This is a genomic window from Rhodopirellula halodulae (assembly GCF_020966775.1).
GTDB lineage: Bacteria > Planctomycetota > Planctomycetia > Pirellulales > Pirellulaceae > Rhodopirellula > Rhodopirellula halodulae.
Map to the genome: position 1 here is coordinate 285,686 of NZ_JAJKFV010000029.1, position 115,343 is coordinate 401,028.

At 57.0% G+C, this 115,343-nt stretch carries 68 protein-coding genes and 1 tRNA gene; 30 read left to right on the top strand and 39 right to left on the bottom strand.

Annotated elements, in window-relative coordinates:
• Positions 1–369: 369 nt before the first annotated feature.
• Positions 370–1,542: a Gfo/Idh/MocA family protein gene (locus LOC70_RS14080; RefSeq protein WP_230254430.1), complete on the bottom strand. Its 1,173-nt coding sequence runs from the start codon at positions 1,540–1,542 to the stop codon at positions 370–372.
• A 3-nt stretch (positions 1,543–1,545) separates the two neighbouring features.
• On the opposite strand from LOC70_RS14080, the gene LOC70_RS14085 reads away from it, so the two are divergent.
• From LOC70_RS14085 to LOC70_RS14095, 3 genes are all read left to right on the top strand, one after another.
• A complete protein-coding gene (locus LOC70_RS14085; RefSeq protein WP_230254432.1) occupies positions 1,546–1,956 on the top strand; it encodes a hypothetical protein in 411 nt (136 codons plus the stop codon).
• Positions 1,957–2,160: 204 nt separating this feature from the next.
• Entirely contained in the window at positions 2,161–4,158 is a 1,998-nt protein-coding gene (locus LOC70_RS14090; RefSeq protein ID WP_255716346.1) for a M13 family metallopeptidase, read from the top strand.
• Positions 4,159–4,445: 287 nt separating this feature from the next.
• Entirely contained in the window at positions 4,446–6,857 is a 2,412-nt protein-coding gene (locus LOC70_RS14095) for a hypothetical protein (RefSeq protein ID WP_230254435.1), read from the top strand.
• 95 nt (positions 6,858–6,952) lie between these two features.
• Here the strand turns inward: LOC70_RS14095 and LOC70_RS14100 are convergent, their stop codons facing one another.
• Entirely contained in the window at positions 6,953–9,499 is a 2,547-nt protein-coding gene (locus LOC70_RS14100; protein WP_230254437.1) for a LapA family protein, read from the bottom strand.
• A 67-nt stretch (positions 9,500–9,566) separates the two neighbouring features.
• Positions 9,567–9,722 (bottom strand): hypothetical protein, encoded by a 156-nt coding sequence (locus tag LOC70_RS14105; protein WP_230254439.1) that lies wholly within the window; start codon positions 9,720–9,722, stop codon positions 9,567–9,569.
• Here LOC70_RS14105 and LOC70_RS14110 point away from each other — a divergent pair.
• Both LOC70_RS14110 and LOC70_RS14115 read left to right on the top strand, forming a co-directional pair.
• Complete coding sequence (locus LOC70_RS14110) at positions 9,712–12,690, top strand: hypothetical protein (protein WP_230254441.1); 2,979 nt, start codon at positions 9,712–9,714, stop codon at positions 12,688–12,690. The genes LOC70_RS14105 and LOC70_RS14110 overlap by 11 nt on opposite strands.
• Positions 12,691–12,752: 62 nt before the next feature.
• Positions 12,753–13,787, top strand: a complete 1,035-nt coding sequence (locus tag LOC70_RS14115) for a tetratricopeptide repeat protein (protein ID WP_230254450.1) — start codon at positions 12,753–12,755, stop codon at positions 13,785–13,787.
• Between the two features lie 30 nt (positions 13,788–13,817).
• Here the strand turns inward: LOC70_RS14115 and LOC70_RS14120 are convergent, their stop codons facing one another.
• Positions 13,818–15,275, bottom strand: coding sequence for a DUF1501 domain-containing protein (locus LOC70_RS14120; protein ID WP_230254452.1), 1,458 nt, complete (start codon positions 15,273–15,275; stop codon positions 13,818–13,820).
• Positions 15,272–18,283, bottom strand: a complete 3,012-nt coding sequence (locus LOC70_RS14125; RefSeq protein WP_230254454.1) for a PSD1 and planctomycete cytochrome C domain-containing protein — start codon at positions 18,281–18,283, stop codon at positions 15,272–15,274. The genes LOC70_RS14120 and LOC70_RS14125 overlap by 4 nt, the downstream gene beginning before the upstream one ends.
• Before the next feature lie 376 nt (positions 18,284–18,659).
• On the opposite strand from LOC70_RS14125, the gene LOC70_RS14130 reads away from it, so the two are divergent.
• The 7 genes from LOC70_RS14130 to LOC70_RS14160 all read left to right on the top strand — a co-directional run bounded on the left by LOC70_RS14130 (position 18,660) and on the right by LOC70_RS14160 (position 35,142).
• Positions 18,660–20,300 carry a BBP7 family outer membrane beta-barrel protein gene (locus LOC70_RS14130; protein WP_230254456.1) on the top strand — a complete coding sequence of 547 codons (1,641 nt, stop codon included), beginning with the start codon at positions 18,660–18,662 and terminating at the stop codon, positions 20,298–20,300.
• Positions 20,301–20,600: 300 nt separating this feature from the next.
• Positions 20,601–25,160, top strand: coding sequence for a beta strand repeat-containing protein (locus LOC70_RS14135; protein ID WP_230254458.1), 4,560 nt, complete (start codon positions 20,601–20,603; stop codon positions 25,158–25,160).
• Between the two features lie 298 nt (positions 25,161–25,458).
• On the top strand, positions 25,459–26,817 hold the full coding sequence (locus LOC70_RS14140; RefSeq protein ID WP_230254460.1) for a BBP7 family outer membrane beta-barrel protein: 1,359 nt from the start codon (positions 25,459–25,461) through the stop codon (positions 26,815–26,817).
• Between the two features lie 90 nt (positions 26,818–26,907).
• A complete protein-coding gene (locus LOC70_RS14145; RefSeq protein WP_390889045.1) occupies positions 26,908–29,946 on the top strand; it encodes an FG-GAP-like repeat-containing protein in 3,039 nt (1,012 codons plus the stop codon).
• 92 nt (positions 29,947–30,038) lie between these two features.
• The gene (locus LOC70_RS14150) at positions 30,039–30,212 is read left to right on the top strand and encodes a hypothetical protein (RefSeq protein WP_230254463.1); all 174 of its coding nucleotides are present in this window, start codon (positions 30,039–30,041) and stop codon (positions 30,210–30,212) included.
• A 418-nt stretch (positions 30,213–30,630) separates the two neighbouring features.
• A complete protein-coding gene (locus tag LOC70_RS14155; RefSeq protein ID WP_230254465.1) occupies positions 30,631–31,860 on the top strand; it encodes a DUF1559 domain-containing protein in 1,230 nt (409 codons plus the stop codon).
• 171 nt (positions 31,861–32,031) lie between these two features.
• Positions 32,032–35,142 (top strand): FG-GAP-like repeat-containing protein, encoded by a 3,111-nt coding sequence (locus LOC70_RS14160; RefSeq protein WP_230254467.1) that lies wholly within the window; start codon positions 32,032–32,034, stop codon positions 35,140–35,142.
• Positions 35,143–35,146: 4 nt separating this feature from the next.
• Here LOC70_RS14160 and LOC70_RS14165 read toward each other — a convergent pair whose 3' ends face one another.
• Positions 35,147–36,940 (bottom strand): ABC-F family ATP-binding cassette domain-containing protein, encoded by a 1,794-nt coding sequence (locus LOC70_RS14165; RefSeq protein ID WP_230254468.1) that lies wholly within the window; start codon positions 36,938–36,940, stop codon positions 35,147–35,149.
• Between the two features lie 274 nt (positions 36,941–37,214).
• Here LOC70_RS14165 and LOC70_RS14170 point away from each other — a divergent pair, with 274 nt between their 5' ends.
• Complete coding sequence (locus tag LOC70_RS14170) at positions 37,215–40,079, top strand: 2-oxoglutarate dehydrogenase E1 component (protein WP_230254470.1); 2,865 nt, start codon at positions 37,215–37,217, stop codon at positions 40,077–40,079.
• A 101-nt stretch (positions 40,080–40,180) separates the two neighbouring features.
• On the opposite strand, the gene LOC70_RS14175 is transcribed toward LOC70_RS14170, so the two are convergent.
• Entirely contained in the window at positions 40,181–41,221 is a 1,041-nt protein-coding gene (locus tag LOC70_RS14175) for a YheT family hydrolase (protein WP_230254472.1), read from the bottom strand.
• An 18-nt stretch (positions 41,222–41,239) separates the two neighbouring features.
• Here LOC70_RS14175 and thpR point away from each other — a divergent pair, with 18 nt between their 5' ends.
• The 3 genes from thpR (at position 41,240) to LOC70_RS14190 (ending at position 43,541) form a co-directional block, all read left to right on the top strand.
• Entirely contained in the window at positions 41,240–41,809 is a 570-nt protein-coding gene (gene thpR / locus LOC70_RS14180) for an RNA 2',3'-cyclic phosphodiesterase (RefSeq protein WP_230254474.1), read from the top strand.
• Positions 41,806–42,897 (top strand): tRNA (adenosine(37)-N6)-threonylcarbamoyltransferase complex transferase subunit TsaD, encoded by a 1,092-nt coding sequence (tsaD, locus tag LOC70_RS14185; protein WP_230254476.1) that lies wholly within the window; start codon positions 41,806–41,808, stop codon positions 42,895–42,897. The genes thpR and tsaD overlap by 4 nt, the downstream gene beginning before the upstream one ends.
• 116 nt (positions 42,898–43,013) lie before the next feature.
• Entirely contained in the window at positions 43,014–43,541 is a 528-nt protein-coding gene (locus LOC70_RS14190; RefSeq protein ID WP_230254479.1) for a DUF4112 domain-containing protein, read from the top strand.
• Positions 43,542–43,591: 50 nt separating this feature from the next.
• Here the strand turns inward: LOC70_RS14190 and pgl are convergent, their stop codons facing one another.
• From pgl to LOC70_RS14205, 3 genes are read right to left on the bottom strand one after another with little or no spacing between them, the layout of a single operon-like run.
• Positions 43,592–44,293 carry a 6-phosphogluconolactonase gene (pgl, locus tag LOC70_RS14195; RefSeq protein WP_230254487.1) on the bottom strand — a complete coding sequence of 234 codons (702 nt, stop codon included), beginning with the start codon at positions 44,291–44,293 and terminating at the stop codon, positions 43,592–43,594.
• A 49-nt stretch (positions 44,294–44,342) separates the two neighbouring features.
• Positions 44,343–45,152: a 3-methyl-2-oxobutanoate hydroxymethyltransferase gene (panB, locus tag LOC70_RS14200; RefSeq protein ID WP_230254489.1), complete on the bottom strand. Its 810-nt coding sequence runs from the start codon at positions 45,150–45,152 to the stop codon at positions 44,343–44,345.
• 25 nt (positions 45,153–45,177) lie between these two features.
• The gene (locus LOC70_RS14205; RefSeq protein WP_449314297.1) at positions 45,178–46,980 is read right to left on the bottom strand and encodes an arylsulfatase; all 1,803 of its coding nucleotides are present in this window, start codon (positions 46,978–46,980) and stop codon (positions 45,178–45,180) included.
• A gap of 332 nt (positions 46,981–47,312) precedes the next feature.
• On the opposite strand from LOC70_RS14205, the gene LOC70_RS14210 reads away from it, so the two are divergent.
• Positions 47,313–48,209, top strand: coding sequence for a sugar phosphate nucleotidyltransferase (locus tag LOC70_RS14210; protein ID WP_230254498.1), 897 nt, complete (start codon positions 47,313–47,315; stop codon positions 48,207–48,209).
• Positions 48,209–51,571, top strand: coding sequence for a UTP--glucose-1-phosphate uridylyltransferase (locus tag LOC70_RS14215; RefSeq protein ID WP_230254507.1), 3,363 nt, complete (start codon positions 48,209–48,211; stop codon positions 51,569–51,571). The genes LOC70_RS14210 and LOC70_RS14215 overlap by 1 nt, the downstream gene beginning before the upstream one ends.
• 7 nt (positions 51,572–51,578) lie before the next feature.
• Here the strand turns inward: LOC70_RS14215 and LOC70_RS14220 are convergent, their stop codons facing one another.
• The 7 genes from LOC70_RS14220 to groL (LOC70_RS14250) all read right to left on the bottom strand — a co-directional run bounded on the left by LOC70_RS14220 (position 51,579) and on the right by groL (LOC70_RS14250) (position 58,615).
• On the bottom strand, positions 51,579–52,385 hold the full coding sequence (locus LOC70_RS14220; protein WP_230254514.1) for an MBL fold metallo-hydrolase: 807 nt from the start codon (positions 52,383–52,385) through the stop codon (positions 51,579–51,581).
• Positions 52,386–52,477: 92 nt separating this feature from the next.
• Positions 52,478–52,771 carry an FmdB family zinc ribbon protein gene (locus LOC70_RS14225; RefSeq protein WP_230254516.1) on the bottom strand — a complete coding sequence of 98 codons (294 nt, stop codon included), beginning with the start codon at positions 52,769–52,771 and terminating at the stop codon, positions 52,478–52,480.
• Positions 52,772–52,859: 88 nt separating this feature from the next.
• The gene (locus LOC70_RS14230; RefSeq protein WP_230254518.1) at positions 52,860–53,462 is read right to left on the bottom strand and encodes a nucleotide exchange factor GrpE; all 603 of its coding nucleotides are present in this window, start codon (positions 53,460–53,462) and stop codon (positions 52,860–52,862) included.
• Positions 53,459–54,634 carry a molecular chaperone DnaJ gene (gene dnaJ, locus LOC70_RS14235; RefSeq protein ID WP_230254520.1) on the bottom strand — a complete coding sequence of 392 codons (1,176 nt, stop codon included), beginning with the start codon at positions 54,632–54,634 and terminating at the stop codon, positions 53,459–53,461. The genes LOC70_RS14230 and dnaJ overlap by 4 nt, the downstream gene beginning before the upstream one ends.
• A 221-nt stretch (positions 54,635–54,855) precedes the next feature.
• Positions 54,856–56,478: a chaperonin GroEL gene (gene groL / locus LOC70_RS14240; protein ID WP_230254522.1), complete on the bottom strand. Its 1,623-nt coding sequence runs from the start codon at positions 56,476–56,478 to the stop codon at positions 54,856–54,858.
• Between the two features lie 46 nt (positions 56,479–56,524).
• Positions 56,525–56,830, bottom strand: coding sequence for a co-chaperone GroES (gene groES, locus LOC70_RS14245; protein WP_007330007.1), 306 nt, complete (start codon positions 56,828–56,830; stop codon positions 56,525–56,527).
• A 75-nt stretch (positions 56,831–56,905) separates the two neighbouring features.
• Entirely contained in the window at positions 56,906–58,615 is a 1,710-nt protein-coding gene (gene groL / locus LOC70_RS14250) for a chaperonin GroEL (RefSeq protein ID WP_315857299.1), read from the bottom strand.
• 662 nt (positions 58,616–59,277) lie between these two features.
• Here groL (LOC70_RS14250) and LOC70_RS14255 point away from each other — a divergent pair.
• Complete coding sequence (locus LOC70_RS14255) at positions 59,278–61,242, top strand: hypothetical protein (protein WP_230254524.1); 1,965 nt, start codon at positions 59,278–59,280, stop codon at positions 61,240–61,242.
• 87 nt (positions 61,243–61,329) lie between these two features.
• Here the strand turns inward: LOC70_RS14255 and LOC70_RS14260 are convergent, their stop codons facing one another.
• The 5 genes from LOC70_RS14260 to LOC70_RS14280 all read right to left on the bottom strand — a co-directional run bounded on the left by LOC70_RS14260 (position 61,330) and on the right by LOC70_RS14280 (position 72,462).
• Positions 61,330–62,043, bottom strand: a complete 714-nt coding sequence (locus LOC70_RS14260; protein ID WP_230254526.1) for a hypothetical protein — start codon at positions 62,041–62,043, stop codon at positions 61,330–61,332.
• A gap of 85 nt (positions 62,044–62,128) precedes the next feature.
• Complete coding sequence (locus LOC70_RS14265; RefSeq protein WP_230254527.1) at positions 62,129–68,380, bottom strand: hypothetical protein; 6,252 nt, start codon at positions 68,378–68,380, stop codon at positions 62,129–62,131.
• A gap of 296 nt (positions 68,381–68,676) precedes the next feature.
• Entirely contained in the window at positions 68,677–69,924 is a 1,248-nt protein-coding gene (locus LOC70_RS14270; protein WP_230254529.1) for a DUF1559 domain-containing protein, read from the bottom strand.
• A 188-nt stretch (positions 69,925–70,112) separates the two neighbouring features.
• Positions 70,113–70,313, bottom strand: a complete 201-nt coding sequence (locus LOC70_RS14275; protein ID WP_230254531.1) for a hypothetical protein — start codon at positions 70,311–70,313, stop codon at positions 70,113–70,115.
• A 553-nt stretch (positions 70,314–70,866) separates the two neighbouring features.
• The gene (locus LOC70_RS14280) at positions 70,867–72,462 is read right to left on the bottom strand and encodes an aldehyde dehydrogenase (NADP(+)) (RefSeq protein ID WP_230256148.1); all 1,596 of its coding nucleotides are present in this window, start codon (positions 72,460–72,462) and stop codon (positions 70,867–70,869) included.
• Between the two features lie 216 nt (positions 72,463–72,678).
• Here LOC70_RS14280 and LOC70_RS14285 point away from each other — a divergent pair, with 216 nt between their 5' ends.
• Positions 72,679–74,394, top strand: a complete 1,716-nt coding sequence (locus tag LOC70_RS14285; RefSeq protein ID WP_230254533.1) for an FAD-dependent oxidoreductase — start codon at positions 72,679–72,681, stop codon at positions 74,392–74,394.
• 23 nt (positions 74,395–74,417) lie between these two features.
• Here the strand turns inward: LOC70_RS14285 and LOC70_RS14290 are convergent, their stop codons facing one another.
• Together LOC70_RS14290 and LOC70_RS14295 are read right to left on the bottom strand one after the other, a co-directional pair.
• A complete protein-coding gene (locus tag LOC70_RS14290; RefSeq protein ID WP_390889071.1) occupies positions 74,418–75,632 on the bottom strand; it encodes an NAD(P)/FAD-dependent oxidoreductase in 1,215 nt (404 codons plus the stop codon).
• Between the two features lies 1 nt (position 75,633).
• The gene (locus LOC70_RS14295) at positions 75,634–76,617 is read right to left on the bottom strand and encodes a TIGR04282 family arsenosugar biosynthesis glycosyltransferase (protein ID WP_230254546.1); all 984 of its coding nucleotides are present in this window, start codon (positions 76,615–76,617) and stop codon (positions 75,634–75,636) included.
• 261 nt (positions 76,618–76,878) lie between these two features.
• Between LOC70_RS14295 and LOC70_RS14300 the strand changes: the two genes are divergently transcribed.
• The 3 genes from LOC70_RS14300 (at position 76,879) to LOC70_RS14310 (ending at position 81,188) form a co-directional block, all read left to right on the top strand.
• The gene (locus LOC70_RS14300) at positions 76,879–78,411 is read left to right on the top strand and encodes a serine/threonine protein kinase (RefSeq protein ID WP_230254548.1); all 1,533 of its coding nucleotides are present in this window, start codon (positions 76,879–76,881) and stop codon (positions 78,409–78,411) included.
• Positions 78,408–79,634 (top strand): lysophospholipid acyltransferase family protein, encoded by a 1,227-nt coding sequence (locus tag LOC70_RS14305; protein WP_230254550.1) that lies wholly within the window; start codon positions 78,408–78,410, stop codon positions 79,632–79,634. The genes LOC70_RS14300 and LOC70_RS14305 overlap by 4 nt, the downstream gene beginning before the upstream one ends.
• Before the next feature lie 120 nt (positions 79,635–79,754).
• Entirely contained in the window at positions 79,755–81,188 is a 1,434-nt protein-coding gene (locus tag LOC70_RS14310) for a c-type cytochrome (protein ID WP_230254552.1), read from the top strand.
• Positions 81,189–81,295: 107 nt separating this feature from the next.
• Here LOC70_RS14310 and LOC70_RS14315 read toward each other — a convergent pair whose 3' ends face one another.
• Together LOC70_RS14315 and LOC70_RS14320 are read right to left on the bottom strand one after the other, a co-directional pair.
• A complete protein-coding gene (locus tag LOC70_RS14315) occupies positions 81,296–83,083 on the bottom strand; it encodes an aspartate kinase (protein WP_230254554.1) in 1,788 nt (595 codons plus the stop codon).
• A 78-nt stretch (positions 83,084–83,161) separates the two neighbouring features.
• On the bottom strand, positions 83,162–84,406 hold the full coding sequence (locus LOC70_RS14320) for a cofactor-independent phosphoglycerate mutase (protein WP_230254556.1): 1,245 nt from the start codon (positions 84,404–84,406) through the stop codon (positions 83,162–83,164).
• A 249-nt stretch (positions 84,407–84,655) separates the two neighbouring features.
• Between LOC70_RS14320 and LOC70_RS14325 the strand changes: the two genes are divergently transcribed.
• Positions 84,656–85,933, top strand: coding sequence for an acyltransferase family protein (locus LOC70_RS14325; RefSeq protein ID WP_230254558.1), 1,278 nt, complete (start codon positions 84,656–84,658; stop codon positions 85,931–85,933).
• A gap of 496 nt (positions 85,934–86,429) precedes the next feature.
• Here LOC70_RS14325 and leuS read toward each other — a convergent pair whose 3' ends face one another.
• Both leuS and LOC70_RS14335 read right to left on the bottom strand, forming a co-directional pair.
• Positions 86,430–89,282: a leucine--tRNA ligase gene (gene leuS / locus LOC70_RS14330; RefSeq protein WP_230254560.1), complete on the bottom strand. Its 2,853-nt coding sequence runs from the start codon at positions 89,280–89,282 to the stop codon at positions 86,430–86,432.
• A gap of 219 nt (positions 89,283–89,501) precedes the next feature.
• Positions 89,502–90,401 carry a hypothetical protein gene (locus tag LOC70_RS14335; RefSeq protein ID WP_230254562.1) on the bottom strand — a complete coding sequence of 300 codons (900 nt, stop codon included), beginning with the start codon at positions 90,399–90,401 and terminating at the stop codon, positions 89,502–89,504.
• Between the two features lie 179 nt (positions 90,402–90,580).
• On the opposite strand from LOC70_RS14335, the gene LOC70_RS14340 reads away from it, so the two are divergent.
• A complete protein-coding gene (locus LOC70_RS14340) occupies positions 90,581–91,312 on the top strand; it encodes a phosphoribosylanthranilate isomerase (RefSeq protein WP_390889072.1) in 732 nt (243 codons plus the stop codon).
• A gap of 51 nt (positions 91,313–91,363) precedes the next feature.
• Positions 91,364–91,448 (top strand) — tRNA-Leu (locus tag LOC70_RS14345).
• A 164-nt stretch (positions 91,449–91,612) separates the two neighbouring features.
• Here the strand turns inward: LOC70_RS14345 and LOC70_RS14350 are convergent.
• The 5 genes from LOC70_RS14350 to LOC70_RS14370 form a co-directional block, all read right to left on the bottom strand.
• A complete protein-coding gene (locus LOC70_RS14350) occupies positions 91,613–93,964 on the bottom strand; it encodes a right-handed parallel beta-helix repeat-containing protein (protein WP_230254564.1) in 2,352 nt (783 codons plus the stop codon).
• 32 nt (positions 93,965–93,996) lie between these two features.
• Positions 93,997–94,956, bottom strand: a complete 960-nt coding sequence (locus LOC70_RS14355) for an acetyltransferase (protein WP_230254566.1) — start codon at positions 94,954–94,956, stop codon at positions 93,997–93,999.
• A gap of 148 nt (positions 94,957–95,104) precedes the next feature.
• Positions 95,105–96,601: a family 43 glycosylhydrolase gene (locus tag LOC70_RS14360; protein ID WP_230254569.1), complete on the bottom strand. Its 1,497-nt coding sequence runs from the start codon at positions 96,599–96,601 to the stop codon at positions 95,105–95,107.
• Between the two features lie 154 nt (positions 96,602–96,755).
• Positions 96,756–100,763 carry a PVC-type heme-binding CxxCH protein gene (locus LOC70_RS14365; protein WP_230254570.1) on the bottom strand — a complete coding sequence of 1,336 codons (4,008 nt, stop codon included), beginning with the start codon at positions 100,761–100,763 and terminating at the stop codon, positions 96,756–96,758.
• Between the two features lie 525 nt (positions 100,764–101,288).
• Positions 101,289–102,872, bottom strand: coding sequence for an alkaline phosphatase D family protein (locus LOC70_RS14370; RefSeq protein ID WP_230254572.1), 1,584 nt, complete (start codon positions 102,870–102,872; stop codon positions 101,289–101,291).
• 489 nt (positions 102,873–103,361) lie between these two features.
• Between LOC70_RS14370 and LOC70_RS14375 the strand changes: the two genes are divergently transcribed.
• The 3 genes from LOC70_RS14375 (at position 103,362) to LOC70_RS14385 (ending at position 106,526) form a co-directional block, all read left to right on the top strand.
• On the top strand, positions 103,362–104,795 hold the full coding sequence (locus LOC70_RS14375) for a PhoX family protein (RefSeq protein ID WP_230254574.1): 1,434 nt from the start codon (positions 103,362–103,364) through the stop codon (positions 104,793–104,795).
• A 290-nt stretch (positions 104,796–105,085) separates the two neighbouring features.
• A complete protein-coding gene (locus LOC70_RS14380) occupies positions 105,086–106,096 on the top strand; it encodes a DUF1559 family PulG-like putative transporter (protein WP_230254576.1) in 1,011 nt (336 codons plus the stop codon).
• 10 nt (positions 106,097–106,106) lie between these two features.
• The gene (locus LOC70_RS14385) at positions 106,107–106,526 is read left to right on the top strand and encodes a hypothetical protein (protein WP_230254578.1); all 420 of its coding nucleotides are present in this window, start codon (positions 106,107–106,109) and stop codon (positions 106,524–106,526) included.
• A gap of 45 nt (positions 106,527–106,571) precedes the next feature.
• Here the strand turns inward: LOC70_RS14385 and LOC70_RS14390 are convergent, their stop codons facing one another.
• Complete coding sequence (locus LOC70_RS14390) at positions 106,572–107,531, bottom strand: hypothetical protein (protein ID WP_230254580.1); 960 nt, start codon at positions 107,529–107,531, stop codon at positions 106,572–106,574.
• Between the two features lie 7 nt (positions 107,532–107,538).
• Positions 107,539–108,477, bottom strand: a complete 939-nt coding sequence (locus tag LOC70_RS14395; protein ID WP_230254582.1) for a hypothetical protein — start codon at positions 108,475–108,477, stop codon at positions 107,539–107,541.
• A gap of 646 nt (positions 108,478–109,123) precedes the next feature.
• Between LOC70_RS14395 and LOC70_RS14400 the strand changes: the two genes are divergently transcribed.
• Positions 109,124–111,478, top strand: coding sequence for a hybrid sensor histidine kinase/response regulator (locus LOC70_RS14400; RefSeq protein WP_230254584.1), 2,355 nt, complete (start codon positions 109,124–109,126; stop codon positions 111,476–111,478).
• Between the two features lie 41 nt (positions 111,479–111,519).
• On the opposite strand, the gene LOC70_RS14405 is transcribed toward LOC70_RS14400, so the two are convergent.
• From LOC70_RS14405 to LOC70_RS14420, 4 genes are all read right to left on the bottom strand, one after another.
• Positions 111,520–112,275: an SDR family NAD(P)-dependent oxidoreductase gene (locus tag LOC70_RS14405; protein WP_230254587.1), complete on the bottom strand. Its 756-nt coding sequence runs from the start codon at positions 112,273–112,275 to the stop codon at positions 111,520–111,522.
• Between the two features lie 45 nt (positions 112,276–112,320).
• Positions 112,321–113,451: an Mrp/NBP35 family ATP-binding protein gene (locus tag LOC70_RS14410; RefSeq protein WP_230256150.1), complete on the bottom strand. Its 1,131-nt coding sequence runs from the start codon at positions 113,449–113,451 to the stop codon at positions 112,321–112,323.
• 63 nt (positions 113,452–113,514) lie between these two features.
• Entirely contained in the window at positions 113,515–114,831 is a 1,317-nt protein-coding gene (locus LOC70_RS14415; protein ID WP_230254589.1) for a hypothetical protein, read from the bottom strand.
• 291 nt (positions 114,832–115,122) lie between these two features.
• Positions 115,123–115,326, bottom strand: coding sequence for a hypothetical protein (locus LOC70_RS14420; protein ID WP_230254591.1), 204 nt, complete (start codon positions 115,324–115,326; stop codon positions 115,123–115,125).
• Positions 115,327–115,343 lie beyond the last annotated feature (17 nt).

A 115,343-nucleotide genomic window follows, 5' to 3' on the forward strand; every position in this document is an offset into this window, starting at 1 on the left:
GTGGAACCTGGCCTACATGGCTGAAGCAGTCGAGCAGCGCGTTCAAAAGCATTTGGAGTTGCTGGAGAACAAGCTGGAATAGATGAGGTGTCAGCCGACCATTCCCTTGTAGGCCAGGTTGTACCTGGCGATCGCAGTCGATGCTTTGGAACAAAGCGAGACGTGTGATTCGGCATCGCACGCGAACGCATTGTGGGCCGGCTTGTCACCATCGCCAGGTGGAACCAGGCCTACATGACAATGACGTAGCCAGATCGGCCAAGTATTTGATGGATGACCCAGCGATGACGTAGCCGGATTCGTCAAGAATTCGGAGCGTGACAAAGCGAAGGTGTGGCCCGATTCGTCAAGAATGCGGAGGGTGACGTCTTAAACCGTGGGCAACTTCCATGGGGCCCGATATTCGTAGTGCAACATCTCGTTGGCAGACTCGTCATTGGTGAAGCGTTCGGCTTTCGCATCCCAATCCAATCGTTTGCCGAGTGACTGGGAAATATTCGCCAGGTGGCAGAACGTCGTGCTGCGATGGCCGATCTCGATGTCTGCGTGACACATCTCGCGAGAAGTCATGCAGTCTAGGAAGTTGCGAGCATGCTTGACCGTTAGCACGTGGTTGTTGGAAGCTTCGGAACGTTTCTCTGGTTTGCTGAAGTCATCCTGTTTCGAGAACTGACCACGGCGTTCCGGGATGATTTCGTATTCTCGTTCAGAGACATAAGCGGTGCCGCGTGTTCCTCGCAGTTCAATCTCACCGGCGGCGAGCGTTGGGTTCATGCTGGTTTCGTATTGACCAAACACCGCCAGGCGACCCGATGCGAATTGGAAGGTGACTTCCATCGTGTCAGGGATCGTTCGGTCATCGTCAACGCCAAATCGCCCGCCCATCGCGCAGATGCTGGAGGGAGCCTCCTCACCCAAGCACCAACGAATGGCGTCCAAGTAGTGAACGCCCCAGTTGCCCATTTGCGAGCTGTAGTCCTGCCACCAGCGAAATTTGTACGGAGCGATGTTGTCTTGGTACGGTTGCTCGGCGCGTGGACCGACCCACATGTCCCAGTCCAGATGAGCGGGCGGATTGGTGGTCGATCGTTTGCCAATGCCAGCCGGGGCCATGTTGCTGAGTCGATAGGCGCGTGACACGCAGACTTTTCCGAGCAGGTCATCTTGGACTCGGCCGGACAGTTCTTGATACAGCGGGCTGCTGCGGCGGTGCGTGCCGACTTGGGTCACACGCTTGTACTTGCGAGCTGCGTTGACCATGGCACGGCCTTCCACGATCGTTGCGGAGAGCGGCTTTTCAACATAGACGTCTTTGCCCGCTTGGCAGGCCATGATCATTTGCAGAGCATGCCAGTGATCCGGGCTGGCGATCACCACCGCGTCCACATCGGATCGTTCCAGGACCTTGCGAAAGTCACCTGTTTGATAAACGCCTTCTCCGGCTGTTTCGGATGCCTTCGTCGCGGCGGCATCCATCGTTTGGGAATCCACATCGCAAACCGCGACGGGTTGGCAGTCCGCGTGCTCGGCGAAAGCTTTCATCAATTGTCCGCCACGGTTGGCGACCCCGATGAATCCCAAGCCGACTCGATCGTTGGAACCGGCGGCACGGGCACGGGAAAGAGCGGTGCCCGCGGAGAGGACAAAGGTGGTTGCGGCCGTTTTTTGAAATCCACGACGGGAAACGGACGGGGAACCAGAATTTCGCGGCTGGGACATAGTGACCTCGCAGAATGTCGAGAGGCGGGAAGGTGGGAGGGAACGCCATCTTACTCGGCTGCCGTGGTGCGATGGGGCATTGGACCACTCAGCATTGACTCACACGGCCTCGCTCGCGGAGGGCATTCGATCGGGCCGCACGGGGGCGCGGGAATGATCCTGACAACCGTGCTTTTTTGTGGGACGATGATCGCGAATCTTGATGGCGGAATGCAGGCTGAACTGGCCGTTGACTGACCCCGTATTGGCTGCCGCCGCGTGCAGCTTGTCTGCCTCAATCGTTTGTCTTCAATCGACTTGTTTCGAAATAAAGGATTGCTCGTGACCCATCGTTTGCCTCAAGCCGTGTCGAAACGCGTTTCGCGTTACAGCCGCTTGCACCGTGTCTGGATCTCCACCGGCGTGTCATTGGCTGTGTTTGCCGGAATCACCAACAACGCGATGGCGGAAGCTGCGAACTCATCCAGTGCAACGGCTTCCAACGCATCCAAGGTTTCCGGAATCGACCAATCGTTGTTCAGTGCCACGGTCGAACCGGGCGACAACTTCTATCTGCACGCCAATGAAAAGTGGTTGAAGGACACGCCCATCCCATCGGACAAATCCAACTATGGGATCTTCACGGTGTTGGATGACGCGACGCGTTCGCAAGTTCGCGAATTGATCGAACAGGCTGCGGAGGAGAAAGCGGAAAAGGGAACACCGGCGCAGAAGGTCGGCGATCTTTATCGCAGCGTGTTGGACGTGAAAAAACGCAATGCGTCGGGGCTGAAGCCGATCGAGCCCGTGTTGCAGATCGTGCAGCAACTGAATTCCAAAGACGACCTTGGGTCGATCATGGGCCAGTTGTCTCGCGTGGGTGTGGGGGCTCCTTTTGGTGCCTACGTCAGCGTGGATGCCAAGGCGAGCGATACCTACACGGTCTACCTGACGCAATCGGGGCTCAGTCTGCCTGATCGTGATTACTACCTGGAGGACGATCCTCAATACGTCGCCGCTCGCGAAGCGTTGCAAGTCTACGTTCGCGACATGTTGCAAGCTTTGTCGGTTGAGCAAGCCGATGATTTGGCAAAGCAGGTGGTTGCGATTGAAACCGAGTTGGCAAAGAACCAATGGACGAAAACCGACAATCGCGACCCGGAGAAGACTTACAACAAAAAGTCATTGCAGGAAGTCAACGAAGCCGTCGAAGGCCTTGACGTTCCCGCGATGACGAAGGCGATTGGTTTGACCGACCAAGACGCCTTCGTGGTTCGGCAACCGAGTTATCTGGAATCGTTGAGCGGCATCATCGACGGCCATGAGTTGGCGGCTTGGAAAGCTTACTTCCAGTTCCATACGATTGATGCGTATGCATCGGTGTTGACGGAAGACCTCGAGCGTCGGCATTTCGAATTCCACGACAAAACCATCTCGGGGATCGACGAGCAGCAACCACTTTGGAAGCGAGCCGTCGATTTGACCGGTAGTGTTTTGGGCGAAGTCGTTGGGCAGCTCTACGTTGAAAAACACTTTGCTCCCGAAGCCAAGCAACGCATGAATGAGCTGGTCGAGAACCTCAAGCGAGCCTTTGCTGAACGCATCGAAACGCGAGAGTGGATGAGCGAAGGCACCAAGAAGCAAGCATTGAAGAAATTGAGCCAGTTCCACACCAAAATTGGATACCCCGATGAGTGGAAGGACTACACAAAGCTAGAGATCACCGACGAATCCCCCGCGACCAATTTGATTGCCGCGGCAGTTTTTGAAACGGAGCGTCAGCTCGATAAGCTGGGCGGGCCGATTGATCGCAATGAATGGCACATGACGCCTCAAACGATCAATGCCTACTACAACCCGACGATGAACGAAATTGTTTTCCCGGCCGCGATTTTGCAGCCTCCGTTCTTCAACATGGCGGCTGATGACGCGGTCAACTATGGCGGCATCGGAGCCGTCATCGGGCACGAGCTGTCACATGGATTTGATGACAAAGGCAGCAAGTACGATGGCAATGGAAACTTGGTGAACTGGTGGACGCCCAAAGACCGCGAGGAATTCGAAAAGCGTGCCTCCGGATTGGTGGATCAGTACAACGAGTTCAAGCCGTTTGAAGACATGAACGTCAACGGCGAGTTGACGTTGGGCGAAAACATCGGCGATCTCGGGGGGCTCAGCGTTGCGTACGAGGCGTACCAATTGTCGTTGGAGGGTGAGCCCGCCAAAGTCATCGACCGGCTCACCGGTGACCAGCGATTTTTCTTGGGATGGGCGCAAATTTGGCGTCGCTTGTATCGCGAGCCGGAGTTGCGGAAACGTTTGATCACCGATCCGCACAGTCCCAGCGAATATCGAGTCAATGGAATCGTTCGAAACATGGACGCTTGGTACGAAGCGTTCCGTATCGACGCAACGGACCCGTTGTATTTGGCTCCGGACGAACGCATCCGGATCTGGTGATTGGCGTTCTGGTCAACGACTTGTCCGATGACCTAGTCAATGACGCCGTGACATCGTGAGAGATTGCCGCGACCTCGTCCAAGATGAACGGGGCGCGGCACCTGGGCAGCTAGTTTGCTCGAATTGCCTAGCTTGCCAGCGGCAATCGCGGGACCTTGGGAATTCACCCAAAGGGGCCTCTTCGTCGCGTTGCCGCCCTCGAACCAACTCACCTTGACCAGTAAATTCCCGTGGAGATACCCTCTGCGGTTTGATTTGCAACCATTTTTTGTTTTCTGGGCCCACCGATGAGCAGCAGTCCGTTCGAGATCTTTCGACGCAACCTCAAGCCACTGATGGTCTTGTTGACTTTGTTGGCATTGTTCGCGTTCGTCGTCTTGCCTGCACTGGACACCTATTTGCGCCGAGGTGGTGGGGCGAGTTCCGATCCCGTGGCGGCCGTTTATGACGGTGTGACGCTGACCCAAAGTCGGGTGGAACGCACCACGCAGCAGCACCGCGCCGTGGTTGGTTTTCTCAGCGATTTGGGACAGGAAACCATTCGTCGCGGAGGGGTGCCCCAGGTACCTGGGTTCCAATACGACCAGCAGTCCGGGCAGATTCAATCGATCGGGATCGACGCGAATCCTAGCCTCGAAGCGACGATCAACACGATGCGTTTTTACAACGAAGCCAAGAAAGCTGGCTTTGAGTTGGACGACACATCGATCCGCAATTGGCTCAGCCGCTACACGGATGGTTTGCTCAGTGACAACGAGATCGGCAGCATGCTGATGCAGTTCACCAGCAACCAGATGGGGCCCATTCAGTTGTACGAACAACTGCGAATGCACTTGCTGGCGGACCTGTATCAGCGTAGCTCGATGGTCGGTTTGACCAATGGCCAAATGCCCGTGGTCACTCCGCTGGGGCAATGGCGTAATTTCTTGAAGACCAATCAATCCGCCACCATCGATGCTTATGGCGTGTTGGTGTCGGAGTACATCGACAAAACCGACGAATCGCCCAGCCAGTCAAGAATCAACGAGGTCTACGAGGAAGGCAAGGATCTGCTGGCCTATCCAAACGACCAAGATCCCACCCCCAAATTTCGTCGGCCCGATTCGGCTGAGATCGAGTACGTCTTCGCCGATCTGAACGAGTTCATCGAACGCGAAAAAGCCAAGTTGTCGGAAGAGGCCATTCGCGCGGAGTACGAGCGACGATTGGCTGGTGGTGATTTCCAACTGCCGGTGGAAGAAACCGAAGAGGCGACTGCCGAACTCGAAGCAATGGAGAACGCGGCGGAAGAAGCTGCTGAACCCGCCGATTCTGACGCGGAAACACAACCCGAGTCAGAAGAAGCTGCGACGGAAGAGCAGCCTGCCAGCGAAGAGGAAATGAAGGAAGAGGCAACGGAAGAAACCGCTTCGGAAGAGAAGACAACCGAAGAACCTGCTGGCGAAGAATCGCCCGCTGAAGAATCGACTCCGGAAGAAGCTGCAGCTGAAGAAGCCACTTCGGATGGTCCCGCGGAAGAAGACAGCTCGATGCGAATTCGTCGTGATGAAGCGGTCCAGTTGGTTTCGGCGTTGCAGGAAGACGACGAGACGGAAGCAGAGCCCGCTGAGACTGCGGCTGAATCGACCGCAGCAGACGAGGAAGCAGCAGATAATGAAGCAGCAGCCGATGAAGCGGCCAGCGATGAAATGGAACTGGGTGACGAACCAGACGAAACCAAGCCGCAGCCCTTCGAAGAGGTTCGCGACGAGATCGCCACGGCCATGGTTTCCGAGACCGCTCGCAACCAGTTGGACAACACCGTGACCGAAGTCAACGCGTTGATGCGTGATTATTTCAGCGAGCTGTCAGTCCACGAAAGCAATGTTTCGGTTGGTGTTGCAACCGAAGAAGACGCTCCCACGCGTCCTGATCTGCAGGCGATCGCCGAGGAAAAGGGCTTGGGCTACGGCACCACGGGAATGGTCAACCGAATTTCGGTGGCCGATGAATTGGTCGGCGAGTCCTTTGGTTTGGGGCAATCGCTTCAGCGTCGTGGGGCTCCTTATTACGCCATGATGTTTGGTGCGGCGATGCAGGATGGATCAACGATTCCACCACAACCTGAATTCTCACCGCAACGTTCGGTCGATTTGGACAAAGCACGCACCTACGTGTCGTGGAAGACCAAAGACGTTCCGGCTTACACGCCCGAGTTGGATGAGGTCAAAGACGAAGTGATCTTGGCGATCCGAACCGAGGAAGCTCGCGAATTGGCCCGCGAAGCGGCTCAGAAAATCGCGGATTCGGTTACGGAAGGAAAGTCCTTGGCAGATGTGATTCCTGAAGGCAAAGAGGCCAACTTGTTTACCGGTTTGGGGCCGTTCAGTTGGCTGGACATGGTCGGCATGATGCAAACCACGATCGGCAACGTTCCTGAACTGGACTCGGTGGGAACCGAATTCATGCAAGCCGTTTTCAGTACCGAGGCGGGCAACGTTGGCGTTGGCGCGAATGCTCCTCAGACGGTGATCTACGTGGTTCAGCCGAAGGAGTTTCAGCCTGAAATGGATCAGCTTCGGGAGCAGTTCTCTCAGCCCCAACAGCGTTTCATGGCGCAATTCATGGGCAGCGAAGAAACCAACAACATCATTCGCGGTTTCTACGAAACCATCAACGAACGGACCGGTTTCGAAATCAAACTCGGTGAAGAGCAGTAGTTCTCACCGCGTTGCTTGTTGAAAAACAACGCCAAGCATTGCATCACTTTGCCACGTCTCGTTTCCGCGAGACGTGGCATTTTTTTGTGGTGTTTTTACAGTGATGTGGTTCCGCGATGTGCCTTTGCACGCCGATCGCCACGGCGGTTCAGTCCGGCGAACAGCAGGGCACCGGCGATGGCCATCACAACCGCGATGGCGGCGATGGTTCCAATCCAGCGGACTCCGATTGGGTCCGTGGAAACAGGCGTTCGGTCGATCCAGCGTCCGGCAATCACCAGCGGGGCAAATTGTTTGCCACCATGTGAGGCCATGAAGTCAGACTCGTAGCTCCACAACCGATAGAAGAATCCTTCGACACGGACTGGTTTGGCGATGGTGCCGGACAAGGCATCGCTCGATCCCAAGAAGGCCGGCAGTCGAGCGGTCACGAAGGTCATGGGAAAACGATTTTCCATCGTCACGGTTTCGCCGTTCCCCGTTGCGATCTTCAGTTGCACGTTGCCAAGGTCACCAATCGCGTCCAGTTGGAAGTAGTGGTCCTGGCCGACTTGTTGTTGCCGTGTTTCAGATTCAATCGCGACTCGCGTCCAGCGCACGGTTTCCGCATCCAAGACGATCCATTGTCCGAGCCACTCTTCAGGTGATTTCAGCAGGTCCGCTGGTTTGACCTCGGCCACCGCGGCGCGCATCGCGGAAACGGTGGGGCCGAGTGGCTGTTGATCGGTGGTCATTGTTCCGGCTTGATGTGCTGCCCCGATCATTGAAAAGAAAATTGTGGAGTCGCGGTCACCCAAAGGCTGGCGGCTCAAGGTCGCGATCTCAGGAAGTCGCGAAAGGTCCACGTCCAATTCGCCCAAGACTTCCCATCCGAGTGAGGTTGGATTGCGAGGCTTCCACCGCAGGTTGCCCGCCGCGGCGACGGTCACGGTGGAAGCGGTTGGCGATTGATTGGTGGTTGAAGACGATTCCGCTTCTTCGAGTGCCACGCCAATTCCCGAGACTTCGTCACCAACCGCCACCGCATCGGGGAGAGGCCCGCAGACCAATCGAAGTGTTGCGGAGTCGGGGGTGTGAATCTCAAGTTCCACCACCTGTCGCAGATTGAGGAATTCGACCAGCTCCGCTGGCACTTGGATCAAACGCAGCGATTCGATGGTTCCCGCAATCTCGATCGCGTCGCCAATGGATGCTGCTGAATCAGAAGCTTCATTGGCTCGTTGTTGCAACACATCATCCGAGAGACGTTTCAAGCGAAACACCAACTTGGCTTGTTCACTCACCGCTTCACGTCGTTGTGCGGCGTCCTTCATTTGATTGCCGAGTTGCCGTAAGCGAGGCAGATCAAACCCGGGCAGCACGTCCAAGAGCGAATTCGCTGTTGTGGCTGAGTTGTCTTGAGCGGATGCCACCGGAAGTCCGAAGCATCCGATGCTGAGAGCGGTCGCCAGAACAAGCAGCGTTGGCAGGTTGACGTTCCTGGCGTTGCGTCGGGCTCGCATGCGTTGATGCAGCACGCGAGAACGCCACATCACCACGATGCCCAGTGTCAGACCGATTAGCGTGGCGATGCCGACCAGTGTTCCGATGGAGACGTCATTGGATTGAGTCCGCGGAGCCGTCGTCGACGATTGGCGCGCGGCAGAGCGTAGTCCCGCTGCAACGACACGATTTCCGTTGGACCGAACCGCATGCACGTGTCCGACCACCACTGGAGTCAGCTCGGCTCCATTGGCGGATTGATAGGACAGTCTTTTGATGAACTCGCCTTCGACCACAATCGTGGGCCGTGGTGACGCGACATCCACGGAAGCGGGGTTTGTCTCCGCGGGAGCGAGTTGGCGAAGGCCGCTGGGGAGATCGGGAACGATCGTCAGCCAGGGTCGTTGGCTTCCGTCTTCCGGTTGCAGCCAGCATTCCCAGTAGTGATCGATGCCCCAATGGTTCGAATTGGCTTGGACTCGATTCAGGCGAGCGAGTTTGCCCACGCCGCGAACGGTTCGTCCTTGATAAACGTCTGGTTGTTGCAGCAGCGGCAAAACACCAGTCTCCACCACCGGTTCGAACGGCGGATGTTGATTCCAAGCACCGGGTGATTCACCTCGCGACTCACTCGGGGAGCGGTGCAGTGCCAGAGTTGCACAGAGGGCGGGTTGATCTGCGGCTCGCCAAACCGTTCCGTCTTTGATCTGCGCGATCAATGACTCTTGTTCCATACGAGAGGGAGTACGTTCGGTATCGTCGAGCGTTCCTGCTTCAGAGAGACCTCGTTCCGAGAGAATCTGCTGAGCAATTTCTGCTTGCAGTGTTTCCCACTCGTCAGTGGTGGTGTTGGTCGAAGCGTTTGGTTCAGTGGCTTCCCCGGTTTGCGATTCGGATGCCAGTCCGGGGGCTGGTTCGCCGTTTGAGACTTCTCCGGAGGGGAGTGGTTCCTGCTGGCTGGGTCCAGGCTGAATTTGGACCATCGTCTCTGGAAAGAAGATCGCGTAGACGCCCGGTCGTGCGGCCTGCTTCATGACCATCAAAACCAAGACCAGTGCGAGCAACAATCGGAACAACCGCCGGTAGGTTTGTGTCGGCGTGCTGATTCGTTCACGCCGACTGTAGAGGTTATCGCGGTTGATTTGGTTGGGGATACGCATGGTCACGTGAGGGATTCATGGACACATTGGCTGCAAAAGGTTGCTCCCGATACTTTCGCACTTTAATCTAGTCTTTTGCGATGCAATACAACCGCAAGGGTCGCGGCAGCACCATCCGAAGCTCTTCTCCCACCTCGTCTGCACCCACCATGCCAGCACCGATCTCATCATCACGACGCCGGGCTCGTTCAATTGTTCGAGTCGTGGTGGCGATGCTCTGCATTTCGACTTTGGTTCCATCGTCCTTCACTGCCGCGGAAGGTGAACCGGCAGAAGAATTTTTAAAGCGTTTGCGTGCCGCCGGCTATTACGATCTGGCGGACGCATATCTGGAGCGGGTGACAAATTACCCCGGCGTCTCCGGTCGATTGAAGTCATCGATTCCGCTCGAGAAGGCTCAGAATGCTATCGACGCCGCGATTGCGTCGCGAAGCGTTTCGCAACGTGATGAAGCGTTTGAGCAAGCCGAATCGCAACTGCAAGCGTATTTGGATGCGAACCCGTCGCATGAACGAGCCAGCGAAGCTCGATCAACGTTGGGCAAGTTGCAAATGGTGCGTGCGGCTCAGTACATGAGCGGCGAGCCGGATAACGAGGCACGCAAAAATGCCCGTGACACTTACGCGAAAGCAGCCACCACGTTCGAGAACATCCAGGCCGATTTGAAGCAGAAGCTGGAGGGAATGCGAGGGGCCAAGATTGATCCCGTGAAGGATCCGGAGAAGGCCACGCTTCGCGATCAGTACCGATTTGAATACTTGATGGCTCGCCAAAACACCGGCGAGGCCCAATTGATGGGGGCCAAGACATTTGAGGACCCATCCAAAGACGGCAAGGAACTGCTCGAAAAAGCCCTCGCTGAAATGGTGGAGCTGAGCGAGAAGTACGATGACTACGTAATCGGCGCATCGGCGTTTCGCGTTCGAGGTGACATCGAACGATTGCTTGGTCAAAAGGACAAAGCGATTGAAAGTTACACGCGAATGTTGGAGCAAGGTGAAGCGGATGCGTTGCGTGAACCCAAGATTGGTGCGGCTACCGGATTGATCAAGTTGTCGCTTGCCAACGATCCACCAAAATACACCGAAGCAATCAAGCAGGGGGAAGAGCTGGAAAAGTCTCTGCGCCCGAACGAGAAACGTTTGCCCGCGTCACAGGAATTACGCATCGAATTGGCCAAAGCGTTTGTGGCGATGAGCAAGGATGAAGAGAACACCAAACCCAATGAACGCAAACGAGCAACCAGCGACGCTCGGCAGTTGCTTTTGGCAGCGAACAAAGTGGACGGACCTCACACATCGGAAACGCAAGCGTTGCTCGCCGAGCTCGGTGTCGAAGTCAGTGACGAGATGGTTGAGTTGCCAACCGCGGACGAACCGGCAGGATTCGACGAAGCGTTCGCCTCGGCCAACCAATTGGTCCAGACTTCTCAGCTACTGACCGAGCAGGTGAAGAAGCTGCAGGCGGACAAGGCTCCCGCTGACCAGATCGAGGAGGTGCAGCAATCGTTGGTGGATGCCCGCAAAACAGGTGTGATCTTGTTGCGGCGTGGTCTATCAATGATCGATTCCGAATCGGACACGACTCAAATCAACGAGGCACGCAAGTTCCTCACGTTTTTGTTGCAGCAAGAAGGTCAATATCGAGACAGCTTCGTGACCGGTCGCTACCTCGCGCAGAATGCACCCGGGACGGACGCCGGATTGGTGGGCGGCGTGTTGGCCCTCGGTTCCGCTCAAACCTTGATCACGCAGTCGGGTGACCGCGAAGCGGAGTATTGGTTGAAAGAACTGAAGTCGGTTGGCGACTATCTCGTTCGCGTGTGGCCGGATGATCCGAAGGCCGCCGCTGCCCAGGACATCATGGTGCGGTTGGCGCTGAGCAAAGATGACTTTGACAGCGCACGCAAGTTGATTGACGAGATGGCCGATGGACCGCAGAAGTTCATGCTAGCACGGTTGTTCGGGCAAACCCTTTGGAACGACTCCATTGGATTGCTTTCCGAAGACAAAGCGGAAGAAGCCAACAAGCAAATGAAAGCCGCTGCGGTGGAATTGCAGCGAGGCTTGGATGGAATTTCGGGCGGCTTGGTGTCGATGGAAGGCTATCAAGCGGCATTGACCCTCGCGAAAATTCGCCTGCGATTGAATGAGCCGCAAGCGGCGGTGGAGGTGTTGGACAACAAGCAATACGGTCCCATCGCTAACCGAGAAAAATTGGATCAGCCCACCGGCACCATGATCTCGGACTTGTATCGCACTGAACTTCAAGCGGTCGTTGGTTGGATGACCAGTAGTGATCAAAATGCGGACAAGTTGCTGGATCGGGCTGCGGGTGCGATCGATGCTCTGCGAGAGAATTCAAAGGGACCGGATGGCGAAAAGCGTTTGGTCGGCACGTTTGTGTCGTTGGCCACGGACATTCGCAATCAACTGGACACGGCACCACCAGCCAAGAAGGCGAAGCTGATCGATGCCTTCAACGTCTTCCTGACTCGCATTGCGGATTCCACGAAGGACAAAGCCACGTTGCAGTGGGTGGGCCAAACCCTGATGGAACTGGGGCAGGCTTCGATGAGGCCTGGCCAAGTCAAAGCGGACGGCCAAGCCGCAACACTGCTGCAATCTGCGGCGGACACATTTGAAGGCCTGAAGGATCCCAGCGAAAACGGTCTGACCAACCGATTCTTGCTCGGCAAGACCTACCGAATGTTGGGCGAGTATTCCAAAGCACTCAATGAACTGGAAAGCGTGCTGAAACAAAAAGCGATGATGCTGGACGCGCAAACCGAGGCTGCGTTGACCTACGAGCAATGGGCCGGCCAGTTGGATTCAAAGTTTGCTGGACGAGCCTACAAATCCGCGCTCAGCGGTGGTCGCCCCGGTCCGGATAAGAAGAACACGATTTGGGGTTGGGGTCGAATCAGCCAACTGACCCAACGCAACGAACAGTTTCGAGAAGTGTTCTTCGATTCGCGATATCACGTCGCGTTGTGTCGCTACCTTCAAGGCAAAGCGACTCAAAGTGATGCTCTGATTCAACAATCGCTTCGCGATATCACTTCGCTGATCGTGTTGTATCCGGAACTGGGCGGTCCAGAGCAGAAAAAGAAGTTTGATGCTTTGATCCGCAAGATTCAAAAAGATGCGGGGAAACCGGTGGATGGTTTGCCTGAACCCAAAGCTCCTTGATTCTTCTCCACGATCTCGCCTCCTCGCTCTCTTCTCAATCAATCCGACCGTAGCGAACAACCATGATTGCCATTACCCGTTCATCGTTCTGTTGCAGTGCTGTTTTGTTGACCCTGATGGTCGCATCGCAGGCGGCTGCACAAACCGATCGTCTCTATCCTCGTGGCGGAGAAGTTGTGCTGGGCAGGATCAAGAGCATCAGCAAGAACGGCATCGTGATGACGGTCTCGGGAAAGGACCAAACATTCAACGCGGGGGCCATCGAAAAGGTTCTCTTTCAAGGTGACCCAAGCGGCCTGACCGAAGGCCGTGAGTTCGCGTTGGACAATCAGTTCGAGCAAGCCATCACCGAATTGAAGACGGTTGATGCCGGAAAGCTCAATCGCGACGAGCAAAAGGCGGATTTCGCTTTTTACGTGATGTACTGCAACGCTCAACAGGCTTTGTCAGGCAATGGCGATCTTCGTTCGGCAGCGTCGGGGGCGTTGAACTTCATCAAGCAAAACACCAACTCATGGCACTTCTTCGAAACCGCGAAATTGTTGGGTGATTTGGCGATGAGCCTGAAGTCCTACGACCAAGCCTCGAAGTACTACGGATCGTTGAGGACGGCACCATCGGCGGAGACGAAGATTGAGTCGATGTATCTCAATTCGTTGGTCAAATTGGCCCAAGACAACGCGGCGGATGCTGCCAGCGATCTGCAGAAGATTGTTGGGATCAGTGTGCAGTCGGCTGAGGGGGCTCGCCTTCAAACGTTGGCCAAGGCGGGATTGGCGGTGGCATTGGCGAAGCAGGGCAAGGGCGACGAAGCCATCTCGACGGTCAATGAATTGATCGCGAAGTTGAACCCAACCGACACCGAAACCGCCGCTGCCATCTACAACGCGCAAGGCGCGAGCTACGCCGCCATGGGCGACAACGAAGGAGCCTTGCTGGCGTATTTGCACACGCATTTGATGTTCTCAACCTATCCAGCCGCCCACGCGGAAGCCCTCAAGCAGCTTGCGGAATTGTGGACTCAAGTCGGCAAACCCGACCGCGCCGCCGAAGCCCGATCCGAGTTGCAACAACGCTACCCCGGGCTCAGCGGTTGATGCGAGAATGACGCATGTTCGCGTGTGCGATCACGCAAACATGTCGGTGACGACTCGCGAGGGTTGAGTGACGTTGGACAGACGTTGCGGCAGACCCTGGCTCATGTAGGTCAGTTTGTGATGGTCGATGCCGAGCAGGTGCTGGAGTGTGGCATGCAAATCGTGGGGTGAGACTTTGTTCTCGACCGCTTCATAGCCGATGTCGTCGGTGTGTCCGATGCTGACACCCGGTTTGATACCGCCACCGGCGAACCACATGGTGAATGCACCGGGGTTGTGGTCTCGGCCGATCAATTTCATTTCGCGGCCGCCACGGTTTTCACGCATCGGTGTGCGGCCAAACTCGCCGCCCCAAACCACCAGCGTGTCGTCGAGCAGGCCTCGTTGATCCAGGTCTTTCAGCAGAGCCGTCATTGGTTGGTCCACTTCCCGGCAACGGTCGTGAAAGCCTTTGTTGATGGCTTCGTTGGCACCCGCACCATGTGAATCCCAACCCCAATGGAAAAGCTGGATGAAGCGAACATCTCGTTCGGCCAAGCGGCGGGCTAACAAGCAATTGTTGGCGAACGATTCCTTGCCGGGCTCTGTTCCGTACATCGCGTGAACGTCGGCGGTTTCCTGCGTCAGGTCAAAGGCTTCCGTGGCGCTGGTCTGCATCCGGAACGCCATCTCGTATTGGGAGATTCGGGTGAGAACCTCCGCATCGCCTGTTTGCTGGAACGTTTCGCGATTCAGTTTCGCCAACGCATCCAACGCTCTTCGACGTTGTTCGCGACTGACGCCGTCGGGATTGGAAAGGTACAGCACCGGGTCACCTTGGCTACGGCACTGCACGCCTTGATGAACGGAGGGCAAGAATCCGGATCCCCAAACGCTCTTTCCAGCCGAAGGCGTTTTGCCACCGGAGACGAGCACGACGAAGCCGGGCAGGTTTTGGTTTTCGCTGCCCAGTCCGTACATGGTCCAAGCGCCGAAGGATGCCGCACCGAGGTTCTGATTGCCGGTGTGCAGCAGAAGTTGAGCCGGAGCATGATTGAACTGCGTGGTGTGCATTGATTTGACAAAGCAAACCTTGTCCACGACCGATTGGAAGTGCGGCAGACGATCGGACACCCACGCTCCACTTTCACCATGTTGGGCAAAAGGGAATTGCGGTCCCAGCATCTTGGGGACTCCCTGAATGAAGGCGAATCGCTTGCCTTCGAGGAAGCTGGTCGGGGTGTCTTGTCCGTCCAGTTGTTGCAAATCCGGTTTGTAATCGAACAGCTCAAGCTGGCTGGGGCCACCAGCCATGTGCAGAAAGATGACGCGTTTGGCTTTGGCGGGAAAGTGCGGCGGGTGCTGACCGGAGCTTGAATCAGCCGAGGCGTTGGTGGCCTGGCTGCCCAGCCACATGCCGGCCAAACCCAGGGAGCAGTCTTTTAAAAAGTGGCGTCGCGTTTGCCATTGAAGGAAACCATGACGCGCGGAGTCGAGTGGCATGTTCATTTGGTCAAGGCTTTGTCGAGGTTCAAGATGGTGCTGGCAACGATCGCAAGGGCGGGAGCGTCGATGGTGGTCGATTCCGCGTCGGTCTCGGGGGCTTCTTTCAGGTCTTTGTACAGAGCAACCAATTCGGACCGTTCTGTTTCGGACGGTTGCGATTGAGTGACCCAAACGAAGATTTGAGAGATCAGGGAGTCGATCGTGTCGTTGTTGGAGGAACTTTGTTTCATCACGCGTGACACGAGGGCTTGTGCGCATTCGTGATAGACCGGATCGTTCAGCGTGACCAAGGCTTGCAGGGGCGTATTGGTTGCGATGCGACGCGGAGCGCAGAGGTCCCGTGTCGGCGAGTCAAAGGTTAGGAAGCTTGGATAAGGACTCGTGCGACGCCAGTAAGTGTAAAGCCCACGTCGATAGCGGTCGTTGCCCTCGGCTGTTTTCCACGATGCTCCGCTGTAAACGGTTTGCCAAACACCATCGGGTTGAGGCGGCATGACCGACGGCCCGCCAATGGTATCTGAGATCAGTTCCGATACCGCCAATGCTTGGTCGCGTACCATCTCGGCGGACAAACGAGTGCGGGGGCCACGTGCCAGCCATTGATTTCTGGGGTCCGCTTTTTGAAGGTCCTCGGCAACATGGTTGTTTTGCCGATAGGTTGCTGATAGCACTAGTTCGCGTAGGAATGGTTTCAAATGCCATTTGTGTTCATCACGCAGTTGAACCGCCAGATGATCCAGCAATTGCGGGTGCGTGGGCTGGAGACCGCTGGAACCAAAGTCCTCTTGGGTTTCCACCAATCCGATTCCGAAAAGTTGGGCCCAAATGCGGTTGGCCCAAACACGAGGCGTCAGTGGGTTTTGGTTGGAGACCAACCACTTTGCCAGTTCCAGGCGATTGTTGATGTGTTCAGGGACAACCGTGGTGCCTTCGGTGAAGGCGACCGGAATCGCGGGGGAGATCACATCGCCACGGTCCATCCAGTTTCCGCGAAGGAAGAGGCGGGTTTCGCGTTTGGCGGTCTCCGGACGATTGCAAATCACGGGCAGGTTGGGGCCTGAGATTTTGGAAGCCGCCTTTTTTGCCGATTGCCAGTCTTGGTTGATTGCCGACCATCGTTCGCTTTGCAGCAAGTTTTGCATGATTGCATTGGAGGTGCCGAGCCACTGGAAACGGCGAATGGGCGTGGCAACGTTTCCCGAGGTCGAGTGAGATTGAACCATCGTCAATTTCAACGCACGAACGTTCTTCTCTTGGAGTGACTCCAGCGATGCGGGCTCCGCCAAGACGAAAACGGTGAAGCGTGGTCCCGTTAGTTTCGGGTATTCACCGGTGCCGGTGGCGTTGCCGCGAAGTGCATCGGATGGGTCATTGCTTCCGGTGATTGCGTCCACGAAGACTTCTGAAATGGCGATCGCTTCGGCTTGGTTGTCCGCGTCGATCCATTCGGCTTTGAAGTGGCTCAGCACGGAACCTTGCTCGGGCCACTGAGCGGGATCTTGGTTTCGCGGCGAGATGATGACTTGCAACGCCGAAAGCGTTTGCTCTTCGAGTTGTGAGGTCAGCGTGTCTAAATTGAACTCGACTGTGTACTGGTTGCCGGGAGGAAACGTGCCTCCGTCAGTCATGATCTGATCGCCGTCACGTCTCAATTGGCCGTTTTGAGTTGCAAATTCAGTTGCTGGAAGGGAGTTCCATGAAATCGATTCCGCGACTTGCCAACCGAGTGCGTTGCGTTGATGACGAAGCGATTCGGCTTCGCGTTGAAGTTGAACCGCGGATTCGATGCTGTCGCGGTCTTTGGGGATACGAAGTGTGGGGTAATCGTTGTCGAGGTCCGCATCGACGGTGTCATTGAACATCGCCAGCGAAGCGTAGTACTCGCTGTGTTCGATTGGATCATAGGGGTGTGAGTGACACTGCACACAACCAAAGGTGCTGGCTTGCCAAACGATCCAAGTTGTGTTGACGCGATCGATCAGGGCCGCGATTCGGAATTCCTCGTCATCGGTTCCGCCTTCGGTATTGGTTTGGGTGTTGCGATGGAACGCGGTCGCGATCCAGTCGTTGGCCGTGGCATTGGGAATCAGGTCACCGGCGAGTTGTTTGAGTGTGAACTCGTCGTAGGGCATGTCGGCGTTGAACGCATCGATCAGCCAATCACGATAGGGCCACATGTCACGATGTGGATCTTTTTCGAAGCCTTTGGAATCGGCGTATCGAGCCAAGTCCATCCAAACGGAGGCCCAACGTTCACCGAAGTGTGGCGATGACAACAGGGTGTCGACCTGAGCGGCGTAAACGGATTCGCGATCGCCGGGGGTGGAAGCTTGTTCGAGTTTTTCAAGGAACTCAGCAAGTTGTTGTTCGCTGGGCGGCAATCCGATCAGGTCGAACGCCGTCCGACGAAGCCACTGAGACGGAGGAGCTTCTTCGCTGGGTTCCAATCCGCGTTCGTTTAGTTGAGCGTGAACAATTTGATCCAGTTGCTGAGTGCCCCACGCATTTGATGTCGTCCCGGTGGGGGTGTCTGATTGCGGAGCAAGTGGGCCCAGAGCCCACATGTTTTGCCAGTTGGCTCCTTGTCGAATCCAACGTCGCAGTAAGTCAACGTCTTCGGCAGACAAGGGATCCGGATGTTCATCCGGCGGAGGCATTCGGATGTCCGCGTCTTCCGTGGTGATCCGTTTCATCAGAATGGATGCTTCGGGATCGCCCGGCTCCACGACCCAACCGTCGGGCGGAAGCACATCGGAGCCGGAGATGAATGAGAGGTCGCCGGCTTGCTTCACGCCGCCGTGGCAAGACGTGCAGTTGGCAACCAAGATCGGACGGATTTGCGAATTGAAATCGACTCGGTCGTCAGCATTCGTTTGTGTCGAGGACGTTGCCGCTGGAGAATTGGATGCATCCAAGGTGGGTTCGTTCGCGAGGCACAATCCGTCAATAACCTGACACGGATCCGCGAGCAACGCGAACGCCACAGCCAATGCCGTGAAGCGAGAGAGCATATTGATTGAGGTGGGAGGGAGGCGGGGTTCTAGCAATTGATTCAGAACCTACGCATTATAACGAAGGCACGTTTTTTGACAGAAAATATGGACTTTGCGCGGCGAGAGCGTGATGGCGGCGTGAAACATTGCACTCTGTTAAGACGCGTGGCCAGGGGGCTTTGGGTGCAGGCCGCTGAGTTTGCTGGTTGGGTTGCGAGTGACGATTTTTCGGATTTTCCGGGTTTTCGATGCAGGATCTCAACAATTCGGGTCGATACGACTGGTGAGCCGGTGATTCTCGACCGACGACGCGGTGGCGACATGGATTGTCAGAAGCGTTGACGGGGTCGAGCCTCACCTCCCCCCCCGACTCCAGCATTGATGGGTGACGCCCGTGTCAAAACGTCTAGTTACAACCTGTGTCTTTGGGCTGCTCGCCTTGATGGCGGCTCCTCTGCATGCACAAACACGATCATCCCGATCCGCGCAGTCGGGTTCGGTGCGAAACGCCAGCTACATCGAGCAGGACGCTCGTGCATCTTGGCAGCCCGTTCGTGATCTTTCGAAGAAAGCATCTGCTGCTTCGACCCGAACCAGCCAGCCTCAATCGGCCAACGTTCGATTGGTGGACCACACGGCGACGTTGCCCGCACCTCCGATGCCACCTTCGATCGATCCAATCATCGAGAGCGGCACGATCAGCCACTCGATGCCTTTGGATGGCCAAGTGGTTTACGATCCAATGCTGGATGGCGGTTGCGACTCCATGCCCATGGGAAGCTGTGGATGCGGCGACCACGGATGCGATGGTGGTTGCGGCTCAATGACCTACGGCGGGTGCGACGGCATCGGTTGCGGTGCCGGGGTGTGCCACAATGGCGACCCAATGTGCGGCGAATACAACGATTGCGATGCGATGCGTCCCTGCGTCACGCTTTGCTGGCCTCAGGACGGTTGGTTCTCGGCAGAGTACCTGCTGTGGTGGCAAGACGGCATGGCTTTGCCACCGTTGGTGTCCACCGATGTGTTGCCTTCGCAACGATTTCCGAATGATCCTGGTCGGGTCCTGTACGGCGGTAACGATGTGCTGACCGAAAACATGGACGGACTGCGACTGAAGTTTGGTTTCTGGTTGGACAAGTGCCACACGTGGGGCATTGGTGCCGAGGGCTTCGGTATCGGTGAAGAAACGGAAAGTTACCGAGCGAGCGGTGCAGACTCACAATTCCTCGGTCGTCCCTTCATCAACGTTGCCAACGGCAGTGTCGAAGATCAACAACAAGTCGCTTTCCCGAACCAATTGGCAGGAACCGTCGCGGTCGACGTCGACAGTCGTTTGCGAGGCTGGGGTTTGCACCTGCGTCACTTGCGACGCAGCGACGCCAGTTGCAGCCAGGGACTGTTCTGCGGTTGCCCCGAGCACACCTGCGAACGATTCGAGTACTTGGTTGGTTTCCGTCAAGTGGAACTGCGTGAAGGCGTTCGCATCACGGAAGACTTGGCCAGCATCCCAACGGCTCCTGACACGACCGTGTTGCAATACGACATCTTTGACGACTTCCGAACTCGCAATCAGTTCAACGGATTGGACTTGGGTTGGATGTACAAACGGACTCGTGGCTACTGGACCTTCGACGCTCTAATTCGCTTGGGCGTCGGGAACACTCGTCAACGAGTCACCATCGACGGTGAGACGTCAATCGATGGCGGTGCGGCACAAGCCGGCGGCTTGCTCGCTCAGAACAGCAACATTGGTGAGTACAGCCGCGACGAGTTCTCGGTCATGCCACAATTGGATCTGACCGTCGGCTACCAAATCACGGACCAACTGCGAGCCACCTTTGGGTACACGTTCCTGTACTGGTCCAACGTGGTTCGACCTGGCGATCACATCGACCGACGAGTCGACACGGCTCAATTGCCAAACGGCACGACCCCAGCTACGCCTGTCTTGGCGGATTACCCCGCTTTCGAATGGGACAACACGGATTACTGGGCTCAAGGCATCAACTTCGGCGGCGAATACCGCTGGTGATCGCCGGCTGAAGCCCGCGGAGGAGTCTGCGGACTGCGAAGAAAATGCAATCTCGGTTGGCATGCCGAGCAATTCGAAAAATTCAGCTGGCTCGCGACGAATCGGCTGACGCGGATGAAGCAAACATGCCGATTACACCGAAACCGAGGGATTCGGAGCGGTGAAGGTGAAACCATCACCAGGCGAAAGTTGAATGACTCCGCCCGGTGTCGAACCTGTCGCGTCATCCCGATTTGTTTCGCGTGACGGGTTCCGGAGAAGGACGCTCCCCCAACCAAAATAGTTTCCAGGGATTTGGACATGATCTTCCAACGCATGATCGACCGACTGACCGGTCAAACCCGCCGCTCCAAGCAAGCTGATCAAGCAAGGGCCAGTCGTCGTGGACGTCGAGGGCAACGTCGTCTGCGAATGGAATCGTTGCAAAAACGGGAACTTATGGCCAGCGACTTGGCCGCGATCAGTGGGATTGCCTACATCGATTCCGACGGCAGCGGAACGATGGACGGTGGAGAGCCCGCCATCGAGGGCGCGTTGATCACGCTCTACCGTGACGCCAACGGCAACGGTACGTTGGAAACCGGAACCGACGTCAGCGTTGGAACCGTGACGACGGCCGCCGATGGTGCCTATCGCTTCACCAATCTGGATGGTTCGGACGCGGGTGGAACCACCGCCACCGGTGTTTACTTCTTGACGCAAGAAGACGCACCTGGCGGACCCGATTTGAGTGCTTTGGTTTTTCCTGACACCGCCACCGTGACCATCACCGATGACACCGGTGTCACCGAAGCCACCATCGATGCGTTTTCGATTGATCAGCCATCACAACCCATCACGGAAACGGTGGCTGGCGGCACGACCACCAGCAGCAGCGGCGCGTTGACCTCGGGCGGTGACGTCATTGGTGACGAACGTGACGTCGAAATCTTTTTGGATGCTCGCACTAGCGGCGACAGTCAGTTTTCGATTGTGACTGGTTCCAGCGAATTGGTGTTCAGTAACGGTGGCGACGTCACCGCGACTTTGTTGGTCCAGTATGACGGCGTGGATGCCGACGGCGGCGGACTGGCGTTGAACGCAACGGGCTTGGGTGGAGCCGATTTGTCCGGTTCTGATTCGGCCGCTGGGATTGTGTTGTCTGTGCGAAGCGACCAAGCGGTGACGGACGCCATTGAAGTCCGTATCTACACCGATGCTGCGAACTACTCCACGACCATGTTGAACTTGCCCAGCAACATCGCGGGGCCTGCTCAAGAGTTGTTCGTACCGTTCAGTGCGTTCTCGGATGTGGGAACGGGAGCTGACTTTGGAAACGTGGGTGCGATCGAAGTCTTCGTCGACGGCGTCGGCAGCAACGCTGGTGCGGGGGCTTCCAGTTTGGACCTTTTCGTTTCTGTTTTGGAATCACAAAGCAGCAACGAGAACGTGGTGAACCTCGCCAGCATTCAGCCGATGGAACTGGGCGGCGAGATCTTTGTCGACAATGGCGGTGGAACCAACCAAACCAATCAAAACAACGGCATCCGTGACGCTGGCGAACCCGACTTCCCCAACCCAGGTGCTGGGAACGAAGTGGTGGTCGAACTGTACGAATTGACCGGGCCGGGCGACACGGTTGAAGCCACCGACACGCCGGTCGCGACCACGACTGCGGCGGGAGGTGGCACATCGGGAGCCTACACCTTCACGACCCTGACCAGCGGCGATCCATTGCCACCTGGCACCTACGCGGTTGTGATCCCCGAATCCGAATTCGCGACCGGCCAGCCATTGTTTGGGCATTCCGGTAGCGGCACGGCCGCGGCTGACACTGACGCGAACGCAAATAACGACAATGACGGGACTTGGGTCGACGGAATCGGCTTGGTCAGCGGTGCGATCACCTTGGAAGTCAATGGTGAACCGACCACCGATGGAACCGACAACAACACCAACTCCACCGTCGATTTCGGCGTCGTTCCAAACACTGATTTGCGGATTACGAAATCACTGGTGACAGCCCAGTCGAACCTGATCGCTGGCGGTACCGCTGTGTTTGATCTGGTGATCCAGAACCTCGGGCCTTTGGATGCGACCGACGTCAGCGTGGATGACTTCATTCCAGACGGTTTGACGTTCGACCGAATTGAAGACAGCGGCGGCGGTGCGGTTGCCACCACGACGACCACCGAGGTTGGTGGTGCCGGACGCGAAATCCGAACGTTCAGCATCGGTGCTTTGGCTGCGTCCGGTTCAGTGACCTATCGTGTCTTCACCGACATCGATTCCAACGTTGCGGCAGATCCTGAAAACGAAGCTCGCGTGAGCGGCTTTGAAGTGGAAGTCGACAACGACCCAAGCAACCCAGTGGACTCCGATCCATTGCTGAACAACGTTTCGCTTGCCAATGCGGACGTGCCGATTGCGACGTTGAGCGTGACCAAAACTGACAACTTGGCGACGGTGACCGCCGGTAATCAGTTGACCTACGAGATCACGATCACCAACACCAGCACCGACAACGCGATCAATGTCACGGCACTGGATACGCTACCCACTGGCGTGACCTTTGTCTCGGCCAGCTTCACCGATGGCACGGGGTCGGTCAGCGAAGTGACAGCGGGACCCGACGCTGGCAAAATTCAAATGGTCCTAGGCGATTTGGCTGCGGGTGAAGACGAAACCATTGCGATTGTGGTGACGGTCGATCCGGCCATCGCCGATGGAGCTTCGCCGCTGGACAACTCGGTCACCGCGACGGCTGACAACGCACCGGATGTGACGACCAACGACACGACCGCAGTTGTTCGTGAAGTCGACATGACGCTGACCAAAACCGTGATCGAAACACGGACGCCTGATGATCGCACCGATGGCGACGACAGCGATGACATCATCGATGACACCGCGCCATTCCAAGTGATCGCCGGCGGTTTCGCGACCTACCAAATTGTGGTGACCAACGACGGTCCGTCGGAAGCTCGCGGCGTGGAAGTCGAAGACATCCTGGACAGCGGACTGACCCTGGTGGCGGGAAGCTTCGATGCGGGGACTTCCGGAGTCACGTTGTCCGAAGCTGGCCAAACGTTGACGTTCACGGTTCCCGACATGGATCCGGGTGAATCGTTGACCTTCGAGTTCGAGGTGGCCATTGGTTCCGATGAATTCGATGCAATTCCAAACACGGCGGTCGTCAGCACCACGGATCCTGAGTCCGATACCAACAACAATTCGGCGACGGTGAATATCGATCCGGATGCCCGTATCGACTTGATCCTCGACAAGTCGGCAGCGGAAACCACCGTGGTTCCCGGTGCGGACACGGTGACTTACACCTTCACCGTTTCGCACGACGACGACAGTGTTTCGGACGCGGTCACGCCTCGAATCACCGACACGCTGCCCGCTGGTTTGTCCAACGTCCAAATCACGGCGGCCGGGTCATCCAGTTCGAACTTCAACACCACCACGCGATTGCTGGAAGTTGAATACGCCTCGATCCCGGTCGGCGAAACCCGCACGTTCACCGTGACGGCCAACGTGGATCCGACTGTGACCGCGGATTTGGTGAACTCCGCCGCCGTCGCTGTGCCGGGTGTGACTGAGCTGGACAACACCAACAACACCGACAGTGTCACCATCGGCGTGACACCTGAGTTTGACTTGACGGTTGCGAAAACCGTTCAGGGCGGGGCGACCACCTTTGGTCCGGATGACACCGTGACGTTCAACATTGTTATCTCGCATGACACGGACGACGACGGAACAGAAGCCGACAATGGCGAGAGCCCATCGACGGCGACGGGTGTGATCGTCACGGACACCTTGCCGGATGGTTTGACATTCGCTTCGGCAACTTCGGGTGGATCGGCCGTCACGCCGACCAGCACGACCAACGGCGTGATCGTTTTCCCTGAATTCGATTTGGCACCCGGCACCACTCGCACACTGACGATCACCGCCACCGTGGACGATGACGCATCCGGTTCGATCACGAACAACGTGTCGTTGGCGACAGACACGGGTGAAACGCAGACGGACAACAACTCCGACGCAGAAGCCATCACCGTGGTTCCAGAAGCCAACGTTCGGGTGACCAAAACCGTGGACGCCACCACGGCTCAAACAGGAACCGAGCTGACTTACACCGTGACCGTCTTCAATGATGGGCCGTCACCAGCCGAAGCCGTGACCGCGGTGGATACGCTGCCGGCCGGATTGACTTTTGTCAGCGGAACGGGACCAAGCGGTGCTTTGTCCGCTACCGGGCAGACCGTCACCGTCAACGGCGGCACGGTTGCATCGGGAAGTTCCTTCCAATTCACGATTGTTGCTTCGATCAACGACGGAGTGACCGCGGACCAAATCAACAACGTGACGGTATCGACCACCACAACGGAAACCAACTCCAACGACAACACCGCGTCGGCGACCACGGCGATCGATCAAGCGATCAATGAGATCTCCGGCAACGTTTACCGCGATGCCAACAACAACGGCGTCCGCGATGCGGGTGAGATTGGTTACGAAGGGGTTCAGTTGCAACTGACCGGAACGTTGTCCGACGGAAGCACCTTCACACCGGTCACCGTGACCACGGATGCCAACGGGGAGTACTTGTTCGAAGACCTGCTGCCCGGCAAATACACGGTGACTCGACTGTCGTTGCCATCGGGTACCAGCGACGGGCCTGAGTTCCCGAGTTCCGCGGAAGGGGCTTTGGGCAACGGTGAAAGCATCGAAGACATCGACGTGGGTGGTGCCAATCCAACGGCTGTGCCGCTGACGGACTTCACCGTGGTCGACAACAGCAAACGTAGTTTCTTGGCTTCGTTCATGCAGACGCCCGGTATCCAAAACCGACCCAACGATCGCTGATCGTTGGTCTTGATCTCTCGCGACAACACGTCGTTTCGAGCCAACGGGGAGCCGGTGGAACGCTTGAAACGATGATCGTGAGGCAAGCCCGGCCTTTTTCGGGGGGAAAAGGTCGGGCTTTTTTGTGCGCTGATCGAACCGCCCGGCGAGTGATGGCGAGTGCCGCAGTTTCACCTGGGAAACTGTGGCCGTCTTGCCACTTGTTGAGTTTGGTCTTGACGGCGTCTCGTGAAATTGACGATCCGTTCGGTTGGAACCGCCCGAAACTTGAGCGAATCCGACTTCGAACGGAAAAAAAATGCCTGTCCCCCAACGTCTGCTCTTCATACCGCAACACGCCTCGCCAAAGAATCGTTCCGGACTGGGAATGATTGGCGGGTTCTGTTTGATGCTTGCTTGGTTGGCGGTTGGCGGAGTTTCGGCAGCGGTGGCTCAGCAATACGCGGTGACACCGATCAGTTCCGGCACCGTCGATCCGTACGCAACCGCGGGCTACAACACGACGACCTCCGCCAACGGTTTCTTGGCTGGTTTCCCGAGTCAGAATTTTCCGTCGACTCTGTTCGTGCCCAACGTTGTGCAGCAAGATCGTTTGTGGCTCCGGACGGAATACATCCGATGGTGGGCCAACGGGATGGAGACACCTGCTTTGGTGACCACCAGTCCCGATGGCACAGCTCAAGCCGACGCGGGTGTGTTGGGACTGCCAAACACCAGCGTCCTGTACGGTGGAGAGATCAACGACGAGAGCACCAACGGAATTCGTTTCCGCGGTGGTTTCTTCATCACACCGGCGTCCGCGTTTGGAATCGAAGGAGAATACTTTCGGATTGGATCCAATACATCCGGGTTTGGTCGCAATGGTGGTGACCAAATTCTTGCCCGTCCATTCTTTCGAACCGACACGGATGTCGAAACAGCTCAGCTGATCAACTATCCCGGTGTCGTGGATGGGTCGCTCGCGATCGGAGCGGCCTCGAAACTCGATTCTTACTTGATCAATGGCCGCGTCGCATTGTGTCCAACCTGCGGTGGCAACTGCGTGACCTGTCGCAACACCGATCGAGTCGATTGGTTGATCGGTTATCGCCACATGAAGCTGGACGAAGCGTTGACGTTCGGGGAAACACTGGATTCTCAATTGGTTGGTGCACCAGGAACCATTGTCCTGGCTGACGCCTTTCGAACGACCAACGATTTCGATGGTTTGCAGTTGGGAGTGACTTACCAAGCCAATCTCAAACGCGTGTGGTTGGAATCCATGCTGCGAGTCGCGGTCGGTAACAACAAGCAAACCGTTTCCATTCGTGGGAACACCTTCATCACGGAAGCCGGAGTGACGGAGAACTACAGCGGTGGTCTGTATGCCCAACGCGACAATTCTGGCAACTTCAGGCGGGATGAATTCACCATGGTGCCCGAGATCGGTTTCACCCTTGGAGTTCATTTGACAAGTTGCTTGGATGCGACGGTTGGGTATTCGTTATTGTATTTTCCCAATGTGGTCCGTCCCGGAGACCAAATCGACCGCGACGTGAATCCTGATCTGCTGGCACCACCAGGGACGGTCGCTTCACCTTCGCGTCCCGAATTTCGGTTCATTGAAAATGACTATGTCGCTCATGGCTTGAGCTTTGGCGGCCAGTTGAGATTTTAAGATCTCGTCGCCACTTCGCTGCCGCTACACTGCGAGTTGACCCCAGCACTGGACCGTCCAGTCTGATTTTCAACTCAAACGTGTCCTGAGATGTCAGCAACGCCACGTCTGAATGTCTTCTTGAGCGTCAGCATCTCATGCTTGCTTCTCTTGTCGTTGTCGGCCTGTCGGCCAAAGCCGAACCGGCCAACCCCTGAACCATCGCGGTCTCAGGTAGAGCCAACAGACACTGCCACCCAGACGCCGGTTGCGAAGGAAAGCAAGCCGACACTTGTGGGGATCCGCCGTTTGCTTCAGCAAGGAAATTCGCGGGAAGCTTTGAGCTTGATCCGTCCGTTTCTTCTGGAAGACCCTGATCGAATCGAAGTGGTGTTTCTCGCTGCGCAGGCCGAACATGCATCAGGAAATTCAAAGCAAGCGTTTACATTGTTGGACGAGACAGCCGAGCGAATTCCGCAAAGTCGAATGGCTATTTGGTCGTTTGGATCGCAATTGGCCTTGGAAAGCGGAGAACTGGCTCAAACCCTGAGCTACTTGCAACGAATCATCGCCGAGGACCCGCAACAGGTGAACGCTCTCCGGAAGCTTGCGTTGCTTCAGAACCAGATGGGACATCGAGCAGAGGGCAACGTGAATTTGCGTCGGTTGCTTCGGCGTTCGCCCATGACGACTGGGGACCTTTATTGCTTGTTGACGCCGCATCTGCAGGTCCATGACAGCCAGCAGTCTTCCATCCCAATGCCCTACAAGACTGTCGCAGTTGCTCGTGAGTTGCTGGAGGCAAATCGCCACTCGGAAGCGTTGCGATTGCTTCAGGAGGATCAAAACGAAGGTGCATCAAACGCAGCGTCCATTTCGCTCATCGCGAGAATTCAAACGGAGATGGGGGCGTTCCAAGAGGCAACGAAAACGTTGCTGGGATCGTCTGGTGAGTGCCATCTTCAGCCGGACCACTGGATCGCGTTGGGCAACTGTTGGTTGGCCAATCACGAAAGAGAGCGGGCCAAACAAGCATTCTTAAAAGCGGTCGCCTTGGAACCGTTGCACACCTCGGCTCTGAGACGTCTGGCGGTTGCCCTGGCTCAGTTGGGGGAGCAAGAGGCAGCGGACCGAGTGAATGAACGGTCGGCGTTGGCACGCGATCTTTCCGAGTTGGCGTCAACGATCATCGAACGGAAAGGTGATCTCGCCCGGTCGTGTGAGATTCTGGCGAATCAATTGAAGGACGTCGGTTTGCCGTTTCAGTCACTCGCTTGGCACTTCAATGCAATTGCCTATTCCAATCCAAGAATGGCTCGTGTGGACCAGCACCTGCAAGCCATTGAACACTTGCAAGCAACCGTCTCGACGGAAGAGGCGGAGAAATTGCAACGAGTTGGACTGATGGAGCCCATGCTGGACGCAACGGATTGGTCCTCGTTGGCGGATGGTTTTTCTAAAGAAACTGCAGCCAAGACAAACGAACCGGTCGCGGATGATTCGTCGCGAATTCAACCGAAGTTCAGCAACGTTGCCGCGGAAATTGGGTTGCATTTCCAGTACCGCAATGCGAATCCGCCAGTGACGAAACACTTTCTCTTGCACCAGCCTTTGGGTGCTGGGGTCGCTTGCCTGGATTACGACTTGGACGGATGGGTGGATGTCTATGCCGCTCAGGGAGACGGCGACGGAAGGTTGCCGGGAGCATCGCCAAACTTCTTGGCCCGGAACCTGGGTGGCCATTTCTCGTCCGTTGCCGATCGGGCCGGAGCGGATGACCGGGGTTACTCCATGGGGCTCACCTGCGGCGATATCAACCAAGACGGATTCGCGGACTTGGTGGTTGGAAACATGCAAGTCAATTGTTTGTATGTGAACCAGGGCGATGGAACGTTTGAGCGAAAGGACATCCTCGGAAATTGGCAAGACGCCACCTACACCACCGGCCTCGCAATTGCGGATGTTTCCGGAGATCAACTCCCTGACGTCGTCGAAGTGAACTATGTGGCGGATTCAAGAATCTTTAATCCGATTCAATTCGACGCGTCGGGGCAGCCAATTCGTTTGCCTGGTCCCATGCAGTTCACCGCCGGCCCCGACCGACTGTTTGTGGCGACGAAAGATGGTGGATGGGCCGACGGTGAATGGGCGGGAGAATTTTTGGATCCTCGAGTTGCAAATGGAGCAGAACCTCATCGCGCGATGGGGTTAGTTGTGGGTGACATCGATGCGGATGAAGCCAATGAAGTTTTCATCGCCAACGACCAGACACTGAATCAGCTTTGGGAGTTCGATCGAGATCATGATTCCGGGGGCTTGGCAAGGTCCGAAGAAGCGATCCTGCGAGGCGTTGCAGGAGGAGTCGCCGGTCAACCCTTGGCGAGCATGGGAATCGCGGCTGCTGATTTCAATCAGGACCAATTGCTCGATCTGCAGGTCACCAACTTTGACGACGAGTTGTCGAATTTGTATCTGCAACAGAAGGATGCAAGTTTTCGCGATGCGGTCTTCTCAACCGGATTGGATCTCTGCTCCAGAACCATGTTGGGATTCGGCACGCAAGCAATTGACTTCGAAAACGATGGCGACATGGATTTGGTGGTTGGCAATGGAGACATCGAAGACAACCGACCCAATAAATCGAGCTTCAAGATGCCAACTCAATTGTTGGTGAACCATCGACAACGCTTCGTGCTACTGAGCGAGGAGTTGCAAGAAGGGTATCTGCGACAAGACCATCTTGCCCGAGCGGTGGCGAAGTTGGATTGGAACCGAGATGGTCTCGTTGATGTGTTGATCGGTGATGTCATGGATCCGCTCGCGCTGCTTGAAAACCAGACCGACACGCCAAATGGGTTTGTGCAATTGCAGTTGGTCGGAACTGAGTCTGAGCGAGATGCCATCGGTGCGATCGTGACAGCGATATTCAGTGAATGCGAGACTCGGCATTTTGTCCTCACGGGAGACGGGTACATGTCACGGAATGAGGCGATGGTGCAAGTTGCAATTCCGAAGGACCGGGAACTGCGCCGAATAGTTGTGAATTGGCCGTCAGGGCGTGAGCAAGCGTTTGATCTATCAGACGAACGCCGTCGGGGACTCATTGTCGAATCCCAAAACCGCGTTCACTGGTTTCAACTCGCGCCATGACAAACCCCGATGCAAACACTTGCGTCGTTCTTCGAACTGGGATTACTCTGAATTGAGGTGTTTCCACTTCCCCCTTTGTTTTGAGTTCTTCAATGAAGCTTACGAAAGTGTTTTTGGCGTTGTGTGTTGCTGTCGGCTCGGTCTCTGTAATCGGGTGCGCTCCCGACAACAGCACGACTCAAATTGAGCCAGCTGCTGAGTTCAGCTACGACGACAATGCTTACGAAGAAGAAATGGACGCTTCCACCGAGGCCCAGCAGCAGTAACTGTCTGAAGATTTTTGCAAAAAGTTACAGAAAAACCCGGAACCTTTGGTTCCGGGTTTTTTTGTTGAACGATCGAAATGCGACGGGGAAATATGAAATTACGCGTGTCGCATTTTCCAGGTGGCGTGGGGTGAGGTACCAGAACTCAAAGCATTTTGGCAAAAACGCCGTTGTCGCAAATGATTTCTCTATAGACAGCTTGTCGCGCAGATCAGGAGATCTGATCGGGGGCTGTGGGTGGCTGCAAGGTTGTTACGGTGTCTTGATCCTCCTTTGTTGCTCATTTTGAGTGATAGAGAAGGCCTTAAGTCCTCCCTACCATCTTGCCGTAATCAAAGGTGGCTCGGGCTGGTTGTGGATGTTTGCCACTGCCCTGCTCGCCACTTATTCTCTTTTCTCTATCTATTTGGAGCGCAGAATGGTTCGGAGTCGAACAAAAGCGTCTGGCTTCACGCTGGTTGAATTGCTGGTCGTGATTGCCATCATCGGTGTCCTTGTCGGGCTGTTGTTGCCCGCAGTTCAGGCAGCACGCGAGGCGGCTCGCCGCATGCAGTGCAGCAACAACTTCAAGCAAATTGGCTTGGGGATCCACAATTACCACTCAGCCTACAACGCTTTGCCGAAACAGGCTGGTGGAACGTATGTGGACGGTGACTGGGGCGGATCGGGGCCAGGCCGTACCACTAACCGTTTTCGTTTGAGCTGGTTGCCTGCAGTGTTGCCGTTCATTGAGCAGCAAGGATTGTGGGAGCAGATCAGCAATCCCTACAACTTGGACATGAATGGGAATGCGATCAGCCCAGGTTTCCCACCAATGGGACCGGCACCCTGGGGTGGAGCGTATCGTCCTTGGTTCACGGAAGTTGGTACGTTCCGTTGCCCAAGTGATCCGGGGCGTGGTGCTCCTGCACACGGCCGTACCAACTACGCCGCTTGTATTGGTGACAGCACTGACTGGGTCAACCACGGCTACATGCGTCACACTGGCGGACGCTGGGTGCTGACGCCGAACAACGGTCAAAACGCGAATGCGACCAACCGTGGCTTCTTCTACCACCGTCGTCAGTTGAAGTTCCGCGATGTCTTGGATGGTTTGTCCAACACGATCGCTTGCGGTGAGATTGCAACGGACTTGGGTGACAACGCCATCACGACCAATGCTCGCTACGGTGTTGGTTGGGGAACGATCCACAACAACCCGGCTCACTGCCGTGATCAGGCTGGTTGGATCAACCCCGCTCGTCCACAGTTCTGGGATCCAGATGCCGCAGGGACCGGAAACCCCGGGATCCGTACTGGTAACGCGGACTGGAAGCGTGGTTTCCGATGGATGGACACGCCGATCTTGTACACCGGATTCAACTGCATCTTGCCACCCAACGCTGAAATTTGCTTTGGCGGTGGTGGTGACTTTGATACCGGTGCCTGCCCGCCAAGTAGCCGTCACCAAGGTGGTGTTCACGTGTTGATGGGTGACGGTGCAGTCAAATTCATCACGGACTCCATTGATACCGGAAACATCCGAAATGGTGTGGTGATGCTTAACCAAACCGGCAATCGCGCTCCTGGTTCGGAGAGCCCGTACGGTTTGTGGGGTGCTTTGAGTACGCGTGCAATGAAGGAAATCGTCAACATCGACGATCTCTAGGAGATGGGATCCGAACGGCTTGAACGTTCGGTTTCATTGACTCTCTCTCGAACGGGGGCTGGATCTATTCAGTCCCCGTTTTTCTTTGGTGAATCGGATTGGGGTGAACTCAAACACCTGTGTCTGCGGTAGTCTTTGGTGTCTCAGACAACTTTTTCACGATTCGATGACATGATGAAATTTTCGGGCGTCGCGACCGCCATACTTGGATGGATGATTTTGCTGGGGTGTCAGCCGAGCAATCGACCGCAACCAGAGCAAACTCCTATTGAGACCGTCGTTGAATCGAAAGGTGGTGATGAAACCACGTCTGCTGACGCGAACGAAAAGATTCAATGGAAGCGGCAAATTGCCACCGTTGTTTCGCAAAGGGACGCGGATTCGTTGAGCAAAATCGCTCGACAAGTGATGCTCAGCCCCGCTGCCGACGCCGAACTCTACGAGTCCTTGGGCGAAGCTTGGCAGGTCATGGGCAATCCCGGGAAAGCAATCGAAATGTTCGATGCGGCGTTGGAGGTCGCAGATGAACCGACCGCGGACTTGTTTGAGAAGACGGGCCACGCTTACATGGCTGTGGGACGAACCTTCGACACGATCGAACTGATGAAGCGGTGTGTCAAGCAGCACCCAGACGATGCGAAACGTCGTGTCGATTTGGTGGGGTTGATGATCGCGCAAGCGTTGGAGCGTGATGCGATGGTGCACCTGCAACACTTGATCCAGCGTGGACAAGCGGGAATCTCTGAACTGGTCATCGCCAGTGACGCGTCGCGGCCTCAAGCTGACGAGCAGATGAGCGAGCAAGCATTGAAACTCAACCCGAGCGATTTGCGGCCGAAGTACGCTTTGACACGTTTTGATGCCTACAAGCATCGCTGGCAGGTCGTGAAAGACGGGCTCATTCCAGTGGTGCAGAAACATCCTGATTTCACACCCGCGTGGGCCTACCTGACGCGAGCCGCCGTGGAAACAAATGATCGCGAAACGCTTGCGAAAATTTCCTCCCGGGCTTTCAACGCTGACTACGAAAGTCACCCTCAGGTTTGGATCGCTCGAGGGGTCTGGGCGAATCGAAACGGCGATTCGGATCTTGCTTCCGCTGCTTTTGCCGAGGCTGTCCGGTTGGATCCGAATCACCACGAAGCGTTGACAAAATTGACGACCGCGTTGGCCAAGTCTGGCGATCTGCAGCTAAGTCAAAAGGTGTCGGTTCGTGCGGGGCAAGTGAACGAGCTTCGTGATGCCGTGGATGGCTTTCTTGGATGGCGCCGAAACTCACAGCGATTGGCAATGATTGTTGCGGAAAAATTGCAGCAACTTGGACGGCAATGGGAAGCGGTGGTTTGGCTCCGCGCCGCGTTTACATTGCCTCAGGATCCCGCTGAAAATGTGAAGCAGGCGTATCTCGACGCCAGGGCGAAGTTAACGAGCAACACCCCGTGGCAAACCTTCGATGGCGAATGGTTACCAGAATCGAACGAGACCAAAGCGATGCTCGCGAAAGCGAAGGAGTCCGGATGGTTTATGAAAACGTCGGCGGGCAGTGGGGAATCGTCCATCGCCGCGGATTCGAACCCCAAACGCCAGCCGCCAAAGCAGCCTGTCGCGCAGAGAGGTTATCGACTGGAGGACGAGGCAAATCAGCGCGGTCTGGTGCATACCGTTGGGCTCAATCGTCCTCGTTCGAAAGATGGACTGTGGCTTTGGCAGTCAGGGCTCGGAGGAGCGGGGGTATTGGACTTTGACTTGGATGGTTGGCCAGACCTGCATTTGACCTCGGCAGGCGGTGTGGAGGGTGGGCTCCCCGGTGACCGGAACGGGACGCCGAATACGACTGTTCGGAATGTGCGAGGACACTATGTTGATGTTTCCGAAGCGACCGGTCTGGCCGATCCCGGGTACACGCAGGGCGTTGGTGTGGGTGACTTCAACGCGGATGGATTTCCAGACTGTTTGATTGCAAACATCGGGTTCAACACGCTTTACTTGAACAACGGCGACGGCACGTTCGCTGATGTGACGACGTGGATGTTGAAGCAGCCTGAACGCTACGTCGACGACACGGGTAAATCCATCGTGCAAGTGGGCACGGATTCACGGCACACCTGGACATCGTCAACCGCGATTGCTGATGTGGACCATGATGGACTGTCGGATCTCATCGAAGTCAATTACTGCGGGGGGCCGACTCCTTACCAGCAACGCTGCATGGATGAGACCGCTCGCGAGTACCGTTCTTGTCAGCCAATCTCGTTCCCAGCGGAGCGAGACCGAGTCCATCGTAACCGCGGTGTGATTTCAGGCGGGGAACTGTTCGAAGATCGTTCGGCGGATTGGCTGCAGCGCTGCGATCCGGGGCGAGGTCTTGGTGTCTTGGTGGGGCAGCTCGATGGGACGCTTGGTTTGGACATTTATGTTTCAAACGACATGACCGCGAATCATTTTTGGCATTTCGATCCTTTGTCCGGCTCGCTTCAAGAACAGGCGACCATCCGAGGCGTGGCATTCAACCATCAATCGGCGGCCGAAGCATCGATGGGAATCGCCGCGGCGGATGCGGATGGAGACCTCGATTTGGATCTCTATTTGACGCACTTCACGGACGAGTCCAACACGTTCTATGAGCAAACTCGGCCCGGTTTGTTCGAAGACAAGACGGAGGCAAATCGCCTCGGCGAATCGAGCCGGGACATGCTTGGATTTGGAACCCAGTTTGTCGATTTGGATGGAGACCGTGTTGATGAACTGGTGGTCGCCAACGGTCACATTGATGACTTTTCACACGACGGTTTGCGTTACGAGATGCCGGCTCAGTTGTTGGCGCTGAACCCAGAGAACCATTGGGAATGGGTCGCGGGTGATTCCGTGGGGCCTCACTTTGATGAGTCTCGCATGGGACGTGCGATGGCCATCTTGGACGCTGACCGAGACGGACGAAACGATTTGGTGGTGACCGATTTATTTCGTCCAACGGCACTGTTGATGAACCGAACACCGCAACAGTCTGTTTCGTTGCAAGTGCGTGTCGTCGGAACACGTTCTGAACGTGATGCCATCGGAACAACGGTGATCGCGAAGACATCGGCGGGAAAGCAGATGCGGCAACGGATGGCTGGATCGGGCTATCAATGTTCAAACGAGTCATTGTTGACGTTTGCGATTCCGGACGGCGACCCGGACATCGAACTGGATGTGGTCTGGCCCAGTGGACTCGAGCAGTCCGTTCGTGTCTCGGCGAACGAGCGCGAGCTGTTGTTGATCGAACCACTCACCGGCGAGTGATGGTTCACTCCCACGCGTCGGCGCTGAGTTCCATCCATCGATCTTCGGCTTCGCCAAGCTCCGCTTCGATCGTTTGAATTTGCTCGTGCAGCCGGACCGCTTCTTCTGGGTTGGTCTCGTTGAGAAGCTTCGCGTTGAGCTCTTTCTTGTCATCATCCAGCTTGGCAATTTTTCGCTCGAGGTTTTTGACCTCTTTTTCACGCTTGCGTTGTTCTTTTTGGTCGCGGCGTGAGTCTTGGCTGGCTTTGGCGGTTCCCGTTTTAGGAGCGGTTCCATTTGCCTTCGAGTTGGCATTGCGGAGTCGTTCGCCTTCTTCGATTTCCTTTTCAACGGCTTCGCAGTAGCTCGCGTAGCTGCCGAAGTAATTGCGAACGCGACGGTCGCGAACTTCGATGACGTTGGTGGCGACTTCGGCCATAAAGTGGCGGTCGTGACTGGTGAAGATCACTGTGCCTTGGAAGAGCTTGAGGGCTTCGGCCAAAGCTTCCACGGTTTCGACATCGAGGTGGTTTCCGGGTTCGTCCAAGACCAGCACGTTGCAGGTGCTGAGCAACAGGCTGGCCATGCAGACTCGAGCGCGTTCACCGCCTGAAAGTACCTTGATTTTCTTGTTGATTTGCTCGTCGCGAAAAAGCAACGCCCCGGCCATGGCGAGCACGTCTTGGCGAGTGGTTTCCGGGTCGGACGAATACTCCAAGTGCTCCAGGATGGTCTGCCGTTCATCCAGCGTCGTGTAGACGTGTTGGGCGTAGGTGCCGATTTCGATGCCATGACCCCATTTCAGGTTGCCTTCGATTGGATCCAGCGAGTGGACCAACGTCCGCAGCATCGTCGTTTTTCCTTGGCCGTTGTCACCCACGATGGCGGCGCGTTGACCGTGTTCGATTTCCAAGGTGATGTCTTCCGCGACGACATGGCCGGGGTAGCCAATTGCCAATCCGTCGCAGCGTACCGCGGTGCCCTGTCGCGGCTGGACACGCGGGGCACGCATGTGCACGGTGGGTTCGTCGCCAACGATCTCGGTCGTTTGCAATCGTTCCAATTGCTTGGCTTTGCTGCGTGCCTGGCTGGCGGTGGAGGCGTTGGCGCGGTTCTTGTCGATGAACCGTTGCAATTGCTTCTGTTTGGCGACCACGGTGGCGTTGACGCGGCGTTCGTGTTCTCGCCGTTCTTCGCGGTATTCCAAAAAGTCGTGGATCTTGCCCGGGAACATGGTCAGTTGCCCGCGGGACAATTCCAACGTTTGGGAGCAGGTGGCTTTTAGGAAGGCACGGTCGTGGCTGACGATCAACGCGGCTTTTCCAAAGTCACGCAAGAAGTGTTCCAGCAGGATTTGGGTGCGAAGATCCAAGAAGTTGGTTGGTTCGTCCAGCATCAGTAGGTTGGGATCGTGCAACAACAGCGCCGCCAATTTGACTCGCGTTTGCCATCCTCCGGAGAGGGCTTTCACCGGACCCTCCAGGTAGTCGCCTTTCAGTTCGAATTGGCCCGCGACTTGTCCGCAACGCCATTCGGGTTCACCGCTGTCTCGCATCAAAAAGTCGAGGGCTGATTCGCCTTCATGAAACGGATCGTGCTGACGCAGGTAACCAATCCTCAAATTGGGGTGGTGAATCACCTCACCTTTTTCCAGCTCCTCCTCACCCAAGAGCACCTTGAGAAGCGTCGATTTCCCGGCACCGTTTCGTCCGACAAATCCGACTTTGACATCGTCCACCAGGGACACGTTTGCACCGTCTAGCAAGACTTGATCGCCAAAACGTTTCTCGGCGTCACGGAGCTGAATTAAAACGGCCATTCTGAGTTATTTCTGAAAACGTTTGGTGGCAACGGATCGGACAAAGCGGTGGGAAAAAACGTTCCCAAAACCAGCCAGCTTCGTCAAACGTAGCGAGAACCATGGAAAAGTTCACCCGGTCGTCCTACCCACCCGGTGATCGGTTCCGTACAGTAGACTTGAACGCAACCTTGACGCCGTTTCTTTGTCGGCAAGTGTGGCGGCCCACTCCCCCCTTCCACGTTTCCTTCCTCCTTTGCGGTCTGCTTGGCGATGGCGGTTCGCTGCGGGACTTATGAATAGTTATTCGTTGGATTACATCGACGATTTGTACGTGCAATATGTACGTGATCCGTCGAGCGTTTCGGAAACTTGGCGTCAGTACTTCGAGCAATTCCTAGTGGGAGCCGGTGCGCGAATCACGCCACCGGCATCGACTGCTTCGAGCGGTGATTCCCCCAGCAATGGCTCCTCCGCCGGGGCACGGACCGTGGTCAGTCCCGCCTTTGCCAACGGCCAGCCGGGAAGTTCCGCGGACGTGTCGGACCGCACGGGATCGACCGGTGACCAGAACGTCGATCAAGCGTTGTGGTTGGCCCGGATCCAAGATCGTGTGGACCAGTTGGTTCGCGAATACCGAGTGCGTGGGCACTTGGTGGCAACGCTGGATCCGTTGGGTTTGTTCGAGCACACTTGCCCGGAGCTTTCGCCGCGTAGCCACGGGTTGAGCGATCAAGACCTTGCTCGTCCCTTTGACAGCAGCATTCTCGAAAACGTATCGGGCAGCACGCTCGACATCATTCTGAAGAAGCTGCAGTCGACCTATTGCCGAAGCATCGGTGCGCAGTTCATGCACATCGACAATCGCAACATTCGTGATTGGTTGCAGCGTCGGATGGAAACGACCGAGAACCGCTTGGATCTGTCGCACGAAGTTCAACGACGGATCTACACCCGGCTCGCCGATGCAACGATTTTCGAAGAGTTCGTGCGACGCAAGTTCGTTGGTGCAAAAACCTTCTCGCTCGAAGGCGCGGAAAGTTTGATCCCGTTGATTGACTTGGCTCTCGAAAAAGCCGGTCAGCATCAGGTCAAAGAAGTTGTCATGGCGATGGCCCACCGTGGTCGTTTGAACGTGATGGCAAACATCCTGAAAAAACGGGCGATGAACATTTTCTGGTCGTTCGATGACCCCACGCCGGAGCTGAGTCGTGGTGGCGGGGACGTGCGGTATCACTTGGGATACAGCAGCGATTGGAAGACCGCCTCCGGTGACCATCTGCATATTTCTTTGTGCTTCAACCCGAGCCACTTGGAATTCGTCAACACGGTGGCTTTGGGGCGGACACGCTGCAAACAAGACAATCGCGAAGATCGCAGTCGACAAGACGTGATGACGATCTTGATTCACGGCGATGCGGCGTTCGCGGGCGAAGGGATTGTTCAGGAAACGTTGAATCTCAGTGAGCTGAAAGGTTATCGCACGGGCGGTACGCTGCACGTTGTCGTCAACAACCAGGTTGGGTTCACGACCGAACCGGATGAAGGACGCAGCACAACCTACGCCACCGACGTGGCCAAGATGCTTCAAATTCCGATTTTCCATGTCAACGGTGAAGACCCGGAAGCGGTCGCCCAAGTCGTTTCCTTGGCGATGGATTTCCGTAAAGAGTTCCACCGCGACGTGGTGATCGATTTGTATGCCTATCGTCGCTGGGGTCACAACGAGGGCGACGAGCCTCGGTTCACGCAGCCGCAGATGTATGCGGAAATTGACCGACGTCCAGGAGTTCGCCAGCAGTACCTAAACCGTTTGTTGAAGCTCGGCAAAATCACGGAAGAAGAGGCGGATGAAATCAGCCGCGATCGCACCGAAAAGCTGGAAAGTGAGTTTGAGGCGAGCAAGAACGAATCCTTCACGCCTGACACCCAAACGCTGGCTGCGAATTGGAAAGAATACTTTGGTGGTCCGGAGCCTTCGGATGAGGTCGACACCACCATGCCGGTGGAGCGTCTCAGCGAATTGCTGGACACGCTGACTCGATTGCCTGAAGGGTTCTCGCCTCACAAAAAACTGAAACGCCCGATGCAGCAGCGCCGAGAAATGGCCTCGGGTGATCGTCCTTTGGATTGGGCTGCTGCGGAAGCCGCTGCATTCGCTTCTTTGCTTGACGCCGGGCATCCGATTCGGTTGACGGGTCAGGACTGTGAACGGGGGACGTTTAGTCACCGTCACGCTGTGCTGCACGACATGCGAGATGGAAGCGAATACTGTCCGCTCAAGAATTTGCGGGAGGGTCAGGCTCGGTTGGAGTTGTTCAACAGCCCGCTGAGTGAGGCCGGTGTGCTCGGGTTTGAGTACGGGTATTCGCTAGATTGCCCAAGTGGTTTGTGCTTGTGGGAAGCTCAGTTCGGTGACTTCTGGAACGCTGCCCAAGTGATCGTTGACCAGTTCATCGCCAGCGCGGAAGACAAGTGGAACCGCTTGTCGGGTTTGGTGATGTTGCTGCCGCACGGTTTCGAAGGGCAGGGGCCCGAACACTGCAGTGCTCGCGTCGAACGATTCCTCGCCATGGCCGCGGAAGACAACATTCAGATCTGCCAGCCCACCACGCCGGCGCAGTATTTTCACTTGTTGCGACGCCAAGTGATTCGCAAATGGCGGAAGCCTCTGATCGCGTTGACGCCCAAGAGTTTGCTGCGGCATCCGGAAGTCACCAGTCCGCTGAAAGTGGTGGCCGAAGGGAGTTTCCGGAAGATTCTGCCAGACCGTAAAGTGCCATTGGAAGGTGCCAAGCGGTTGCTGCTGTGCACCGGCAAGGTCTACTACGACTTGCTACAAGAGCGGACGGAAAAGGAAATCGAGGGCGTGCCGATCATGCGGTTGGAGCAGCTTTACCCGCTGTCCCCGGAAGAAATCTTCGCCGCGTTTGATGGACTGGCCGAAGGCACCGAGATCCGCTGGGTGCAGGAAGAGCCGGAGAACATGGGTGCGTGGCCGTACTTGAAGCTCAAGATTGGCGACGAGTTGAACAAGCGATTCCAGTTCACAAAGGCGACTCGAGCCGAATCGGCTAGCCCCAGCACCGGATCGATGGCGGCTCACAAGTTGGAGCAAATTGATTTGATCCAGGCGGCCTTCGAAGGCGTCACCAACTAAACGGCCGCAGGTCTGATTCTACGGGGCGCATTTCGCTGGGCACACGCTTGCTTCGGATGCATCGCGTCCGTCGGGCTCGTGTCATCGCAGCGAGGTTTGGATTATGGCCAAGCCTCGTTGAATAACTTGGCAACCAGGTCGTCGGTCCAGGCCGTCCCGTCGTGCTGGGAGAAACCGTGGTGACCACCGGTGGGCATGGTCAGGACACGAACCGGTCGCGGGAGTCGGGCTTCGATTTCAGTAAACGATCGCACGGGGACCAGCGGATCATCTTTGGCGGCCACAATCATGGTCGGCACTGAAATGTGTTGCGTCACCACATTGGCCGAGGACGAAGCGTAATAGGCTCGTTCGTCGGGAAAGCCAGCCATCGGGGCCGTGATGCGACGGTCGAATTGCCGCAGAGTCTTCGGCGTTGGGCCATCGAGCAGATTGCCGAGTTCTTCCCGCATTTGCAGGGTGGTTTTGGCTCGGCCAAGCAATTGTGTGATGAAGTAACGATTGTAAAACCTCAGCGTCCACGATTCCATGTGATCGCTGCAGGCTTGCAGATCGACGGGAGGGGCGATCGCGAGCAGCGGCCCGATGCGATCCCAGTTGGCGGGAGGATCGTCGAGTCCCGCACCGACGCGACCCGCAGCGCGAAGAAGCTGGTTGCCTCCCAGGGAAGTTCCGATTGCCCCAATGGGTGCAGACGTGTCTTCCGTGAGTTGACCGATTAGCTGAAGAGACGCCAGGACATCTTCGCTGCGTCCGGCGTGGGTGATCCCGCGGCAAAGCTCGATGGATTCACCGCATCCTCGCATGTCCAGCCGGAACGTTCGAATGCCAATCTGCAGCAACCGCTGTGAGAACCGGATCATGTAATCTGCCGCGTGGCATCCGCAAATACCATGCAGCAAGAGCACGCTGCCTCGCGGATTGGTTTGCCAGGTCTCGGGTTCATCATCGTGCAGCACCAACGTGTCGCCACCGCTAACCGGCAGTCGATGCTTTCTTGAATGAATCTGTTGCTGCAGGCGTTTCCAATCGTCAGCACGAAGGCTGGAACGGGGCGCGAGCAAGGTTTGCAGGTGGCCACCGCGACGCCAACGATGAGGTCGAAAGCTGGGCGGATCGAACCGATGCACTGAAAAGGTCATGTCGCTAAACTTTCGGTCATGAAAACCATTCGCACTTTTGTGGCCATCCCGCTGCCTTCAGATATCGCTCGTACAGCATCGCGTTGGATGGCGGAAACCAAAACCCCCGGAGATGGGATCAAATGGGTCCCCGAAGAGAATCTTCATCTCACGTTGAAGTTTCTCGGCGAAGTCGACAACGTCGAAACCCCCGCCGTTTGCAACACGGTCGAAGATGCTTGTGAAGAATTGGATCCGTTTCCGTTGGCACTGGGCGGAGCATCAGGAATACCGGTGATTGATCGTCCGCGAGTGTTGACCATCGACGTGGATGATCCGACGTCATCGCTTGTTCAACTGGTTGCGGATTTGGAAAAGCGTTTTGCTGCCTTGGGGTACAAACCAGAATCGCGTGACTATCGACCTCACTTGACGGTCGGTCGCACCCGCAGTGGAACTCGGCGAGCCAATTCGGCGGTTGTGGACCGCTGGCGGCGATTCGCAGACGACGAGGTTGGCGAAATGACGGTCAATGAGCTGCATGTTGTGGGAAGCTTTCTCGAAAAGCATGGCCCCAGCTACAACGTCCTTGGGCGTGTGCAGCTATGACGGCTCCTGAGACAGTTGCCAGGGAATCTGCGAGGTCGCAAAGTCAGGAGTTGTTGCTGTCGATTGAGTCGACCTGTGACGAAACGGCGGCAGCGGTCATCGAGCGATCGGGGCGAGTTTTGGGGCAGTGCATCGCAACGCAAGAAACGCTGCACGAGCAGTTCAACGGCGTCGTGCCGGAGATCGCCGCGCGAGCCCACTTGGAACGGATTCTGCCGGTCATCGATACGGCAATGAAACAGGCCGGCGTGATGGGAAAGGACCTGACCGCCGTGGCGGTTGCTGATCGGCCAGGGTTAGCCGGATCGTTGTTGGTCGGGGTGGTGGCGGCGAAAACGTTGGCGCTAGCGTGGAATCGACCGCTGATTTCATTGAACCACCTGCATGCGCACCTGTATGCGTGCCAGTTGATCGACGGAGCACCCGAGGACATTTACCCGTCGTTGGGGCTGATTGTTTCCGGAGGCCACACCAGCCTGTATTTGTGTCATACCGCGATTGAGCTGGAGTATCTGGGCGGCACGATCGATGACGCGGCGGGGGAGGCGTTCGATAAAGTCGCAGCGATGTTGTCACTACCGTTTCCCGGCGGGGTGGAAGTCGCGAAATTGGCGGCGGAGGGCAATGAGAAGGCTTACTCGTTCCCGCGTTCGATGATTCATGACGAGGCAGACGATTTTTCGTTCAGTGGTTTGAAGACCGCCGTGCGTTACGCGATTGCCGGGCCTGGACGCCAGGACTTTTCCAGCTTGCAGATACCCGAGCAGGTCAAACGAGACGTGTGTGCCTCATTCGAAGCTGCCGTAGTCGATGTGTTGGTGTCGAAGTCACGACGAGCGATCAAACGGCACAGGGATCGCAGTAGAGCAGGACGATTGATCGTTGGCGGCGGTGTGGCGGCAAACCAGCGTTTGCGTCGTGATCTGCAAGCGGCAGCTGACGAAGATGGCTTTGAGTTGCTGATCGCGCCACCGCACCTTTGCACTGACAACGCGGTGATGGGCGCGATTGCGTGGAAAAAGTTGGAAGCCGGTCAGTTTGCCAGTCTCGATCTCGATATCACGCCCGGGTTGCAGCGAGGGTTCTAACTCGCGGTTGCGTCGTCTTGCTTTCGCGGTGAGATGCCAGTGGTGGGACGCGAGCGGTGCGTGGATCAACATTGGTGATCGCTGCGACGGACGTGGGCTCTACCGAACTTGAGAAAATGAAATCATCGAAATCAAAGTTGACGGGCGAAACCGCTGTTCTGACTGAATTGCAGCTCAGTCATCCATCGTTGCGTTGGGTGGATCGCTACAGTCGTCTGCTGGACACTCGTTTCCGGATCCCCGGAACCAGGGTTCGGTTTGGGTTGGACTTCCTACTCGGCTTGGTGCCCGGTGCGGGGGACGCGATCAGCATGGGGTTGTCCGGTGTGCTGATCGCCACAATGGCGAAAAACGGGGCCAGCCCCAAATTGGTTCTGCGGATGCTATGCAACGTGGGGCTGGACGCTTTGGTGGGTACCATTCCGGTTCTAGGGAATGTCTTTGACTTGTTTTACAAGGCCAATCACCGCAATCTGTTGCTTCTGCGGCAATACTATGTCGAAGACAAGCATCGCGGCAGCGTCTGGCCCATTTTGATGGGGATCGTCGCGGCCTTGGTGCTGTTTCTCGCTTTGATGGTGATGATCTTCGTCTGGCTGCTGAGCCAAGTATCAGCATGGTTCGCCGGACTTACCGCGGCGTGATCCTTCTCATCCGCGGAACTTCACACGCCGGAGACAGATGTCGGTGAGCATCACGCTTCGAAAACGGCATCTCGCGTGATGAACCATTCGGGCGATTCCACCAAGCGGGATGGAAAGAGCGCGACGGGAAGGTCACTGGCTTGGCTGCGAACACTGGCCAAGGCTTGACGTTTGTTGGCACCGCCAATGAGAAACCATTTGTTCCGTGCCGAGTTGATGGCAGGGGCCGTCAGCGTGTAACGGTAAGTTTCCATCTTGGCGACCCAGTTTTCGACGAACCAGCGATCGGTTTCACTGATGGCTTCGGTTTCGGGAAACAGCGAGGCCGTGTGGGCATCGTCACCCATACCGAGCAACGCCAAGTCCCACGTTGGTGTGTCTTGCCCCGCGAAGGTTTCTCGCAACGTTTTTTCATAGGCTTCGGCGGAGGCGGCAGGGTTGTCAGGGTCCACCGGAACTGGGAAGGCACGCAGCGATTCTTGCGGCAGGTGGGAAAGCAATGCTTCGCGAACCATTCGGTAGTTGCTGTCCGAGTGATCGGCGGTCACGTTCCGTTCGTCGCCCCAGTAGAACTCAATCTTGTCCCAGGGCAGCTCCTTCTTGGCCAGCAACTCGTAGAGGCGTTTGGGGGTGGATCCGCCGGAGAGTGTGACCCGGAAAACCCCGCGTTGCTCGATCGTTTCGGTTGCAAGTTTGCAAAATGCATCGGCGGCTGAATTAGAAAGGTCGTCAAGGGTTTCAAAGATTGGCACGTTGCAGACTCAATGTGGTTGAAAGAAAGATTGGATTACAGCGGAACGTTCATTCGAACGATTCGGAATCGCTTGGGAAGGTGCCGGCCTTCACTTCTTGGCAATAGGATTGAGCGGCTTCTCGCATTGCCAAACCGACATCCCCGAAAGAACGCGTGAACTTTGGCGTGTACCCGGACGTCAGCCCAACAATGTCGTGCGTGACGAGAACTTGGCCAGAGACATCAGGCCCGGCGCCAATGCCGATGGTGGGCACACTGATCGCCTCGGTGACGGCGGCGGCGGCTTGGCTGGGGACGCATTCGATCAGCACAACGAAGGCACCCGCCGCCTCAGCGGCTTTGGCATCCGCGACCAATCGATCGATGTCGCGTTGCAATCGATAGCCCCCGAGTACGTGAACACTTTGTGGCCCCAGTCCAATGTGAGCCATGACGGGGATACCGGCCCTGACCATTGCCTCGATGCGTTCCGCTTGTTCCGCACCGCCTTCCAATTTGACCGCGTGACACTGGGTTTCTTTCAGGACACGTGCGCCGCATTTCACGCTGTGCAGGATGTCCAGTTGGCCGTCAGGAAAAGGCAGGTCGACGACGACCATGGCACGCTGCGCGGCGCGGCCCACCATTTCGGAGTGATAAATCATTTGATCCATCGTCACGGGCAAGGTGGTGGAGTGTCCTTGCACCACCATTCCTACGGTGTCGCCAACCAGCAACACGTCGACTCCCGCCTCATCCAAAATTTTCGCGGTGGGAAAATCGTACGCGGTGAGCATGGTGATTCGATCGCCACGCTCACGCATTCGTTGCAAGGTTCGGGTGGTGACCCTCGGGTTTCGCTTTTCCTTATCCGTCATGCTGTCCGCTTTTCGCTGAAGTGGTTCACTCGGCGGCGGTGCGATGCAACGTCATCAGTCGAATCTTCACCCCGCTGGAGTCACCATCGTGGCCCATGATTCTCGGACTGGTCAATGACAGGCGACCGGGGCCCTCCGACAAAGTCAGTTTGCCAAGGGAGAGGCTTTGCCAATGTTTCTCGTCGCTTTCCTCGCGAGGCGACCGGTCTTTGTCCAAAAAGATCGGACCGGAAGGATTGGCTCGCGAGATGGCTGTCCCGGTTGAGTCAGATGAGGAGGCCGACTGCTTCGGATTCCACGTGAGCTTCAATTCGGTGCCGACTGAAGCTTCCGGGCACGCGTAATACAGCTCGACTTCGTAGGTGCCTTTTGCCAGCACGTTGACGTCCCAGGTGATGGCGTCCTCGGTCGAATGCCACTGAGTCATGTAGCTGCTGTTGGGAAAGCGATTGCTGCGGCGGATCTGACCAGTCGCCTGCGCGTCGCGGGCCGGCAATTGTGTCCACGCGTGTTCGGGATGGCCGACCGGAAAAATTTGTTCTTCCGAATAATTGCGATCTTTGGGCTGGGTTTCCTTGATCCAATCTTCTAACGCTCGGCGGAAACGTTTCGCGGCAACCGGTTTCTGGTCGGCGATGGAATTCGTTTCGCCCGGATCCGCATGCAGGTCAAAGAGGTCGCCGTTGTGGTGATATCGGTATTGGTTCGAGCGAACGCTGAACTTCCCTTTCCAAGCGGTGAAGATCAGGCGTGGCTTGGGCGAGGACGATGGATCGGTCAGTGGACCGCGGAGGGAGATACCATCCAAAGGCCCCGCAGGTGATGGAACATTCACATCGCAAAAGTCTGCCAGTGTCGGAAGCAAGTCGATGGCTCCGGCGATGCCGCCAATCGTTCGGCCAGCCTGAATTGCCGCCGGGTAGCGGATCAGGCAAGGCGAACGCACGCCGCCCTCATGCACCGCCCCTTTTCGGCCTCGAAGACCGCCGTTGTATCGCCAACCGTTGGGGCCATTGTCGCTAAAGAACACAACGATGGTATTCTCGCTCAATGAGTGTTGGTCCAGTGAATCAAGGAGACGCCCCACGTTCTGGTCGATGTTCTCGCACAATGCCAATGCGGCACGAGTATGTTGAACATTTTCCTTCTTCGCGTTTTCGGGGCGAGGGTCAGGGGTAATCGATTTCTCCGCGAAGTCATCCCAGTTTTCATCGGGGACCTGCATTGGCGAATGGGGTGTGTTCAGCGGCAAGTAGACAAAGAAGGGATCTTGTTGATGCTTTTCGATGAAGTCGATCGCGTGTTGTGTGAGATCGTCAACCAGAAAGCCTTCGCCTTGAACCACCCGCCCGTTGTGCTCCAGCATGGGTGAAAAGTAATTGCCCCAGTGGCCGCTGCAAAAACCGTAGAACTCGTCGAAGCCACGCGCGTTGGGGTGATAGGGAGCCTGCATTCCGGAGTGCCATTTCCCAAACGCGGCCGTCGCGTACCCGGCGTTCTGGAACGCATCCCCGATGGTTTGCTCCGACAGATCGAATCGTTCGCCTCCGGCGGAAGTGCTGAAGACGCCGCTGCGAGTGTGGTAGCGACCAGTGAGAAATTCGGCTCGGGTGGGCGAGCACACCGCGCAGACGTAAAAGTTTTCGATCTGTGCGCCGTCGCGGGCCAGGGAGTCGATGTTGGGCGTTTGGAGGTTGGGATTGCCGTGCAGGCTTAGGTCTCCCCAACCTTGGTCGTCGGTCAAAATGACCACCACGTTCGGGCGAGAGTTCTCTGTGGTTTTCGTTTCGGCCGCGCAGCTTCGAGTACCGCAGAACGGTGCCAGCATCGAGTTTGCGATGAAGAACAAAACTCCAGCCATCAGGCTGCGACGTGGGGAGTGGGCGAACAAGATGATGCTCCAGGGGATTGGTCGATCAAGCGTTACCGCTTTGACCGGAAAAACCGGTTTGATTCGTGCAAGCGGAACGCCAATAGGATAGCTGACGGATTTTATGGCCGGGGAGTGAGCGGCGATGGACGAGATTCCCGCTCCGCGGTGGCGACATGCCGGGGCGGGACTATCCTGTTGTTCATTGCCGCGGTTCATCACCGCGACCCAGGCATTCCGTGTCCCAGCCACGCATTTCACAGTCGTTTTCTCTCTTTTAAGAACGATCCATGCGAGTTCGAAAAGCCGTCATCACCGCCGCCGCTCCCAATCAAAACACGCTTCCGCTGCAACGATTGGTGGATGGATCTGGCGAAGAGAAAACGGCACTGCAATTGATTGTTGAAGAAACGCTCTCCGCCGGTGTGGAAGAGATCTGCGTGGTCATTCAACCCGGCGATGAAGAGAATTATCGCAGAGCCGCGGGCGGGTCGCTGGGGAATTTGCACTTCGTTCATCAAGACCGGCCGTTGGGTTATGCCGACGCCATTTTGAAAGCCGAAACATTTTGCGGGGACGATGCATTCTTGCATCTCGTTGGGGATCACCTGTATCTATCGTCGATGGCCAAGAGCTGCGCGGCTCAATTGGTTGAAATGGCGGAGCAACATGCGTGTCCGGTATCCGCGGTGCAATCCACACGCGAACATCGCTTGCCATATTTTGGGATTGTTGGTGGCGCCAGCGTGCCTCGTTTCGATGGTCTGTATGACGTTCGCACGGTGGTCGAAAAACCAACACCGACTTTGGCCGAGCAATCTTTGATCACGCCGGGGCTTCGAAGCGGTCACTACCTGGGCTATTTCGGAATGCATGTGCTGACACCTGCGGTGTTGGAATCGCTTCATGAAGTGGTCGAAGATGAGAGTCTGGAAAGACCCACCTTGTCCGACGCCGCCGCCAAACTGCCGCACCGCGGAAAGTACCTCGCCTATCAACTTCGTGGACGGCGTTACAACATTGGTGAGCAGTACGGCGTTTTGATCGCTCAGCTCGCCATTGGGTTGGCGGGGCGCGATCGTGACATGTTGTTGACGGAATTGGTCGAGTTGTTGGCGACTCGAGAAGAGCCATCCGCGTCGGCCTCAACGGTTGCGAGCGAATCTTCGGCAGGGGAGGCACAGTGATGCAGGCTCTCGAAACGTTGAACCCACTGATTGAGACCATCACGTCCGAGAAAGCCGAGATTCGCGATCGTTCCTTGGAGTCATTGATCGAGTCGGCTGATTTGGATTCGTTGATGGCACATGTCCAAGAATTGGACCGGTACCGTCGCCAGGAAGACAATCTCTATCAGCGCGTCCGGGCATTGTTCTTTCTGTCTGCGATCTATCGATACCATTTGCCGGATCGGTTGGATCAATCGATCTCCGGCAGCATTCCGTTCGATGGCTATGAACATCTTCTAGGGCGACGGTTCCAAGAAGCCATCGATGAGTTTCTAGAAGCTCAATCAACGCACGGACCCAGTGATACGCTTTCCAGTGCACTCGCGTCGGCGTACCACGAACTGGGGTTTCAAACGTTGGCCGACCAAGTTCGGCATAGCGTGCGGACGGTTCGCGGCAACCAGTGGATGTTTCGATTAGGACACGTCGCGGAACACCCGCTACGAATCCGGAAAGAGTTGCTGCCACATCCGGATCAGCCAAATCAGTCGCCCGTTTTGAAGGAGACAACGGCGGTACGTATGGATGTGTCGCATTCAGCTTGGAGCGACATTTTCTTTCTTGGGATGGATTATCCCGAGGGTGCTCGAGTCATCAATGTTTCGGTCGACTTGGGAGTCCGCGGTCGTGACGATGAAGTGCGGCCGCCGATCGAGACCTATCTACGGGTGATCGACCAACCGGTGTTTCGTTTGGTGAGCGTCGATCTGAACGCCAGTGTCGAAGTCACCACGGTCGCGGAAATGTTCGACTTCGCGCGAGATTATCTCGGTTTGTTGAAGGCCGCCGTCATTGCCGCCGGCGTTATACCGCCGGGATTGGAAGGGTGCGGTGCCGACATGGCTTCGTTGTTGGAACGTGTGGTCGGACGTGGCAAAGGATTGGAATTGGTCTCCAAGATCAACGACATTCCAAAGGGATCTCGTTTGGCCGTGTCGACTAACTTGCTCGGTTCTTTGATCAGCAACTTGATGCGTGCTACCGGACAAATTCAATCGCTCGAAGGAGCGTTGACGGAAGCCGATCGTCGGTTGATTGCGGCGCGAGCGATCTTGGGTGAGTGGATCGGCGGAAGCGGTGGTGGATGGCAAGATTCGGGCGGGGTATGGCCTGGTATCAAGCTGATTTGTGGGCAGCCCGCTGGCGAAGGCGATCCTGAGTACGGCGTGAGTCGCGGTCGATTGATGCCCGATCACGAGGTGTTACAGGAAGACCGCGTCAGCGCCGATTCTCGCCAGAAGCTGCAGGATTCGTTGGTCGTGGTTCACGGCGGAATGGCCCAGAATGTCGGTCCGATCTTGGAAATGGTCACCGAGCACTATCTGGTTCGCGGACGCAAACAGTGGGTCGGGCGACAAGAGGCCATGGCGATCTACGATCAAGTCGTCGAGGCACTGCAAGAAGGTGACATTCGACGATTGGGAATGCTGACCACGAAGAACTTTGAGGGCCCACTGCAGACCATCATCCCTTGGGCGACCAACCGGTTCACCGACGTGATGATTCAACATTGCCGCGAAGAATACGGGGAACAATTCTGGGGTTTTTGGATGCTCGGCGGGATGTCCGGCGGGGGGATGGGGTTCATCTTTGATCCGTCAGTCAAGCAGGCTGCTCAGGATTGGTTGAGCCGGGAAATGGTGCGGGTGAAGCGAGAGCTGGAGACCGCTCTGCCATTCGCCATGGATCCGGTCGTCTATGATTTTCATATCAACGATCATGGGACCTTCGCCGAATTGCTTCCCGCGAAAGCGGCGATCATGCCACAGAAATACTACGCCCTGATGTTGCCTCAGTGGTTGCGCAAGCCCATGCGAGAGCTGTCGCCACAACTGCGGGAAGAGTTGGCTGGCATTTCACAGCGTTGCGACGACCCGTCGGATCGTGAAGCCAATGCCGCGTTGCTGCTAAGAAGTGTGTTGCCATCCAGCGGGACCGGAAAGAATTCAACTGAATTGGCCGGCGAAGAAGATTCGTTGCCCGCGATTCTCAAACGCAGTGGGTTTGATCGTTCTCAACACGAGCAGATTCGAGCGGACATGCGTGCCGGCAAGTTCGGGTTGGCAGCCAATCGCCTGTCGTCGGATTTGAAAATTACCGACGTGCGGGAAGAGCATGTTGTCGACGCCCGCAACGGTGTGGACGAACGATTGATTGAGATCGGGGCCGAGGCCATTGCCGCGGGACAGATTGGTGTGGTCACGCTGGCGGCCGGCGTGGGCAGTCGTTGGACGCAAGGTGCCGGTGTTTGCAAAGCCCTGCATCCGTTTCATCGCTTCGCTGGGAAACACCGGAGTTTCCTCGAGATTCATCTGGCGAAAAATCGAGCTTCCACGCAACAGCATGGCGGCGTGATCCCACATGTCATCACGACCAGTTGGATGACCGACGAAGCGATTCGGACTTCCTTGGAACGGACGCAAAATTATGGTCATTCAGGACCCGTGCACGTTTCCAGCGGCCGCAGCGTCGGATTGCGAATGGTGCCGATGGTTCGCGATCTGCATTTCCTGTGGGAAGAAACACCGCAGCAGGTGTTGGACCAGCAACAGCAAAAGATGCGTGAGAGTGCTCGTTCAGCCATCGCCAACTGGGCTCAGCAAGCCGGCGAGGGATCGGACTACAACGACAATTTGCCCGCACAATGCGTGCACCCGGTTGGTCACTGGTACGAAGTCCCCAATCTCTTCCGCAACGGGACCCTGTCGAAACTATTGAAAGAGCAGCCATCGCTTCGGTACCTGATGCTGCACAACATCGACACGCTTGGTGCGAACGTGGATCCGGGCTTGTTCGGGATGCACATCGATTCCGGGGCCGCATTGAGTTACGAAGTGATCCCGCGGCGTTTGGAAGATCGTGGCGGCGGGTTGGCGTTGGTCGCGGGCCGGCCTCGATTGGTGGAAGGCTTGGCGATGCCTGACGAAAAGATCGAGTTTGGCTTGAAGTACTACAACTCGATGACCACTTGGATCGACATTGACGCTCTCTTGGATTCATTTGGGCTGAATCGCGAAAGTCTGAACGATTCGGCGGCGGTGGATGCGGCTGTCCGTCAAATGGCAGCTCGTTTGCCGACCTACATCACGCTGAAAGAAGTCAAGAAACGTTGGGGGCACGCGCAGGAAGACGTGTTCCCCGTCGCCCAGTTTGAAAAGCTTTGGGGCGACATGACGACGTTGTCCGACATCGACAGTCGCTTCATTGTCACGCCAATGCGACGAGGCCAGCAGTTGAAGGAACCGAGTCAGTTGGATGGTTGGAACCGTGATGGCGGATCCGCTTACGTCGATTCGTTGTGCTCGTGGGCCGATGCATGAGCGGGCATCAGAAGAACATGGTCTGGGTCAGTCGAATGTTCTTCGACGGTTGAATTCGCAAGGGGTCGGTCGCCAGTTGGCGGTGTGCACAAACAAGATGCAGTTTGTTGCCCAGGCACTTCCGATGGGTTTGCATCGCAACGGCCGGGTCATTGTTTTCGTCTGAAAGATGAGCCAAGCATGCCCACTGCAAGTGCTCACTCGCGTGCGAAATCACTTCCGCCGCTTCTCGGTTGGAAATGTGGCCTCCCGGACCGGAAATTCGATCGCGAAGGAAATCCGGATAGGGGGACTCGGCCAACATGGTCTCGTCGTAGTTGCTCTCGATCAAAAGAGCGTCGAGCGTTTTGACGCTGGCGAGCAGGTCGTCAAAAACGCAGCCCAAATCGGTCCACAATCCGAACCGCGAACAACCGTTGTCGATGGTGAAGGCGGATCCGTCGACGCCATCGTGTGGCGTGGGGATGGTCTCAATTTGGGTTTCGCCCAGTGAGATGGTTTCACCGGGAGAGAAATGTTGGACGCATTGGACCGGGCCCAGCTTCACTCGTCGTTCCGTGGACGCAAGCGTGCGGCGGCTGATGTGAATTGGCACGTTGAGCTTGCGATTGAGGACGCCGAGGCAACCAATGTGGTCGCGGTGATCATGCGAAATGATGATCGCGTCGATTTCGGAGGCATCCCGCCCCGCTTCGTTCAATCGCGTTTGAACTTTGCGGTAGCTGATTCCCGCGTCAAAAAGAAGGCATTCTGTTCCCGTGTCGACAAAGACACAGTTGCCGCTGCTTCCCGATTGCAAACACAGTACATCCATAACGCAAATGGTAGCAGGTTCGCAGTTGCGTCGAAATGCAGTTCGTCTGAACCGTGTTGCTGTCGGTCCATTGATCGGCGGGATGCCGGCAATCAGTCCTTGGACTTGCTGGCTGGCTTCTTGGCTTTGCTGTCGCTTTTCTTGCTATCGCCTTTGGATTCGGACTTTGGCTTGTCGGCTTTCTGACCCTTTTTGTAGTTATCGCTGCGATAGTCCGTTTGGTAGAAGCCGCTGCCTTTGAAAACGATCGCAGCTCCGGTACCAAACTGACGCTGCAGTTTGTTCTTTTTGCATTCCGGGCACTTCTTGAGCACCGCGTCATTGATGCCTTGGAACACTTCCAACTCGTGACCACAAGCTTCGCACAAATAATCGTAAGTCGGCATAGGAAAGGATTGAAAGAAAAAGGAGAGGGAGGAATGGCGTCAAAATCGAGTCGATGATTTCGAAAGTCTTGACGACTTTCGCCGCGAATCACGCCGAGCCGTCGCCGGTGCTGACGACAACTTGGGCTGGACGCACAACGCGTTCATGCATTTGGAATCCCGGTGTGGCGACGTGTGCGACCATGCCCGAGGCGATCTCAGGGTGCGGCATCTGCGAGATGGCTTCGTGGAAGTTTGGATCGAATAATTCGCCCTGGGCGGGGATCTCTTTGATGCCGTGTTTGGCGAGCACGTCGTCCAGCTGTTTGCAAACCATCGACACGCCTTCGCTCAAGCCCGCTGAGGATTCGGCGTCGCCGGCAGCGGATGCGGCTTCGATTGCACGCAACAGATTGTCCCGAACTTGCAGGATGTCGTTGACCAATGGCATCGAGGCAAACTTCAGTTGGTCTTCTGTGTCACGACGCATGCGTTTGCGGAAGTTTTCCGCTTCGGCTTGTGCTTGCAAGACGCGTTTGTTGGCTTCGTCGACTTCGCCGCGCAAGCGGATCATTTCTTCGTCGCGAGTTTCCTCACCCGCTTCGGCAAAGGCTTCGTCGGTTGAGGCGGCTTCGTTTTCCACTGATGTTTCGACTTGGCCTTCGAGGGTCTCGTCGTCCGATTGCAGTTCTTCTTTCGGTTGCTCGTTCATGAATCTTTCTCCGTGTCGGCGTTGCCGGCTTCGGCTTCTTCCGGTTCGGGGTCAAAAAAGTGACGCAGTTTGTCGAGAAACGATGTTCGTTCGGGAAGCACAGAATCGTGATCGAGTTCTGCCAGTTCCCGGAGGAGTTTTTGTTGTTTGTCGCTGAGTTTCTTGGGGACCTCGATGAAAATCTGGACCAGCAAATCGCCCGTGCGTCCGCTTCGAGGATCCACGATCCCTTGCCCGCGAATGGTGAAGACGTGGCCGGTTTGCGTTCCGGCGGGAACGGTCAGCTCGTGAGGTCCATCGAGAGTGGGAACATTGATTTCGGCACCCAAGGCGGCTTGGGCGTACGAGATCGGCATCTGCAGGATCAGATGCTGTCCTTCTCGTTTGAACAGGTTGTGTTCTTTAACGCTGATGAAGCAGTAGCAGTCGCCGTTGGGGCCACCATCGGGGCTCGGTTCGCCTTCGCCCTGAAGTCGGACTCGCATGCCGTCGTCGACCCCGGCGGGGATCTCGACGTTCATCTCCGCTTTTTCATTTTGCGTGCCGGTGCCGCGACAGTTGCCGCACGGTTCACCGATTTGTTTGCCAGCGCCTTTGCACGTGGGGCAAGTGGTTTGGACGCGAAGGATGCCGGCGGATTGGATGACTTGTCCCTGTCCGCCGCACATCGTGCAGGTGATGGGTTCGCTTCCGGCTGCTGCACCGCTGCCATCGCAGGTTTCGCAAGCCACGCGGCGACGGAAGGAGATGTCTTTGTGGCATCCGCGGGCGGCTTCTTCGAGCGTCAGCGTGACGTCACAGCGTACATCGGCTCCGCGACGCACTCGCCGTCGGCCTCCACGTCGTGAACCGCCGCCGCCAAAGAAGTCGCCGAAACCACCACCAAACAGATCGCCGAAGGCTTCGAAGATGTCTTCGACGTCGCCGTATTGGTGCGTCGCCCCTTCGACTCCCGCGTGTCCGTATTGGTCGTAGCGAGCTCGTTTGTCAGCGTCGCTGAGGACTTCATAGGCCTCGGTGGCTTCTTTGAACTTAGCCGTCGCGGATTCGTCATCCCGGTTGCTGTCCGGGTGATATTTGATGGCGAGTTTGCGGTACGCGCGATCGACCTGCTGCTTCGTGGCCGTTCGCTCGACCTTCAGCACTTCGTAGTAGCAGGTTTTGGTGGCCATGGGATTCCAAGTGATTGGAGTTGAATGTTCGATTTGGCTGCTGAGGAAATTGCCGCGGTGAAAGAGCGTTTCGCCTTTCCCGTTTGCGGTGTGTTGTTTCAGCAGGTGTCATGAAAAGGGGCCGCTCACCGAAGGCGAACGGCCCTTTTCATTGTTCTGAAGTCGCCGGTGGGAATCACCCTTGTCGGCGACGTCAACGTTGTGGCGTGATGCTGATTGAATCAGCTGATCATGCCTTCGACAGGAGTCTTGTCCTTGTCTTCTTTTTCGAAGTTCGTGACCAAGGCTTCCGTCGTGAGCAACAAGCCGGCGATGCTGGCGGCGTTGGTCAATGCGGTGCGAACCACTTTGACGGGGTCGATGACGCCAGCTTTGACCATGTCGGTGTATTCGCCCGTGTGAGCGTTGAAACCGATCTTGGGGTCATTCTTTTGCAGGACTTCGTCAACCACGACGCTGCCGTCGATGCCACCGTTATCGGCGATTTGACGCATGGGAGCGTCCAACGCACCGAGGACGATGTCGACGCCGATCTTCTCGTCGCCTTTGGCTTTCTTCTTGGCGGCTTCCACGGCTTCGCGGCAGTGAACCAAAGCAACGCCACCACCGGGCAGAATGCCTTCTTCGACGGCGGCACGAGTCGCGTGCAAAGCGTCTTCCAAGCGTGCCTTGGTTTGCTTCATTTCAGCTTCGGTTTCGGCACCAACGCTGATGACAGCCACGCCACCAGCCAATTTGGCCAAACGCTCTTGGAACTTCTCCTTGTCGTAGTCGCTGTCCGTTTGCTCGATTTGAGCGCGGATTTGAGCGACTCGCTTGTCGATGTCTTCGCGTTTGCCGGCACCTTCGACGATGGTCGTGTTCGACTTGTCGACGCTGACCTTCTTGGCACGACCGAGGTGTTCCAGCGTGATGTTTTCCAACTGAATGCCCAGGTCTTCGCTGATCAGCGTTCCGCCGGTCAAGGTTGCGATGTCGCCCAACATGGCTTTGCGGCGATCGCCGAAGCCAGGAGCCTTCACCGCACAAACGTTGAGCGTGCCACGCAGTTTGTTGACGACCAACAAAGTCAGGGCTTCCGCGTCGACGTCTTCAGCGATGATCAACAAAGGTTGACCGGTTTGAGCCGATTTCTCGAGCAATGGCACGAGGTCGCGAATGTTGCTGATCTTCTTTTCGTACAGCAACACGAGTGCGTTCTCGAGGCTCGCTTCCATCGTGCTGGAGTCAGTGATGAAGTAAGGCGAGATGTAGCCTTTGTCGAACTGCATTCCGTCGACGTACTCGACTTCGGTCAGTCGGCTCTTGCCTTCTTCCACGGTGATCACACCGTCTTTGCCAACCCGCTCCAACGCATCGGCGAGCAATTCGCCAATCGTGTTGTCGTTGTTCGCCGAGATGGCACCGACGTGAGCGACTTCTTGTTTGCCACTGACGGGGCGACCCATTTCGACCAACTTTTCGCAAGCGGCTTCAACGGCCTTTTCGATCCCGCGACGGATCGCGGTGGGGTTGCTACCCGCAACAATGTTTCGCAGGCCTTCTTTGAAGATGGCACGTGCAAGCACGGTTGCGGTGGTGGTGCCGTCACCGGCCAAGTCGCTGGTCTTTTGAGCGACTTCAATGACCAACTTGGCACCCATGTTCTCGAAGCGGTCTTCGAGTTCGACTTCTTTGGCAACCGTCACACCGTCTTTGGTAACGGTTGGGCCACCGAAGGATTTGTCGATGATCACGTTGCGGCCGGTGGGGCCCATCGTGGTAGCGACGGCCTTGGCCAATTTTTCCACGCCGGCCAGCATGCGGGCCCGGGCGTGATCGTCAAAAAGCAATTGTTTTGCCACGACTGAATTCCTCGTGAGTTGTTTTGGGGTGAAAGAACGATCCGGTTCAGCCGATCTTGGCCAAGATGTCGCTTTCGCGAAGGATCTTCATTTCGTGTCCGTCGACTTCGATTTCGCTTCCGCCGTACTTGCCGTAGATCACGACGTCGCCGACCGAAACGCTCAGTTCACCGCGGTTGCCGCTGTCGAGCAATTTGCCTGGTCCAACAGCGACGACGGTGCCGCGTTGTGGCTTTTCCTTGGCCGAATCGGGAAGGACGATGCCGCCAGCGGTGGTTTCTTCGGCTTCGCTGGGTTGAACCACGACGCGGTCATCGAGAGGACGCAGGTTGATTTTTTTAGCAGTGGCCATGTGTTAGTTCCTGTGGTTTGAAAGTTGAGTTTGAAATGAGGTGAAGGGGAATCAAAAGGGGCCGAAAACGGCGGCTTACATCATGCCGCCCATTCCGCCCATGCCTCCCATTCCACCCATGCCCATGCCGCCCATGTCAGGCATTCCGCCGCCCATGCCGTGGTCATGGTGATGGTCGCCACCGCCTGGTTCTTCTTCGACGGGGATTTCAGTGACCAACGATTCCGTGGTCAACAACAACGATGCCACCGAAGCGGCGTTGGTCAGCGAGGTGCGAACCACTTTGGCGGGGTCGACGATTCCGGCTGCCACCAAGTCGCAGTACTTGTCCGCGTTGGCGTCGTAGCCTTCGGTCTTGCCCTTCATTTGAACCACGCGGTTGACGACGACGGCGCCGTCCAAGCCAGCGTTGTTCGCGATAGCACGCATGGGATGATCCAAAACGTTGCGGATGATTCGCACGCCCAGCTTTTGATCGCCTTCGGTTGCTTTTTCCAGTTTTTCAACCGCAGCACGGCAACGCAGGAGAGCGGTTCCGCCACCGGGGACGATGCCTTCTTCGAGTGCAGCTTGGGTCGCGGCACGAGCGTCGTCGATCAGAGCCTTGCGCTCTTTCATCTCGGTCTCGGTTGCGGCACCCACGTTGATTTGAGCGACGCCACCGGCCAACTTGGCCAAACGTTCTTGAAGCTTTTCGCGGTCGTAATCGCTGTCGGTCGCTTCAATTTCACGACGGATTTGAGCGACACGGCCTTCGATGTCAGCTTTCTTGCCAGCACCACCAACGATCGTGGTGGCTTCGCTGGTGATGCGAACTTGTTTCGCACGACCGAGGTCGGTCATCTTGACGCTTTCCAGGTCGATGCCGAGGTCTTTGAAGATGGCCTTGCCACCGGTCAGGGCTGCGATGTCGCCCAAGATGGCTTTGCGACGATCGCCGTAGCCAGGAGCCTTCACGGCACATGCCGACAGGATGCCACGCATCTTGTTGACAACCAAAGTTGCGAGAGCTTCGCCTTCGGTGTCTTCAGCGATGATCAACAAAGGCTTCTTGGCTTTGCTGATCGATTCCAACAACGGAATCATTTTCTTGTTGTTGCTGATCTTTTCTTCGAACAACAGGATGTAGCAGTCATCCAGTTCCACGGTGACTTCATCTTGGTTGGTGACGAAGTGTGGCGACAGGAATCCGCGATCGAACTGCATGCCCTCGACCACATCGACGTAGGTCTCGTTGCTGCGTCCTTCTTCGACGGTGATGACGCCGTTCTTGCCGACCTTGGTGAAGGCGTCGGCCAAGACGTCACCGATTTGCGGGTCGTTGTTACCGGCGATGGTCGCGACTTGTTTGATGTCGCTCTTGCTCTTCTCGTTGATAGGAGTCGCCATTTTGGCGATTTGAGCGATCGCGGTGTCGACGGCTTTTTGGATGCCGCGTGACAAAGCCATTGGGTCAGCTCCGGTGGCGACCATTTTCAGGCCTTCGCGGAAGATGGCTTCGCTGAGCACGGTGGCGGTGGTGGTTCCGTCGCCGGCGACATCATTGGTCTTGCTGGCGGCTTCTTTGACGAGTTGTGCACCGAGGTTTTCGAACGGGTCGTCCAGTTCAATGTCTTCGGCGACGGTCACGCCGTCTTTGGTGACTTTGGGCGAACCCCATCCTTTGTCCAGAACGGCGTTGCGGCCGCGGGGGCCAAGGGTGCTGCGGACGGCGCGGGCCAGCTTGCTGACGCCGGCAAGCAATGGGCCGCGTGCGTCATCGTCGAAAACGATCTGCTTTGCCACGATGTAGTTCTCCTGAGGTGGTTTGGATCCGACAGGCACGCGATTTCATTGGGCGGAACGCAAAAGCGAGCCCGGCGGCCACGGATTCGATGCCAAGAGGGAAAGAGACGGGGAATGTGTTCGGTTCGTGCGATCGGGGAAGCCGAGGTGGTCGGACCTGCCTCGCCAACGGATGTGTCAGCGATGCCATTCGGCCATTCGGGCACGACCGCGATCGTTGGGGCTCGCAGGTAGCAATCGCCGTACCGCGAGGAGAAAAAGGTTTGTAAGTGAAGCGTGTGCAATGGTTTGAGGTTTTTGGGGCGTGCTCGCGAGGCCGTCGGGATGAACGCATCAGGAGTGTCGCTTGCCAACGTGGCAGGGCGGATTCTGGATCGGCTTCGCGGGCGTTCATTTGTCCACGTGTCCGGCACGTCACGCGGCGACGACTTGCCCAATCGTTGCAACCGTTTCGACCGGCCTGGGACGGCCGGAATTGCTTGCCAAGCCGAACTTCACTGCTCAAGAATCATTGACCTTTTGGTTTTCAAAACCTTCACTTGCGGCAACTGCGCGTCGATGCGTGGTCGTTGAAAAATGTGTGCGCGTGTTTGGCACGGCGATTGTTCCGCTCTGCCAATCCGTTTTGCCCGAAAGTGATTCAAACCTGATTGGTTGTGCTGATGCGTTGGTGCCATCGCCGAATTGTTCTGTCTGCCGTGATTGCGAGCCAAGTGCTTGGTTCCTTCGCCACGTCGTCCGTGAGCGCATGCTGTCTGACGGATTGGTTGTACGGGAAGCAGCCCGCCTACGTCGCTGGTTACGCTCCCGTCGCGGGGGCTCCGGTGGCGACCATCACCACCACTGGGACGCCTGCGGTCGCTCCGCCACCGGCCTATGTCGCGGGGTACACGCCGTTGATCACAGCCGCGCCAAACTCGTCGGTGCTGCCGCTGAACCCGTCCAGCATCTACACGCCGTCTCAGCCTTATGCATTGCAGCGTCCCGCCTATGGTGCCGTGCCGCTGGACAACCCATCGGTCTACACCGGCCAACCGGTGATGTCGGGATACCGTGGTGCCGTGTCGACTGGTAGTTCGATCCTCGGCACCGGCAATGTTTACCCGAGCAACGGCTATGTGGGGGCGAGTCCCGTGGCGACCCAGCCCGTCACGGCTTACCGGCCCGCCAACACTTATGCGACACCCGTTCGAAGTGGCCTGTCGCGGTTCTTCAATTCGTTGTTGGGAACCGGTTACCGGAGTTCTTATTACACCGCGCCGATCACTTATTATCGTCCCGCAACGACGGTGGACCCAGTCACAGGGACGACGGTGACCGTCCAGCGTGCGTGTGATTCGACTGTTCAGCAATTGCAGCGAACTCCGTACACCACATTCCAAGGGTTGGCATCGCAGCCCGTCACGGTGTCGCCGTACACGGTCACGCCGACGGACCCTTGCGTGACAACGGTTGATTCGTGTGGAGTCGCCACGTCCGCGGCACCAATGACCAGCCCATACGGTGTGGCACCTGTCAACCAAACAGTGCCGATGAATTCCTATGCGGCGCAGCCCGCTTGGGGGCAAACACCAACGGCCTCGAGCATTCCTAGCACGATTGATCCCAACGGGTACGGTGGTGTCGCGCAAACCGGCGACTTGCAACCCATGGCTCCTCCCGCGTCGACGCCATCGAATTTGCAGCCGTTCCGGCCCGATGAATACACGCCGTCGCCATTGACAGGATCGTCGATGACTCCGCCATCGAGCGAGCCGCCTGCTTCGCCATCAGATCAACCACCGGCATCGCAGTATCGTTACAGCTTTGACCCGCCCGCTCGTGCGGACAACGACACGTCTGGTTCAGCCAGTGAGCCAAGCACGCGATCCAGTCAACCGGCGGAGGACAATTACAACAGCGACCTCTACGACAGCTATCGTTACCGCGTTGAGCCATCGCAGGACGATCGTTCGTCGGAGCAGTCTCCGTCCAATGCGAATCCCAACTCCTCGGAAGACCCCAACTCTTTGGACGGTTATCTCAGCCGCAGCCAACTAGAGGTTCTCCGCGACCGAGAAGATTTGCGTCGGTTGACGTCTGGCAATCAGGCCGTGAATGCTCCTTCCGCCGCACCTCGTGTGCGTCCAATTCCCGCGCCCGAGGGCTACCAGCACGCATTTGGCGATTACCGTTCGCAAGCAGCGGATGTTCCTGCCGCGTCCCCAAAACGGCCCAGCACCGCACCGGTGCGTTCCATTCCATCGTTGTCGGCACCCGCGGCAGCGGACAACCGATCGTTGCGAGCGCCGGACTTGTTGCCCGCGTTGCCGCCTCCACCAGCTTCGAACCGCAACGATTACGAACAAGCTCGCACCCCCGGTTTTTCAACCGAGGACAATGGTTTGGCTCAGGAAGGTCCCGTGCAGTGGGGGTATCAGGTTCGGGAAGCTTCGTTGAGCGAACGCCGCTCGAGTGATGCCCGATCGTTGGATCGAGAAGAGCCCATCGGTGATTACTTGCCGGTCCGCCAACCTTCGTCGGTTCGGCAGCCTTCGCTGCGGCAATCGGTTCAACGTCCGGCGGTTGGTCAGCTAGCTCCGGCAAAGCCAACTCAAGAGTCCGGTTGGCACCCTTTGAATCGCTGAGGCAGATGTGGATGAGAAGCTTGGATTGCTTCTCGCCCATGGTTCAGGTTCGTCGCCTGGACCAACGGTCACGGAATGATCGGTTCGCTATTCAGCAGAGTCGATTCGGTTCATGGTGGGCTCGTCCGAAAAATCTTCTTCAAGCAATTTTTGCTGTTGCTCAGGGACTGCCACGAAGTGGAAGTTGCCGGCACCGAGTGCGTTTGACATTCGATTGAAGATCAATGCTTGGCGAGCGTCGTTGTCAAAAGGTCCGGCGATGTAGACGGGACGCCCATTAGCGCCAAAGGTGATTTTGTTTTCCACCGAAATGGGTTCAATGTCGTTCCACAGCGGCGCGTATTTGACATAGTCCGGGTGTGGAGCCAGCCCGCAAGATTCAGCAAAGCCGATGGACGCCTCGACCACGCCACGAGCAAACTCGGGTGAGCAGGGCTGCATCGCCCTTCGATTGCGCATGTCAGTCATGACATCGCTGTATTCGGTTGGTGTCCGATAATTTCCGGCCACATCTTTGACGCCCATGCAGCCCAGGTCGACCAGGAAAAATGCCATCGCGATGTGACCGCCAGGTGCTACTCGCGAAAGCATCACGTGTCCGATCGCTGCCGATTCGTCATTGCCTTCGAACAGGGAATCGCTGATCAAGCAATCTTTGATTTCTCCATTGGCGGCCGCCTGCATCTTGCCAGCCATGGACGTCATCAATTGTTGCTGGCGTGCCAGTTCGCGTTTCTTGCGTTGTTCTTTTGCTTTTTTCTTAGCAAGTTTTTTCTGCTTTTGTTGTTCTGATTTAGCCATGGTGATCCTTTCCTTTGAGCTGGATCCGCGCAGTCTAGCGAACAGAAGCACCCAGGTGCATGGCATTTCGTTTCGCGGTGGGCGTCTAACCGTCCCAGGTCGCAAGTTGATTGGCCAAGCGGTTGAGTCTTGGCCGGTGCTTTTCGATCATCGCGAGACCAGTCAACAGCAGCAGTCCCGTGGTGATTCCAAATGCCCACCATGGCCACACCGCGTCGATGGCTTGGGTCGAATGCCACACCATGCTGGTCACCCCTAGGAATGCGAAAATGGTGCCTAGGTAGAGGAATGGTTTAACTCGTAGAACGACGCCGACTGCCATTCCGGCAAGTGCGAGCAGAACCAGGATGATTGGTCCCCATAGCGAGGTGCCAATCTCTGACAGCAACATGTCGGCGGTGCTACTCAGGTAAATGACCAATGTGCACGCGTAGCGGACCGCCGAACTGGTCGCGGCATCCAGGCGATCTCGCTGCAAGTGAGCGACAGCCAACACGCATGCCGCTGGTGGGATCAACCAGGCTTGCGGATGCGAAAGAAAGTCCCAGCCAGGAATTTGAGTCAACGTGATCCACAACGCTGCGTTGGCAAGGACGACCGTCGCCACTCGTGGCAATCCGTTTCGCCACAGCAGCGACATCATCCCGTAATAGATCGCACCGACCAGCAGCAAGCCTTGGTAGGAAGTCGTGCCGCGGAAGAACGTCCATGACCACTGCTCGGATTGCATCAACACGGCGTAGGAACCACTGAGCCAAAAACCAACCACGGGAATCATGGGCAGGAACATCGACGTGCGGCGCATCACCTCCGCAAGCACTTCGTCGCCTCGGCGGATCGCCCACTGTGTCAAGCCAACACTGGCAAAGGCGATTGCCATGACGACGTAGGGCCAAACTTGACGTAAACCCAAAAACGCGATTCCTGTTCGGCACAGAAACAGATGCAACCAGGTCGTTGCCGCGATGCCTTGTGCAAAGTAAAGCAGTCCTTTGCGTTGGTTGTCGGTGAGTGTGATGCTCGGTCGAGTGTTGGGGCCCCGTCGAGTGTTGGGACTCTGTCGAGTGGCAGGTCCCGCCAGCACCGCCCACACACCTGCGATCACTCCCAACGCACCCAGTGTGATCGCCACCGCAACGACCACAGGCATGCTGATTTCGGGAATTCCTATGATCGGCTGGCGGATGGACACCTCCAACGCCAGCATCAGAACCGTCGCGATGGTTGCGACCAATCCCGATAGCAAGCCGCCTCGGGTGAGTGCCTGATTCCATCGTTCGAGGAAAGGCCCGCTTAGCAGTTTGGGGATGCCGAGCAGGAACACCGCCACCATCACCACGCTGGCCACCAGCAAACGCATCACCGCAATGAGCACTGCGTATTTCTGTGGCAGTCCCGTCAATACCGCCAGCAATCCGATGGACCATAGCACTAAGCCGACGGCAATGTGGCGTCGTCGGGAAGTGGCGTTTGGAGCCGTGTTGTTTGGGCTCGTGTTGTTTGGGTTTTGGGCGAGGTTCCGTTCGGCCAGTTCGTAAAAGACCCACGCCAAGGTTCCAGTGGCAAGGATGCAAACGGCCGGCCAAGGCGCAGCAACATGATCAAGCACCAGATAGCAGGCCAGCAGCGAACTGACGCCAGCCCAAAGCAAGCCCACCGATTCCAATGCGGTCGCCAAACGGAAACGTGAGCCTCCGACAACCGACGTTGCGAACGTCCATGCGATCAAGCCGACGGTCACGGCCAAGTGTGTGGCGATGAACCCGCTGTTGGTATCGATGCTGGATTGAGCCAGTACCCAAAGAGCGGTTTCGCTCAAGGCTATGCAAGACAGCACCACGCTGGCGAACCAAACCGTTCGCTTCTGTGGACGCAGCCAAGCCGATGCTGCAACCAACGCGAGCGAACCAATCGTCATCAAGCCACTGGTTGGACCTTGCCAGCCCGCCCCCGCAAACACCGATCGAGGCAGCGCCAGGTGCGACTCCATCCACCCCAGTCCCGCGACGGGAATCATCGCCAGCGCAACTTCAGAATCCGCTAGTGAAGCGGACGATTGGCTCCCAGTCCATCGCCAGATCAGGACCCAAATCGCCATCCATGCCAACCAAATCGATGTTGGGTCAAAGTTCCTGAATGAGACGTAAGGATCCAGGATTTCAAACCACAGTAGCCAGCATCCGATTCCAACCGTTGACCATCCGATGAGCCGAGGCAAGACGCTTCGCCAGTCCCAAGCGGTATCAGATGCCAGCGATCCAAGCGTTTGCCACCTCGGCCGTTGTTTTTCGGTCGAGTCAGCAGGCTCCGGCGAGGTCAATGCTCGACCGAATCGTGCGGAGGAAACTCCCGCGACAGAAAGGCTCGCGAGTGCGAGTACGGACAAGCCCCAGGTCGTTGGCGTGTCGGCAAACACGGCGACCCACGCCAGCACAAAGGTCAGCGCGGTCAGATGCCAAGCGTGAAGTGGAATATTGCGTCGCCAGTGCACGACAGCGGAACCCGCCGCAGCGAGCAACCACAGACTGCTCATCAACAGTAGGCTTGATTCAGGGGCAATCCACTTCAGCCACACGGCAAGCACCGCAGCATGCCCGGAAAGCAAACTGATCGCGAATGGCCAAGCGTCCTTGGCGGGACGTAGGTCGTGCCGCATCACCACCGCAACCCCGACAAGAGAGATCAGGGCTCCCACCGGAAGCGTCCACAAAGAGAAAGGTGGTTGCAGCATCGTCCCGGTGGACCAGCCTGCGACCCAGATCGATCCTACGCAGCCGATCAATCCCATCGACAATATCCATGCTCGCGTCAGGTGCGTGCCGGCGGACAAGGTCCCTTGGCTCGAAACGCTTTCATGGTTGGCTTGTGTTGAAAGGCGTTGGCGAACCAGTTGCAACGACCACCACACCAGGGAGCCCAAGACGGAAACTTGTAGCCAAACCAATGGTTCTTTGGCGAAGGGGACCCGAGCGATGACCGCGGGGCAAGCAATTCCAACCGCGAGCGGCAGCAATACCGCAGACAAAAGTGAGTTCGAGACCTCTTCGCGTCGAGTCGTTGATTGCGACCAAAGCAATGCAATCGAACTCATCACCCACCAAATCGAAACCGCAAGCGTGCTGACCACGTTGGGCGACTGATTGTTGGACAACGATGTCAGCCAGTCCGTGCCGAGGAGAACCAGAGAGCCAAGAGCCACCAAGAACGTCGCGATCGCTGGGATCCAAGGCTGCGATCGATTGGTGTCGTGGTTTTCAAGAAGGGCACTGAGTTTGTGCGAAGCAGTTAGCAGCCAGCGCGGCAGATATTTCCACGCTAAGAGAAACGCACAGCTCAACGAAGTGGCAAGCACCAAACAAGTCGCTGCTTGCGTTGTCCATGCGATGGCGAATTGGCAAGCCAAGTAGATGCACGCCGCAGCGAGCAAGCCCGTCGCCCACTGTTTCCATTCAGATCCCGACCTAGAGGCGTTCTCAGAATGCTGTCGCGATCGGACAAACAACCCGAGCGTCAAGGAGATCAATGCGAGAGCACCTGCGGATTCATACCAAGCGAAGTCGGCGGCGGTGAACCATTGATTGTTGGGCCACCACTGCATCGTCTGCAATGGTGCCACCGCGATCGCCGCGTATTGGCGTGCCACGGTGAAAACAATCGTGCCGACCGCAAGCATCCCCATCCAGCCATCCGGCATCGCTTGCCAGTTCAATTGTCTGTGGGTCGGTTGTTCATCGGAAAACCATTGGCGGAGCAGTTGGCTTTCTCTTGCCAGCAACCACAACGCAGCGGTGGCGGTGAAGATCACGGCAACCCACCAGGTTGCGATGCCGTTCCACCACGAATCCGCATGCCAAGTGGTGACGCCAAGACCGGCGGTTAAGCAGGTGACAACCGGAACCAACGACAGGCACATTGTTGTCTGCAACCAACCGCGTTTCTTCAACAGTACTGATGTCAGTCCGAGCAACAGCGTCAGAAGCCAAAGTTGTCCACTGGCGAGCCACCATCCCGGTGCAGCGACCGACTCGGCGTGGTTCGATAGCAGTGCGACTCCGCCCAAAGCTGCCATCGCGAGGCAACTGCTGGCACCCGTCGCGATGGCGTGCCGTTTCATCGACGACAGGCTTGCTGGTATGCAAGACATCTCGCGATTAGAAGACGGTTCCGGATCGTTGGTTGTCTGATTCACCAAGGTTGGCAGGAAACGATTCAGCACTGCAGCGGCGGCCAGGCTCATCGCCACGGCCAATCCGATCCAAGGAGCAGCGTTCAAATCCAGGGAGGCCCGCCCGTCGATCCAGTTCACTAAACCGATGGCGGATGCCCAAAACGCGAGGCAGATCCACGGGGTCGCTCGTGCCGATCGAGCCTCTTTCATCGAAGCCGCGATGCACGCCAAGGTCGACAGTCCGAGAACCACTTCGACGGTCAAGCTCGGGATCACTCCTCGCCAGCTTTCAGGTGCGAGGCTGAGGACCAGTGCTTGCACGAATGCCAACGCACCCCAGGCCGCTGCTGCGAGCGAGGTGCCGCCGATTTCGTTCTGAATCAACTTTGAATCGCGTTTGGTCCTGCACAGCACGAATGCCACTGATCCGAGTAGCAAGCTCATGCCCAACGACACGGCCATGGCTTCCCCACCAAGGATCATTCGCCACAGCGGAAGCTCGCCCCATTGGGTGTCTCCAAGCCAAGTCGGCGACGAAATCATCGCTGCCGCACCAAGAGGAAGACTGGTTCCGGCGATCACACCACGCTGTCGCAAGGCGAGCGATGCAACGCCCCACGACGCTGCGGCAACCGAAGCATGCACCCACATCCAATCCAACTGTCTCAGCGACGCTGGCAAGACGGCCAGGACGATTCCCAGCGAGAGCAGCTTCAGCACCGTGGCGATCAAATGCGAGTTGGCTACCCAGCTTGGCGAGGCATCAGGTGCCTGCCGAAGTCGAGATGCGTCTTGGTGGCAGCTCGATGCAACCGCGACCCAGAACGGAATGGATGCGATGGCGATTTGGATCCAGGCCATTTGCACCAACTGAGGGCTATCAAACCCGCTCAACAAGAACGCCGCGTAGACGAGTACGCTGCTCATGGCGGCCGTGGCGATGCCGATGCTCAGCCAACGGTTTTTCCAATGTCGGCGACCACCCATAGGTGAACGGCTGTCAGCGTTCAGTAGGCGGGTGCGATCTCGGTGCCTTGGCCAGAGTAGCGTCGCCGCGACGATGATCGCCGGAACGATCACCGCATATCCCGCTTGTGTTCCCAACCCCTGTGTTCCCAACCATCGGGCGGCGGTGGGCAACAGTGGCAACGACAGCGTCGGCGCAATCACGCTGGTGGTGAGTGCCAAAGCATCGGCACGTCCAACCAGGCTTCGTGATGATTGCAGCAACAACCAACCGCAACCCGCTAGTCCAACCGCGATGGTTCCCAAGGTGGCGGGATCAGACAGTGAGACAGAATCCAATCCCGCACCGGCGGCAGCCATCCCCGCCAAGACGCAAAGCGGCACCAGCAAAGTGGCGATGATCAGCACGGCTCGGCTGGTGTGGCGAAGCTTCCAACGTTTGACGGTGTACAGCCCCGCGGCAAAGATCGCCGCGTCGGCTCCCATGAAAATCAGCGATGGAATCACGCGGTGCGCGGAGGTCAACGTGTTCCAAAGACTAACGACCAATCCGATGGAGCAAACCACCACCAGCAACCCCGCCACCAATTCACCCCAACGAATGTTGTTGCGTGCCAAAAACGAGGTGATGACTTCTGAAAGAGCTTTCTTGGGGGTGGTTGGTGTTTGGTTCCGTAATGTGCTGGGGCTCGGCTCCGGGCTCGGTGACACCAAAGCCGCTGTGACGACGGATGGTTCCGTCTCCGCTGAACCAGCTTCAGCCTTGGGTGCAGCGACGGGCAATTTGGAGCTTGGAGATTCGAAGGCAGGCGGCTGGACAATGGATGGTTTCTCATCCAATGTTGGCCCAATCGGAGGCGGAGTCGGGCTGGCGTGAGGTTCTCCGTCGGCAAGCGATTTCGCGGAATCACGCAGGGACCTAGCTTCGTCTCGCGGCAGGCGTCCCGTTGCGATGAGAGCATCCAGCATTCGAGAGAATGCGATCAAATCCTGTTTGGGATCAGGTGGCGACGAGTCATCGCTGAGTTTTCGCGAGGGCGAGTTGTTGCCGTTTCCGCTCTTTCGCGTTTGGCTCGGCCGTGATTCCAGCAGTTCGCTTGGCCGGAAAATGAGCTGAAAGATGGTTCGCAGAATGACCCAGCTAAGATGACCCAGCAGGGTGACGGCGAGCCAAGCGGCGACGAGGACGAGCAGTATTTCCATCTTGGAAACCATGGCAAATTGCGGGGAAGCTTCGCCATGGCCGGGGAAATGCCACAACGAGTCGCGGGAGTGCACCCTTCGCCAGAGCCCGCGAGGAGTGCCGCAATTCGCTTTGATACTCGATTTTGCCGCGTTTATTCAGAATTTCTGGCGGCGAAAGCTTTGGCTGTCGCCGGATTCAAACCGCCCGCAGATTGACCGACCGCTTTGCTCCGCCAACCCAGCGTCTCTCGGCCCGGCAAAGCACAGAACAGATGGTCGCCCTTTGAGCGTCGATTCGATCGACCAACCGGCCGCTAAAACGCGGCTGAGTTGGCTCGTGCTTCCTGCGATGCGGCTGTGCCAAGTGCACCCCAAACACCAAAGGGGCTTTCCGCTCCGGCGGTATGTCCTTCCCCAGGTCCGTACTGAGTCACGGTCGTGTTGGAGTCCATTTTGTCGGTGGCGGTGTCGATGGTGTTGGTGACGAACTTGATCGCTCCGTCCGTCATCAAAATATGAGCCCCACCTTGATGGCGACTGGAGACGGTATAGACGCCGCCGTACCAATCCAAACCAGGTTCAGAGCTGAACGTGCAGCTTGGTTGATTGGGCGCCAGGATCGTGTTGACCGCTGCGTTGCAGCTGACCGGATCCATCCACCAACGCCCGCGGTTGGTCTGGCCGCTGAATCGTCCCATGCCGGCCAGGGTTTGGTCCTCTTTGTAGAACTGCGGACGATTGGGTTGAACCGTGTCTTTGCATTGTTGCAGGTCTGTTTGAAAGTCCCGCGTGCCAAAGATCGCGGTGGTGCCGATGACCGAACGGTCGCCCTGGAACGTCGCCATCTCACCCATCAGCATCGTCTGGCTTGTTCCGTCCAGGCAATCACGAAATTGCTTGCGTCGGTTCCAGGTGAACATGCCACGGTCCACCGAAGGATCACCGAGCCAAGTGTGCTCTTCTTCCGGATGGTTTTGGTCCGGATGGAACCAGTAGTAAGTGATGTAGCGAGCGGCGTCCCCGTAGCAGAATCCGTAATTCAGACGCCCAATCGCGGCTGTTTCGGTCGCATCGGACGGGCATCGAAGTGCGGGAATTTGAATGCGGTTGGGGGTGTAGTCGGCAGTCCAAGGAAAGCCGCCGTACTTCTCGTAATGGGTTCCGCTGTCGCTGGTGTGGCGGCTCGAAACCATTTCCCAGATTTCTTGCTGTTCCATGTAAGGCAGCATGCCAACGATCGCGCTGTAGCCACGCCAGTTCGCATCGTTGACGGTGCGGCTGTAGGGGAACTTGTTGTACGCAGCATGGTAATTGTGCAGGGCCAGTCCGAGCTGCGTGAAGTTGTTGCTGCATCCGGTGCGTCTGGCGTCTTCGCGAACGTATTGCAGTCCGGGAAGCATCAAGCCGATCAGCACACCCAAGATCGCGATGACGGCTAAGAGTTCCACCAAGGTGAACGCCGAACGAGATTGGGCTGGGTTTGCTTTGGCAAAGCGGCCAGGCTTCGGCGGGAGTGTCGTAGAAGTGAGTTCGGTCAAGTGCGGTGTTGAAGCGGACATCATGGCACCGATGGTTTTGTGTTGGCTGCAGGAGGGAAGTTTTGCAGAGGTGGGAATCCAGGAACGCTGCGTCAACGTGACTCTTGGTTCCGGATGATTTGGGAATCCGCCTTTCCCGATTTGGCTCATGAGGCTGTCGATGCTCTTGAGTCATCGCAGCCGCACTGGAGCAAGCTTTAAAGGCTCAACGACTAGCGAAGGCCTGGGAGTTTGGGACGCTGTGCCGCGAGCACGTTCGAGCGACCCATCAGCTCTTCCACGGCAGCTTGCTCTTCACTCATGTTGCTCGAGGACAACATCGAGTTGGAGGATTGCCCGCAACCGGCTAGCAGTAGGAAGAGAAACGCCAAAGCCATCCATTTGCCGTCTTGGCACATGCACGAAGTCATCATTTGGTCCTTGCTGGTTTGAAAGCCCAACGGTCGAGTCGGAACCGGTCTCATTCGTTCCTTTACTCGGCCACTGAGAAGGACCATAAGCACTCAAATCCGAATCGCCAAATATCAAACGCGGTTCGAAACGGGGGGTGACCTCGATCAAGAGTCGCTGAGAGATTCGCTACTGTCGGCAAGTTTCCTGAAGCGACAGAGAAGGGCGGGATCGTCGCTCTTGTTGTTTTTTGTGTTTTTTCAGGAAATATTTCGGTTTCCTGGTCATTGAATGGCGTTTTTGTCGTTTATTGTTGCACGTTTGGTTCATCTTTGGCCACGCGGACGAACCTTGGTCGCCATCGGTTGCAAAGTGACTAACGTGAGGAAAGACAGCATAGGGTGATCCGAAAGGGACACTCAAAACGAGGCGGGGACGCACATTATGAGCGTGTCTGAACTGCGGTGACGGGGGCTTTGTCAATGCCGTTCGAGATCAGAGATGCGTCGGATCGGCGGGCGCGGCGTCGCTCGGTTCGTCGACCGAGCGACGGTCGGGTTCAGTCCAGTTTCGCGATTAGGAAACGCTTCCCTGCGACCATTGGTTGTCGATCATCCGCCAAGTCTCCGCAGTTGGAGGCGTGTCTTTCAACAAAGCTGGCAATCGCGATTCGCGAACGTTGTCGAAGCTGGTTAGCTTTCCGAAGCGAAGCAGTGCACCGGGGACTCCAACCGCAGTGAAACCCGGGTGTCCCGTTGCTGGATAAGGGCCGCCGTGGTTCATGGCGGGGCTGACGGCGACTCCGGTTGGCATCTTGTCATTCAGCAAGCGACCGACCTTAGGTTCCAGTTCAAAAGCGATCTTCGAGTAGGACTCTTCGTCACTTCCGTCGTTGGCCGAGTAAACGCATCCAGTCAAGTTGCCTTCGAGATGACGGATCGCTTCGCAGAGTTGGTCCAGATCATCGGCGACGACCAACAAGGATGCGTTGCCAAAGGCTTCTGTTTGGAAGCCTTCTGGGTTGCTAAGGAATTCGGCTCCGCTGGTTTTGAGCAACGTGTTGGCCATGGCACAACGATCTGCTTCCGCTTCACCGCCACCGGCCAGAAGTTCAGCACCGAATCCAACCAATGCTTCAATGCTCTTGCCCAGCGAGGACGCCACGGCAGGCGAAAGCAGTGTGCCGGATGGCGATGTCGAGAAGCGTTCCTTGACCGCCGCGATGAACTGGTCCGTTGCGTCACTCTTGAGCAACATCACGGTGCCAGGGTTTGTGCAGAACTGTCCGGTGCCCATCAAAACACTGGTCATGAATTCATCGACGATCGCGTCGCCACGTTCCTGCAGCGCCGCCGGCGTGATGACCACTGGATTGACGCTGGATAGTTCGAGGTAAATCGGTTTGCCCGCTTTGTCGGCCGCCGCTTTCAAGGTTAGGCCGGCACCCCGACTGCCCGTGTATCCGGTCGCGCCGACGCGCGGATCGGAAACCAATTTTTCGCCATCGGCATGACTGGTGCGGTAGATCAATTGCACGGTGGCGGCTGGCAATCCCGTTTCCGCGGTGGCTTCCAACGCCAGTTCGGCAAACAATCGAGTCGTGTCCGGGTGCGAACTGTTCGCCTTACCGATCACAGGGTTCCCCGCACCGATCGCCGCCGCGAAGTCGCCACCGGAAACGCTTCCAAAGGCGAAGGGAAAGTTGTTGGGACCGAACACGCACACCGGGCCAAGCGGACCGTAGCAAGAACGGATGCCAGCTTGGGTGTCGATGGTCGGCAATGCCCAGTTGCCGGTGCGGCACGCCTTGGCTGCGGCACGCAATTGATTGCTTGTCCGAGGCAGTTCCACATCGGCCAAACGAGGCGAACGGGCCAAACCGGTTTCGGCAAACGCGGTTTCCACCAATTTGTCTTTCGCCGCGTCGATCTTGTCGGCGTAACACTCCAAGAATTCAGCCACTTTTTCCGGCCCCAGCTTTCGAAGCTCGGCGGCAGCTTCCACGGCGGCGTCCAGTGCCTCATCGCAATCCTTCCACTCACTCACGGGGAACGATGCGTCGAGTTTCTCGTTCCGATTGGGGTCGGTGGCTTGGAAAGTGGACGACGCGTTGGCGTCTCGCCAGGTTCCTGCGATCAAAACGGGTTGGGTGGCGGGCGATGCGATGGACATAAAAGGCAAGCTTTCTGCGTAGAAGTGAACGAACTCGTCGAAACTCCATGGAGTTGAGTCTGTATCGTCAATCATTCTCCGAATTGCCTCAACCGGTCTCGCGAATCTGGTTCATCCGAAGGCCCAATACTCGACGGCGACGGTGTTGCGTCGGCGGTACCAAAACATTACCAATGCATCGAAATGTCTTGAGGTGATGGTTTGTTAGAGGCAGGAATGATGGCGAGTGAATCGAAGTCGAAACCCGTTCGGTTGGTGATCGTGGGTGGCGTTGCCGGCGGGGCGTCCGCCGCGACCCGGGCGCGGCGGATGAATGAGGACGCCGAGATCATTTTGTTTGAAAAGGACGAGCATGTGTCCTTTGCCAATTGTGGGTTGCCTTATCACATCGGCGGTGAGATTGAAAATCGAGACGCTTTGGTGGTTGCATCAGCCGAGTTCCTGAGACGTCGTTTTCGATTGGATGTCCGCACTCGCGAAGAAGTCGTCTCGATGAACCGAGAGAAGAAAACTGTCACTGTTCGAAGGCACGCGATCGAAGGTGGATCCGCCGAAGCGACCTACGAGCAACCGTACGACAAATTGATTTTGGCTCCGGGGGCATCACCCATTGTTCCCGATCTGCCCATTGCTCCCGGTCTGCCCAGTGTGGATGCCGCGAACGTGCAAACGCTGCGGAATCTTGCGGACATGGATCGGATCAAAGCGTTGGTGGATTCCACGAAAGTCAAACGTGCCGTGGTGGTTGGTGCGGGATACATCGGGCTGGAGATGGTGGAACAACTTCGACGTCGCGATGTCGAAGTCGCCTTGGTGGAGTTGCAAAATCAGGTGCTGCCATTGCTGGATCCGGAGATGGCAAAACCCATTGAATCGAGCCTGCGTGAAAACCATGTCGAATTGCATTTGGGCGTTGGGCTGGAGTCGATTCAATGCGAAGGAACCAACGCCACGGCGGTTCGTTTAAGCGATCAGTCTGAATGCGCGGCGGATCTGGTCATTCTTGGGATCGGCGTCCGTCCCAACACGCAGTTGGCCGTGGAGTCCGGGTTGGCGATCGGCGGAACAGGCGGCGTGCATGTGGATCAGTTTTCTCGAACGAGCGATCCTGATGTGTATGCGGTGGGGGACGTCTCGGAACCGATCTTTGGCCCGACTCAGTCACCGATGCGAGTCGCTTTGGCCGGACCGGCGAACCGTGCTGGCAGACTGGCGGGCGAGCATGCGGTGACGGGAAAGTCTCAGCCGACTGTGCCTGTTTGGGGCACCAGCGTGGTGCGAGTGTTTGATGTATCCGTCGCCATGACGGGGCTGACTCGTGCCTCCGCGAAACGCTGTGGTGTGGAAGCCACCAGCGTCACCGTCGTTGCGAAACACCACGCGGGTTATTTCCCGGGGGCCGAGATGATGACGTTGAAGTTGGTCTTTGATCCAGGTGATGGAAAGATTCTGGGAGCCCAATGCGTTGGCGGCAGTGGGATCGACAAGCGGATTGATGTGATCGCCACGGCGATGCATTTTGGCGGGTCGGTGCGAGACCTGACGGGACTGGATTTGGCGTACGCTCCGCCGTTTGGATCGGCCAAGGATCCTGTGCACATGGCAGGATTTGCCGCAACGAATTTGCTGGACGGTGTGGAGACCTTTGCCGATTCGGACGCGGATTTGGAAGGTTTGCAGATCGTGGACGTCCGAAGCAAAGCCGAAATTGAAAAGGCGCCGCTGCGGAATGCGGACGGCGTGATTCACATCCCGGTCGACGAGCTTCGTGATCGACTGGATGAATTGGATCCGACACGTCCCACGGTCGTCAGTTGTGCGGTTGGAGTTCGCGGCCACATCGCTTCGCGGATTTTACGCCAACATGGATTTGACGTTCAGAATCTCTCGGGCGGAGCGACGGTTCGCAATCGGTGCTTTGATGCGTCGTGATGAGCCGCCGAAATTCGCATCGCTCAGACGCTGAGATGGGCTTGTTGCTTTCCAACCGAAAAGCTCGACAGGTCCATGAAGGAGGTGCGTCGCTCAACCGTGTCGGCAATGGCGACGGCGGTTCCGCAAGCGAGGTGGATACCACTGCGGTAATGGCCGCCCGCAACGAGCAAGCGTTCTTGATCGGGGATGCGTCCGATCATCGGGAAACCGTCAAAGGTCATGGGACGATGCCCCGACCAACTGGCCACTTCCTTCGCGGATGACAGTTCCGGACAAACCCGATTCGCGAAATGGCGAAGGCCTTCCAACACCTCGGGCGTGGTTCCTAATTCGAACCCAACCTCTTCTTCGCAGGAACCGACCAGCACATGTCCGTCACCCCGGGCCACCAAATATCGGTTGCCAATGTTGAGCACGATCGGATCGGTGAAGGTTTGGCTGTGAAGCAACAGGATTTGGCCTCGTATTGGGATGACCGATGCGTTCAAGCGGACTTCGGGAGCAATGCTGCCGATGGTCGCCCCGCCGCATAGCACGACTTGGTCGCATTGAATGCTGCTTGCTACGCCACCTGATGTCTCGACAACCAATTTGCAACCGGTGTCGGTCGCATGGAGGTCGCGAACGTTGGAATGCGGGCACAAATGGACCCCGCGTTGTTGACATTGCTTTGCCAACGCAGCAAGCAACCTGGGCGGGCGAATCTGGTACTCGTCCGGTGTCCACCATCCGGCGCTTTGGGGATGTTTTTGGATCCAGGGATTGGTTTCGGCCCAACTGCTTAATCGTGGTTGTCGACGCAGAAGTTCGTCGGCATCGATGCGTTCACATTCCAGATTCAGATCGTTCCAGTAAGCCATCATTCCCGTCAGCGCGGAGGCTTCGCCGATTGATTCGGCCAAGTACATGCCACCGCAACGCATCAAGCCGGGGTCGATCCCCGTGTGTTCTGTCAACTGTTGGCACCACAGCGGCCACAAGGTGTGGCTGTACCCACGCAGTCGATCAATCGGATCGGTCGCGCGGTCAAAATTGGCGGGCGGCAGAATTCCTGCCGCGGCCCAGGACGTTCCTTTGGCGATGTCACCGCGGTCCAGCAGTGTGACCGTTTCGCCACGACGTGCCAGTTCCCAAGCGACGGAGAGTCCGATGACTCCACCGCCGATCACAACGCTACCGCAGGACGTCGGTGGTGCCGTTGAGACGTGATCGGTGGAGGCGTAAGAGTTGGACAAATCAGTCAACGGTCAGTTTGAGAATTTGGCGTATGTCGCTTGCAAGTTGTCGGTGCGAGTCCCTTGATCTCGTCGGAACGACGTCGGTATTGTCGTTGAGATTTTCAATTTGATGAAGGAGGGACGTCAGGTCGTCGAACGTGTCGACATCGGATCGAGTCGGTAGGGTCCCAACCCGGAGTCCCATCGACTCGGCGGCCCGCATTGTTTCCTCGAAAACGGTCTCCGTGCTCCATCGCACGCCTTGCCACAGAGCGTCCCAACGAAACGTCGTTGGTTGCAGTGAGTCACGTGCGATTGGTTTCAGGCAGATCGCGATCAGGTAGTAACCGCCGTCGTCTGCTGGTCCCAACACCAGGTCATGAGACAGCAGCATTTCAGTGACGGTGTTCAGGTCGCCGGTCGCCAGCAGCGGGCAATCGGCTCCAATCAGAATGGCATGCGTCGGCGAAATGAAATCCCCACGGGGCGATTGGCTCGCGAACCAGCGGTTCATTCGATCGCCCAAATCGCCGTCACCCTGGTCGACCACCGTCCAGTGTTCCAAACCGGCCCAGTGTTCCGACCCAGCGGATTGCTGCTTCCGAGCTGCCAGCACTGGAGACGCGACCCATTCACGCCGCTCGCCCCAATCACGAAATTCCTGGAACAGTTGGTCCAAGAATCGCTGATGTAGGCAGGCGGCTTGGTCGAAACCGATGGTGGATCCCAAACGAGTTTTGACCTTTCCCGACATGGCGACTTTGGCCATCACGCCCAGTACGCGTGTCGGGCGGGGTTGCGCGGACTCCGGTTTGCCGGATTGACGAGGTGCCGGGGCGGCGGTTTCGCAGGGCAGGGCGGAGACGTCATTTGAGCGAACATCGTGAACCGGGGGGCTCGATTGGGGGCTGGCTTGCCCGTTGGAAGTCCACGGCTGGGGCGCCGGGTGCTTCGGCTCGTTGTCGACTTTGGGCGTGTCGGAATCTGCCTTCGGATCGGACATGAAAATGTTGGTTGCTGCCGAGAAAGGATGCCGGTCGTGACCACTACGTGATGTCAGATTGGTTTACAATTCCGCCCCAGGCGTTCGGCAATCCGACAATTTCATCCTGCTGAACGCGAGTTTTTGGTTAAACTTGATGAAAGGTGTGGCCAAGTGTGATTCACTTTGTCGCGACCTCTCCTCCTAGTCTCCACGGCGTCTCCTTCGACCGGGATATCGATTCGCGGACTTGTCTTCTAACGAGATTTTCTTCCACCCGCTATGGCTTCGATCACATCGGAACGATTTGTCGAGATGGTTGCGAGAAGCAACCTTGTCGACGAAGCCACGCAAGAACGATTTCTCAAGAAGGTCCGGGAGAAGTGTGATGGAAAGCTGCCGACCAGTTCGAAAAAGCTGGCATTGGCTTACAAGAAAGCCGGGCTGCTGACGGATTGGCACGTCGACAAGCTCTTCACCGGAAAATACAAGGGCTTCTTCCTGGGCAAGTACAAACTGCTCGGGCACATCGGCTCCGGCGGGATGAGCAGCGTTTACCTCGCCGAGCACACGGGACTGGGGGACAAACGTGCGATCAAGGTATTGCCAAAGAAACGTGTCAATGATGCGTCGTATTTGGCTCGCTTCAAACTCGAAGCCAAGGCGATCGCGTCGCTGAATCACCCCAACATCGTGTTGGCCCACGACATCGACAATGACGGTGACGTCCACTACATCGTGATGGAGTACGTCGACGGGGTGGACCTGCAAATGTTGGTTCGTCGCGACGGGCCATTGGACTTTTCCACCGCTGCCGAATTGATCGGCCAAGCGGCTCGTGGGTTGGCACACGCCCACGAACGCGGCGTGGTGCACCGTGACGTCAAACCCGCCAATTTGTTGATCGACAGCGACGGACGAGTGCGTTTGTTGGACATGGGTTTGGCGTTGGTTTCCGCGACGGGCGATGATGAATCGCTGACGGTCGCCAACAACGAAAACGTTTTGGGCACCGCGGATTATTTGGCTCCGGAACAAGCGTTGAACAGCCACACGGTGGACCACCGCGTTGATATCTACGGCCTTGGTTGCACGTTGTATTTCTTGCTCACCGGGCGTCCTCCTTTTGCGGAGGGCACGTTGGCCCAGCGGATCGCCAAGCATCAAAACGAGATGCCCAAGGCCATCCGAGAATTGCGGCCGGAGTGTCCGGGCGAGTTGGAAGGGATCTGCGTGAAGATGATCCAAAAGGATCCTCGCTATCGCTATCAAACCGCGTCAGCCGTGGCGGAAATTCTCGAAAAGTTCGCCTCCGCGGTTCCCAAAGGCGAAGCCATTCGCGTGGGATTGGGCGAGGCACCAGATGAAGACAGCAGCTTGTCCTCGATGGATTTTGAAAGCAGTTCTGGTTCGCTGGTTCACCAGTCGCATCAGGACACCGTGACGAACAAGAACGACGACACGCTGGCCAGCAGTCGTTCCAAATTGATTCGCGAACAGAACGAAGCGGCGAGCGAGAGCGGGCGTTTGGTCAAAGTCGGCGCACCGGTGACACCGGCCGACATGATGGAAGGAAGCTTCCTCGACCTCGAAGTCGAATCAGGGTACAAGGGGCCCACAGCACGGACGCCGAGTTCGGGAAGTCGACGCGGCGTTGGCTCGGGTATTCAACGAAACAATCCCAACGCGACGCGTGCGGCTCGCAACGAGAACCAGAACAAGGGCATCGACCCGGTCTTGTTAGGAACCGTCGTGACTTCCCTGTTCATCGCCGCTCTCGCGTTGGGATACTTCCTGGCAAAAGTGACGTCTTGACTGTAGTTCTCGATCGGCCCTACGAGTTTGTTCCGCCCTACCGCGGCAACCTGTGGCCCACCGCCATTCAAACCTTCCGGTTGATTGATTGGCACCTTCGCTCCAAAGAAGCGGTGTTGGACTACGAATGCCGCAACGCCGATCGGTTTGCGGAGTCTCTGTCCGCCGGGCACGGGATCTTGCTGGCTCCCAATCATTGCCGTTACGCGGATCCGATCGTGCTGGGGTGGTTGGCTCGACAAGTTCGAACGCATTTGTACGCGATGGCGTCGTGGCATTTGTTCAACACCAATCGGTTCGAGCAATTTGCGCTTCGGCGCATGGGTGCGTTCAGCGTTTTTCGTGAAGGCAACGATCGCAAAGCCTTGGAAACCGCGATCGACATTCTGACCACCGGGGAACGTCCTTTGGTGTTGTTCCCTGAAGGCACCACCAACCGCACCAATGATTTGTTGAAGCCGTTGCTGGACGGAGTCACCTTCATCGCTCGTGCCGCAGCGAAAAAACGTGCCAAGGCAGGGGAGGGTGAGGTTGTCATTCACCCGGTCGGGCTGAAGTATCTGTGTCTGGACGACGCTCGTGACTGGGCTCATGAGCAGTTGGCCGAGCTGGAAGGAACCTTGAGTTGGTTGCCCGCTTCGCAAATGGGATCCGCCCAAGATTTGGTGGGGCGTTTGCTGAAGGTTTCGCAGGCCTATTTGGCGCTGAAAGAGATCGAATTCACCGGGCAAGCATCGACGGGCGATCTGAGCAGTCGTCGCGATCGATTGATTGAGCAGTTGCTTCAACAGGCCGAACAACGGTACGACTTGGTGGCAAAGTCCACCGACGATGTCCGAGAACGCGTTCGCAAAATCCGAGCGGCCGTTTCCAGCACGTTCTTCTCCGCGGAAGAATCGAATCGAGAGCCTGCGACTTTTCGTCGCGATGTGGAACGGGCTGACCTAGCACAGTTTCTGTTGTCGTTTCCCGATGAATACTTAACCCCGGGAAAGATTACCGACACGCGAATTGTGGAAACGATTCAGCGGATCCAGGAAGCGATTTTTGGCAAGGCCAAGGACTCGATTCCAATGAAGGTGGTGATTGATGTCGGGGAAGCGATTCCGGTGCCGGCGGGGCGTCCGCCTCGCGGTGAAACGGATCCGGTGCTTTGCCAACTTCGAGACCAACTGCATACAATGGTGACTTCGTTGTCCAAGGAAGCCAACTTGTTGGCCTGAGACACGTGACGATTGATTGCGACGGTGTTTCGCCTGGGTTTCCGATTGGCATCCCCTATCGGCTTTCCCTGTCGGTTTCCTCGTTCAGCCTCCCATCTCAACTCACACGCCAACACAACCATGTTGTCATTCTTCAAGAATCTTCGACCTGTTTTCCCCACGCGTCCCATGCAGGCCGCTGGCATTTTGACGGCGGTGGCTGGTGGAATCGCGATCAGCGGATGCAGTGAACCGAAGCCGATGGCGTTCGAGCCCAACCTCGTGCACGCGATGAAGTACGAGTTGAAGGAGGGCATCGAAATGGAACAGGCATCCAACGATGCGTTCTGGATCGTGACGGAAATGTTTGGCACGCCCGAGCAACCCAAGTTGCCGGAGGCCGCCACGGAGGACGAAGATTTCGCGACTTTGGTTTCGCTGGATAACCTGATCATGGCATCGGGTCCTGCCGACGCGGAGGGTCGCGGGCTGTATCAAAAGCATTGTGCCGTTTGTCACGGCGTCAGCGGCGATGGACGTGGTTCCTCTTCCGCTATTTTGAATCCCTATCCGCGTGACTACCGGAAAGGTGTTTTCAAGTTCAAGTCAACGGAACGTGGCGAGAAGCCAACCCGAGAGGACTTGGCGACATTGATCAAGCACGGCATTGAAGGCACCGCGATGGTTCCAGTGCCGAAGCTGAATGACAAGCAACTGGCGGCGCACTTGGGCAAGTCGATCGATTCCATGAGCGAAGCTGAAGTCGAAGCCGCCAAGGAAGAGGTTTTGGAGGAGCAGGTCGAGGCACTTACGGATTACGTGATCTATCTGTCGTGGCGTGGCGAATTGGAACGCACGTTGATTGATGACGCGATCTTCGAACTGGATTTGGAAGGTGGCGATCGAATCATCAATCCCTCTCATCGCAACTCGACTGACGAAGAAGAGAAAGAACTCTTCGACGAAGGCTGGGAGATCGCGGAGGATTATGTGTTGGAGATCGCGGACGCTTGGTTGGCCGCACCTGACATGGTCGTGGAGGTTCCGGAACCACCTGCCGACATTCCGGTCGCTGACAACTACGACGAGTACGTTGCGTTGCAGAATGGCGACGAAGCCGAAACGTTGGCAAAGTCAGTCGCTCGCGGCAAAGAGCTTTACATGGGCAAGATCGCCCTGTGCAGCAAATGCCACGGCGCCAAAGGCATGGGCGATGGACAAACGACGGATTACGACGATTGGACGAAGGAATGGACGCTCGGCATCGGGATCAAACCTGAGAACCGGGACGATCTGATCCCCTTGTTGGCTCGTGGGGCATTGCCGCCGATCAACGCCAAACCTCGCAACTTCACGACCGGGTTGTTTCATGGTGGAGGCACCGCGGAGGATTTGTATCTGCGGATCACCCAGGGGATCGAAGGTTCTCCGATGCCCGCCGCGACGTTTGTCGATGGTGAGTTCGAAGAAGACGACGTGTGGCACTTGATCAACTACCTGCGGTCGTTGCAAAACCCACCCGAAACGGAAGAGACAACCGAAGAGCCCGCAACCACCGAAGTTGCAGCCCGCTGAAGTTCAATCCCTGTAGCTCGGTGGTCCCCCACCGAGAGCTGAGCTCATTCACGGCGGGGGACCGCCGTGCCACAGGTGTTGTATCGTGAGGTCACGCTGAATTCCATTCAGCTCAACGCGTCGGCGAAGGCTTGTTTCAGCCGTTCTGCGGCGTTGCCAGCTTGGCTGCTTTGGATCACCACGTTCACCTGCAGTTCGCTGGTCGCGATCATCTCCACATTGATCCCGGCGGAGGCGAGCTGATCAAACAAGATCGTTCCGACTTGAGTGTGGCTTCGCAAACCAATCCCGCTGACGCTGAGCTTGGTAATGCCCGAAGCTCCACGCACGGCTCGCATTTGATGCTTGTCGCAAATCGCTTGAGCAACCTTTTCCGCGTCTGCCAAATCGGCTTGTTCCACCGTGAAGCTGACACTGGTGCTGCCGTCTTCGCCGTCATAACCCTGAACGATCATGTCGACAAAGATGCTTGCCTGGCCGATTTGGTCAAACATGTCCGCCGCCACACCGACTTGATCAGGCACACCGTCCAGTGTGACGCGAGCTTGATCGGGAACGATCGAAATGTCGGTCAGCGTGAGTGCTTCCAATGCATCGTTTTGCAGGCGTGCAACCACGTCCGCGACGTCGGCTTCCTTGGCCGCGCTGGCTTTGATTTCGTTCCAAGTTTTTGCATCCGCAGGACGCTCGTGAAGCGAGAACGCTTCGTGGACCGCGCGCAGGGCCGTGTCGGCTTGGTCACGTGGCACCAAGCATGAGATTTTGATTTCGCTGGTCGTGATCATTTGGATGTTCACGTTGGCGTCTGCCAAGGCGCGAAACATGCTCGCGGCGACGGACTTCTGATGCGCCATGCCGAGTCCGACCACGCTGACTTTGGAAACTTGATCGTCGTGAGTCACGCCATCGGCACCCAGCGATTTCAGGATCGCTTCCAACGCGTTGAGAGTCTTTTTCAACTCGCCGCCGGCTACGGTGAAGGACACATCGGCTTTGCCAGCGTCGCCCACGTTTTGAACCACCATGTCGACGGCGACCTTTTCAGCCGCGATTGCGGAGAAAATCTTTTGGCTCATGCCAGGCACATCCGGAACGCCCAGGACCGTCACGCGAGCTTCATCACGCGTGAGGGCGGCTCCTGATACCGGTGCGGATTCGGATTCCGGTTGAGCAACGATCATCGTCCCGTCTTGGTCCGAGAAGCTGCTGCGAACATGAATCGGCACATCAAACTTTTTGGCGAATTCGATTGATCGCGAATGCATCACGCCGGCACCGAGCGATGCCAGTTCCAGCATTTCGTCGTAACTGATCACATCCACTCGGCGAGCTTCGGCCAGCAAACGTGGGTCGGTCGTGTAGACACCATCCACGTCAGTGTTGATCTCACACGCATCGGCACCCAGCACGGCCGCCAGAGCAACAGCGGTGGTATCGCTTCCACCTCGACCCAGGGTTGTGATGTTCAGGTCGTCGTCGATGCCTTGGAATCCCGCGGCGACCACGATGTTGCCGGCATCCAACAAGCTTTCGATGCGACCCGTGTCGATCGATTGAATGCGAGCCTTGCTGAAACTGTTGTCGGTCTTCAGTCCAATCTGGCCGCCAGTGAGGCTGACCGCTTTGGAACCCATTTGGTGGATGGCCATCGCAACCAAAGCCACGCTGACTTGTTCGCCCGTGCTGAGCAGCATGTCCATTTCACGGGCGGGAGGCTCTTCGCTGATCTGCGAAGCCAGGTCCAGCAACGTGTCGGTGTTCTTGCCCATGGCGCTGACCACCATCACGACTTGGTGACCGGCTTTTTGTGCACGGATGGCCTTGCGAGCAGCAGCACGGATTTTGTCGGTGTCCGCGACGGAGGTGCCGCCGAATTTTTGAACGATCAGGGACATGGAGATGACGAAACGAAAGGGAGTTGAAGGTGGCGAGCGACGATCAGAACAGTCGCTCAGGTTGCGATCGCGTGGAGATCAATCGGCTTTCTTGACGAACGAATCCATCATTGTCCAACCAGGATCAAAGGCCCAACCGGAAGCATTCGCGGCCACCTCGTCGAAGGTGGTCGCCGAATCGGCTTCGATCCCGGTTCCGGCCATCACAAGCGGCACCGGACCGTGGGTGTGCTTCTTCGTGCGACAGAAGGTTGGGTGGTCGGGCAGGATCAACATGCGATGCTCACCGTGCTGCGACAACGCTTCCCACAAAGGAGCAACGATGTGCTCGTCGATCTGCTGCAATGCTTTGATTTTCTCGTCCGCGTTGCCCTCGTGGGAGGCTTCGTCCGGTGCTTCGATGTGGACGCAGACGAAATCATAATCAGCGAGTGCCTGGATTGCTGCTTGCCCTTTCCCGGCGTAGTTCGTGTCCAGGTAACCCGTGGCACCTTCGACCTCGATCCGAGGCCAGCCCGCCAGTGCGCCGATGCCGCGAAGCAAGTCAACGGCGGTGATCATCACGCCGCGAATGCCGTATCGTTCTTCGAACGTTGAGAGCTTGGGGGCGCCGCCGCTGCTCCACAACCAAACGTGCGTGGCTTCGTCTTTGCCTGCCGCTTTGCGAGCCGCATTGATCGGATGTTTCGCCAGGATCTCAGCCGAGGCATTCATCAGGTCAACCAAGATCTGGCTTCCTGGGCCGCGTGGGAAATCATCGACCACGCTTAAGTCGGTCAAATCGTGAGGGGCACTGGATCGCGTCGATGAGGTGAACGGCGAGGGATGATCCGCGTCGCCGCGATACAGCATCAAATTGCGATAGCTCACGCCGGGGACAAATTCCAAACGCTCAGCCAGGTCGCTGTCGGCCAAGGGGCCGTTCTCTCCGAACAATTCTTTCGAAAGGTCGGCCAGCAACGTGGTGGCTTCTTCGGTGCTGATGTGATCAGCGGTGAAGTCGATCATCGTTTGGTCGCGTATGGTGACCAAATTGCAGCGAACGGCACAATCGTACGGCCCCAGCTCGATGCCTTGTGCGGCGGCTTCCAGCGGAGCGCGTCCCGTGAAGCACACGTTGGGGTCGTAGCCCAGCAAACACAGGTTGGCGATCTCGCTGCCGGCGGGAAAGTCAATCGGCGTGTTGTCCGTGACGCCGACGCGGCCCAGCGAAGCGATCTTGTCCATCGCGGGCAGATTCGCGGCCTGCAGCGGTGTGCGGCCGTTCAGCGATTCCAGGGGTTCGTCGGCACAGCCGTCGGGAATAATCAGTGCATATTTCATGGCGAAGGCTCCGCCGGGATGATCGAGAGAATTGTGGCAGTTTCGTTGAACACTGGAAAAAACGAAAGGGCCCGACCGAGATCGCTCAGTCGGGGGCGTAGCAGATGACGTGACTGTGCCAATCGCTGCAATCGGACCGCGTCCCCAGGCTTGACACCAAACCACCCAAAAAGATGTGGTGAAGTGGTCGGACGTGACCCATTCTTGATTGGATCAATAGCTCTCTTCGTTCTCGCACCGAATTTGACGATGCAAGCTGTCACATCCACGACGCATTCTTCCTCCGCCGATCCATTCGCTCCGTCCGCTTGGCAGAAGGAGTCTGCGATTTCTATTTCGACCGATAGCGACTCACCGGCCGCCACGGGGCACTCCCCCGCGGAAGTTCGAGAATTGGCGAAAGCGGTCCGTAAAGGCCAATGCATCGAGTCGGTAAGCAGCGATGAATCGGCTGCCGCTTTGAAGCCGCATCGCCGGATCGTTGAGTTGGATGCATTGCGGGCAATGGCCGCGATCAACTTGGTGCTGTTCCACTTCACCCACGTCTACGCTGTCAAGTTTGGATACACGAGTCCGCTGGGTGGCGAGTGGCCGTATGGCGCTTATGGGGTGGAGCTGTTCTTCATCCTCAGCGGTTTCGTCAACAGCATGTCGTTGCTGCGTCGCGGCAAGCCCACTGACTTTGTGGCCGCGCGATTGATCCGGATCGTGCCGTTGTTCTTGATGGTCATTGGTGCGAATCTTTGGATCACAACGCTGGCTCCGCTCAACGGTCAACCCGTTTCCACGGCTCAGTTCCTGGCCAACTTGACGTTGATGCCTCGCGTGTTTGGTTATGAATGCATCGATCCGGTGATGTGGACGTTGCAGGTCGAGATGATGTTTTACTTCGTCCTGGTGACGTTGTTCTGCAAAGGCTTTTTGAAACGATACTTCGTCGGGTGGGGATCGCTGCTGGCGGCATCGCTGGTCTTGTGCCCCACGTTGGATGCGGCCAAAGCGAGTTACGGTGACACGACGATCTTCGCAGCATTCACCGCGGTGCGACATCTGTTGGTATTGGATTTCGCACCGTTGTTCGCCATCGGATTCTTGCTGTACATGATCAAGACGGGCGTCGGGCCAAAGTGGAAGAACCTGCTGGGGATCGTGATCGCCGCTGGTGTGTTCCACAGCATTGATCATGGCAAACACAATCCCGCCGCGACGGTTTTGATCATCGGCTTGGTGACGATGGCGGCCTACGGCAAAATTCCTGTGCTTCGGCTGAAACCGTTTGTCACCGTCAGTGCGATCTCCTACGCGTTGTATCTCTGTCACAACAACTTGGGCTGTGCGTTGATTCATGCGTTTGACCACGCCGGAGTGCCGCCGCTCGCGAGTCTCGCGATCGCGATTGTGTTCTCCTTCGCGTTGGCTTTGGTCATCACCAACCGAGTCGAGCAGCCGATCACCAAGGCATTGCGTCGGTTGTATGCCAAAGCAACTGAACGAGCCCGACAGCCCGCTGCCGAACCAGCCGTTTGAGCACGCACACCCACAACCAAAACCAAAAACCGTAGCTCGGTGGTCCCCACCGAGAGCTGAGCTCAATCACGGCGGGGGACCGCCGTGCCACAGGTTGATTCGCGTTTGGGCGGTAGGCCGGAACACGCCGCTTCGGCGCAGCTCCGGCACCTGCGAACCGATCGGCTGATCTCCACAGCCGGATATGCGTCGCAAAGCCTCCTGCATCCGGCCTGCAGTTCACTGTAGCTCGGTGGTCCCCCACCGAGAGCTGGGCTCAAGCACGGCGGGGGACCGCCGTGCCACAGATTGATTCGCGTTTGGGCGGTAGGCCGGAACCAGCCGCTTCGGTGCAGCTCCGGCACCTGCGAACCGATCGATCGGCTAATCATCACTGCCGGATGTGCGTCGCAAGCATCCTTCATCCGGCCTACAGTTCACCGTAGCTCGGTGGTCCTCCACCGAGAGCTGGGCTCAATCACGGCGGGGGACCGCCGTGCCACAGGTTTTGTCGTGGTCATTTTACGACGAGGTTGACCATGCGGCCGGGGATGGCGATGGTCTTCACGACTTTCTTATCACCGATCGCGTTCTGGACCGCGGAATCCGCCAAGGCCGCTTCGCCCATCTCGTCCGGTTTCGCTTCGGGTGACAACGAAATCTTCGCCTTCACCTTGCCGTTGATCTGCACCGGGATCTCGATGCTGGACTGCACCAAGGCGGCTTCGTCCCATTGCGGCCAAGGCTGCAGCGAAATTGACTCGTCGTGCCCCAGTTGCTTCCACAACTCTTCGCACAAGTGCGGTGCGTACGGAGCCAACAAAATCAAAAACGATTCCATCGCTTCGCGCGGGCGAGTCTCGCACCGGGTGAAGTGGTTGGTGAACTCCATCATCTTCGCGATCGCGGTGTTAAAGCTCATCGCTTCGTTGTCTTCAGTCACCTTGCGGATCGTTTGGTGCAGCACGCGGCGTTGTTCTTCGTCACATGGCGTGTCGACGACGGCGGCGGACAACTTCAGGTCGTCCTCGGGTTCGTCGATGATCATCCGCCAAACGCGATCCAAGAAACTCCGCACACCGCCAACACCATTCATGGCCCAAGGCTTGGTGGCTTCCAGTGGCCCCATGAACATCTCGTACAAACGAAGCGAGTCCGCACCGTAATCGCGAACGACGAAGTCTGGGTTGACCACGTTGCCGCGGCTCTTGCTCATCTTGAAAGCGCGGCTGTCGACCTTGATCGAAGCGTCGGACTTCAAGACAAACCCTTCGCCCTTTTTGACGACGTCGTCCTCCGCCAAAGCGACGGTTTCGACGGGTTCGCCCGTGGACTTCGTCACGCGGTTTCCTTCGGCGTCCTTTTTGACGTTCTTGGTCGAGACATGTTTGCCGGAGGGATCAACGAAGCTGGTGAATTCAACTTCGCCCAAGATCATGCCTTGGTTGACCAGTTTGCGGAACGGTTCGGGGCAGGTCACGTGCCCGCGGTCGTACAGGACCTTGTGCCAAAACCGTGAATACAACAGGTGCAACACCGCGTGCTCCGCGCCACCGACGTACAAGTCGACGGGCATCCAATCCTTTTCCTTTTGCGGATCGATCAACGCGTCGTTGTTCTTGGGATCGATGTAACGCAAGTAGTACCAGCACGAACCGGCCCACTGAGGCATCGTGTTGGTTTCGCGGCGATAGCGTTTGCCGTCGATTTCAACAATCAACCAATCGTCGTCGGCTTTCGCGAGCGGTGGTTCGGGACGACCGTGCGGTTTGAAATCCGCCAGCTCTGGCAAGGTGACTGGCAATTGATCGTCGGGAACCAAACGACGAATGCCTGTCGGATTTCCTTCCGCGTCGATCTCATGCAAGATCGGGAAAGGCTCGCCCCAAAAACGCTGTCGGCTGAACAGCCAATCACGAAGCTTGTAGTTGACGGCTTCTCGGGCCAAGCCTTGTTCGGCCAGCGACTTGGTGAGCGCAGCTTTGACCTCCGCGGTTGTCTTGCCATCAAAGTCGCCGCTGTTGATCGCTTGGCCTTCGGCGACGAAGCAAACCTTGCCGGCCAAGATTTCGTCGCGCTGTTCGTGGTCCGCGGGCGGATCGACCACCGGGATCACGGGCAAGTCAAACGCCACCGCGAACTCGAAGTCACGCTCGTCGTGCGCGGGCACCGCCATGATGGCTCCGGTGCCGTAACCCGCCAACACATAGTCCGCGACCCAGATTGGGATGCTGCGTCCGTCGGCTGGATTGATCGCATGCGATCCGGTGAAGACGCCGGTCTTGGCTCGATCGCCATCGGTGCGTTCGCGGTCGCTTTTGAACGATGCCTTTTCTCGATAGGCATCGACCTCCGCCTTCTGCTCCGGTTTGACTAGCACATCGATCAATGGATGCTCAGGCGACACCACCATGTAGGTCGCGCCGAACAAGGTATCCGGACGCGTGGTGTAAACCCGCAAGCAATCCTTGTCCGGTTCGGCCGGGAAGCCTTCCGCTTCACGAGCACGTTTGAAAGCGACAAACGGTCCGGTGTCGTCACCTACTGCACCACGTTGCAAGTAGAAGTCGACTTCGGCACCGGTGCTGCGACCGATCCAATCCGATTGCAATTTCTTGATGCCGGTTGGCCAATCCAGCTCGTCCAGGCCTTCCAACAAACGTTCGGCGTAGTCCGTGATTCGCAACATCCACTGTCGCAGCGGGATGCGTTTGACCGGGTGGCCGCCAACTTCGCTCTTGCCGTCGACGACTTCTTCGTTGGCCAACACCGTTCCCAGATTGGGGCACCAATTGACCAACGCGTCATCCAAGTAAGCCAAACGCTTCGAGTCACGGAACTGCTCGATGGCCAGTTCGCCTTCGGCCGTGACTTCCTGTGGAATGGGCAACTCCGAAATTGGACGCCCCTTTTGTTGTTTGGCATCAAACCAAGTGTCATACAGAACGCCAAAGATCCACTGCGTCCATCGGAAGTAGTCTTCGTCGGTTGTCGCCAACACGCGGTCCCAGTCGTAACTGAAACCCAACATCTTCAATTGGCGGGTGAAGTTATCGATGTTGCGTTGCGTTTGAATACGAGGGTGCTCACCCGTTTTGATTGCGTGTTCTTCCGCGGGCAATCCAAAGGCGTCAAAACCCATCGGGTGCAACACCGACTCACCGCGAGCCCGTGCGAATCGCGAAACGATGTCGGTCGCTGTGTAGCCCTCCGGGTGCCCGACGTGCAGACCATCGCCGCTGGGGTAGGGAAACATGTCCAAGACATAGCGTTTCTTTTCACCGACTTTTTCGGGCGTGGCGAAAGTGTGATGCTCGTCCCAGTAAGCTTGCCAGCGAGGTTCGATTTCGTTGGGGTTGTAGCGGACCATGTCGTCTTAACGATGCGGGGAAGGGGAGGGCAGGGCGGGGCAGGGCACCCGGCAAAAAGAATGACCGCTCCGCGCCCAAACAGGTTCCCTCAGGGGGCGATTTCGGGCAAGCGGGCTGGTGCAAGACGGCGTGGAAGCTTTGGCGTGAAGTCACGCACGGTTTGGTAGCACGCGTCCTCAATGCATCGCGGGCCGCACTTGCAAAGACGGCGGAACGCCCTAGAAAGCACCCATGACGCGGGCTGCAACGACCACGGTCGCCACCGCAATCACGCCGGATCCTGCCAGACGCCTCGCCCACACGCCCGTGGGTTGCCGTACCGCAACCCATTCCGTTCGAAAGGCCATCTCGGCCCAGTCGGATGTCGATTCGGAGCGTTCGATGTTGTCGCCGGAATCGAAGCCCAACGAAGCTGGTTTCAATTGTCGAGCGGGGAAAGCGTCTGCCCAAAGCCAACCGGAGATTGCCACGGCCAGCCCGATCCCAGTCGCCCAGTACCATGCGCGAGACGGCCAGGAGATCGGAAGCGGTTCGACTCGGATGGACTGAGCGAACAATTCGATCCGTTCACGGTTCGCTTGCTCGTAACCTTCCAACCACTCGTTGGTTCGTTGTTTCTCTGCCGCCCAAAAATCGGCCCAAGCTGCTCGTTTCGGAGAAGCCTGCTTGGAATGACTCGCGAATTTCACCGGTGAGGCTGCGTCTTGGTCCGTCATGTCGCCGCGTGCCGTCGTGTCGCCGCGAGATTGTTCGGCGGTCGCATAGAACTCGGCCACTTCGCTTCGCCACCGGACCCAGCCGACGTTGGCGGACGCCTTGGGTTGCTGAGCCTGCATCAACCGTTGGCGAAAGCCTTCCAGGTTGTCCTTCGCCATCACTCGCTGCGACCACGTGGCGGTCGCAGTGTCTTTCGCGTTTCCGGTCGCTGCCTGAGAACTCGCAGCCCGAGAAACGTTCGTTTGTGGAAACTCAACGCGGAGCTGGGTGGGGCGAGGCGGCCAGATCGCCATCACCAATGTGAAACTGGCGACGGACGTCATCACGATGCCTGCCCAAGGCGAGATTCCCCCGGCGGAATTGCGTGTTAGGATCTTCAAAGCAGCGAATTTGCCAAACACGGAACGTTGCCATCAAAAGACGAAGCGATGAGACGTGCCGTCCCTTCGCACTCACTCTGTGCCGTCGGAACCGCCTCCTGTTTCATCGGCGGGTTCCGCTTCGGTGATCCAGGAAACCTGAAACGATTGTGCCAACCTTGTCAGCCAGCGAACCGTTCCCAGACCCCACTGGCGATTCAATTTCTTCCGGTGGTGATCTGCCGTTCCGGATCAAAATCTGCGGCGTTCGCACGGTGGATGATGTCCGGAATGTGAGCCAGGCCGGGGCGGACGCGATCGGTTTGAACTTTTACTCTCCCAGCGTTCGCAGTCTCCAGCCCGATTCGGAGTCCACCGAATCGATCAATGAAATGGCTCGAAAAGTCGGGCTGACGCGGGTTGGTTTGTTCGTCAATCACGAGCTGGCTGAGGTATCGCGTGTGGCTTCGCGATTGCATTTGGATTGGGTCCAGTTGCACGGTGACGAAACGGTCGATGCTGCTGCTTCCCTGATTCAGTCCGGGCATCGCGTGCTGCGAGCCATTCGATTGCCGCGAGGGGGACTGTCGCCGTCGCAGATCGACCAGCGAATCGGCAAGTGGTCGGAGTTGCCGGTGACCCTGTTGTTGGACGCCGATGCGGGGGCGGCGTTTGGCGGTGGCGGGATGCCGCTGGATTGGCCGTGTATCCGCAAGTGGGCGAAGCGACGATCGCAAGATGCTGCCGCATGGGTGCTGGCAGGCGGTCTGACATCGGAAAATGTGGCTGAAGCCATCGTCTGCAGTGGTGCGCGAAGCGTGGATGTGGCCAGCGGTGTCGAGCAGCCCAAGGGCACCAAGAACGCCGCGAGAATCCGTCAATTCGTTGCAGCCGTTCGGTTGGGATTCCAGGGGCCCAATGATGCGGCGGGAATTGAAACGACTGGGCGTTGACGCGGGCCGGATTTGTGCCAAACTTGCCCGACCAGACACCCAATACAGCTCGCGGCCGTGGCGGAACTGGCAGACGCGCTAGGTTGAGGGCCTAGTGGGAGTTAATCCCGTGGAGGTTCGAGTCCTCTCGGCCGCATCCGAATGACCCCGTGATTCACGGGGTTTTTTCATGCGCCGACGGAATTGGTCGCGAAGCATATGCCGTTTGGAATCAAATTTCGGCAAATAATATGTGTGGTTCGAGTCCCGCGAGAGTTGTGCCTCGGCGACTTTTTCGCTCTGAGCACGTCGGAGACGAATTCAAGGACTCTCGGAGGGTGGGGTGTGGATGAGGCCGCCGAGGTTGGTGAGGAGTTGTCCGGTGTTGAAGTAGGTGGACTCGTTGATGGTGTCCGGGTCGAAGATGGCTTGGGGGTCGTAGGATGGTCGACCTGCGAAATGCTTTCTGACCGCGGTTCGGTAGGCGGCTTTTTCGGGAACGTGCGGCCGGTGGGCTGGATCGCGAATCAAGCCAATCTTTTCAAACGGGACGCTGGGCAAGCTCGCCGTGTGGGCTCCCTCGGCGTAACGAAAGTCGAGTGAATTGGGGTCGCGGAACAAGTTCATGCTGATGTCGCGGTTGTCGTCCGTGTGGATGAACGGCACCTCACCCACATCTTTCACGCCTTGGTCTCCACTCGCGACGCGGTATTCAATGTTGCGGAAGTTGTTCGCAAAGCGGTTGCCCGTGAACTCGCAGTGGATCGGATAATACCGCATTTCTTCTTGGTTCATGATCTGGCGGAACAGTGGGAAACGACTGGCCCAGGGTTCCTGGTTCCATCCGTCCGGTCCGATTGCTTTCTCGACGCGGTACAGATAGTCGGCTTTGTCGCCGCGTTTGAGTTCGCCGGATTCGAACTTAGGCATTTGTTCGTATAGCTTCTTGGCGGCGGTCTGTGTGTTGTAGATGCCGATGTAGCCTTCGAGAAACAGATTGCGATTGACCCGGTGACCCGCGCCGCCATTGAGCAACACGGCGCGGTGGGCGGCTTTGTAAAAAATGTTTTCCTCGATGGTCTCGCCTTGGTCCAAGTCATCCGGGTAAATGCCGCCTCGCGGGTGCAGTTGCGGGATGCACATGAGGTGATGGATGAAGTTGTGGCGGATCACATTTCCCCAACTCCACATGGCCGCGCCGGAATAGATTGCTCCGCCGTCACCTTCTTCAAATCCGATGTTGAAGAACTCGTTGCGTTCGATCAGGTGATCGCAGTCGCCAAATGTCATCAATTGACCAGGTGCGTTGTGCAACAGGTTGTGACGAAACACATTGCCAACGCCACGCAGTCGCACCGCGCCGTAGTAGTCGCTGGCGTTGACCTGAGTGAAGTGACAGTTGATGGCAAAGTTATTGGCCGGTTCAAGTGTCTTCAGATCACCGCCGCTGAGCGTCAAATGATTCACGACGTCGTAGATGTCGCACGAACGCAAGCCGCATCGTTTGCCTCCGGTGATCACGACTCCGGGACGAGACGAATTGCGGATCGTGCAACCAGCCAGGACCACGTTGTTACCCGAGGCGATCTCGATCGATGCGACTCCTTTGCCCACGCCTTCGACAAGGATTCCTTCCACCAAAACGTTGGACGCACCGTCAAAGCGAAGCGGCCCCGGTCCTCCGTGAACACTGAGGATCGAATCAGCGGTGAGCTCAGCCCCGGGGATGAAATAGAGAACGCTTTGTTTCGGGTCAAAGTAGAATTCGCCGGGCGAGTCCAGTTCGCAAAGCAGATTGCTGATGATGAAGCGACGCGGCACCTTGGCGACGTTGCGAACGCCATATCGCGAATCGTTGGCGAGTTGCACGACCGAGTCGTTCACTGATGCGACCGGGTGCGATTGTCGATACCAGTCGTAGGCGAGGTAGCCGGTGACCTTTGCGCGTCCGCCGTTTTGCATCTCACGCGTCCAAGCCGAAACGTCTTTTTCGCGGACAGTGAATCGACCTCCAATCGGATTGTCGAGGGACCATTTGGGACGTGAGCCCGGGGTTCGACCCGCTGCGTAGACCGCTCCCTCGCTGAGAATTTTGTCGATGTATGCAAAGCCAACGTTTGGGTAACGTGCTCGAGTCATGAAGTGTCCGTCGACGCTGCAGCTCGCCGAATCAGGCCGGAGTGCGTTGCGAAATCGTTCGTTCGAGATCGGCAACGCGTAGACACGTTGTGACCTCGCAGCAGGGATCCGCTCCATCATCTCGGGAGCATCGATGGCTTTGGCGTCCGCGAGCGGCAGGTTGAGTCCTGAATCGAACACCGGCAATTCGCCATCGACGGCGCGCAGTGTGATCGGATCGTCGGGGGTTCCCGCGAATCGTTGATCGAAGGTGACCGTTTCGGTGGTTGAGTAGCGGCCGCCGGAAATCCAAACGGTGATGGGCTCTTTTCCCGGGCCGGGTTGGCTGGCGAGCACCGCGTCGGCGACCGCGGCGAGCGTTTTCATTGGAGCGTCCGCGGTGCCGGAATTTCGGTCGTCACCGTCGGGGCTGAGATAGATCTCGGCTGCTCGCACCTGATGCGCGACGCCAACTTCGAACACATCGTCCGCGAAAGCACACAAGCCGAAGACGCATGCGAGCAGCAGCGAACGAGAGAGTGTCGGAACCGGCATCGAGCCGTTTGCGCTGGTGGTTTCCGGTTCCATCACCGAGCGAACTGTTGCTGCATCGTGTCCAGGAATTTTTGAAGCTGGTCGGCGGGCAATTGATTGATCCCCGCAGCAGCTTTGCGGCCTCCACCCGTTGGGAATTGGCGGACCAATTCATCGGCACCGGTCTTGGTTGCCAGTGGTGCTCGGACGCTGACCAAGTACTCCCCCGACGGAAGTTCGCTCAGCAGCGCGTGGGCTCGTTCAGGATTTTCGCGAGCCAATTGGTTGCTGTAGACGCCGCTGACTCGACGCGAAAAGGAATCGTTGGGGAATAGGAATGCGGCGCAAGACTCGGTGGCAAGTTTGGGCTCAATCGAGGCAGCTCGCGTCATGTCGCTGTCGAAACCATCACGTAGCGTTTCGAACGTGGTGTCTGATGCGATGAATTCGAACGGGTCCGCGTAGGGTTGAACTTTCCGATAGAGCTCATCCGGCGCGAAATACAGGTCGTCCAGCGTTCCGCCATAGCCGTTGTAGTTGAGCAAGGTTCCCAGTTGTTCGAGTTCAGCGAGCTGGTCATCATTCAGGCCAAGTGGTTCAGCGGCAGTTTTTGCCGCGTCATGCAGGTTGTCGCCGTACAGGGCGGTGACCGCCCAAGGCAGGAATTGACCATCCAAATAGCGATTGACCAACAGACCGGTGCAGACATCGCCGGCGGTGTCGATGTGCGTGGACAAGAGCGACGATTCCGGAATGTCGCCGGCGAAGTGGTGATCGAAGTAGATGACCGGAACTTCGGCCGCGAGGACTCGTTTCAGTTCTTCGCGATTCTTGTCCAGTGAGATGTCCAGCACGGTGACCGAATCACCCGAGACCGCGGGGACTCGTTTGACAAGATTGATGTCGCGTTTGACACCCGTGACCAGCGTGCTTTCTTTGGGTTCGGCCAAGCGGAGTTGGTGAAGGGCACAGATGCCGTCGGCATCACCATTGAAAACGTCGAAATGAGTCACGCGAAACGCTCGTTAAATCAGAGGGAAGAATCGAGCACGATTCTAGTCCGCGTCGAGCTGAGCGAAATGGTTCGCACACGTCTGATGGAGCAAACGTTTGTAAGCACCGTGACTCGTCCGAAAATTGAAAGCCACCGGTTGTGGTGTCTCATTCGCTCAGCGGTGAGTACTCGAACGAGTGAACCGCAGCTTTGCCGGTTCCTTCCGCGTAGATCGCTGGACGAAGGTAAGAAAAGCTCCCCAGGACGTTGTGGTCATAGCCGGACAGCTCAAAGGTTCGGGAACACTTGGTCCAGTCTTCACCGTCCTCGCTGACGTATAAGTTGGCTGTCATGTTCGAGAGAGTCACGCGGAGGAATCGAATTTTTTCGCCACGAACGCCTCGAAAGGACCGACGCGAATCGTTCAGTCGCATGATGACGCGATTGTTCTGCACGGCAACGCCGGCCAGTCGGGCTTCGGAGTACCAAATGGATAGACCGAGTTCGACGTCGGGATCTTGGTCACCAATTTCGATTCGAACGTCGTAGTTTTTCTCGGGCGGAATGACCTGCAAAGTTCGCATGCGTTCATCGGGGTTCTGGAAAACGAATTGTCCCTCGCCGACGTGATGCGCATTCAGAACGTGGGCACCCGTCATTTGCCACTGCAGGCCAAGTTCATGTGAATCGAAGGAGTCGTCCGCGAGCGTTCCATTGGTGTGATCGATGATCTCGGGTTCTACCTTCGGATCACGTTTCAAAACAAACCATCCGTCGTCGGTCCACTGGATGGATTCCAGCAAGGTGTGCCGGCCATGTGGCAAGGCGTCTTTTTTGTAGCCGTGATAAACGACGTACCAATTGCCGTCCGCGTCATCGATGATGGTGCCATGTCCTTTGCACCAATAGGTCTCGTTTCTGGACCAAGTGTGGACAACGGGATTGTGAGGGCTGTTTTCCCACGGCCCCAACGGGGATCTCGACCGGGCGGATGTCACCATGTGGCTGGTAGCTGGTCCAGCGGTGCCGCCTTGGGCAGCCGTCATGTAGTAGTAGCCGTTGCGATAAGTCAGTTTGGGTGATTCCAGGCAAAAGCATTCGACTTCCCAATCGTCGGGGTACTGCCACCCAAAGTGCTTCTGCTGCGGGCCTCCCATCACCTTCAAGCCGTCTTTGGACAACGGGACGACCTTGCCGTTGTGAAGGTAGAGGAATCGCTCGCCCTCCGGCGTAGCGATGTGGCCCGGATCGATCCCGGGCACATCCAGCTCGATTGGATCGGACCAAGGACCGCGAGGGTTTTCGGCCGTGACCACAAAGTTTTTCCCGCTGGAAGGAAAGTAGAGGTAGAAGAGCCCATCATGATGAATCAACTCGGGGGCCCAAACTGTTCCCACATCGCGACCAAGCGCATTGGCGATGGGAGTCCAGTCGACCAAATTCGTGGAATGCCAGATCTTCAGTCCTGGATAAGTTCGATAGGAACTGTGCGTCATGTAGAAGTCATTGCCGTCCCGCACGATGGTTGGGTCGGCGTGGTCGCCGCCAAGGATCACATGCAGCTTGTCGTCAGACGGTTGAGCGTGCAAATCAGAATGAATGGCCGGTAACAGACTGATATATAACAGCAACAGGGCGAGGATGATGAAGCGACCGCGAAACATAATGAAGCTGGTGGAATGCCGAGAATTTGTGTGAACGTACGACACTGTACTCGCGATGAAGCGTGAACCACAGCAAACGAAAGCCGTGCGGGCATAAAAAAAGCCGGTGCGAAGTCAGGCAACTTCGCACCGGCCAAATGAAATTTAAAAGGCTTTAGTTCTTGATCTTGGCCTTCTTTTTCAGCTGGTTCAGTTTCTCCACGCCGCCTTCGTTGATCTCAAAGAGGAAGCGGGACAGATCCAAGAACTGCTGGCGATCTTTCAGCATGTTTGCCAGGCCAGGAGGCATCGTCGAGTTTTGGGACTCGAGGACATCTTCCACATCATCGATTGGAATCGTGCGTGGTTTGCCTTGATCGGCTGCGATGCTGAGCGTGATCTTGTCATCCGTTTCTTCCACCAAGAAGCCTGACAGGATCGCACCATCGACGGTGATCACATTCACCGTTTGGTACCCATCCAGAATCTTCTCCGATGGTTTGAGAATCGACTCGATCAAATGCTCGTGAGTGATGTCCTCGCGAGCCTTTGTCAGTTGCGGTCCAAGCTGATAACCCTCGCTGACGTCGTGACAGGTCGCACAGGCCGTCTTCGTTCCGTAGAAGTACTGTGCACCCCGAACGGCGTCCCCATTTTCGCGAGCATCTCGAACCAGATCGCTCAGCGATTCCGCCAACAATTCCGTTTCGAGCTGATTGGTGGCGGGTTCGTCTTCGACCATTTCCGGGCGACTGCCTTCGGGGAACGGATGCATCTCGATCAGTTCTTCCGGGCTGTAGAACCGTTGGCGGTCGTTGGTCGCTGCGCGAACTTCTTTCACCTCTTCGGGGGTGATGGCGCTGGCGTCGTTGCCCCAGCTGTTGCGAACGTAAGTCAATGCCGCAGCGATTTCCGCGTCCGAGAACATGTTCCCGATGGCGGTCATCGGAGGCACACCTTGAGTTGGCTCAAAGACTTTGCCGCGAACGCGGATTTTGCCCCAGATGCCGTGCAGGGTGAGCTTGATCAAACGTTCGGAATCCCCGTTGACCCATTCACTGCCGGCCAGTGGAGGGTAGATCCGCACGATGCCCTCACCGTCATCCCGGTGACAGGCGTAGCACGATCCTTCTTCGAAGAACACCTGTTGGCCCAGGTTGTAAGTTTGGGCGAACTGTTTGTTTTTGAACTTGTCCGATTTGGTTCGGTAGTTCTTTGGTTTAGCCGCACCTTCCAGCTTGCTCGCCAGCAGGTTCTTGTACTCCACCATCAAGTTGTCGGTGTCAAACGAGTTCTCTTCGATCGTTTTTTCGACATCGCCTTTCAGCGTCCACATCGCGGCGTTCAAAGCGTTTCGAATCCAGCGATCGGTCTTGTAGGAAGCGACCGTCAAAAGCACATCGGCACCATCGCGACCACCCAACCAGGAACCGGCCGAGAGTGCTTCCAAACGCACGCGAGGGTGCTGGTCTTTGGCTGCCGTCAGCAAATAGTTTTTGGGATCGTCCAGCAAATGCAGACAGTGACGAACGACTCGCACGGCCGCCGAACGAACGCGATGGTCTTCGGCTTTCATGCACGCATCCAGCAACTCAGTAGAAGGAGCCTGTTGACCCCAGGTCGCCCAAAGAGCTTCCAGGACCAAACGTTCGTTGTCCGAATTGTCTTGAGCGAACTTGGCAGCGGCATCCAAAACCGTTTGCTTGTCTCGGCCACGCAATTCGCGGTGCGAACGTTTGCGAGCGTTGACCTCAGGGAGCTTCATGTTTTCGAACAGTTGTTCGATCGATGCACCCGCAACCTTCGGCGGATCAACCAATGGTCGGTCGCCGTAGGTGATGCGATAGATGCGGCCGTATTCGGAATTTCGCATCGGGTCACGAGCACTGTGCTGCATGTGACCGATCAGCGTGTTGTGCCAATCGATGAAGTACAGGCTGCCGTCCGGGGCGACTTCCAAATCACAGGGACGGAAGTTTCCGTCGGACGATTGAATCAGGTTCTGACGGAACTTGCCTTTGATTTCCGCACCATCCTCAACGGTCTTGTACTGCTTGATTCCCAAGAAGCCGATGGTGTTGGCGTACATGTAGTCGCCCTGGACTTCCTCTGGGAAATGGCGGCTGTACAGGAATTCCGATCCCGATGTCGGGCGAGTGTGGTGCTCGTAATTGAACTTGGAAACCTTCGGGATTTCCTTCGAGTGAGGGATGTTGATTGAGTAGCCAAGCATCCAGTACTGCGCGCCACCGGACGCATCGTTGACGAAGGTTTGTCCATATTCGTCATGAGCAACGCCCCAAGGGTTGGAAACATCGGACTGCATCACGCGTTCGACTTTCCACGAGCTTGGATCAAATCGCCAAACGCCACCGTCGGTCATCCGTTGTGGGCCCCACGGGGTTTCGACTTGCGAGTGCAAGAAGCGGCCTTCGCACATGTAGATGCCGTTGCCGTTGTCGACGTCGAAAGCGGAGATGGCGTGGTGGGTATCGTGCGGGTCAAACCCGTCCAACAAGTAGGTTGTCGAATCAGCACGATCGTCTCCGTCGGTGTCTTTCAGCAAAACCAAATAAGGCTCTTGCGAGAGGTAGACACCTTCGGGAGCGAGTTCGAAACCAATGGGCATGTGCAGGCCATCAGCGAAGACTGTTTCTTTGTCGGCCCGTCCGTCGCCGTCGGTGTCTTCGTAGATCAAGATCATGTCGTTGGGTTTTGCATCGCCCGGTTTGTAGTGCGGGTAGCTTGGCAACGTGGAGACCCAAAGACGTCCTTCGTTGTCAAACCGCATCTGGGCCGGGTTACCCAGGTTGGGGAAATCTTGCTCGGAGGCGAACAAGGAAACCTGGTATCCCTCCGGCATTTCGAACTTCTTCAGGGCTTCTTCTTCCGCCTTGATGTAGTCCGGGTTGCCGTTCTTTTCGCTCATTCGGAAATTCGTTTCGACCGGCGAAAGAGGACGCGTGATCGAGTCATCGACTTCGAGGGTGGACGATTTGCCTTGTGCGACGGACCAAATGTTTTGGTCCCGCAGAACCGTCATTTGGCGGATTTTTTCGATTTCCTCGGGGTAGTTGAAGTTCCCGTAGGGGGCCCAGCGACGTCCGTAGGCGTGCACGCCGTTGAGCATGCGATAGTCATTGCGCCAAAACCATGATTTGTCTTGGACGGCTTGGTGCAGCAGTGAGTCTTTTTCGGGAGTGCCCGCGTCGGCACCGAAGAGTTGCTGCATCAAGACGGGAGCGAGCTTTTGATAGCCCGCCTCCGATAGGTGCACGCCGTTGAGCGTCAAAGGCTCGTCCGCGTTTTGGAACCATGCGGAGGTGGGTGTGAACAGATCGATGAAGCCCACTTTCTTTTCGTCCGCGACAACGCCGACGGCATCGGCGTAGGCCTTCAAAATTTGATTGCGATCTTCGGCACTGGGAAGGTGATAATCAGGATGCTGTTGCATTGCGATCGGCGTGGCCAGCACTAACCGCGGCGGCTGGGCCGGATCACGTTGGTACGAACGCGACAGGGTGTGATCCACGAAAGCGCGCAGTTCGTTTTTGAAGTTTTCAACGCCTTCCAAGCCATCAAATGATTCGTTGAAGCCGAAGAACGCGACGATCGTGTTGGCTTTGACGATGGTCAGCCATTCGTCCGGTTTGGGATAGTGACCCTCGCCGTAGTGAGCCTGGATTTCCGGGCGAAACTTGTTGGCTCCGGGGAATGCCCACGGATCTTTCTTGCCAGCTTCCGGACGATAGGCGGGCGTGTGTCCCGGAAAACCCATGTTGCGGAACGTGAGCTGCTGGTCAGGAAACTGTTGGTACAACGCCGTTTCAAAGAAATTAAACAGCTCCATCCGAGAGGCCAGATCGTTTCCGAGGAAAACAATGGTCTCGCCAGTTTCGGGTTTCAGCGGCAGCGAAGTCGGCGAAGCGGCGGATTTGACTTCCGTTGGCTGCAGATACTCCGGGCGGACTTTCTTAGTTTGTTGCGTCTCGTTGTCCGTGACCGTGGTGATCACTTCCGGCGGCGTGTTGCCGGCGGCAGCGTCTTCTTTGGCGTTTGCTGGGGCAATTCCTGCTGCCAAGCAAGCGAAAACGACCGCGACCGCCGTCCCAGTCCACGTTGCGACACGATGTCGCAAATCTTTGGCCGCACGCCGCGTGCGGATTGTTTTGAGCTGTTTCATTTTGAGGCAGGTTCTTAGGTCCGGTTTGGCCGGATCTAGAAGGTAGGAGGAGGGAACTTAGAGAGGAGCAACATTGTAGTTCATTGAGTGCTTTTGAGCATCCGAGAACTGCGATTGGGGCGTGATCCTGAACCCTGGTGGACGTTGTTTGTAGGAAGAGCGACGAGATGCACTCCAATTTCACCGTGCTTGGGCGTGTCGCAAATGAATAGACTTCGGCTTTGGTGGTGAATTGCCGGGTGGCATGCGAAGAAACTTGGCGTGCGTTCAGAAAGGCTGTGGGGCGGATTGAACGTCCTGGATTTAGAAACGCGATTGCCGCCGGAGAAAAGAAGGGCGGCTGCGAAGTCTCGTTGCGAGACGCATGACCGACGGCGCAGCACCGCTGGTGCCGCGAAAAGTTGAGATTGGAGATGACGCGAATCCTTGAGATGCTCTGTCTGATCCGAATCGGACGCGCGAAGGAAAAGCGAGGCAAGGGATCGCCCGCAAGTGGCGAGCGATCGTTCTGTGACGTTGTTCGGCTCAGGCTTTTTGAAGCTTTGGCGAGCCGGATTCAACGACGAACGAATTGCGAACGAAGGTCTTGCCGCCGGGCTTCAACACATCGTCGACCACCATGTAGTCCGATTGCCATGATTCCGGAGTGACTTCGCAGCGAATGTAGCCTCGTTCCGTGTTGTGCCATTTCACGCAAGCGTTCTCGGCCAGCACGGCATCCAAATTCTTGGGCTTGTCGGGACCGTTGCCGCCGCTGGAAAGCGAGGTTGCGACAAACTCCGTCGCGACCAAGTTGTCTTCCGAACGTCGGTCGTCGACGCGAAGTTCGTTGGCCCAGTTGGAGTGGATGTCTCCGGTCAGGACGACAGGATTGCTAACCCGGCGGTCTTGAATGAAACTCAGAAGCTCGCTGCGTTCGTGACAGTACCCGGGCCATTGATCCATCGAGAACTGATGATTGTTGGGATCGCCCGACCGATTGACCATGCCCATCATGACTTGCTGGGCCAGCACGTTCCAAGTGGCGTTGGAACGAATCAAGTTGCGCGTCAGCCAGCCACGTTGTTTAGGACCCAACATGGATTGGTTGGGATCCATCGCGGCCTCGTTCAGCGGACTCTTGCGATCATTGTTGGGTTGGTCCGTTCGATATTGGCGGGTATCGAGAATGCTAAATTCTGCCAAGCGTCCGAAGTTGCCGGTGCGGTACAGCCGCATGTCGCTGCCGCGTGGAATCTGACGCAAACGCAACGGCATCATTTCGTAGTAGGCCTGGTACGCGTTGGCTCGTCGGGAAAGGAAGTCGAGTGGATCGATGCCCTTCTCTTCGGATACATCACACGCACAGTTGTTGTCAAATTCGTGGTCGTCCCAGGTCAGCCACCACGGACATTGAGCGTGCATGTTTTGCAACAGTTTGTCGGATCGATATTGAGCGTGGCGAATTCGGTAATCGCCCAGCGACATGATTTCTGATCCGTGATGCGTTCGAACCTTTCCATTGCGACCGGCTTCGTATTCGTAGATGTAGTCGCCCAGGTGAAACACGAGGTCCACATTGTCGGCGGCCATCTGTTCGTAAGCAGTGAACAAACCTTGTTCGTAGTTTTGACACGATGTGACCGCGAAACGAACTTTGTCAGGCAGTTCGTGAGGAAGTGGCATGGTTCGAGTGCGACCGATGGGGCTCTCCGCATCGCCACAACGGAAGCGGTACCAGTACCAGCGGTTGGGTTCGAGTTGATCGAGCTCAACATGGACAGAGTGACCCAACTGCGGTGTCGCCAAGTGAGTTCCCGACGCGACCACGTTCCGCATACTGTCGTCGCTGGCAACTTCCCACTGAACCGCGATGGTCTGCGCGGGCATGCCGCCATTGGGTTCCAAAGGAGATGGAGCCAGCCGTGTCCACAACACCATGCCACGATGATCAGGATCTCCTGATGCGACGCCCAGCGAAAACGGATTGGATGAGAACGTCGGCGTGGCGGACGCCCAAGCATGCTGCGAAGCCGTCACGAACGCGGGCAGTGCACCCGTGAAAGCCAAGAATCGGCGGCGGTTGAGATGGCTTTGCGAAGAACAGTCGGAAGCGTGTTGGCGAGACATAGGGAGTCGGCTTGGTTGGAGGGAAGTCGTTGGTGGGTGGCGCGGTTTGCAGAAAGGTTTGCAGAAAATCGTGCAGCGAAAGCTCGATGGGTCGTCGAGGTGAATCAGTCGTTCCGAAACTTTGTTGATTTTAGGGAAACCAAGATGGAGGTGCCAAAAAATCGAGGCGAAGTGTATCGGCTGCTCAAGTTGAGCCAACATGCGAGCGGAGCGTCCGACGGTAATTCCGCGAATCTTCATGCTCGCAATCCGCAATTGTGAACAAACGATGAAGATTGTTCCTTCCTCGGGGATCTGCCGGTGCGGGCAAATCGGAATGGGCTACCTTGTCGCGAAAATTTGAGCCGGCTCGAGAGGCAATCCGCATCGGTCGAGAGAAACGCTTGCGGTCAATCGCTCGGGTGGCAAATAGCTTTTCTGATTCAAATTCGATTTGGGCATCGCGTGCTCCATCGAATGGATGTTCTTTCTTGGGGATGGTTTTCAACCGTGACCGATCGCAATCGTCGACAGTTCTTGAGTGACAACTTTTCGGCTTTGGGTTCTTTTGGTGTGACCGCGGCGATCGCGGGATTGGGCCAACGCGTCGCCAGCGGCGGACAGCCCCAAAAAGGACCCGTGTTGCGTCCGATGTCGGATGAGTCCACCGGGCTGCCCTTGCTGCGTCTGCCGGAAGGTTTCCGCTACCGAACGTTCGGATGGTCCGGCGACATCATGCATGACGGCACCCCAACGCCCGTGGCACACGACGGCATGGGAGTCATCGCCGCCGAAGGAGACGTGTTGACCTTGGTGCGCAACCATGAGATCAGCGATGACGGACGGGCAATCGCAATCAAATCAGGCAATGCATACGACGGCCGCGCACGTGCCGGTTGCACGGAATTGAAGTTCGACAGCGCGAAAGGCGAATGGTTGAGCAGTCGCGTTGTGTTTTCCGGTTCCAGCCGGAACTGTGCCGGTGGTGTGACGCCATGGGGCACTTGGTTGACCGCGGAGGAAACCGTATTGGGGCCTCGTGATGCCGATCACTACAAAGAAGACAAGGTTCGCACGTTCGAGAAAACGCATGGTTGGGTTTTTGAAGTTGGGCACACTGATTCAGATGGCAATCCGGTGCCGATTCGGGACATGGGCCGCTTCGTGCACGAAGCAATCGCAGTCGATCGCAACTCGGGAGTTGTTTACCTGACGGAAGATCGCGGGACATCTGGTTTCTATCGTTTCCTGCCCAAGACTCCTGGCAAGCTGCACGAGGGTGGCGTGTTGGAAATGGCGGAGGTGGTTGGTCAACCAGATCTGCGTGGCGGTTTCAAGAACGGCGTTGAGTTTGATGTCGTCTGGCACAAGATTGACGATCCGTCTCGGGCCCACAGCCCCGAGTCGCTGAGCAAACGTACCAGCGAAAACGAGATGGGTGATGAGCTCGGTGTTTACTTGCAAGGCAAAGCCAAAGGCGGATCCACGTTTTCGCGTTTGGAAGGTTGCTGGTTCGGAAATGGCGTCGTCTATTTCGATGCGACCAGTGGCGGTGCAGCACAGGCTGGCCAGATTTGGCAATTCGATCCGGAGCAGCAAAAGCTGAAACTGCTGTTTGAATCACCTAGCAAGCCAACGCTGAACATGCCCGACAATCTCTGTGTCAGCCCGCAGGGAGGTTTGGTGTTGTGCGAGGACAATGACTACGGTGCCAACGAGTATCCGCAGCGTGCGTTCACTTTGTCGCAAGACGGCCATTTAAAGTTGCTGGCGGAAAACAACGTGCAACTTCATGGCGAGAAGAATGGCTGGAAGGGTGACTTCCGAACCAAGGAATGGGCGGGGGCGACGTTCAGCCCTGACGGAAAGTGGCTGTTCATCAATCTTCAGAGTCCTGGGATCACCTGTGCCATCACGGGCCCCTGGAAAGACGCCTTTGCATAGTGCCCCTCAAGTCACTGCAGTCGCCTTGGATTTGGTTCTGTAGAGGGGTGGTGTGTTCTTTCGCCTACAGCCCGCAGACGGTTCGAGATCTGCTCTTTGACGCTGCGGTTGTGCGAAAACTGAATGTTTCTCCATTGGTGCTTCCCCCTCAGAGTGTATTCTGAGTGCCACTTCTGAGGCTTGGTCGCTGAGCGTTGCGGCGATCAAAGTGATCGGAGGGTGGAGGCGTTGGTGCGTGGTCAGCTTGCCCGATGACTCCGGTGGTCTTATCTGCAGAAGGGCTTTGAGGAATGGCTTACGGAACCGCGAAAACGTCACGGCGGTCCGCGTTCACCCTGATCGAATTGTTGGTGGTGATCGCGATCATAGGCATGTTGGTTGGGTTGTTGTTGCCTGCGGTGCAGGCGGCACGGGAAGCGGCACGGCGAACCGATTGTGCAAATCGCTCCAAGCAATTGGCGCTTGCCATTCACAACTACCATTCCGCGTTTCGAAAGTTGCCACGTGCGTGGTGGTTGGAGACGACTCCCGACGCGTTCAACGGCGGCAACTGGATGATGGCGATTTTGCCGCAGATGGAAATGAATGGCGTCTGGGAACAGATCGATCATGAACGTTTGTCGGTGGATCAGATCAGTCCTGACAACGTGGCGGTGCTTCAGAATCCGATGCCGGCTTTCGTGTGTCCGTCATCCCCCGGTGGAATGGATTCGCGACGCTACACGTTTGATTCCACGCCCGCCGGATTGCCATTCACCGCCACCAACCTGGCCCCGGCCGACTTTTCGCCCACGACGGGTGTTCGCGGGACGTATGCGCACTTCGCCTACGGCGCCTCGTTGAGTGGTGGACGGGAAGGTGCGATGCAGGTGGTCAGCCAAGTCTTCGGCGGAGAGCACGATGGTCGCTTTGCCGACATCTTGGATGGCTTGTCCCACACAACGTTGTTTGGTGAGCGGACAGGCGGCAATGTGGTCTACAGCGCTGGCCGTGAAGATCCCGTTGCCACCAATGCACTAATCGGCGTGGAAGGCGGTGGCTGGGGCGATTTGCTCAACGGCGAACACTGGTTACAAGGTTCGTTGCGAAGCGGTTTGAGTTGGCCTCCATTGGGCGGCCCTTGCGCGATCAACTGCACCAACGCACGCGGATTTGGTTTTCACAGTTTCCATGTTGGCGGATGTCACTTCGCGTTTGCCGATGGTTCCATTCGGTTCATCGACACCAACGTGGAGCCCGCAGTACTGTCCTCTCACATCACACGTCGCGGTCGGGAATTCATTTCGAATGATGGGATTTAGACGAAGTGCAATGAAAGCCTTCTTGGTGTTTTCGCTGGCTTCGTTCACGGTTGGATTCGTAGGCTGTCGCTCAAAACAAACCGATGACGGTTTGGTGCCCGTTCGGGGCGTCGTGACCGTGGATGGCGAACCCGCAGTTGGTGTGGTGATTGAACTGCACCCCGAATCCGATGGGCCGGCATTGTCCAAAGGCGTCACCTCCGACGGAGGCATGTTCGAGATCAGCACGCATCGCCAGGGAGATGGCGTTGTGCCGGGCGTTTACGATGTGACGTTCGTGTGGAGCGAATTCAACGTGGTGAGTCGATCGCAAGAAGGTGATCGATTGAACGGTCGCTACGCCACCAAGAAGGCGACCTCCATTCAGTGGAATGTTCCGGATCAATCGCTGTTTGATGCCGGGACGATTGAACTGACCACGACCGACTGATCATCGGTGTGTGGCCTCCGTCGAGGCCCGGCATTTAGCGTGGCGTCAGGCCGCGGCGAGAATTGCCATGAGCAGCATGGCCACCGCGATCGCACAGCCGACCGCGAGCACGATTTTGGCGGTGGAGTACGGAGCCGAGCCGATCAAGTCTTGGCCGTTTTGGCCGCTAATCACGACACGGTAAAGTTCGTTGTGATATCGATAGGCCATCACATAGGCGGGCAGTGACAAACGCCGAGTCGTGAGACCCTTCACGACCGATTCGACTTTCACGTTGCGGAAACGCGATCCAGGAATCTGCGTGTCCTGCACGTGTTTTTTGGCCATCTCTCGCAATGCGTCGCGAACTTGTCGACGAGCTTGCGATCGTTGGACGTCAAATTGTTCTCGCGTGATGTCCGCGTCATCGGGAGGGGTGGAGTGGACGGTTCGCAGGTCCAATCGACGGCTGACGGCGATGGTTTCCGCGTGCGATAAACCTCGGGAGGCGGACACCAAGATGTTCTGGAAGGTGACGTCGGTTTGTCCGGAGTGAGGTGCCCAACTGGATCGTCGTGAATTGGCGTTGGAGTCAGCGGTCCAGCTGATCTTGCATTCGGTGTCGAAGACCCACGCGACCCAGTAAAGCGGATGCAGATCGTCCACATGAGACGCCGTGATTAAGTCGCTGGGGCGAAACCAGCCCAGTGATCCGAGCCAATGGCGAAGGACCCGTTGCGCATCATCCGGTGTCAGCAAGAAGGGCAGGTAGCCTTCGGTTTGCTCCATCGGATCGACAATGGTTTCCAGTTGCACCACACCCTCGCAAAACGAACAGCAAGGGGCTTGATGTTCCGGATCAAACGCGACCGCGGCGCCACAACCTTGGCATCGCAGGATCTTCGCCACAGTGGACTGGCGGTCGTTGGGGCGGTCGGGTGCGGATTGCCCGCAAATGGAACAACGCAGGTCGCCTTGTTCCAGCGGCGTTTCGCAACGTGAGCAGAGGACTTCAACGGGAATCATGCAATGCTCACTGGGATGCGAGAAGAAGAACGAACAATCCGATCACCAGCAACGCGGCGATCACCACGATGGCAATTTTCGTGGTGGAGGTGGGGACATCGCCCGCGACCCGTCCCGTTTGACCGTTGACCAGGATCTGCACCGGAGGAGCGTCGTCCGAGTAGCGAACGGCAAAGCACCAGATCGGCAACAACACCAAATCAATGACTTCTCGCGACAGTTGAGTTCGGTGTTGAAGATTGCGGTGGGAATCCCCCGGCATGAAATGTTTGAGTTGGTTGCCGACTTTCGTAATGGTTTCTGTGTGGGCCAGTTGGAAGCATGTCGACTGATCTTTGCTGGGAAGTTCCGCCATCCAGCCGGTCACAATCGAAGGTGAAAAACGTCGCAGAGATCGCAGGTCAAACGGTTCAATCGCTTCCAGGGAGTCGTTGTCGGTGCCTTTGGATGCCGTGACGATCACGTCCACGACATAACAAGAATGTTGGCCCTGCAGATTTCGCCATTCGGTCTTGGTCACGGTGCGTGTGCGGGTGACTCGTTTGCCTTTGGAATCAGTGGTCGTGTAGGTTTCGGTCTCGGTGTAGTTCTCACCGATTTCTGCGGAGTACTGCGTGTCGGCCACGGCACCGTACAGGTACGCGGGGAGGTAGACGCCCCGCGTGCAATCGGGAGCCGCACGTTTGAAATCGGATCGCGCGAAGAAATGGGCTCGCCGAATCCATTGTTTCACCAACTGAGTCGCACGGTCTTGATCGACCACAAAACCAATCGCGAAAGTTGGTGAGGGACGGTTCTTCGACGGTGGTCGTTGGATGACCGATGGCGAGGCACAGTACGGACAAATGGTGGCCAGCATCCCCGACAAACCCGTTAGTGCGGCGCCGCAAGATTGACAGGCAATCTCCTGAACGTCCGGCGTGGGGGTGGCTTCCAGGGAGGGCATATCGGTGGGCAGCTGACGGTTGATGAGGTTGGCGGTTCGGACTGCAGTGTTTGGCCGCAAAAGTTGCGATTGGGGGCGCTCACCTGCTGAGGTGGGTGGGGGCCTCTCGCATCAACCCAAAATTCGCGACTACGTTGGCGATTGCCGAGAGGTGTACATTTGCGACGTGATATCGGATTGAGTCTGGCTTTCGAGAGGTGCCAAGCTAACACGTTTGTGCGCCGCGATGGGTGCCCATTAGAAGGGTGGGAGGATGCACGCAATCCAATGCTGCATGGCCAATGCTGCCTGGCCAATGTTGCTTGGAATGGTGTGGGGTGTCTTGCAATGGCTCGCAGGGTCAGGCGATCGACGGAATTGACCAAATCAGGACCATCCACTCCAATTTTGGGTGAGAATTGATCGCAGACGTTGGTCCCACCAGCGATGCCCGCGAAACGGTGTCTGCCGTGGCGACGGATGGATTTGGCATTGCGACGAAAGCCGTGTGTTTCGAGAACACGTGCTGCGTCAGACCTGGAAAGCGTTTGCAGGTTGTCGAGAGAACTGCTTGATTGCGTCCAGTGAGCGGCAAATTAATTCTGATTAGTTGGATTGTGGTGCGTCGTTGGGACGTGCCCCACTTATTTGAATCTTTCACTCGAGGATGGAAGCACGGGTGAATTCGATATCAACCTCCGATAATCCGATCAGTCTTACACGTAGTCTGCTCAACCCGTTGGCGGTCGCTGCGGTGATCATCGTGTTGGTCATCAGCGGCGTGATCGCGCTGCACAACATTCGCGAACTGCAGCAAACGCGATTGAAGGTGGGCTTGACGTTGAAAGTGCTCGCTTTGCTGGCGGAGATCGAAGGATCGGTGATGGATGCCGAACGTGGTCAGCGTGATTTTTTGATCACCGGAGACGACGACCATCTGAAGTCTTTTGATGAGGCGATCCGTCGGACCGAGGAAGGGATGGATCAATTTGACGAGTTGTTGGATGACCATCAAATTCAGCGATCCAAATTCGAGGAGCTGAAGCCGCTGGTACAAGAACGCATCGAGCACTTGAGGAACGTGTTGAAGGTTCGGACCGAGCAGGGTGCCGATGCGGCTCGCGAAACCGTCATCGAAAATTCGCGTCAAAATTTGATGGGTCGCATCGAAGAGATGGCCAATTCAATGCGTCAAATCGAAGAGAACATGCTGGTCGTTCGTGAATCGATGGCATCGCGTGCTTATCGAAGCGGCATCATCACTTCCGTTTCCTCGACGTTGATCGGTTTGGTGTTGGTCGGAAGTGTGCTGTATCTGCTGGAGCGGAACCGACGCAAAGCTGAACGAGATGCGATCACGCTCAATGCAACTCGAGAACGTGTTCAGTTGGCGTTGGACGCGGCGGAAATGGGGGCGTGGAATTTGGATCCAACCACCAACACTTTGCAGACCGATGAACGCTATCGGCGGATGCACGGCGTCGAAAAACAAGAGCTGTCGTTTGAGGACTCACTCAGACGCATTCATCCCGACGACCGGGCCCGGGTGCGGCAGGCCATGCGAGCGTCGATGTCACCGCTGGATCCAACACCGTATTCGGTCGAATATCGCGTGGTGCATCGTGATGGTTCGATCCGCTGGGTTTCCAGCAAGGGAATCGCTCGCGTAAGCAAGCGACGGAAAAAGACGGTGTTGACCAGTTTCGACGGAACGGTCGCCGACGTGACGGAACGCAAACGCCAAGAAGAACGCTTGCAACGCAGTGAGCAGATGGCGCTCGCCGCCAACCAATCCAAGAGCGAATTCTTGGCCAACATGAGTCATGAAATTCGCACGCCGATGGCGGCGATTCTGGGATACGCGGACGTGTTGCTGGGGCACTTGGAAGACCCGGACAACCGAAATTGCATCTTGATCATGAAACGCAACGGCGAACACCTGTTGTCGTTGATCAATGACATCTTGGACTTGTCTCGTATCGAAGCCGGCAAGTTGAGCGTCGAGGCAGAACCCGTGCCGCTGCCTCGCTTGGTCGGTGACATTCAATCGCTGATGCAGGTGCGCGCGGAAGAAAAGAATGTCGACTTCCAGGTGATGTTCGAAGGCAAGGTGCCTCAGTCAATCGAAACGGATCCGACGCGGTTGCGACAGGTGCTGATCAATCTCATCAGCAACGCGATCAAGTTCACCGATGAGGGCAGTGTTGAGCTGAAGATCCGATTCATCCAGGGTGCCGAGCCTCCGGTTGTTGAGTTTTGCATCGTCGACACGGGCATTGGAATCAGCAAAGAACAACAAGACCGATTGTTCAAACCATTTTCCCAAGGCGATGCGTCGGTGACGCGAAAGTATGGCGGCAGTGGATTGGGTTTGGCGATCAGCCAGCGATTGATCGAGATGATGGAAGGCGAAATGTCGCTTGAAAGTGAACTGGGCGAAGGTTCCACGTTCTACGTGCGGTTGCCGGTCCACAGCGTGGATGGCATCAAGTTGGTGCAGCCTGATTTGATCAAGCAGCCACCTCGGCCTGAGGAGATGCTGGCGGAAACGCCAATGTTGGATTGCCGGGTTTTGGTGGTCGACGATCGTCGCGATGTGCGGCACATCAGTCAGCACTTTTTGGAGAAAGCCGGAGCGACCGTGGCCACCGCGGAAGACGGGCAGGATGGAGTGGACACCGCGATTGAAGCTCGAGATGCGGGGCAGCCGTTTGACTTGATCGTGATGGACATGCAGATGCCCAATATCGACGGATTGCAAGCCACGGCGTTGCTGCGATCAGCAGGCATCGATTGGCCGATCATTGCCCTGACCGCCGATGCGATGAAAGGTGACCGAGACCGGTGTTTGAATGGCGGGTGCGATGATTATCTGTCCAAGCCCATCGATCACGTTCAGTTGGTCAGCATGGTCGCGTCTTACACGCAAGACATTGATTCGGCCGAATTGGTTAGCCGTCGTCGACAACGCGCCGACGACCTGCAACAGCAAATCGAACGTGAGGGTAAAGGGGCTTCTTGACCAAGGTCTTGATGCGAATTCAAACGAATGTTGGCGGCGGTTTAGCGAATTGTTTGGCCACCATCGACGGGCAACAGTTGCCCCGTCGTCAGGTTGGTCCCCGTCGCGAAAAAGAGAACGGCGTCGGCGATGTCTTGCGGTTGAGATGGCTTGGGGAGCGGATAGTCAGCCACCATCGCTTCCAAGTCCCAGTTCGGATTGCCTTCGCGAATCCAGCGACTGTCGATGGGTCCCGGGCAAACGGCGTTGACCCGAATTTTGGGGGCCAAGGACCGTGCAAATGATTTGGTCATCGTGTTCAGTCCACCCTTGCTCGCGCAATAGGCGATGGACGAGCCAGAACCCGTGATGCCAGCGACGGAACTGACGTTGACCACGGATCCGCCGTCGCCCTCGGCGAGAAGCTCGGCCGCGGCACGCGTGACGAAGAAAGGGCCTTTCAAGTTGACACCGAGGATGCGATCCCACATGGGTTCGGTCAGCGTTTCCAAATCGGAATGTTCAATGAATTCCGTGGTGGCGGCGTTGTTGATTAGGCAATCAAGCCTGCCGAACTCGGATCGGATCTCGGCAATCATTTTGCGAACATCGGTGTCGACCGAAACATCGCATTTGGCCAACATGGTCTTTGCGCCGATCGAAGAGGCTTCTTCCGCGGTTTGTTTCGCTTCGGCTTCGCTGCGTGAGTAATTGATCACAACGTCGTGACCTTGCCGAGCCAAGCCGATTGCACACGCGCGTCCAACTCCGGTGGCGGCACCCGTGATCAAGGAAACAGGGCGGGAAGAATCAGTCATGTTGGAGAGCCGGTCAGAAGTTGAGTGGGGCGCTGTGGCGGAGCACTACAGTGTGGGCAACGAAGCTTTGGGCGGTGAGGCGGCGGCTTTCGTTGCCAAATTTCGAACCAACGCTCGGGCGACTTGTTCAAACGGGGCACGAGCCCGTTGGTCGGACGCGATGACTTCCGCCAATTTGCCCGCATCGCCGGCTTCACGAAGCGTGATGTCGATCGGCAGACCGCCCAAGAATGGCACGCTGAGTTCTTCCGCCTTTTCGCGAGCTCCACCGCGACCAAAGATGTCGTAGGTCTTGCCGCAATCGGGACAGGAGAATCCGCTCATGTTTTCCACCATGCCCGCGATCGGAATGTTGACCTTGCGGAACATACTGATGGCTTTGATGGCATCCAGCAGAGCGACTTCTTGTGGGGTGCAAACCACAACCGATCCAGTGATCGGAATGGCTTGCGACAGTGTCAGCGCGATGTCGCCCGTGCCCGGTGGCATATCGATGACCAAGTAATCCAGTTCGCCCCAGGAGGTGTCACGAAGGAATTGCTGGATCGAACCGTGGAGCATGGGACCTCGCCAGATGACGGCTTGGTCGGGTTCCAGCAAGAAACCCATCGACATGACTGGCATGGAACCTTCGGTTTCCGGAGGCACACCGGATTCACCGTTGGGGCCCAACCGGATGGGTTCGATCTTTTTGTCTTCGGAGATAGCGGGGCGACCCGACAATCCCAACAAGTGCGGGACACTGGGGCCGTAGACATCAGCGTCCATCAGTCCCACTTGCGCGCCGAGTCGACGCAGCGTGAGTGCCAAGGAAGCCGCCACGGTGCTTTTGCCAACGCCGCCTTTGCCGCTGCCGACCAAGATCACGCTCTTGGCACGCAGTCCGACCTGGCCCAGGCGAGCCGGTGGACGAGCGTGAACACGCGTCGTGACTTCGATGGTTTTGCCCGTTGCGATGGTCAACGCCAAGTCGCGAATGGTGTCCGCGATTTCGTCCGCAATCGGTTGGCAGTGCGAGGTGATGCCGACGCTGATCCGAATGGTGTCGCCATCAAGACTGATGTCGCCCAGTTGGCCAGTGCTGGCGATGGGACGTCCGGTTTCAGGATCCGGATGCTGACCAATTTTTTCGCGAAGGGAAGCAATCAGGGCGTCGGAATCGACGGGAGTCGTCATGTCGGGGACCAGGAACGAGCGGGGCAACAAAGCGGGTTCGACGGAAAAGCGACCAAACTGCGGTCACGAATTGGCATCGAGCAATTCGCCGATGTCCAGCAAGTGAACTTGGCGTCCGCCTTCGTTCTGGTCAACCGCGTGCGGGCTGTCGATGGCAACCAGTCGGCCGTCGGGGCTGCATCGCGGATGGGTGTCGCAGCGCCACTCGCCACTGTAACGCTTGGGGGATGGGAACCGTCCAAGGTCGAACCGCCGTCCGCTGGGCACGTGATAAAGAAAGACGGTTTGTCGCCGTGAACGATCCGGGTAGGTGTCGTTCAGAATCCAATCGCCGTGGTCACCCGCCAGGAACGTGTTGTGACCATTGGTCGGCATCTTGTCGTGCCCGACGGGACGGACTTGGTCGGTTTGATCGACGAACTCGTAGAAACCGTTGGGTTGACCCGCGGGGCGAGTCCACATGGTCACCGCGTCATCGCCGTTCCAGATGAAGTGGGACGTGTAGCCCGAAGGATCCAGCACGTACAAATCCGATCCGTCCATGTTGGCGGTCAACATTCGGGTGACAAAGCCACCTTCGTACTTCAACTTGGCCGGATCGAACTTGGGGCGGTAGCGATGCAGGACGATGAATCGTGTTCCCGATGGATTGATCAGCAGGTGATTGAAGTAGTGCCAGGCCTCGGCGTGTTTGTCGCCATCGGGCCAAGGCAGCTGAGCGACTTGAGCCAGTGACAGGATCAATTCACTTTTGCCCGTTTCCAAGTCGACTCGCCAAACGCCGGATTCCTCCGGTGCCCGTTGGTCGACATACGGATCGGCCAGGCCCGCGTAGCCGTAGCCGGGACGAAGATTGTTGATGCGGCGGAAGTCGGCGGACAGCCCGGTTCGTCCGTCTTGGCTGATTGTGTAGATCGGGCGATCAAGGGTGCGCGTCGTGCCTCGGTCCAAATCGCGAATCCGGCAGACGAAGCGGTCGCCGTCTTGGTCGTTCCATAGAACGCGGCGTCCGTCGTTGCCAACAAATTGCAACATGCAGCCTTGTTGCCAACCCCAGGCCGAACTGGTGCCCAGCGGAACCCATTGGTCGTCGTTGGCGGTGTCGACATAGCCAACACCGATGGTGTCATCGGCTCGCGGGCTGCGGCCTTCGAAGCTGACTTCGTTGCTGAGGACAAACCGATTGGTGGGATCGAATTCTTGTTTGTCGTAGTAGCCAAACCAGTGATAGTTCGGGCCTCGCGTGATCGTTCGCGTGGGCACGAACGTTTCCAAGGGGCCGGTTTCTGGGCCGCCCTGCGAAAAGACGTTTCGCGGCTGGGTCGCTAACACTGCGCCGGCCGTCAAACCGCTGGCCAAGAATTGTCGTCGCGAGGACATGCTGTGTCTCCGGTGGGGCGTGGGGCAAGGCGTCTGCGGGTGGGAACGCGAAAGTGGATCGCGTTGGCGGAAGCCAAGGTGGGGCGACCGCGCTGGATGACGCCATGATGGGGCGTCGCAGTTTAATGCATCTGGATCCGGCAAGTCGCGGGATACGATCCATTCACGATAGACCACGAGCGGGGGCGACCGAGAAACGGAGGTTGCCGTTGGGACCGATCGATGTCGGAGATGATTGTCCGGCGATGATCGGCAGATGACGATCGAATGAGGACCAATCGTTGAGGCGAATCAGCGTTGTTCGCGGTAGGTCGTGAAGCTGAGAAATGCCAGCAAGCCGGCGAAAATCACGAAGCCGAGGCTCATCAGCATGCTAGCTGAGCCCAAGGGTGCCATGTCGCTCATCCCGGCCACGCCCAACAACAGATCGGCACCGAAGAGCACCAATAGCAGGATGGACGCCACAAGGCTAATCAGACAAAGAGCCTTGGGCATGGACGGGAACCTCGATC

Bases quoted from the DNA above. Each gene is read 5' to 3' on its own strand.
- LOC70_RS14385 (WP_230254578.1), top strand. From the start codon at position 106,107: ATGAAAGCCTTCTTGGTGTTTTCGCTGGCTTCGTTCACGGTTGGATTC.
- LOC70_RS14100 (WP_230254437.1), bottom strand. From the start codon at position 9,499: ATGCGTATCCCCAACCAAATCAACCGCGATAACCTCTACAGTCGGCGT.
- LOC70_RS14410 (WP_230256150.1), bottom strand. From the start codon at position 113,451: ATGACGACTCCCGTCGATTCCGACGCCCTGATTGCTTCCCTTCGCGAA.
- tsaD (WP_230254476.1), top strand. From the start codon at position 41,806: ATGACGGCTCCTGAGACAGTTGCCAGGGAATCTGCGAGGTCGCAAAGT.
- groES (WP_007330007.1), bottom strand. From the start codon at position 56,830: ATGGCCACTGCTAAAAAAATCAACCTGCGTCCTCTCGATGACCGCGTC.
- LOC70_RS14150 (WP_230254463.1), top strand. From the start codon at position 30,039: ATGAAGCTTACGAAAGTGTTTTTGGCGTTGTGTGTTGCTGTCGGCTCG.
- LOC70_RS14095 (WP_230254435.1), top strand. From the start codon at position 4,446: ATGAGCAGCAGTCCGTTCGAGATCTTTCGACGCAACCTCAAGCCACTG.
- LOC70_RS14165 (WP_230254468.1), bottom strand. From the start codon at position 36,940: ATGGCCGTTTTAATTCAGCTCCGTGACGCCGAGAAACGTTTTGGCGAT.
- LOC70_RS14120 (WP_230254452.1), bottom strand. From the start codon at position 15,275: ATGAACATGCCACTCGACTCCGCGCGTCATGGTTTCCTTCAATGGCAA.
- LOC70_RS14350 (WP_230254564.1), bottom strand. From the start codon at position 93,964: ATGCCGGTTCCGACACTCTCTCGTTCGCTGCTGCTCGCATGCGTCTTC.
- leuS (WP_230254560.1), bottom strand. From the start codon at position 89,282: ATGGTCCGCTACAACCCCAACGAAATCGAACCTCGCTGGCAAGCTTAC.
- LOC70_RS14270 (WP_230254529.1), bottom strand. From the start codon at position 69,924: ATGATGTCCGCTTCAACACCGCACTTGACCGAACTCACTTCTACGACA.
- LOC70_RS14360 (WP_230254569.1), bottom strand. From the start codon at position 96,601: ATGTTTCGCGGTCGCTTCATCATCCTCGCCCTGTTGCTGTTATATATC.
- LOC70_RS14135 (WP_230254458.1), top strand. From the start codon at position 20,601: ATGATCTTCCAACGCATGATCGACCGACTGACCGGTCAAACCCGCCGC.
- LOC70_RS14300 (WP_230254548.1), top strand. From the start codon at position 76,879: ATGGCTTCGATCACATCGGAACGATTTGTCGAGATGGTTGCGAGAAGC.
- LOC70_RS14175 (WP_230254472.1), bottom strand. From the start codon at position 41,221: ATGACCTTTTCAGTGCATCGGTTCGATCCGCCCAGCTTTCGACCTCAT.
- LOC70_RS14255 (WP_230254524.1), top strand. From the start codon at position 59,278: ATGCGTTGGTGCCATCGCCGAATTGTTCTGTCTGCCGTGATTGCGAGC.
- LOC70_RS14205 (WP_449314297.1), bottom strand. From the start codon at position 46,980: ATGCTGGCACCGTTCTGCGGTACTCGAAGCTGCGCGGCCGAAACGAAA.
- LOC70_RS14400 (WP_230254584.1), top strand. From the start codon at position 109,124: ATGGAAGCACGGGTGAATTCGATATCAACCTCCGATAATCCGATCAGT.
- LOC70_RS14220 (WP_230254514.1), bottom strand. From the start codon at position 52,385: ATGGATGTACTGTGTTTGCAATCGGGAAGCAGCGGCAACTGTGTCTTT.
- LOC70_RS14170 (WP_230254470.1), top strand. From the start codon at position 37,215: ATGAATAGTTATTCGTTGGATTACATCGACGATTTGTACGTGCAATAT.
- LOC70_RS14415 (WP_230254589.1), bottom strand. From the start codon at position 114,831: ATGTCCTCGCGACGACAATTCTTGGCCAGCGGTTTGACGGCCGGCGCA.
- thpR (WP_230254474.1), top strand. From the start codon at position 41,240: ATGAAAACCATTCGCACTTTTGTGGCCATCCCGCTGCCTTCAGATATC.
- LOC70_RS14210 (WP_230254498.1), top strand. From the start codon at position 47,313: ATGCGAGTTCGAAAAGCCGTCATCACCGCCGCCGCTCCCAATCAAAAC.
- LOC70_RS14160 (WP_230254467.1), top strand. From the start codon at position 32,032: ATGATGAAATTTTCGGGCGTCGCGACCGCCATACTTGGATGGATGATT.
- LOC70_RS14090 (WP_255716346.1), top strand. From the start codon at position 2,161: ATGGCGGAAGCTGCGAACTCATCCAGTGCAACGGCTTCCAACGCATCC.
- LOC70_RS14370 (WP_230254572.1), bottom strand. From the start codon at position 102,872: ATGTCTCGCCAACACGCTTCCGACTGTTCTTCGCAAAGCCATCTCAAC.
- LOC70_RS14260 (WP_230254526.1), bottom strand. From the start codon at position 62,043: ATGGCTAAATCAGAACAACAAAAGCAGAAAAAACTTGCTAAGAAAAAA.
- LOC70_RS14420 (WP_230254591.1), bottom strand. From the start codon at position 115,326: ATGCCCAAGGCTCTTTGTCTGATTAGCCTTGTGGCGTCCATCCTGCTA.
- LOC70_RS14215 (WP_230254507.1), top strand. From the start codon at position 48,209: ATGCAGGCTCTCGAAACGTTGAACCCACTGATTGAGACCATCACGTCC.
- LOC70_RS14080 (WP_230254430.1), bottom strand. From the start codon at position 1,542: ATGAAAGCTTTCGCCGAGCACGCGGACTGCCAACCCGTCGCGGTTTGC.
- LOC70_RS14140 (WP_230254460.1), top strand. From the start codon at position 25,459: ATGCCTGTCCCCCAACGTCTGCTCTTCATACCGCAACACGCCTCGCCA.
- dnaJ (WP_230254520.1), bottom strand. From the start codon at position 54,634: ATGGCCACCAAAACCTGCTACTACGAAGTGCTGAAGGTCGAGCGAACG.
- LOC70_RS14390 (WP_230254580.1), bottom strand. From the start codon at position 107,531: ATGATTCCCGTTGAAGTCCTCTGCTCACGTTGCGAAACGCCGCTGGAA.
- LOC70_RS14365 (WP_230254570.1), bottom strand. From the start codon at position 100,763: ATGAAACAGCTCAAAACAATCCGCACGCGGCGTGCGGCCAAAGATTTG.
- LOC70_RS14395 (WP_230254582.1), bottom strand. From the start codon at position 108,477: ATGCCCTCCCTGGAAGCCACCCCCACGCCGGACGTTCAGGAGATTGCC.
- LOC70_RS14310 (WP_230254552.1), top strand. From the start codon at position 79,755: ATGTTGTCATTCTTCAAGAATCTTCGACCTGTTTTCCCCACGCGTCCC.
- LOC70_RS14285 (WP_230254533.1), top strand. From the start codon at position 72,679: ATGATGGCGAGTGAATCGAAGTCGAAACCCGTTCGGTTGGTGATCGTG.
- LOC70_RS14280 (WP_230256148.1), bottom strand. From the start codon at position 72,462: ATGTCCATCGCATCGCCCGCCACCCAACCCGTTTTGATCGCAGGAACC.
- LOC70_RS14110 (WP_230254441.1), top strand. From the start codon at position 9,712: ATGCTCTGCATTTCGACTTTGGTTCCATCGTCCTTCACTGCCGCGGAA.
- LOC70_RS14315 (WP_230254554.1), bottom strand. From the start codon at position 83,083: ATGTCCCTGATCGTTCAAAAATTCGGCGGCACCTCCGTCGCGGACACC.
- LOC70_RS14155 (WP_230254465.1), top strand. From the start codon at position 30,631: ATGGTTCGGAGTCGAACAAAAGCGTCTGGCTTCACGCTGGTTGAATTG.
- LOC70_RS14320 (WP_230254556.1), bottom strand. From the start codon at position 84,406: ATGAAATATGCACTGATTATTCCCGACGGCTGTGCCGACGAACCCCTG.
- LOC70_RS14295 (WP_230254546.1), bottom strand. From the start codon at position 76,617: ATGTCCGATCCGAAGGCAGATTCCGACACGCCCAAAGTCGACAACGAG.
- LOC70_RS14115 (WP_230254450.1), top strand. From the start codon at position 12,753: ATGATTGCCATTACCCGTTCATCGTTCTGTTGCAGTGCTGTTTTGTTG.
- LOC70_RS14190 (WP_230254479.1), top strand. From the start codon at position 43,014: ATGAAATCATCGAAATCAAAGTTGACGGGCGAAACCGCTGTTCTGACT.
- LOC70_RS14325 (WP_230254558.1), top strand. From the start codon at position 84,656: ATGCAAGCTGTCACATCCACGACGCATTCTTCCTCCGCCGATCCATTC.
- LOC70_RS14380 (WP_230254576.1), top strand. From the start codon at position 105,086: ATGGCTTACGGAACCGCGAAAACGTCACGGCGGTCCGCGTTCACCCTG.
- LOC70_RS14125 (WP_230254454.1), bottom strand. From the start codon at position 18,283: ATGCTCTCTCGCTTCACGGCATTGGCTGTGGCGTTCGCGTTGCTCGCG.
- LOC70_RS14405 (WP_230254587.1), bottom strand. From the start codon at position 112,275: ATGACTGATTCTTCCCGCCCTGTTTCCTTGATCACGGGTGCCGCCACC.
- LOC70_RS14265 (WP_230254527.1), bottom strand. From the start codon at position 68,380: ATGGAAATACTGCTCGTCCTCGTCGCCGCTTGGCTCGCCGTCACCCTG.
- LOC70_RS14105 (WP_230254439.1), bottom strand. From the start codon at position 9,722: ATGCAGAGCATCGCCACCACGACTCGAACAATTGAACGAGCCCGGCGT.
- LOC70_RS14230 (WP_230254518.1), bottom strand. From the start codon at position 53,462: ATGAACGAGCAACCGAAAGAAGAACTGCAATCGGACGACGAGACCCTC.
- panB (WP_230254489.1), bottom strand. From the start codon at position 45,152: ATGACGGATAAGGAAAAGCGAAACCCGAGGGTCACCACCCGAACCTTG.
- LOC70_RS14275 (WP_230254531.1), bottom strand. From the start codon at position 70,313: ATGATGACTTCGTGCATGTGCCAAGACGGCAAATGGATGGCTTTGGCG.
- LOC70_RS14145 (WP_390889045.1), top strand. From the start codon at position 26,908: ATGTCAGCAACGCCACGTCTGAATGTCTTCTTGAGCGTCAGCATCTCA.
- LOC70_RS14225 (WP_230254516.1), bottom strand. From the start codon at position 52,771: ATGCCGACTTACGATTATTTGTGCGAAGCTTGTGGTCACGAGTTGGAA.